Annotated in this window: 99 protein-coding genes, 1 tRNA gene and 3 pseudogenes (1 of these 103 running past the window's edge); 48 read left to right on the top strand and 55 right to left on the bottom strand. The window is 37.9% G+C overall.

The window, feature by feature from the left end; all coding sequences use genetic code 11:
* Positions 1 to 65: 65 nt before the first annotated feature.
* Both FJR11_RS11215 and FJR11_RS11210 read right to left on the bottom strand, forming a co-directional pair.
* Positions 66 to 776 carry a DUF2232 domain-containing protein gene (locus FJR11_RS11215; protein ID WP_168503751.1) on the bottom strand — a complete coding sequence of 237 codons (711 nt, stop codon included), beginning with the start codon at positions 774 to 776 and terminating at the stop codon, positions 66 to 68.
* A 14-nt stretch (positions 777 to 790) separates the two neighbouring features.
* Positions 791 to 1,489, bottom strand: coding sequence for a Crp/Fnr family transcriptional regulator (locus FJR11_RS11210; RefSeq protein ID WP_168503750.1), 699 nt, complete (start codon positions 1,487 to 1,489; stop codon positions 791 to 793).
* 575 nt (positions 1,490 to 2,064) lie between these two features.
* On the opposite strand from FJR11_RS11210, the gene FJR11_RS11200 reads away from it, so the two are divergent.
* From FJR11_RS11200 to prmC, 3 genes are all read left to right on the top strand, one after another.
* Positions 2,065 to 5,865: a hypothetical protein gene (locus FJR11_RS11200; protein ID WP_168503748.1), complete on the top strand. Its 3,801-nt coding sequence runs from the start codon at positions 2,065 to 2,067 to the stop codon at positions 5,863 to 5,865.
* Positions 5,866 to 6,256: 391 nt separating this feature from the next.
* Positions 6,257 to 7,024, top strand: a complete 768-nt coding sequence (locus tag FJR11_RS11195; RefSeq protein WP_168503747.1) for a Tic22 family protein — start codon at positions 6,257 to 6,259, stop codon at positions 7,022 to 7,024.
* Between the two features lie 19 nt (positions 7,025 to 7,043).
* The gene (gene prmC / locus FJR11_RS11190; protein ID WP_168503746.1) at positions 7,044 to 7,943 is read left to right on the top strand and encodes a peptide chain release factor N(5)-glutamine methyltransferase; all 900 of its coding nucleotides are present in this window, start codon (positions 7,044 to 7,046) and stop codon (positions 7,941 to 7,943) included.
* A 32-nt stretch (positions 7,944 to 7,975) separates the two neighbouring features.
* Here prmC and FJR11_RS11185 read toward each other — a convergent pair whose 3' ends face one another.
* From FJR11_RS11185 to FJR11_RS11170, 4 genes are all read right to left on the bottom strand, one after another.
* Positions 7,976 to 8,200 (bottom strand): hypothetical protein, encoded by a 225-nt coding sequence (locus tag FJR11_RS11185; RefSeq protein WP_168503745.1) that lies wholly within the window; start codon positions 8,198 to 8,200, stop codon positions 7,976 to 7,978.
* 8 nt (positions 8,201 to 8,208) lie between these two features.
* Positions 8,209 to 8,472: a hypothetical protein gene (locus tag FJR11_RS11180; protein WP_168503744.1), complete on the bottom strand. Its 264-nt coding sequence runs from the start codon at positions 8,470 to 8,472 to the stop codon at positions 8,209 to 8,211.
* Positions 8,473 to 8,493: 21 nt separating this feature from the next.
* Positions 8,494 to 9,474 (bottom strand): hypothetical protein, encoded by a 981-nt coding sequence (locus tag FJR11_RS11175; protein WP_168503743.1) that lies wholly within the window; start codon positions 9,472 to 9,474, stop codon positions 8,494 to 8,496.
* Positions 9,475 to 9,911: 437 nt separating this feature from the next.
* Positions 9,912 to 10,517, bottom strand: a complete 606-nt coding sequence (locus FJR11_RS11170) for a molybdenum cofactor guanylyltransferase (RefSeq protein ID WP_168503742.1) — start codon at positions 10,515 to 10,517, stop codon at positions 9,912 to 9,914.
* Between the two features lie 235 nt (positions 10,518 to 10,752).
* On the opposite strand from FJR11_RS11170, the gene FJR11_RS11165 reads away from it, so the two are divergent.
* The 4 genes and pseudogenes from FJR11_RS11165 to FJR11_RS11150 all read left to right on the top strand — a co-directional run.
* Complete coding sequence (locus FJR11_RS11165) at positions 10,753 to 11,214, top strand: nitrate reductase associated protein (protein WP_168503741.1); 462 nt, start codon at positions 10,753 to 10,755, stop codon at positions 11,212 to 11,214.
* A 51-nt stretch (positions 11,215 to 11,265) separates the two neighbouring features.
* Positions 11,266 to 11,466, top strand: coding sequence for an RNA-binding S4 domain-containing protein (locus tag FJR11_RS11160; protein ID WP_168503740.1), 201 nt, complete (start codon positions 11,266 to 11,268; stop codon positions 11,464 to 11,466).
* A gap of 238 nt (positions 11,467 to 11,704) precedes the next feature.
* Positions 11,705 to 12,667 (top strand): hydrogenase small subunit, encoded by a 963-nt coding sequence (locus FJR11_RS11155; protein ID WP_168503739.1) that lies wholly within the window; start codon positions 11,705 to 11,707, stop codon positions 12,665 to 12,667.
* A 55-nt stretch (positions 12,668 to 12,722) separates the two neighbouring features.
* A pseudogene (locus FJR11_RS11150) lies at positions 12,723 to 13,235 on the top strand (nickel-dependent hydrogenase large subunit); the annotation flags it as partial.
* Between the two features lie 367 nt (positions 13,236 to 13,602).
* Here the strand turns inward: FJR11_RS11150 and FJR11_RS11145 are convergent.
* The 5 genes from FJR11_RS11145 to FJR11_RS11125 form a co-directional block, all read right to left on the bottom strand.
* Positions 13,603 to 13,950 carry a hypothetical protein gene (locus tag FJR11_RS11145; protein ID WP_168503738.1) on the bottom strand — a complete coding sequence of 116 codons (348 nt, stop codon included), beginning with the start codon at positions 13,948 to 13,950 and terminating at the stop codon, positions 13,603 to 13,605.
* A 64-nt stretch (positions 13,951 to 14,014) separates the two neighbouring features.
* Positions 14,015 to 14,320, bottom strand: coding sequence for a hypothetical protein (locus FJR11_RS11140; RefSeq protein WP_168503737.1), 306 nt, complete (start codon positions 14,318 to 14,320; stop codon positions 14,015 to 14,017).
* On the bottom strand, positions 14,317 to 14,868 hold the full coding sequence (locus FJR11_RS11135) for a DUF6036 family nucleotidyltransferase (RefSeq protein ID WP_168503736.1): 552 nt from the start codon (positions 14,866 to 14,868) through the stop codon (positions 14,317 to 14,319). Before FJR11_RS11135 ends, FJR11_RS11140 begins: the two co-directional genes overlap by 4 nt.
* A gap of 167 nt (positions 14,869 to 15,035) precedes the next feature.
* Positions 15,036 to 16,496 carry a hypothetical protein gene (locus FJR11_RS11130; RefSeq protein ID WP_168503735.1) on the bottom strand — a complete coding sequence of 487 codons (1,461 nt, stop codon included), beginning with the start codon at positions 16,494 to 16,496 and terminating at the stop codon, positions 15,036 to 15,038.
* A 207-nt stretch (positions 16,497 to 16,703) separates the two neighbouring features.
* Entirely contained in the window at positions 16,704 to 18,200 is a 1,497-nt protein-coding gene (locus FJR11_RS11125; protein WP_168503734.1) for a site-specific integrase, read from the bottom strand.
* Between the two features lie 115 nt (positions 18,201 to 18,315).
* On the opposite strand from FJR11_RS11125, the pseudogene FJR11_RS11120 reads away from it, so the two are divergent.
* The 4 genes and pseudogenes from FJR11_RS11120 to FJR11_RS23555 form a co-directional block, all read left to right on the top strand.
* A pseudogene (locus FJR11_RS11120) lies at positions 18,316 to 19,416 on the top strand (nickel-dependent hydrogenase large subunit); the annotation flags it as partial.
* 218 nt (positions 19,417 to 19,634) lie between these two features.
* Complete coding sequence (locus FJR11_RS11115) at positions 19,635 to 20,057, top strand: hypothetical protein (RefSeq protein ID WP_168503733.1); 423 nt, start codon at positions 19,635 to 19,637, stop codon at positions 20,055 to 20,057.
* A gap of 227 nt (positions 20,058 to 20,284) precedes the next feature.
* Positions 20,285 to 20,491: a hypothetical protein gene (locus tag FJR11_RS11110; RefSeq protein WP_168503732.1), complete on the top strand. Its 207-nt coding sequence runs from the start codon at positions 20,285 to 20,287 to the stop codon at positions 20,489 to 20,491.
* Positions 20,492 to 20,620: 129 nt separating this feature from the next.
* Entirely contained in the window at positions 20,621 to 22,033 is a 1,413-nt protein-coding gene (locus FJR11_RS23555) for a serine/threonine-protein kinase (RefSeq protein WP_254444737.1), read from the top strand.
* 171 nt (positions 22,034 to 22,204) lie between these two features.
* Here FJR11_RS23555 and FJR11_RS11100 read toward each other — a convergent pair whose 3' ends face one another.
* From FJR11_RS11100 to FJR11_RS11090, 3 genes are all read right to left on the bottom strand, one after another.
* Complete coding sequence (locus FJR11_RS11100) at positions 22,205 to 22,729, bottom strand: HNH endonuclease signature motif containing protein (protein WP_168503731.1); 525 nt, start codon at positions 22,727 to 22,729, stop codon at positions 22,205 to 22,207.
* Between the two features lies 1 nt (position 22,730).
* Entirely contained in the window at positions 22,731 to 22,991 is a 261-nt protein-coding gene (locus tag FJR11_RS11095) for a hypothetical protein (protein ID WP_168503730.1), read from the bottom strand.
* A gap of 474 nt (positions 22,992 to 23,465) precedes the next feature.
* A complete protein-coding gene (locus FJR11_RS11090; RefSeq protein WP_168503729.1) occupies positions 23,466 to 23,834 on the bottom strand; it encodes an SET domain-containing protein in 369 nt (122 codons plus the stop codon).
* Between the two features lie 202 nt (positions 23,835 to 24,036).
* Here FJR11_RS11090 and FJR11_RS11085 point away from each other — a divergent pair, with 202 nt between their 5' ends.
* On the top strand, positions 24,037 to 24,510 hold the full coding sequence (locus tag FJR11_RS11085; RefSeq protein ID WP_168503728.1) for a hydrogenase maturation protease: 474 nt from the start codon (positions 24,037 to 24,039) through the stop codon (positions 24,508 to 24,510).
* 156 nt (positions 24,511 to 24,666) lie between these two features.
* Here FJR11_RS11085 and FJR11_RS11080 read toward each other — a convergent pair whose 3' ends face one another.
* Together FJR11_RS11080 and FJR11_RS11075 are read right to left on the bottom strand one after the other, a co-directional pair.
* Positions 24,667 to 25,041 carry a hypothetical protein gene (locus tag FJR11_RS11080; RefSeq protein ID WP_168503727.1) on the bottom strand — a complete coding sequence of 125 codons (375 nt, stop codon included), beginning with the start codon at positions 25,039 to 25,041 and terminating at the stop codon, positions 24,667 to 24,669.
* Between the two features lie 18 nt (positions 25,042 to 25,059).
* A pseudogene (locus FJR11_RS11075) lies at positions 25,060 to 26,030 on the bottom strand (SagB/ThcOx family dehydrogenase); the annotation flags it as partial.
* Positions 26,031 to 26,688: 658 nt separating this feature from the next.
* Here FJR11_RS11075 and FJR11_RS11070 point away from each other — a divergent pair.
* Positions 26,689 to 28,062: a sensor histidine kinase gene (locus FJR11_RS11070; protein ID WP_174763004.1), complete on the top strand. Its 1,374-nt coding sequence runs from the start codon at positions 26,689 to 26,691 to the stop codon at positions 28,060 to 28,062.
* Between the two features lie 18 nt (positions 28,063 to 28,080).
* On the opposite strand, the gene FJR11_RS11065 is transcribed toward FJR11_RS11070, so the two are convergent.
* From FJR11_RS11065 to FJR11_RS11045, 5 genes are all read right to left on the bottom strand, one after another.
* A complete protein-coding gene (locus FJR11_RS11065; protein WP_168503726.1) occupies positions 28,081 to 28,734 on the bottom strand; it encodes a hypothetical protein in 654 nt (217 codons plus the stop codon).
* A 114-nt stretch (positions 28,735 to 28,848) separates the two neighbouring features.
* Positions 28,849 to 29,043, bottom strand: a complete 195-nt coding sequence (locus FJR11_RS11060) for an NAD(P)H dehydrogenase subunit NdhS (protein WP_168504196.1) — start codon at positions 29,041 to 29,043, stop codon at positions 28,849 to 28,851.
* A gap of 106 nt (positions 29,044 to 29,149) precedes the next feature.
* Entirely contained in the window at positions 29,150 to 30,463 is a 1,314-nt protein-coding gene (rodA, locus tag FJR11_RS11055) for a rod shape-determining protein RodA (protein WP_168503725.1), read from the bottom strand.
* 145 nt (positions 30,464 to 30,608) lie between these two features.
* The gene (locus tag FJR11_RS11050; protein WP_168503724.1) at positions 30,609 to 31,679 is read right to left on the bottom strand and encodes an Mrp/NBP35 family ATP-binding protein; all 1,071 of its coding nucleotides are present in this window, start codon (positions 31,677 to 31,679) and stop codon (positions 30,609 to 30,611) included.
* 101 nt (positions 31,680 to 31,780) lie between these two features.
* Complete coding sequence (locus FJR11_RS11045) at positions 31,781 to 32,293, bottom strand: SRPBCC family protein (protein ID WP_168503723.1); 513 nt, start codon at positions 32,291 to 32,293, stop codon at positions 31,781 to 31,783.
* A 368-nt stretch (positions 32,294 to 32,661) separates the two neighbouring features.
* Between FJR11_RS11045 and hemF the strand changes: the two genes are divergently transcribed.
* The 3 genes from hemF to psb29 all read left to right on the top strand — a co-directional run bounded on the left by hemF (position 32,662) and on the right by psb29 (position 35,076).
* Complete coding sequence (hemF, locus tag FJR11_RS11040) at positions 32,662 to 33,708, top strand: oxygen-dependent coproporphyrinogen oxidase (RefSeq protein ID WP_168503722.1); 1,047 nt, start codon at positions 32,662 to 32,664, stop codon at positions 33,706 to 33,708.
* A 195-nt stretch (positions 33,709 to 33,903) separates the two neighbouring features.
* Positions 33,904 to 34,275 carry an STAS domain-containing protein gene (locus FJR11_RS11035; protein ID WP_168503721.1) on the top strand — a complete coding sequence of 124 codons (372 nt, stop codon included), beginning with the start codon at positions 33,904 to 33,906 and terminating at the stop codon, positions 34,273 to 34,275.
* A 93-nt stretch (positions 34,276 to 34,368) separates the two neighbouring features.
* Positions 34,369 to 35,076 carry a photosystem II biogenesis protein Psp29 gene (psb29, locus tag FJR11_RS11030; protein WP_168503720.1) on the top strand — a complete coding sequence of 236 codons (708 nt, stop codon included), beginning with the start codon at positions 34,369 to 34,371 and terminating at the stop codon, positions 35,074 to 35,076.
* Between the two features lie 57 nt (positions 35,077 to 35,133).
* Here the strand turns inward: psb29 and FJR11_RS11025 are convergent, their stop codons facing one another.
* From FJR11_RS11025 to FJR11_RS11015, 3 genes are all read right to left on the bottom strand, one after another.
* Complete coding sequence (locus FJR11_RS11025) at positions 35,134 to 35,496, bottom strand: phage holin family protein (protein WP_168504194.1); 363 nt, start codon at positions 35,494 to 35,496, stop codon at positions 35,134 to 35,136.
* 470 nt (positions 35,497 to 35,966) lie between these two features.
* Positions 35,967 to 36,617, bottom strand: coding sequence for a biopolymer transporter ExbD (locus FJR11_RS11020; RefSeq protein WP_168503719.1), 651 nt, complete (start codon positions 36,615 to 36,617; stop codon positions 35,967 to 35,969).
* The gene (locus tag FJR11_RS11015) at positions 36,607 to 37,395 is read right to left on the bottom strand and encodes a MotA/TolQ/ExbB proton channel family protein (RefSeq protein WP_168503718.1); all 789 of its coding nucleotides are present in this window, start codon (positions 37,393 to 37,395) and stop codon (positions 36,607 to 36,609) included. Before FJR11_RS11015 ends, FJR11_RS11020 begins: the two co-directional genes overlap by 11 nt.
* A gap of 188 nt (positions 37,396 to 37,583) precedes the next feature.
* Between FJR11_RS11015 and FJR11_RS11010 the strand changes: the two genes are divergently transcribed.
* Positions 37,584 to 37,898, top strand: coding sequence for a YkvA family protein (locus FJR11_RS11010; RefSeq protein WP_168503717.1), 315 nt, complete (start codon positions 37,584 to 37,586; stop codon positions 37,896 to 37,898).
* Positions 37,899 to 38,016: 118 nt separating this feature from the next.
* On the opposite strand, the gene FJR11_RS11005 is transcribed toward FJR11_RS11010, so the two are convergent.
* Positions 38,017 to 41,229: a glycoside hydrolase family 15 protein gene (locus FJR11_RS11005; RefSeq protein ID WP_168503716.1), complete on the bottom strand. Its 3,213-nt coding sequence runs from the start codon at positions 41,227 to 41,229 to the stop codon at positions 38,017 to 38,019.
* A gap of 890 nt (positions 41,230 to 42,119) precedes the next feature.
* Here FJR11_RS11005 and ppc point away from each other — a divergent pair.
* The 3 genes from ppc (at position 42,120) to FJR11_RS10990 (ending at position 45,849) form a co-directional block, all read left to right on the top strand.
* On the top strand, positions 42,120 to 45,152 hold the full coding sequence (gene ppc / locus FJR11_RS11000; protein ID WP_168504192.1) for a phosphoenolpyruvate carboxylase: 3,033 nt from the start codon (positions 42,120 to 42,122) through the stop codon (positions 45,150 to 45,152).
* An 86-nt stretch (positions 45,153 to 45,238) separates the two neighbouring features.
* On the top strand, positions 45,239 to 45,496 hold the full coding sequence (locus FJR11_RS10995; protein WP_168503715.1) for a hypothetical protein: 258 nt from the start codon (positions 45,239 to 45,241) through the stop codon (positions 45,494 to 45,496).
* Between the two features lie 65 nt (positions 45,497 to 45,561).
* Complete coding sequence (locus FJR11_RS10990; protein WP_168503714.1) at positions 45,562 to 45,849, top strand: DUF4090 family protein; 288 nt, start codon at positions 45,562 to 45,564, stop codon at positions 45,847 to 45,849.
* A 48-nt stretch (positions 45,850 to 45,897) separates the two neighbouring features.
* Here FJR11_RS10990 and FJR11_RS10985 read toward each other — a convergent pair.
* The 8 genes from FJR11_RS10985 to FJR11_RS10945 form a co-directional block, all read right to left on the bottom strand.
* Positions 45,898 to 45,971 (bottom strand) — tRNA-Val (locus FJR11_RS10985).
* Between the two features lie 69 nt (positions 45,972 to 46,040).
* Positions 46,041 to 46,820, bottom strand: a complete 780-nt coding sequence (locus tag FJR11_RS10980) for a photosystem II S4 domain protein (protein ID WP_168503713.1) — start codon at positions 46,818 to 46,820, stop codon at positions 46,041 to 46,043.
* A 139-nt stretch (positions 46,821 to 46,959) separates the two neighbouring features.
* Positions 46,960 to 47,460 carry a hypothetical protein gene (locus FJR11_RS10975; RefSeq protein WP_168503712.1) on the bottom strand — a complete coding sequence of 167 codons (501 nt, stop codon included), beginning with the start codon at positions 47,458 to 47,460 and terminating at the stop codon, positions 46,960 to 46,962.
* 18 nt (positions 47,461 to 47,478) lie between these two features.
* Positions 47,479 to 47,862 (bottom strand): hypothetical protein, encoded by a 384-nt coding sequence (locus FJR11_RS10970; protein WP_168503711.1) that lies wholly within the window; start codon positions 47,860 to 47,862, stop codon positions 47,479 to 47,481.
* A 187-nt stretch (positions 47,863 to 48,049) separates the two neighbouring features.
* Positions 48,050 to 50,044 carry a TolC family protein gene (locus FJR11_RS10960; protein WP_168503710.1) on the bottom strand — a complete coding sequence of 665 codons (1,995 nt, stop codon included), beginning with the start codon at positions 50,042 to 50,044 and terminating at the stop codon, positions 48,050 to 48,052.
* A 109-nt stretch (positions 50,045 to 50,153) separates the two neighbouring features.
* Positions 50,154 to 51,713: a circadian clock protein KaiC gene (gene kaiC, locus FJR11_RS10955; protein ID WP_168503709.1), complete on the bottom strand. Its 1,560-nt coding sequence runs from the start codon at positions 51,711 to 51,713 to the stop codon at positions 50,154 to 50,156.
* 76 nt (positions 51,714 to 51,789) lie between these two features.
* Positions 51,790 to 52,104 (bottom strand): circadian clock protein KaiB, encoded by a 315-nt coding sequence (gene kaiB / locus FJR11_RS10950; RefSeq protein WP_168503708.1) that lies wholly within the window; start codon positions 52,102 to 52,104, stop codon positions 51,790 to 51,792.
* A 90-nt stretch (positions 52,105 to 52,194) separates the two neighbouring features.
* Complete coding sequence (locus FJR11_RS10945) at positions 52,195 to 52,776, bottom strand: KaiA family protein (RefSeq protein WP_168503707.1); 582 nt, start codon at positions 52,774 to 52,776, stop codon at positions 52,195 to 52,197.
* Between the two features lie 618 nt (positions 52,777 to 53,394).
* Here FJR11_RS10945 and FJR11_RS10940 point away from each other — a divergent pair.
* Positions 53,395 to 56,523 (top strand): ATP-binding protein, encoded by a 3,129-nt coding sequence (locus tag FJR11_RS10940; protein ID WP_168503706.1) that lies wholly within the window; start codon positions 53,395 to 53,397, stop codon positions 56,521 to 56,523.
* 85 nt (positions 56,524 to 56,608) lie between these two features.
* On the opposite strand, the gene FJR11_RS10935 is transcribed toward FJR11_RS10940, so the two are convergent.
* Positions 56,609 to 58,459, bottom strand: a complete 1,851-nt coding sequence (locus tag FJR11_RS10935) for a glycosyltransferase family 39 protein (RefSeq protein ID WP_168503705.1) — start codon at positions 58,457 to 58,459, stop codon at positions 56,609 to 56,611.
* 48 nt (positions 58,460 to 58,507) lie between these two features.
* Positions 58,508 to 59,128 carry a hypothetical protein gene (locus FJR11_RS10930; RefSeq protein ID WP_168503704.1) on the bottom strand — a complete coding sequence of 207 codons (621 nt, stop codon included), beginning with the start codon at positions 59,126 to 59,128 and terminating at the stop codon, positions 58,508 to 58,510.
* Between the two features lie 224 nt (positions 59,129 to 59,352).
* Here FJR11_RS10930 and FJR11_RS10925 point away from each other — a divergent pair, with 224 nt between their 5' ends.
* From FJR11_RS10925 to thiL, 3 genes are read left to right on the top strand one after another with little or no spacing between them, the layout of a single operon-like run.
* The gene (locus tag FJR11_RS10925) at positions 59,353 to 59,685 is read left to right on the top strand and encodes a DUF565 domain-containing protein (RefSeq protein ID WP_168503703.1); all 333 of its coding nucleotides are present in this window, start codon (positions 59,353 to 59,355) and stop codon (positions 59,683 to 59,685) included.
* Between the two features lie 4 nt (positions 59,686 to 59,689).
* The gene (locus FJR11_RS10920; protein ID WP_168503702.1) at positions 59,690 to 60,730 is read left to right on the top strand and encodes a glycerate kinase; all 1,041 of its coding nucleotides are present in this window, start codon (positions 59,690 to 59,692) and stop codon (positions 60,728 to 60,730) included.
* A gap of 18 nt (positions 60,731 to 60,748) precedes the next feature.
* Positions 60,749 to 61,771 (top strand): thiamine-phosphate kinase, encoded by a 1,023-nt coding sequence (gene thiL, locus FJR11_RS10915; protein ID WP_168503701.1) that lies wholly within the window; start codon positions 60,749 to 60,751, stop codon positions 61,769 to 61,771.
* Between the two features lie 79 nt (positions 61,772 to 61,850).
* On the opposite strand, the gene FJR11_RS10910 is transcribed toward thiL, so the two are convergent.
* Complete coding sequence (locus tag FJR11_RS10910; protein ID WP_168503700.1) at positions 61,851 to 62,864, bottom strand: type I glyceraldehyde-3-phosphate dehydrogenase; 1,014 nt, start codon at positions 62,862 to 62,864, stop codon at positions 61,851 to 61,853.
* Positions 62,865 to 63,466: 602 nt separating this feature from the next.
* Between FJR11_RS10910 and murC the strand changes: the two genes are divergently transcribed.
* From murC to FJR11_RS10890, 4 genes are all read left to right on the top strand, one after another.
* Positions 63,467 to 64,927, top strand: coding sequence for a UDP-N-acetylmuramate--L-alanine ligase (gene murC / locus FJR11_RS10905; protein ID WP_168503699.1), 1,461 nt, complete (start codon positions 63,467 to 63,469; stop codon positions 64,925 to 64,927).
* Positions 64,928 to 65,030: 103 nt separating this feature from the next.
* A complete protein-coding gene (gene murB / locus FJR11_RS10900; protein ID WP_168503698.1) occupies positions 65,031 to 66,029 on the top strand; it encodes a UDP-N-acetylmuramate dehydrogenase in 999 nt (332 codons plus the stop codon).
* Positions 66,030 to 66,147: 118 nt separating this feature from the next.
* A complete protein-coding gene (locus FJR11_RS10895; protein WP_168503697.1) occupies positions 66,148 to 66,495 on the top strand; it encodes a YbaB/EbfC family nucleoid-associated protein in 348 nt (115 codons plus the stop codon).
* 81 nt (positions 66,496 to 66,576) lie between these two features.
* Positions 66,577 to 67,050, top strand: coding sequence for a low molecular weight protein-tyrosine-phosphatase (locus FJR11_RS10890; RefSeq protein WP_168503696.1), 474 nt, complete (start codon positions 66,577 to 66,579; stop codon positions 67,048 to 67,050).
* Between the two features lie 89 nt (positions 67,051 to 67,139).
* Here FJR11_RS10890 and FJR11_RS10885 read toward each other — a convergent pair whose 3' ends face one another.
* From FJR11_RS10885 to sufB, 4 genes are all read right to left on the bottom strand, one after another.
* Entirely contained in the window at positions 67,140 to 68,405 is a 1,266-nt protein-coding gene (locus FJR11_RS10885; RefSeq protein ID WP_168503695.1) for a cysteine desulfurase, read from the bottom strand.
* Positions 68,406 to 68,526: 121 nt separating this feature from the next.
* Positions 68,527 to 69,855 carry a Fe-S cluster assembly protein SufD gene (gene sufD / locus FJR11_RS10880; RefSeq protein ID WP_168503694.1) on the bottom strand — a complete coding sequence of 443 codons (1,329 nt, stop codon included), beginning with the start codon at positions 69,853 to 69,855 and terminating at the stop codon, positions 68,527 to 68,529.
* Positions 69,855 to 70,640: a Fe-S cluster assembly ATPase SufC gene (gene sufC, locus FJR11_RS10875; protein ID WP_168503693.1), complete on the bottom strand. Its 786-nt coding sequence runs from the start codon at positions 70,638 to 70,640 to the stop codon at positions 69,855 to 69,857. The genes sufD and sufC overlap by 1 nt, the downstream gene beginning before the upstream one ends.
* 56 nt (positions 70,641 to 70,696) lie before the next feature.
* Positions 70,697 to 72,136, bottom strand: a complete 1,440-nt coding sequence (sufB, locus tag FJR11_RS10870) for a Fe-S cluster assembly protein SufB (RefSeq protein ID WP_168503692.1) — start codon at positions 72,134 to 72,136, stop codon at positions 70,697 to 70,699.
* Between the two features lie 237 nt (positions 72,137 to 72,373).
* On the opposite strand from sufB, the gene sufR reads away from it, so the two are divergent.
* The 11 genes from sufR to FJR11_RS10810 all read left to right on the top strand — a co-directional run bounded on the left by sufR (position 72,374) and on the right by FJR11_RS10810 (position 80,345).
* The gene (gene sufR, locus FJR11_RS10865; protein WP_168503691.1) at positions 72,374 to 73,045 is read left to right on the top strand and encodes an iron-sulfur cluster biosynthesis transcriptional regulator SufR; all 672 of its coding nucleotides are present in this window, start codon (positions 72,374 to 72,376) and stop codon (positions 73,043 to 73,045) included.
* Between the two features lie 341 nt (positions 73,046 to 73,386).
* The gene (locus FJR11_RS10855) at positions 73,387 to 74,748 is read left to right on the top strand and encodes a serine/threonine-protein kinase (protein ID WP_168503689.1); all 1,362 of its coding nucleotides are present in this window, start codon (positions 73,387 to 73,389) and stop codon (positions 74,746 to 74,748) included.
* A 40-nt stretch (positions 74,749 to 74,788) separates the two neighbouring features.
* Positions 74,789 to 75,511: a hypothetical protein gene (locus FJR11_RS10850; protein ID WP_168503688.1), complete on the top strand. Its 723-nt coding sequence runs from the start codon at positions 74,789 to 74,791 to the stop codon at positions 75,509 to 75,511.
* A gap of 38 nt (positions 75,512 to 75,549) precedes the next feature.
* On the top strand, positions 75,550 to 75,831 hold the full coding sequence (locus FJR11_RS10845; protein WP_168503687.1) for a hypothetical protein: 282 nt from the start codon (positions 75,550 to 75,552) through the stop codon (positions 75,829 to 75,831).
* Positions 75,816 to 76,214, top strand: coding sequence for a type II toxin-antitoxin system PemK/MazF family toxin (locus tag FJR11_RS10840; protein ID WP_168503686.1), 399 nt, complete (start codon positions 75,816 to 75,818; stop codon positions 76,212 to 76,214). Before FJR11_RS10845 ends, FJR11_RS10840 begins: the two co-directional genes overlap by 16 nt.
* A gap of 140 nt (positions 76,215 to 76,354) precedes the next feature.
* Positions 76,355 to 76,582, top strand: a complete 228-nt coding sequence (locus tag FJR11_RS10835; protein WP_217358226.1) for a type II toxin-antitoxin system HicB family antitoxin — start codon at positions 76,355 to 76,357, stop codon at positions 76,580 to 76,582.
* A complete protein-coding gene (locus FJR11_RS10830; RefSeq protein WP_027402417.1) occupies positions 76,579 to 76,806 on the top strand; it encodes a type II toxin-antitoxin system HicA family toxin in 228 nt (75 codons plus the stop codon). The genes FJR11_RS10835 and FJR11_RS10830 overlap by 4 nt, the downstream gene beginning before the upstream one ends.
* Before the next feature lie 71 nt (positions 76,807 to 76,877).
* A complete protein-coding gene (locus FJR11_RS10825) occupies positions 76,878 to 77,525 on the top strand; it encodes a Uma2 family endonuclease (RefSeq protein WP_174763001.1) in 648 nt (215 codons plus the stop codon).
* Between the two features lie 135 nt (positions 77,526 to 77,660).
* Positions 77,661 to 77,921, top strand: coding sequence for a hypothetical protein (locus FJR11_RS10820; protein ID WP_168503684.1), 261 nt, complete (start codon positions 77,661 to 77,663; stop codon positions 77,919 to 77,921).
* Between the two features lie 180 nt (positions 77,922 to 78,101).
* Positions 78,102 to 79,790, top strand: coding sequence for a SulP family inorganic anion transporter (locus FJR11_RS10815; RefSeq protein WP_168503683.1), 1,689 nt, complete (start codon positions 78,102 to 78,104; stop codon positions 79,788 to 79,790).
* Between the two features lie 6 nt (positions 79,791 to 79,796).
* Entirely contained in the window at positions 79,797 to 80,345 is a 549-nt protein-coding gene (locus tag FJR11_RS10810; RefSeq protein WP_168503682.1) for a carbonic anhydrase, read from the top strand.
* Positions 80,346 to 80,364: 19 nt separating this feature from the next.
* On the opposite strand, the gene FJR11_RS10805 is transcribed toward FJR11_RS10810, so the two are convergent.
* A complete protein-coding gene (locus tag FJR11_RS10805) occupies positions 80,365 to 81,003 on the bottom strand; it encodes a hypothetical protein (protein WP_168503681.1) in 639 nt (212 codons plus the stop codon).
* Positions 81,004 to 81,239: 236 nt separating this feature from the next.
* The gene (locus tag FJR11_RS10800; protein WP_027402424.1) at positions 81,240 to 81,566 is read right to left on the bottom strand and encodes a YbjQ family protein; all 327 of its coding nucleotides are present in this window, start codon (positions 81,564 to 81,566) and stop codon (positions 81,240 to 81,242) included.
* Between the two features lie 346 nt (positions 81,567 to 81,912).
* Here FJR11_RS10800 and FJR11_RS10795 point away from each other — a divergent pair, with 346 nt between their 5' ends.
* A complete protein-coding gene (locus FJR11_RS10795; protein WP_168503680.1) occupies positions 81,913 to 82,593 on the top strand; it encodes a tetratricopeptide repeat protein in 681 nt (226 codons plus the stop codon).
* A 103-nt stretch (positions 82,594 to 82,696) separates the two neighbouring features.
* Here the strand turns inward: FJR11_RS10795 and FJR11_RS10790 are convergent, their stop codons facing one another.
* Positions 82,697 to 82,846, bottom strand: a complete 150-nt coding sequence (locus tag FJR11_RS10790) for a nicotinate phosphoribosyltransferase (RefSeq protein WP_168503679.1) — start codon at positions 82,844 to 82,846, stop codon at positions 82,697 to 82,699.
* A gap of 379 nt (positions 82,847 to 83,225) precedes the next feature.
* Between FJR11_RS10790 and FJR11_RS10785 the strand changes: the two genes are divergently transcribed.
* From FJR11_RS10785 to FJR11_RS10765, 5 genes are all read left to right on the top strand, one after another.
* Positions 83,226 to 84,617 carry a nicotinate phosphoribosyltransferase gene (locus FJR11_RS10785; protein WP_168503678.1) on the top strand — a complete coding sequence of 464 codons (1,392 nt, stop codon included), beginning with the start codon at positions 83,226 to 83,228 and terminating at the stop codon, positions 84,615 to 84,617.
* A gap of 35 nt (positions 84,618 to 84,652) precedes the next feature.
* A complete protein-coding gene (locus tag FJR11_RS10780; protein WP_174763000.1) occupies positions 84,653 to 85,243 on the top strand; it encodes a nicotinate-nucleotide adenylyltransferase in 591 nt (196 codons plus the stop codon).
* Positions 85,213 to 85,959: an NUDIX domain-containing protein gene (locus tag FJR11_RS10775; RefSeq protein ID WP_168503676.1), complete on the top strand. Its 747-nt coding sequence runs from the start codon at positions 85,213 to 85,215 to the stop codon at positions 85,957 to 85,959. Before FJR11_RS10780 ends, FJR11_RS10775 begins: the two co-directional genes overlap by 31 nt.
* Before the next feature lie 59 nt (positions 85,960 to 86,018).
* Positions 86,019 to 87,707 (top strand): NAD+ synthase, encoded by a 1,689-nt coding sequence (locus tag FJR11_RS10770; protein WP_168503675.1) that lies wholly within the window; start codon positions 86,019 to 86,021, stop codon positions 87,705 to 87,707.
* 357 nt (positions 87,708 to 88,064) lie between these two features.
* Entirely contained in the window at positions 88,065 to 88,343 is a 279-nt protein-coding gene (locus FJR11_RS10765; protein WP_217358225.1) for a hypothetical protein, read from the top strand.
* Between the two features lie 28 nt (positions 88,344 to 88,371).
* On the opposite strand, the gene FJR11_RS10760 is transcribed toward FJR11_RS10765, so the two are convergent.
* From FJR11_RS10760 to FJR11_RS10750, 3 genes are all read right to left on the bottom strand, one after another.
* On the bottom strand, positions 88,372 to 89,622 hold the full coding sequence (locus FJR11_RS10760; RefSeq protein ID WP_168503673.1) for an ABC transporter ATP-binding protein: 1,251 nt from the start codon (positions 89,620 to 89,622) through the stop codon (positions 88,372 to 88,374).
* Between the two features lie 248 nt (positions 89,623 to 89,870).
* A complete protein-coding gene (locus FJR11_RS10755; protein ID WP_168503672.1) occupies positions 89,871 to 91,019 on the bottom strand; it encodes a glycosyltransferase family 4 protein in 1,149 nt (382 codons plus the stop codon).
* Between the two features lie 24 nt (positions 91,020 to 91,043).
* The gene (locus FJR11_RS10750; RefSeq protein WP_168503671.1) at positions 91,044 to 92,213 is read right to left on the bottom strand and encodes a glycosyltransferase family 4 protein; all 1,170 of its coding nucleotides are present in this window, start codon (positions 92,211 to 92,213) and stop codon (positions 91,044 to 91,046) included.
* Between the two features lie 611 nt (positions 92,214 to 92,824).
* Here FJR11_RS10750 and FJR11_RS10745 point away from each other — a divergent pair.
* From FJR11_RS10745 to FJR11_RS10735, 3 genes are all read left to right on the top strand, one after another.
* A complete protein-coding gene (locus FJR11_RS10745) occupies positions 92,825 to 95,164 on the top strand; it encodes a hypothetical protein (RefSeq protein WP_168503670.1) in 2,340 nt (779 codons plus the stop codon).
* Positions 95,165 to 95,644: 480 nt separating this feature from the next.
* Entirely contained in the window at positions 95,645 to 96,430 is a 786-nt protein-coding gene (locus FJR11_RS10740; RefSeq protein WP_168503669.1) for a PIG-L deacetylase family protein, read from the top strand.
* A gap of 103 nt (positions 96,431 to 96,533) precedes the next feature.
* Complete coding sequence (locus tag FJR11_RS10735) at positions 96,534 to 97,643, top strand: glycosyltransferase family 4 protein (protein ID WP_168503668.1); 1,110 nt, start codon at positions 96,534 to 96,536, stop codon at positions 97,641 to 97,643.
* On the opposite strand, the gene FJR11_RS10730 is transcribed toward FJR11_RS10735, so the two are convergent.
* The 9 genes from FJR11_RS10730 to FJR11_RS10690 form a co-directional block, all read right to left on the bottom strand.
* Positions 97,590 to 98,507: an aspartoacylase gene (locus FJR11_RS10730; RefSeq protein ID WP_168503667.1), complete on the bottom strand. Its 918-nt coding sequence runs from the start codon at positions 98,505 to 98,507 to the stop codon at positions 97,590 to 97,592. The two genes, FJR11_RS10735 and FJR11_RS10730, sit on opposite strands and share 54 nt — an antisense overlap.
* A 289-nt stretch (positions 98,508 to 98,796) precedes the next feature.
* A complete protein-coding gene (locus FJR11_RS10725) occupies positions 98,797 to 99,945 on the bottom strand; it encodes a glycosyltransferase family 4 protein (protein WP_168503666.1) in 1,149 nt (382 codons plus the stop codon).
* Between the two features lie 118 nt (positions 99,946 to 100,063).
* A complete protein-coding gene (locus FJR11_RS10720; RefSeq protein ID WP_168503665.1) occupies positions 100,064 to 101,494 on the bottom strand; it encodes an O-antigen ligase domain-containing protein in 1,431 nt (476 codons plus the stop codon).
* A gap of 46 nt (positions 101,495 to 101,540) precedes the next feature.
* Positions 101,541 to 102,500 carry a glycosyltransferase family 2 protein gene (locus tag FJR11_RS10715; protein WP_168503664.1) on the bottom strand — a complete coding sequence of 320 codons (960 nt, stop codon included), beginning with the start codon at positions 102,498 to 102,500 and terminating at the stop codon, positions 101,541 to 101,543.
* Positions 102,418 to 103,620 carry a glycosyltransferase family 4 protein gene (locus FJR11_RS10710; RefSeq protein WP_168503663.1) on the bottom strand — a complete coding sequence of 401 codons (1,203 nt, stop codon included), beginning with the start codon at positions 103,618 to 103,620 and terminating at the stop codon, positions 102,418 to 102,420. The genes FJR11_RS10715 and FJR11_RS10710 overlap by 83 nt, the downstream gene beginning before the upstream one ends.
* Before the next feature lie 33 nt (positions 103,621 to 103,653).
* The gene (locus FJR11_RS10705) at positions 103,654 to 104,640 is read right to left on the bottom strand and encodes a glycosyltransferase family 2 protein (RefSeq protein WP_168503662.1); all 987 of its coding nucleotides are present in this window, start codon (positions 104,638 to 104,640) and stop codon (positions 103,654 to 103,656) included.
* Between the two features lie 11 nt (positions 104,641 to 104,651).
* Positions 104,652 to 105,830, bottom strand: coding sequence for a glycosyltransferase family 1 protein (locus FJR11_RS10700; protein ID WP_168503661.1), 1,179 nt, complete (start codon positions 105,828 to 105,830; stop codon positions 104,652 to 104,654).
* A 27-nt stretch (positions 105,831 to 105,857) separates the two neighbouring features.
* A complete protein-coding gene (locus tag FJR11_RS10695) occupies positions 105,858 to 107,018 on the bottom strand; it encodes a glycosyltransferase family 4 protein (protein ID WP_168503660.1) in 1,161 nt (386 codons plus the stop codon).
* 62 nt (positions 107,019 to 107,080) lie between these two features.
* Positions 107,081 to 107,557: the 3' portion of a hypothetical protein gene (locus FJR11_RS10690; protein WP_168503659.1), read on the bottom strand. It continues 393 nt past the right edge of the window; 477 of the gene's 870 nt are visible here — the last part of the coding sequence; its start codon lies off the right edge, out of view — the gene reads right to left on this strand; it ends in the stop codon at positions 107,081 to 107,083.

The following is a 107,557-nucleotide window of genomic DNA, read 5'->3' as shown; positions in this document are numbered from 1 at the left end:
CTGATTAATCATCTAAATCAAATTAGTCACATAAATCAAACTAATCACGCAAATCATAGTTATGACTATTCATAATCCATTAGCACTTGCACCCAATGAGGTGGACGGGGAATGGGATTTCCTAAGCGATCTAAAAGTAACCAAGCAGTAAGATGGATGATAAACAAGTAAATAAAATTATTGATGAGAATAAGAGCGATCGCTCCGAATTGAATTAATAATAAATTGGGAATCATTAACAATTCCAACTTTAAAAAAATCCATTCAATAATTTCTGTCACCTGGTTAATCACATAAATCCAGAGGTCTTGTCCAGATAACACAGATAAAAACCATAACCGAAAAAACACCCCCAGCGTCCCCAACAGCGTTCCTAAAGTAATCGAAACAATCCAAGGCACACGACGATACCAAGTTGCCCCTAACATCACGCCCATGAAGCCAAAAGGCATGACAAATAATAAACTGCGAACTGGTCCCATGAGTACAGATAACAGTAACCCAGAAGTCACCGCTGCCATCCAAGCTGCCCGTTTACCCCAACGTAAATACACCAAAGCAATGGGGATGGGGAAAAATACCCGCAATACTGGACCCAAGGGAAAATAAAAATTAATAAACCAAATTAAACTGGCTGTACTGGCTAAAAAAGCCGTTTCTACCATCCTCAAGGTACTTTCAACTTTAAGAGGTTGGTAATGTAATTGGCTTTGGGGAGGAGATTCAGGAGATGAATCTGCTTCTGGTTCTTCTGGGAGAGAATTAACAATACTCATGCAGGGCAACTAAATTAAACTATGGTTTTTTCCAAAGCTGACCAATCAGGAATCCGGATTCTATCTTGATCCCTAACAATCAACCCTTTTTTTTCTAGTCTTGTCAGCACTCTTGTCACAGTTTCCCGTGCCAGTCCACTTAAACTACTTAATTCCCGATGGGGTAAATTAGGAATTTCCGTGCCTGTGTTGCCTTGTTTTCCTTGCCCCTCTGCCAAAAATAGTAAGGTATCAGCCACCCGTGACTGACTATCCGATTCCCGCAGCCGCAACCTGCGATTTACCTGTCGTAACCTTCTAGCCATTAACTGGGACAATCTTAGCCCCGCTAAAGGTTCTGTATGCAGGAAATTGACAAAATCTTGAGCAGGGATACTCGCTATTGTTGTCGCAGTGAGAGTAATTACATCTGTAGAACGAGGGACTTCATCCATTGCTGCCATTTCCCCAAATAATTCTCCTTTGCCAATAATATTCAGCGTTACCTCTTTCCCATCGAGATTATATGTACGAATTTTTACCCATCCATCTACAATAAAATATACCGAACCGCCCCAGTCATTTTCCAGTAAAATTACTTGATTACCTGGGTGAGTCCGGGTGACAAGGTGAGTAAGAGCTTTTTCTACACCTGGTTCTGGCAAGTCTTCAAAAAAAGGAGATGATATCATCCATGTATAAGCCGGATTATTTGTATTATATCGTTCTTCCATCAGGACATCTTGATTATCAAAGCTGCTATCATCACAACAAATAAGATTGTTATTTTAAACCTACCCTATCAAAGTACAACGGCGTTTAACAGAGATTTTTAGAAATCCGACTCAGACTATGTTACATAAAAAAGCGAGAATAGGGTTTTTTATCAATAATCTTAGATATTACTCTATTTCAGTATGGATAAGTTATTGTTAAAAAATTTTACAATAATTAGCCTAAATACACTTAGAAAAATTCACTCTATGTACTAGAGAAATATAAAAAAACAGAATATCCGTATATTCTCTGTGCCTTTCCTTCATCATCTCAGATAGATAGAACTTAAGCAATACCGAGAGTTATTTTTTATTAAACATCTGTAAAAAGGCGCAAAAGCTGACACCACAAACTTTTCCCGTTCTACTCCTGGCTGAATTCTGACAAAAACTGATTGACAATCATGACTAATACGAGTAATTGGTAACATAATTATCCTTGGAAGTATAAAGCACAAATTTTGATCCTCAAAACTTCTTTAATTGTCAAGCTCTTACACATCAACGTACATTTCTCACTAAGGTAATTTAACGTGACTTCCCATATTGATGAAATTCACCAACTAATTGCAGATATTGATCACTTACTGTCCCACAGTGCTAAAGGTATTTCTAAGTTTCTGTCTAACCAAGGACAACAGGAAAAAGAGGTTTTACAACGGGTACGTGATTTTTTGGTGCAACTGAACGATGATCAAGTAGCCAAGAATGAGGTAGTCTCCGAAACAACCACCCCACCTCCGGCACCAGCATTTTCATCTCTATTGACGCAATTTAACCAGCAGGGTAATATCCAACCTGTGGTCGGGTCTTCTCCACCTCCACGAGAGCTAAATAATATTGAAGCGGTACAGATAACACAAGAGTTTAGTGTTTTACTTGAGCCTTTACAAGCAGAACTATCAAGATTATTGGCAGAAAGAGCCAGTCTTATTCAGGAAATTAGGCAACTAGATCAAAAGCGACTGCAAAACTATTCCTTAAGCCAGCAGTTAGCAAATCAAGAGCAAATGATTGGTGAATTTTTAGAAGTTCTCATGGGTCGTTTAGTCCCACATTTAAAATCAAATGCTAGTGCGACAATCAACCCTAATTCACAAAATTTAGAAGCTGTTACCTCTGCCATGCAGCCTATTTTGGAATCAGCAGAGCGGGTAGAACAGTTAGCAAATTTGGCGCGGGATTTAGATCAACGCTTGCTTTCCTTAGATGGAACTGTCAATATTGTTTTTGAAGCTTTAGAATGTAATATTAACACCTATTATCAGTCCCTCTCCCAAGCACTAGCAAAAATGCACAGTCAAGGGATGCAAGGTGAACAGTTAATGGCAAAGTTCTTAAATAATTTGACTCAATATTTACAACAGCAATTCCTAATTAATGAGCCGTTAATTTCTGATGTCAATCCTGAAATAGTCTCAGCATCACCATTATTAGATCGGTCCCCGGTCGTCGAAGAATTAACAGATTCAACAGATTCAGAAGATGTAACTCTAGCAACTCCTCCTGCGGAAATAGTCCCAATTAGTTTGGAAACAGATTTATTAGAAGAGCAACCACAAGGGGCAAAAGAGTTACAATTAACAATTGCTGATCAGGTAGACGAACTTTATGCAAGTTTCTTTAATCCAGAAATTTCTTCATCGCTGAATTTATCATTTTCTCATGATACTGTACTCAACGAAGATGGCAGTTTATCCATGTCTTCTGAAGTGGTTAGTGATGCTGTTTCACCACCGGAAATTAGCAGTCTGACAGTTGCTAGTGTGGCTGACATTACACCCCCAACTATGTTGGAAGAACCAAAAGAAGAGTTGTTGTTACTACCAAATCTTTGGGGTGAACCACAAGATGATGAAAACTACAATTTTCCAGTCGTAATTTCTGAGATTTCTCACCAGGATGAAGTAATATCTTCACCACAAGAAACACCAGTAGCAACAGAAGTTGTTATCACAGAACAGGTTGAGGAAGAACCAAATAGTGCTGATACAATTATAGTTCTGACTGATTTATTAGTTGATCCTGGTCATGAACAAATAGCATTAGAAACTAGTACAGCCGATATTTCTGCGGTGACATTACCACCAATCATGGTATCTGATTCCGTGGCTGCTTCTCCAGTGGAAAATTTACTATATTTGGGAGATAATGACGGTGCTGGTATCCCAGAAATTATTTTGGATGCAAAGCAGTTGCAACAATTAGATCAAGATTTAGCTAATTTTGATCAACCATTAAATTCTCCTGGGGAATCAACAACACAGTTAAATGTTGAAAATCCAGTTGATACTGTAACTATACTTCCCCCTCAGCAAGAAGATTTAAGTTTAACAACTCAGACATATATAGAAGATCAAAAAGAAGATACTTCTCAATTTTCAGTTACTAGTCAGCAATCCCCAATTACCACTCCTCAACCCGCAATTCCTGATGATAAAAATCATGATCTAATCCCAGGTGATACTCTAGATACAACTTGGTATTTAGGAATTGATATTGGGACAACAGGGATTTCTGCGGCTTTGTTGAATCGCTCGAAATTGGTACTTCATCCCATTTATTGGTCAGCAGAACAGCAAAATGGTAGTTCTTCTTTTCAGCAATCATTCCGCTTACCGGCAGAAGTTTATTTACCGACTAATTCAGCTTCTCGTCAGGGGCAAAGTGGAGAAAAAGAAGTTTCCCCTCATCTTTACTCAGCACAGTTAAAACCCCTTTTACAAATAGCAGTTCCCTACCAACCAGAACGACAAAAATGGGAACCAATGTTGCAATTAAATGAATTTTCCGCCGGGCCTTTAATTTGGGTGGTGCGATCGCTTTCTAAGCTACTATTAACTCTCAGGTCTAGTCAAACTAGTACCACACCTGCTTTAATTGCGAATGCGGTGGGAATGAATATCCCAACTTTCTCCAAAGTGATTAAGAATATCGCTGGGGTAATTTGTACTTATCCTTCTAGTTGGACTGAACAATATCGCTTTAATGTGCGGGAAGCTATTCTTACCAGTCAACTTGTTTCCCATCCTCAACAAATCTTTTTTGTGGAGGAAGCGATCGCTAGTTTGCTGCCAGAATTAGACAGTGCTAATGGCCAATTTATCCAAATCAGTGAAAATCAGGGTTTGCAACCTTTAAAAACTAGCAATTATCCCCTACTAGGTAACACTTTAGCCATTAATATTGGGGCGACACTTGTAGAAATGACTTTGGTAGATATACCAGCAAATTTGGGAGAATTGACGCACAAAGATTTCATGCTCCACAATTTTGCCTACTCTGGTAAAGGCATTGAACAGGATATTATTTGTCAGTTATTACTACCACCAAAATCCCGCCAACCCCGTCAACCTGGACAATCTCATCATCAATCTGCCAATGCAAATCCTTGGCATTGGCAACCCTCAATTCCTGGTTTAGACCACATGGAATTTTCTAGTTTGGGTTTGGAAACATTGACATTACCCAAAGTGGGAGAACCAGATACACAAGTGCGGATTCGCTTCCAGCAACGTCTAGAAAGTTCCCTGCTCGGACAGGCTTTGTTAGATGCGGCTTTAGCTTTAAAGTTGATTTTACAACATCAAGAAACTTTTACCCTAGAATTCGCAGACCAGTCTTGGGTATTGCAACGCCGAGATTTGGAAAGTCAAGTTTTTGTTCCTTTTGTCCGTCGTCTGAATCGAGAACTTAATAAATTATTAGTAGCCCGTGGTATTCCCACCGAAGCTATTAATCAAGCTATCCTCTGCGGTGGTGTGGCAACCGTCGGCACTATTAACCGTTGGTTACGGCAAAAACTACCTAATGCCAAGATTATTCAAGATTTATATCTAGGTGAAAATGGCGCTCCTAATTGTAGTCGGGTGGCACTAGGTTTAGCTATGTTACCTTTACATCCCCAGGTTTTAGACATACCTAAACAACAATACACAGATTATTTCTTATTTTCTGAATTGCTGAAACTATTACCCAACCGTTCTTTATCCTTTGGTGAAGTCTTGCAGTTATTTGAAAGTCGTGGTATCAATACCCGTATATGTCAGCAGCGGTTATTAGCCTTTTTAGAAGGTGAACTACCACCAGGTTTGATTCCTACGGCTGCCGATAACCTTTGGCTTACCCACCACTCCCAAGAAAATCCTGATTACAAGGCCATAGCTGCCTTGACTTCCGGTATTTCTCCCTTATTTGAGAAACAAGGTAATCTTTCTTATCGTCCTAACTCTCAACAGGTTCAGTTATTACTACGTTATTTAGATACCATCAAATCTAGTACCGTTCAATCTCTTGACGAACCATATAGTTACCTTTTACAAAGTCAGGTTTAGGGACTGGGGACTGGGGACTGGGGACTGGGGACTAGGGACTGGGGACTGGGGACTAGGGACTAGGGACTGGGAACTAGGGACTAGGGACTGGGGACTGGGGACTAGGGACTGGGAACTAGGGACTAGGGACTGGGGACTGGGGACTAGGGACTAGGGACTGGCTAATTTTCTTACTTCTTTCTTACTTCTTACTTCTTTCTTTCTTTCTTTCTTTCTCCTGACTCCTGAATCCTGACTCCTGAATCCTGACTCCTGACTCCTGACTCCTGACTCGGTGACTACACAGTCTTGTCATCTTCAAAGCATCAGGATATTACTGATCTGTGGAGAAGACTTATAATAGGATGTTCAGACTTTTGGCTAGGGCATAAAATTAACACGAGGAGTGATCATGAAATTATTAGTACGTTGGGGCTTAACATTGGGTCTTGCAGGAAGTGTAATGTTTGCAGGATTACCAGGAATGAATAATCTGCAAGCGTTAGCTTTACCACAGGAACAGGTAGTAAAAACTTTACAGGAAGTCCCTGTTTTTACACTGACTAATCCCAAAGGAGAATTTGTAGTTATCTCCAGAAAAAATGAATCTAAAACTATTTCTCAAATAGGATTTTTTATTAGTAAGAAAGATGCCCAAACTTTCCTCGAAGGTCGTTTAAAAAAAGAAAATCCCAAATTAGCAAGCACTATTCAGGTTAGACCTGTTTCCTTAGCAGATTACTATAAATTAGTAGTAGAAAATAATAAGAAAAAAGATTCGGCTGTAGTTTTTACTTTAGTACCCACAAAACAACAAATTGATGTAGCTAGAACTATGTTGAATGCTGGTGGTAAACCAGGTCAACAATTTAATGGTATTCCTTTATTTGTGCCGAAGTTCAAGCAAGGAAATAGTTATTTGACCATTCCCCAAGGAAAAGAACGTTTTATTCCTTTCTATTTTGAAAAAGAACAAGCAGTGGCTCTTTTAGATGCTTTCAAAAAAGCTAAACCACAGGAAGCAGCCAATACAGAAATTCAAGTAGTAGATTTGTATGGCGTGATTGACACACTCAATAGTAGCAATGATCCCAGCACTAATAAGATTTTCTTGTTTCCCTCACGGGAGTCAATAGAATTTATTCGTTCTATCGTTCCCAATCAACCCAAGAAAAAATAAACAATCTTTACTTCCTGATATGTTAAAGCCAAATCAAATGGTTTCTGGTTTAGAACTTTGGCAGTGGCGAAAAACTGCAATTCAAGCAGCTATAGCCGCGGACATATCCCCCATGGAAGTGGATTGGTTATTATTAACAATAGCTAATTTAGACCGCTTGGCACTGCGTTTAGAATCTTTCAAAGCATGGCATCAAATCCCCATGCAATTGTCTTTAACAGAATTAGAGCAATTGTGGCAAAGGCGATTACATGACCGTTTACCGGTTCAGTATATTGCGGGAATGACATCTTGGCGAAATTTTCAACTCGCAGTTTCTCATGCGGTCTTAATTCCCAGACCAGAAACAGAAATGTTGATTGATTTGGCTGTGGTTGCTGCTAACAATGAGATGAAAGCCGGACACTGGGCGGATTTAGGGACTGGTAGCGGCGCGATAGCTCTGGGATTGGCAGAAGTATTGACAAATGCCACAATTCATGCAGTAGATATTAGTCCGGCAGCTTTGGCCGTTGCTCAAACTAATGCGGAAAATTTGGGTTTTGGGGAGCGAATTCAATTTTACCAAGGTTCTTGGTGGCAACCTTTAGAAGCCTTCAAAGGTCAGTTTAGCGGCATGATATCAAATCCGCCATATATTCCTAGTGATACGGTACTTACCTTACAAGCGGAAGTAGTTAAACATGAGCCACATTTAGCCTTAGATGGTGGTGCAGATGGTTTAGACTATATTCGTCATTTAATTAATGTTTCCCCTGCTTACTTGCGTCCTGGTGGCGTTTGGTTGATTGAAATGATGGCGGGACAGTCGGAAATGGTGCGAGAATTATTAGAAAATCATGGTAGTTATGGCAATATTTCTATTCATGCTGATTTAGCGGGAATTGAACGTTTTGCTGTGGCTTATGTAGAAACCTAACCCGTGTGTTCTGGAGTGGTTAGTTTTTCCACTCATTTCATTCTAAAATCTTGCAACAGAAAAGGCATAATTGCACCTGTAGTCAAACTAGCTACACCAATGGGAATACAGAGGGGAATTGATGCTTGTGCTAGTAATACCAATATAACCGTGCCAATCCCACTAGCAATAATAGTTTGACGAATAAAATATATAGGGTCACGGAATAGTTTACCCTTGAAAAATAACTTAACAGAAAACCAAGTTAATGCTAACATATATGCTCCTAGTGATTGGCTAATAAATTCAGAATAAATAACCCGAAAATTACCGCAGGAATTACCCCTGCTGGTGCAAATAAACTACCAATTATCGCTGCAAATTGGTATCCTAAATCTTTACCTGCAAGGATAATTCCGCCAATTGCACCACCAATCATTGATAAAATCACAGCAATGATTAACCAAGTAAATCCTGTAGTGAAATTTAATTCTGTATTTAAACTATGGAGAAATTTGATCAATACTGGATCATGGACTAACTCAAACATAGATATTCTCCTATTTAGGGTTTAATTTAAGGCAAATGCTTGAATTTCTGCGGTTAAATCTTGTAGTGCTTTGGCTACCATTTCCGCTTGTTCTAATTGCTTATGTTCTGTAAATATTCGCCAAGCTTCTTGATAGTATTCTTCTGCTTTTAAGAGATTTTGTGGATTCCCTAATTCCGGTTTTTCGAGGTCGTCGGGTAAGTTGAAGAGGAGGTTAGCTTTGTTAGAAATTGTATTAGCATATTCTAACGGTGTATCTTGAAGATTACGCACCTTTAAAGCTTCATCATAAGCTAAAACAGCCCGTAAATTATTTTCCACAGGATGGGAACTAACTAAATATTGTAAAGCATTGCCTAAGTTATTTTGCAACATTGCATATTCCCTAGGATGCTCAATTAAATTAATATATTTCAGAGCAATTTCAAAAGATTGCACTGCTAAAGCTTGACGCAAAGATTCCCGTTCCGACGACATGGGCATAGAAAGATAGGCGATCGCTATGTTATTATGTAAAATCGCATATTCCTGGGGATAATGTTCCCAAGTAAACACCCGCAAAGCCTCGTGATAAGCCTGAATACTATCAGTTATCCGGGCTAAATTATAGGGAACTAAAGATTGTAAAACCAACCCTAAATTCATTTGGGTTTCTGCTACTTCCGCCGCTGTGGCAAATTGTTGTAAAATTGGCAAAGCTTCCTCATAATCTGCCCTCGCTTGTTGCAACAATTGGGAATCCGCATCAGGAATCATCTGTAATGACCCTGCCATGCCCACCTTAGCCCGTGCTTTCAGTAAAACATACTCATCCCCACACATCTCATATGCACGGTAAAATAGCCCCACTGCATTGCGTAAATCTTGGGCTGTTTTCGGCTTTTTTTGAAAGCCTTGGGCTATTTCTATCAGCATTTGGATTTTTTCTGCCGTTGTTGCTGACTCCGAAGATATAGCTGCGATCGCCGCTTTCACCACTGAATCTGTAATACTAGATGTCATAATTGGCGTATTTTAACCGGTTGGGGAATTAAGTCGTCAGCGCCTACATTCAATAAATGCGACACTATAAACCAAGCCAATTTACGCAGATTTAATTGTTATCAACAGATTCCCCAATCTGAGAAGCCAATATTGCAATTAACAGGTATTGCTACCAGAAATATAATGGAGTCAATTTTTCCTACTATAAAACAATCTATTAAAAAAACCCTAGAGAGAAATTACTTATTTTCATAGAAGTTCCAAATCAGTTATTACCTAATTCACTGAATTTGGTATAACTATTTTACTTCCTATATATAATTTTATTGATTATATCATCAAAAACTAACCGTAGCACCCTTAAATAAAATATAAAAACCTCGATCTTCTCTTCCTCTGCGCCCTCTGCGTCTCTGTGGTTGGTTAAAAAAAATCACGATACTTACAGTTGAAATTTAAACAGAATCAACACTATTAAAATTAAATAGCATTTCTGGATCTGCCAAAGACAATACCTCCACATTATAAGACCTTAACCACTGCTGAAAAGAACGTCCACCTGCTTCAACATACTGATGTAATTCTGGTAAACAACGACGGCGATAAAAACCACATAAAGGTTGCCAAATTTGATTATATTGTACTAAAGCTGCCATTTTATTTTCGGGAATTGTATCTAATTTAGATATCCAATCTTGCAATATTTCTAAACGCAAATTTGGTAAATCACAAGCTAATAGCAGAACCCAATTTGTTTCCACTGCTGCTAACCCTTGCATAAAACCTACAATTGGTCCATGGGTGCGAGATTCATTTCCAGTTTCCCCAGGTAAAGGAACTTCTGGAATAAACTGACTTTTAGATGTTAGCAATTGTTGATAACGTTCTGACCAGGGAGTGACGATATAAACTTTATCAGTACAAGCTTCAGCGATAGTACAAATTAATTGCAACATGGGTACACCTTCAATTGGAATTAAGGCTTTATCTCTACCCATGCGAGTGCTTTTACCACCTGCTAAAATAATAGTTGTAACATGATACTGGGAATCAATATTCATGATGTTTGTATTCTATAGCAATCTGATTTATTAGCTTTCACTCCCGCCCAGAACTTAAGTTCCGGGCTAATAGCTAAAGTAAACTAAAGTTTACTAAGGAATTTTTGGGTTATTTAGTCATCTTTAGATGACTTTTGCTATGAGACTGGGAATTGATTCCCAGGCGGGCTTTATTTTCTCATAAATCATTTACAATCATTATATAAATCTATAATTTAGAAAAATTAGCAATTTTATGACAGATTTTTTTGAATTTGAAGCAGATTTTGTTGATTCTTGGCGTTGTATTCCTATGCAAGTGCGTTATAAACTCGATACTTGCGGTATTAAGCTAAAATTAGCAGAATGGAATCAGATGAATCAAGAATCACGTCAAAATTTAATGACATTACCTTGCGATACAGATAGCAAAATTCATGATTATAGGCATTATATTCAAGAGTTGGTATTGCAACTGACTGGTAAACCTGTAGCCGAATTGCCAATTGAAACTCATCCAGCATGGGTAGATATTACCACTATTCCCAGCAGTGTTCACGAAAAAGCACAGGAAATAGGTGTGATCATCACAATTGAGGCATGGGCAAGCTTGACTATTTTACAGCGTTTTGCCTTGATTAAACTGAGTCGCCCTAGTCATGAAAATAAAAACTTTTTACCGGCTTTGCAAGAATTTAATTTGTTGCCAAAATCCTAAATCCTGATATATTGCTATAGATGATACTTTTTTAGTAGTTGATAAAAGCAAATGATTAAACTCGACCAGTTTTTAAAGTTTTCCGGGATTACCTCTACCGGAGGTCAAGCTAAATTGATGATTGTTGATGGTGAAGTCAAGGTTAATGGGATAGTGGAAACGCGCAGAGGACGGAAATTAGTAGATGATGATCAGGTAACAGTAGCAGGAAAAACTTTAAATGTTGGGGAAATACTATCAGAGTCCCGTTGATTAGTTTTTATGTCTATTATCTTGCCCTCACTTTATTTGTTACCATAAAATCTAATCTTGCTAATTCTTAAGTTTTATTTAAAAAAATTTAATTGCTTTAAATAATACCTTAATTTAAAATAATAAATATTGATCAATAGGTCATTCTCTACAAGTAAATCCTCTCAAAAAGGGAAATTATATTCCTAGATAACTTCTTTAATTGTGCATTGTCAACATATAGAGAAAGACATAGCTAATGACTAATGTACTCTGGTTACAAGGTGGTGCTTGTTCGGGTGACACCATGTCATTTCTTAATGCCGAAGAACCAACAGCTTGTGATTTAATTGCTGATTTCGGTATGAAAATACTTTGGCATCCTTCCTTGGGTGTAGAATTAGGTGAAAACGTCAAAACCCTTTTATCCGACTGTATTTCAGGGAAAACGCCTCTGGATATTTTGGTATTTGAAGGTAGCGTCGTTAACGCCCCTAATGGTACAGGAGAATGGAATCGGTTTGCAGACCGTCCCATGAAAGATTGGTTAGACGATTTAGCCAAAGTTGCCAAATTTATTGTCGCTGTCGGAGACTGTGCAAGTTGGGGAGGAATTCCCGCTATGTCACCCAACCCCAGCGACTCCAAAGGACTGCAATTTCTCAAACGGGAAGAAGGCGGTTTTTTAGGTAAAGATTTTGTCAGCCAAGCCGGCTTACCTATAATTAATATTCCTGGTTGTCCCGCACACCCCGATTGGATAACGCAGATATTAGTCGCTATTGCAACGGGAAGAATTGATGATATAGTTCTCGATGAACTGCATCGTCCCCAAACCTTCTTTAACACTTACGCCGAAACCGGTTGTACCCGCAACATTCACTTTGCATACAAAGCCACAACCACGGAATTTGGACAACGCAAAGGTTGTCTATTTTACGATTTAGGTTGTCGTGGACCCATGACCCATGCCTCCTGCAACCGCATTCTCTGGAATCGCGTCTCCTCCAAAACCCGCGCCGGAATGCCCTGTTTAGGTTGCACAGAACCGGAATTTCCCTTTTTCGACCTTAAACCCGGAACAGTCTTTAAAACCCAAACCGTTATGGGAGTTCCCAAAGAAACACCACCAGGAATCAACCACAAAGATTACGCAGTCCTCACCGTTGTGGCCAAAGACGCAGCCCCAAAATGGACAGACGAAGACTTTTTTACCGTTTAGTTCGTAGTAAGCACTTAAGTGCTTACTACAAGCCAATAAATAATAGGAGAGGATAATGCCAATTCAAACATTAGATATTTCACCCGTTGGTAGAGTTGAGGGTGATTTAGATGTGCGTGTCGAAATCGAAAATGGATATGTCACAAATGCTTGGACTCATGCTGAACTTTTTCGCGGCTTTGAAATAATTTTACGCGGAAAAGATCCCCAAGCTGGCTTAATTGTGACTCCAAGAATTTGTGGAATTTGTGGTGGTTCTCACCTCAGTTCTGCCTCTTGGGCGTTAGATACAGCTTGGGGAACAGAAGTTCCGAGAAATGCGATTTTGGCGAGAAATTTAGGTCAAATTGTCGAAACAATCCAAAGTATTCCTCGGTATTTTTATGGTTTGTTTGCGATTGACTTAACTAATAAAAATTATCGTCGTAGTCACTTTTATGATGAAGCTTGTCGGCGGTTTGCTGCGTTCACAGGGACATCTTATGAACTCGGCATTACAATTTCTAGTAAGCCGGTAGAAATCTACGCTTTATTAGGTGGACAATGGCCGCACAGCAGTTATATGGTAATAAATTAGGGAATTGCTGATATAGTCAGGATTTTTCGGAATAGATTTAATTATTCCCTGGTTTTTCCTTAAATGAGGCCATAAATCCACCTCAGCTATATCATAAGTCCATTTATTGTAGTTATTTGGTGTTTTCAGACGTTACCTAATTTTTCCCTTAATCGCTGTTCAGGAAGTTAAAGGCAAGTGGTAAAGTATAATTTTTTCTTTCTGTTGAAATATAAACCCGGTTTTTTCTCAATATAAATACGTAAATATTAATTTAAAAGTTAAAATCTTTACAGATTTACTTGAGTATGGAAATATTGATTTATTTGGATATTGAGCGAACTGACAAGTCAGCGCTTACGCTATCGCACTAAAAACCTTAAACCAGAACTCCTGCCATCTCCATAATTCGATTTGCCCAGGTTTGAGATAAGGTGGAAATTTCCAGACGACTAGAATCACTTGCCCAAGTTGACCACCAATGAATATGCCATCGAGACAATTGACGTTGTATTTGAGCTAATTCAAAGGCATTATCTACATCTAAATCAATGGCTGTTAATTCTAAAAACACTTTACTTTCTCGAATAATCTCAAGTACCGCTTCTCCATTAAATTCATCTAAACTGAGAGATGCCATTTGTAGAAAGTTCTGTGCTAATCTTTCCAGACGTACAGAAAGACGCTCACAACGAAAGGTAATTTGTTCTACAGTCCAGTTATTCATAAACCTCCTAATAACTTGTGGATGATTTGTTTGACCTGGTCACGAATCGCTTTTCTCAAAGATGTTAAACAGTGAAATTAGACGGTTTATATTTATAACTTAATTCAAGAGCATTGCAAAAGCTATTTAGTTGATTAAGCAAAGCATTATAGTAAACGTAAGCATCCTCTCGTTCATCTTGGAGAAGGGCATATAAAGTTAGCTCTGGTTCTGGGGCTAAGTGATTTTTAGGAATATCTAAACCAGCTTCAGTTAAGCGGGTTGACGCGATCGCAGCTAACAATGCTCCAATTGTATTAGATTCACCACTGTGCAGATCACTCAGTCCAGGCAAGATTATCTCAGATCCCGGCAACTCATTGAGATTCATGATTGATCATCCTCCAGGTTATCTTCACAACGTTCAATAAATTTCTCGACTCTGCTTCTAAGCATATCAGGATTAAGAGAGGGGAATCTGATTAGTTCAGGTGCGATCGCTTCAAAGCAATTCCGTAAATCATTCAAAGAGAATAATTTCTGTTTGTACATAGCTTCAATATCTTTAATATCACGGTCAAATCCCCTAGATAGTTTAGAAAGAGCTTGGGCTGTAAAATCATAGTGATAAAAGGAAATTTGACCTTGTTTGCCAATGAATACGCTTCTATCACGCCATCCTGGAAGAGGTGGCAAGAAATCCTGCGGAGATGCCAATTCGATATTGATGTTTAATTCTTGTTTGAGCTTGGCGATGGCTTGAAAAATGCCCGGTGGTTCAGGATCTAGACGAATATCGACATCAACTGTGGAGTTGCGCCATCCAATTAGTAGCGCACTAGCTCCACCTGTAAAGTAGATGCAGCCTGAACCCTGGGCTTCTCTACCTAAGACTTGCATCAGACGTTCTAACTTCTGAGTGTCAATGTTTGCACGCATATTTTTATTGATTTATTTGTTTGAAAATTGAGCGATCGCACTAACCCATGAGATCGCATTAATCGCAGTTAAGGAAGCACAAGACAATGGATTTTGAGCGGCAGCAGGTAGCCTCAGCAACCTTACAATCGGCTTCCGTCCGCTGCCGTAATGTGTTAGCGATTGGGCTAAACTTTGGATGCAGAATCTTTCTTTGTTGCATCGATTATAAAAATATTTTCCGCGTTCTCTTGATTGATACTCTTCAGAATATTTTTGACTTTCGTTATTTCTGCCTTTGTATAACAAAGAATAACCTTGATGTCACTTATAGATTTAGAAGCTTTTTTGTATATTTCAGTTTGATTGAGTAAATTCTTTTTGAGAGATGAAGATTTTCCTAGCTTAAATTCGACAATGGTGGAGTCTCTATCACCGTATGAAATCTTGTAATCAGCCGGACCGCGACCATTGTTAACCTCCGAGTTCACATCTAAGGGTGATGCAAACCATGTCAAACGAAAAATTCTTTGAATCGTATCTTCTGACGATATCGGCTGACCATCCTTGTAAAATATCCTATAGCCATCATTGTCTTCTATCACCTGTTTTAAATACTGAACACGCTGTAAAGCTGACTGATAGCTATTCGGTGATATCTTATAAAAGTTGCTGTATTCAACAATGTGCTTACAGAAATCAACTAGCGTCGAAATTAGCTCTGTACGGAGGTTATTAACCTTTTCAGCAGATAACGTTGCTGCCTTATCTCGATTTTCTTCTTGATGATGTATGTAGTAATCAAGAAGTTCTGGATACTTTTGAACTGTCGCATCAATAGCCTGTTGAATCTCCGCCTTTTTAGGTTTAACTGGAAGTCTATCTTTAAAGTAACGGTTTATCGCATCTCTAAGAGTCGAGTTTTCTAGTGCATTTGTTATTTGCTTAAACTTACTCGTAAAATCACTATGACAGATAAAAGCATCATCTTTGGTAAGGATATCTATAGGAGTAAGAATTAGAAAATCTTCATCATTATTTCCCTTATAGAAGTATGGTAGATCGAAAGTTTTGGGTTTCCAAATCATTAAATTAGAATCAAAAGAGCAGCGAATAGAAAACTTCTTTCGCTTATTCTCTTGCAAATGCAACTCTGCAAACTTTTGCGTGTACTCTAGCAAATGCTCTAGAATCAAATTAGTCGTAAAATCACTAATGAAATCTCTACCAATCCCTGAGCCTACCAGTGTAAGCTTTTCTATATGGGATGAAGATGTAATAACTTCGTTTCCAAAGTCGGCATAAAATCCATTGAATGCTGCGATAAGGTTGCGAGCAAACTCTGGACCCAATCCTTTCCCGTTATTACCCCATTTACACAATCCTAGCCAATTCTGTTTGACTTCTGGGAATTGAAAAAGATGTAAGTCAGATTGAGGGTTATTTGCAGCAATTTTTTTGAGATTTACTAAGTGTTCAATTATCTTGTCGTGTAAAGCTTGATATTCTGGTTTATCTGATGCAAAAAGTAGAAAAGGGTCAATAAACAGAGGTAAATCAGCCTCAATACATATATTTAACGCACCATATTCATCTAGAACAGATACGTCGATTTCAAAATAATCTGAGAAGAGTAACTGACTATTCATGAGGCACCTTTCGGAATATCGCTAATATACAGCTATTATACAGAAAATTTCCAGATAAATACCTAAATTTGGGTGGATAGCAATAAATTTTCTGGCTATCATCCTTTTCTGGGTAATAGACGGAATGATTCAGTATATTTATCGCTGTCCAGAAATTTTCCTCATAACATTCTAATTAGGACATTAGACAGAATTTTCAAGATGTTCTTAACCGTAGTGATAAACCTGTTCGCAGTCCTCTACATTTTTTCTTTCCAAAAATTTCCACTTTTCCACCTCCAACCTTAACCTTTCATTCTCCATCCGTAGCGCTAATATTTCATTCTTCTGCAACTCAATTAATGACCTTTGACTAATTACCTCACCAAAGGCTTTTTTCCGATTTTCAATCCCAAACCATCTTTGATAGGTTTTTGTATGTTCATCAACAGTATGACCTAAATTATCTGCTGCGGCTTTAATCGGTATTCCCTGAAGATGCGCTCGAATCGCGCAACCATGCCGTAAATCATAAGGTTGAAACTCAATTCCCACCTTTCTAAACCATCTGGATATATCTCTCCGCATCCAATTAATATTTTGTACAGATGCAATTTTTGCCACCTTTATTTCTAAAATCTTTAATGGTTTGGGATTATATAAATCAAATAATTCTATCCATTCAGGTACAAAAGGAATAACTTCTCTATATCCAGTTTTAGTATTTTTATTCACTTTCCAAGTATGATCTATATTTTGGGGAGACATCCACCAATTAATATCTGGTTGGACAAATAATTCCCTTGGTCTTAACCCATAAGTCGCCAACATTCCATATACCCAACGCCACATTTCCCAAGTGTCTATTTCATCACTAATGTTTGTATTTTTGCGGTTGAGGGCGAACTTTTCAAAGAGGTCAAAAGCAGATATTATTTTTTCATCTTCAGGAATTTCTCGATAAGCAGGAGTGACATGATCTCGTTTGACATCGAGTTGAAATCCTAAATTAAAGGTTTTAATCAAAACAGAACTTACCGCAATCAATTCATTTTTTTTATTTCCCTGAAATGAATTAATAACTTCCTCAAAATTTTCTTTTGTGGCTAAATGGGTGAGAATCAAGTTTCTTTTGATTACAGATATATAGTTAGCAAAAGTATTTTGACTGGTGATAGTTTTCTGACGAGTTTGATAATATTTTTCATCAAATGTATCTAATAATTCCCCAATTGTTTTGCTCTCTTGCTTCTCTCTCGATTTAATTCCTAAATACTTTTCATTCCAATCGAAAGTATGACGAGCAATTAATTTACCCAACTCATAACTTTCTTCAATTGCAGTTTTTAGTCCCTCTAAATTTGCGGGTATTCCGAGAGATAAATCATACTGTTTTTTTGTCTTACCTGAACTGTAATCTCCTGGTTTTAAAGGTAAGGTAGCTCGTAATTGGAGAGAATTGCCAGTTTGTTTAATACTAACTCTTATTCTCTCCCTTTTTAAATTAGTATTAGCTTCGATTAACTTCTGTTCAAAAACTGCTTGATACTGTAATTCCGTTGCCTTTATTTTCGCCATTGTTCCCCTATAGCTACCGTCTGTGGTGTTCTGCGGCTCGAAATCTGCAAACATATCGGCGAACCAGTCCCTTGAGTCTGCATTTGCATATTCCTGTGTAGATGTGGAATATTTCTCCTCGCAATTACCCTGATTTTGTCCGCTCATTCCCTAAATATTCCCTTATTTATAAACTGAAATGGTGAAAATAAAATGTTACTACCGAGCAAAATTACCTTAAAAATAAGTTACTCAGGAACATTTACAGCATATCACCTGTTGTCATAGCAGTTATATGGTGCCTGGTGGTGTGATGTGCGCCCCCACTTTGACTGACATTACCCGCGCCTGGGCAATTTTGGAATATTTCCGCACTAATTGGTTAGAACCAGTTTGGTTAGGTTGTTCTTTAGAAAGATATGAAGAAATTCAATCCTATGAAGACTTTCAAAAGTGGTTAAATGAAGATGTTAAACATCGAGAATCAGACTTGGGTTTATATTGGCGCATGGGGTTAGATATCGGTTTAGATCGATATGGTGCAGGTGTGGGTAAATATGTGACTTGGGGTTATATTCCCCATGAGGATAAATATAATCATCCCACCATTGAAGGACGTAACGCTGCTGTAATTATGAAAAGCGGTGTTTATGATAGCTTCACTGATACTCATAGCTTAATGAATCCAGCTTTTACCCGTGAGAATTTAACTCATTCTTGGTATGATGAAGGTACTCAAGATTGGCATCCAAGCGATCGCACAACTAACCCAATCAACAACAACCAAAAAGACTTTAATGGCGCGTATTCTTGGTCAAGTGCAGTCCTCCACCAAGACTTAGGAAGATTAGAAGCCGGACCCCTAGCCCGTCAATTAGTTGCAGGGGGAAATCATGGCGAATCTTGGCAACATCATGACCCATTTATTCTCGACACATTCAAGAAAATGGGTGGTGCAAGTGTTCATCTTCGCCAATTAGGAAGAGTCCACGAAATAGTTAAACTATATCGTCAAGCTGAACGTTGTTTAAGAGAGTTCAAATTAAACGATCCTTGGTATATTAAACCAGAAGAAAAAGATGGTAAAGGTTGGGGTGCAACGGAAGCCGCTAGAGGTGCATTATGTCACTGGGTAGAAATCGAACAAGGCAAAATTAAGAACTATCAAGTTATCGCCCCCGGTACTTGGAATATTGGACCCCGTGACGGTGAAGGACAACTAGGACCTATTGAAAAAGCATTAATTGGAACGCCTATTGCAGACCCTAAAGACCCCGTAGAAGTGGGTCATGTAGCCCGTTCTTTTGATTCATGTTTGGTGTGTACTGTTCACGCCCACGACGCGAAAACAGGCGAAGAATTGGCTCGTTTTAGAACAGCTTAATTTATGTTACTTAAGATCCCCGATTTCTTGGAGAAGTCGGGGATCTATTTTTCTCTATTTTTCGATAAGTCAGGGTTCTATATAATTGTTGTTTGCAGTACAAAAGTTCCCAAATCAGTGGGTTAGTCTGGATTTTAATGAGTAATTGGTAATTCCTAAATATTATATTATGAATTATCAATTATCAATGACAAATTTACTAAAATTGGTAACTAATTGTGTCTAATTTAGAACTACATCAATATCTTTCTCAGCTTCCTGAAGCTGCACTGCAAGAATTTATAGAATGGTGTATGTTGGAGCAATCAACAGCCGCAGGATTAGAATTTAAACCTGATCAAACTAAGTTAAAGAATTTATCAACGGCAGATTATTCTAAGCAATTAGTTGATCAATTCATGAAAGTAAGACCAGACCCAATTAGAGCGGGTTTAGTGGCTGTAATTGCTGGAAATCAAGCTGATAAACACGAATTAACAGGTTTGGCTGCTGTGGTTGATTTTGTTTCTCTTTATGTTAAATATTTAATTCCTAAAGATGGTAGTAATCCAGAAGAAGCAGATGCAATTTTAGCTAAAGCATCACAACATCAATATGAGCAACTTGTAGAAATTGCCAAAAAACATGGTGTAAGTTTATAGATTTGGATGGTGGGCATTGCCCACCAAATAATTGACAATTGATAGTTGCATATTGAGTTAAGAAAACCCGCTGCAAAAATTTAATTTATAAGTTTTAATAAGGTATTGATGATTAAAAAGAATTTTATAGCCTTTAATGATAACATCTATTTAAAGCTTTTTGGAATCTCCGCTTCATCGACTTTATGCGTTTGTAGAAATAATTACTAACTCCTCAAATCATACTCATGAAACGTATTGCATCTTTTGTTCTCGCTACTTTGATAGCGTCTATGTCCGTCTTGGGTATTGCAGAAAATGCTGATTCTGCAACTTATAATCGTCGTCAGACAACTACCCATGCCAGACGTTATCGAACTTGTAACGGCAGAAATAGTTATAGATATTATCGAGGCAAGTATTACAGATGTCGTTATAATAGACGGCATCGTTAATTCAATTACCATCATTTAAAGGACTGGGTGGGAAATACTCACCCAGAAAAATAATAGATGCAAAAAAAGTGATGCAGACAACAATTCAGATATGGTATAAAATACATACATAATATATTTTATAAAAGTATGAGCATTTACACACCAGGGACATCTATTAACAACGGTAGATATATTATTCAACAATATCTTGGTCGTGGTGGTTTTGGTATCGCTTATAGTGCCAAAGATCAGAAAAAAGGAAAAATAGTTGTTATCAAAACTTTAAACCCCACACAAATCAGTCCAGAAGAATTTCGGACAGAAGAGAGAAAATTTTATAATGAAGGAATGCGGTTAGCCAAATGCAATCCTCACCGTCACATTGTCGAAGTTTATGAATTTATCGAGATAAATGGAATGTCGGGAATGGTGATGGAATTTATTGATGGGGACAATTTGGCCTTATATAATCATAATCATGAAGGATTATCCGAAACTGAAGCTTTACATTATATTGACCAAATAGGACAAGCTTTAGAACATATTCACGCACTGGGATTTTTACATCGAGATGTCAAACCCAATAATATAATTTTACGGCAAAATACCAAAGAAGCGGTTTTAATTGATTTTGGTTTAGCTAGAGAATATACTTTAGGTGCAGAGGTAAACATGACTAATGCCAGAAGTAAAGGTTATGCACCCATAGAACAATATGAGAGATATGGTAAATTTGGTGACTACACAGATGTTTATGCTTTAGCGGCAACTTTGTATAATTTGCTGACTAATAATGAACCTTTACCCGCAGAGTTTAGAAAAACGGGAATAGTTTTACCACCACCCCAACAGTTTAACCCAAATATTAGCGATCGCATCAATGCTGCCATTCTCAAAGGTATGGAATTAGAAGCAGCAAACCGTCCGCAAACAGTCAGAGAATTCCGACAAATATTGGGTTTGTTAGTTAAACCTGTTGTGAATATTCCTATACCATCACCTATTAATTATACTCCTGTTACTGTTCAACAAAAACCCCAGGAAAATATCACCGTACTGCAAACTATTCAGCAAGATACACAATTCAAATCATCCTGTGGTATAGACTATCAAAAACTGCGTGACTTACTCGCACAAGGCAAATGGAAAGAAGCAGATGAAGAAACACGACGGTTAATGTTAGCGGTTGTAAAACGGGAAAAAGAAAATTGGTTAGATGCTAACAGTATTAATAATTTTCCCTGTGAAGACCTCCGCACTATTGACAAATTGTGGGTACATTACAGTAATGGTAAATTTGGGTTTTCTGTGCAGAAAAAAATTTATCAGAGTTGTGGAGGAACGCTTGAATACAACGCAGAACTTTGGGATAAGTTTGGGGAAAAAATAGGATGGAAAAAAAAGAAGTTATTAGGAATGGGAGGAGATTGGTTAAGTGAGTATCATACTAATTTTGATATAACCGCACCACCAGGACACCTCCCGTCAGCACTGCGGGGAACGACGGGGAAGAGTGGTCTTTCTTCTTTGGCATCAAGACTGGCAAATTGTAACCTCTAAAAGCAATATATACAGGCACAAATAATCAGTTATAATCAAAACAAATACACAAAAAATCCAAATTTAACATTGGTATGAATATCCAAGATAAAACTATTGCTCAACTTCGGGAAATGCCAGATGCTTTACTACTTAATCATTTTTTCTTTTGCTGCTGTTGGTGGATACTTATCAACTTCTAGAGAACTCCACAAAAAAGATGATCCAATTTTGTGGGATGGGCATCTTGCCCGTCCTTGTATTGTTAGCGGGCAAGATGCCCGCACCACAAGAAATTTTGGGATATTTTTTTAATTGGAAGTCTCCTATTAATAATTGTCTTTCTATAATCCGTTCATTTTTGTTAAAATCGAGAATACGGGATGTTACTTCACCAATATCTGTTAATGGTTGAATGATAGCTTCATTAAGTTGAAAATGATCACCCCAAAAGTCTCTACGAGGGTTAAAAAATCTCACTAACTCACCATTTCGCCAATTAATTGAACCTAAATCTGTACCTTTTTGCAAATTACAGAAAACACAAGCATAACAGAGATTATCATCCGTACTTGCTCCACCATGTTTCACACTAATGATATGATCAACTTGACAAGATGTAGTATCTTCTTCTGAAATTAGACAATATTCACAGATATTACCAGCACGTTCCACAACTAAACGCCTTATTTCTAAATTAATGTAAGTACGAGACATCTTATTTACCCTTAGTGTTAATATATTTATGAGCCTTAGCTTTAGCTAATCTAATAATGTGTTCCAGAGTCAAAAAATACTCTAATTCTTCCTTTTCTTCTTTTGTTAGTTCATTATTTTTAGCACTATCAATTAAATCCTCTAAACGGTTTTGTGCTGTTTCGGAAAGGTGGAAGTTAATCACACTTTCGGGAGTAGTACCAGCAGCAATGAAATCTACAATTTCGTCATAGACTTTGATTGTTTTTACAGATGTATTCATGGCGGTATCCTTTTTTACGATAGTTGTCTGATAGCGATTATATTATAAATAATAATGAGTAATTGTAGGTTGGGTTGAGGCACGAAACCCAACGCACAACGGGTAAATGTTGGGTTTAGTCAGAGATTCTATTGTGAATATAATCTAAGAGTTCTCCAACGGTACAAGTAACTTTTATATAAAATTCTAACTTCTCTAAGCGTTGATTGTATCAGTGATACAGAAAGAAATCAAGAGTATGGGGTCTAGGGGTGATTCCGTGTTAAAATTTAACTAATGTTTAGCGACTCTCTTGGAGTATCAAAGATTGACTAAATTACTAAAAAATGAGTTTCAGGAATTTTGTGATCAGGTTGGCAAAAATGCTGAAGCAAAAGGCATGACAGAAGAAAAGCTCAAAGAAATTCTTGAAAGTGATGATAAGAGTGAATTCATTTCTTCCTCTCTTTGCGTCTCTGCGCCTCTGCGTGAGCCTTATTCCTCCACATCAAACCACACAGGGGAAATATCATCAACTTGCCCATTATAATTAATAGTAATTTCCTGACCTTCTCGAATATATTGATGAGCAACAATATCAATTACATTTTTAGCAAAATTCTTAATATAGACCGCATTGGGATGATAAGAATGATTAAAAAGAGAGGCAAAACCTAAACCTATTGCCCCGCTTTCCCCGTGCCAACCAAAATAATAATTTAATAACACCGTTTTAGTAATTAACTTAACTTGCTGTTTAGGAATTACAATCACAGCAGATCTTTCAATTAAATCTCCTTTAGCAAAATCTTGCTGGGCAAATATACCTCTACCTTTAGTCTCTGTATCACGAAATACTAGCATATAGCAATTCTATCTGATGGGTAAGAATGATTTTTGACTAACCACTACAGATAAACGCAGAGAAAATAAAGACAAATTTTTGTCACTGACTTACGGCTACTAAACTCACTATAAAGTCAATAATTAAAGATGTAGTCAGAATTTCCGTAAATTTTAATTTTTTGTGCCAAGTTGATAATATTCATGTTATTATAAATATCCCATGCTAACTATCATTGGTTGTGGCAATCTCAATCGGAATGATGATGCTGTCGGCGTAATTATTGCCCAACGTTTACAGCAACATCTCGCCCAAAATCCTCACCCCAATATCCGCATTTTCGATAGTGGAACTGCGGGCATGGAAGTGATGTTTCAAGCGAGAGGAAGTCAAAAATTAATTATTCTTGATGCTAGTTGCACAGGTTCAGAGGCAGGTGCTATATTTAGAGTCCCAGGGAATGAACTAGAAGCACTGCCCGAACCTAGTTACAACTTACATGATTTTCGTTGGGATCATGCCTTGGCTGCTGGGAGAAAAATCTTTTTAGATGATTTTCCCCAAGAGGTGACAGTCTATTTAATTGAAGCTGCTAATCTGGATTTTGGTCTGGAATTAAGTCCTGTTGTTCAACATTCTGCTGATTTAGTTTTTGCCGAACTAATTACAGTTATCCAACAGAATGTGATGGCTTAATTGTAAGTATTCAGCTATAGAACTCGTTCATAGCCTGATCCCCGACTTCTAGCATCAATTTATAATTTATGGACACAATAAATAAAAGAAGTCGGGGATCTTATCGTCTCACCTGAATTCTTACGCTTAATCAACAATCTCAAATCCCCAATTGCATCAGATCCAATCACGATAAACTGGCAACTCATCTACTCTCATTTCAAAGGGTACAGTTTGAATATCGGGAGGACAAACCCGGATTTTGGCACTGCTAACAATGCCATAAAGAACATTAGCCATAGGGACAATTTGTTGCAAAATTTGCCAGTTAGTAACTTGGTCAGGGCATTCAATTACTAAGGTCAAAATACTCGCATGAGTTGTGGCATACCAACGACAATTAGACAACAAACTATGAATAATGCGATCGCATCCTTCATAAAAGTATTTGCTAATTGAATGTTCCAGTTGTTGCCGAAGCATAATATCTGCTGATGTTGGCTGTATAGGGTGCTTATCATCAGCATGGAATTGAGGTTCTGTTGTCGCCATTTCCGGTTATTTTCCTATTTATTTACCAATTGCCATTGCGTACAAGATGTCCTTATTGGTTTCTAGAAAGGCTTGGGTTTCATCATCATAGAAAGCACCAATACCACTACAATCTATTCCCCAATAGTTGCTAAATAAATACACTCTCTGTCCGACAAATCCGGCTAATTGCATAGCGGTTTGATAACTCAAATAATCGGACACGAAAAACTCTCGTTACAGCACAATCTCTAGCTATCGCTTGATTAATGTACAAATAACCTGTTTTCCCTAAAGTTACCTGCTTTAATGAGATGTGTATTTTTATATAACCCTGGTGAAATTCTCTCGATATCATGCACCACTGAGTAAATTTCTATTTCCTCAAAATTCTCTATTGGGATTGGTTGTCAAACTGCTTGCAAAATTTGCCAATAGATATTTTCTCCAAATAGAATACCTTTGAAAACGCCTAATAGAACGCCTATTCCCAACGTTCTCCCACAACCGTTCTCGGTCAAAATTAAATTGAGGATGTTCTAGCTGCTGCTGGTGACTAGGCTGTAAAGACGTTGTTTGCTAGGCCTCTTCAACACATTGATTAACTTGAAAATAGTCAGTACCACAGACAAAAGGAATAGGTAGCCTTAAGTGTCTGACTGGTTTTTCTTGTCCTTCTTGGCGAAATCACACAACTAGTAATCAACTCCTTATTCTCAAATCCCAAATCTGCATTGAGAATAAGTTTATCAAAATCAAAACGTAGTTGTATGTTGTTTTCATGAAGATATGCAAAAAGCAGCGATAGCACCTAAATGGTGTCCGCTATCCAACAAACAATATCTAAAACTCCTGTCTTGATATTTCCAGCTAGACCTATGATAAACACAACTAACTAAAAAGATGAATTCATTGATACGTTTATTTGGTATAACATAATTATCCAATCCATCATCGCCTAATTCATAAATTAAGATCAGACAATTATTCTCAACTTCTATATGGTAGATAAGTAGGTTGGCGTTAAAAATTGTCGTTATAGCAAAGCAAGAGGCAAAAGGCAAGAGTGAAAGCGAAGGGTTAATTTCTGCAAATAGTCTTTCCTGATATTAGCAATGTGCATAATATCCGTCCGCACGACGGATTAAACGGACTCGCTTAATTTGTTTGATATTCTAGAAGTATTTATTGCGTTTAGTTAAAGCGAATAAGCTTACCAATGAATAACCGTTCCTATACTCTTGTTGAAATTAGAAGTAAATTTCTAGACTTGTCTAGGTTTTATATAACAAGCTACTAGCTTCTTAACCTTTAGTTAAAGGCTAGATGATAGGCTAAAAAAGCCTGTCGTTTTGATAACAGTATTTATTACGTGATTATATTCCAGATCAAGCCTATTAAATCTCTACCATCAAGAGGATGTTATTGCCCTAGGTTATCAATCAGCATAAATTATGTAAAAAATCTAATACTAAAATCTGGTTAATAAATTGAAATTTGCCCAGATATCTTGGGAATACTAAACTATCACGGCTGATAAATTTGAATTTTTTAGGTTAAATTGATGAAGCTTAGATATTTAGGAGTAAAATAAGTAACATTTACTCTAGTCTAAGTAATAATGTAAAAGACAAAACCCAATATTAACTTCAGGTTAAGGATTGACAAATGCTGGCTATACATAGCATTAAAAATGTGGATCAGCTAAATCTCAAACTAGAGTCAACTTTAGAGGAATTACCAGTTTGGACAATTCAAATTGAAACAGATCATCCAGGCAATGAATTAGCAAAACTTTTTGAAGAAGATCCTTTACTACCAGGGATTATCTTGACTAAAGATCAAAAATATGTAGGCATGATTTCCCGACGGCTATTTTTTGAACAAATGAGTCGTCCCTATGGGTTAGGACTGTTTGCTGGGAGGCCTATTGAATATCTTTATAATTTTTTGCAACCCAAAACCTTTGTCTGTCCAGAGGATACCCCAATTGTCGAAGCAACTCAAATAGCTTTAGGGCGATCGCACAAACAAGTGTATGAACCACTTGTGATTACAGATCAATCTTACCAGTATGGATTGCTAGATTTTCATCAATTACTTTTAGCCAACTCCCAAATTCATGTTTTAACATTAAATAGACTGCAAAAAGAAAAAGAAAAAGCCAGAATAGCCAAAGCTGACTTTCATGATCTTCAGCATAACTATAGTCGGTTATTACAAAATGACAAAATGATTGCCTTGGGACAATTAGTAGCTGGTATTGCCCATGAAATTAATAACCCCATGAATTTTATTTATGGTAATCTTAATTATGCCATTGAATATGTCAAAGATATGCTTTACATGATTGAATGTTATCAACAAGAACCATCTTATGTAGATGTAGTATCTCAAGCCCAAGAAAAAGGAATTGACATAGAATTTATCATCGAAGATTTGCCAAAATTATTATCTTCCATGAAAGTTGGTGCTACAAGAATAAATGAAATTGTTTTATCCTTACGTAACTTTTCCAGGCTAGATCAAGCGGAAATTAAATCTGTTGATATACATGAAGGAATAGAGAATACATTAATAATTCTCAAACATAGTTTAAAAGCTAAACCTGATCGGTTAGAAATTGAATTAATTAAAGAATATGATAAACTACCCTTAATAAAGTGCTATGCAGGACAACTAAATCAAGTATTTATGAATATTATTGCCAATGCTATTGATGCTCTTTCGGAAAGTGATAATTTAATTCTCAAAACGCGCAAAAATTTGCAAATTCGGATTCGGACAGAATTAACTAATGACAATCATGTTACTATTCATATTGCCGATAACGGTTCAGGCATACCAGAGGATGTACAAAAGCGATTGTTTGATCCATTTTTTACGACAAAACCAGTTGGAAAAGGCACAGGATTAGGATTATCAATTAGCTATCAAATTGTCGTAGAAAAACATGGTGGTCAACTGCATTGCATATCTAAACCAGGAGAAGGTTCTGAGTTTATTATCAAAATACCAGTTGTTTTCAATAAATTAGAATAAGCTTTTTGACTTGCTATACTATGGGTGGATTTGACTTAAAATAAACCGCAAACGATCATAATCATCTTTGAGTAACATACTCAGATGTCGTCCAGCCCTAATTAACCATTCTCGGTCATGTTTACGTAACTGATATACTCCCCGAATAGCTGCTGCGGCCAAAGAATCCACTGGCGCACCACTAATAAAAAGTAATGTGCGTAAAAAATCTAACTCTTCCGTAAACTCGATAATTGCTTCTGCTTGACAGTGATTAACAGCTTGGTGAATTTGTGGCGGACGGGGTGGCAAATATTGATATACTCTGCCGTTATTACTATTGATAGATTTTTCTTTAAATCCTACAATTGCCGCTCGAAATTCAGTTTTGAGCATGGAAAATATTTGAGGTTGTTCCTCACGCAAAGCTTCTAAGGATAACCCCAAAGCAACTGCCCTATGGACAGAATCAATAGGCATAGTTGTGGCATGATAAACCACAGCATAAACTTGATTACCAGATTCTTCATCCACAGCACAAACCCAACTACCAAAAGGTGGCATTGGGGGAAAACTCAAGTCTTCAGGTTCTAAACACTGAGCTAAAAATTCCGTACTTGTGGTTTCAATTATCTCTGCAAAGTGATGAGAATGGCGATTGTCAATAGCAAACTGTGGTAAAGGTAGACGCATAAGTAATTAAAAATTATCAATTAAAAATTAAAAATGAATAAACATATTTTCTGAAGGTGGGATTAGTCAATAGTCTTAGTAAAAACTAATAACCACTGACTAATGACTAAATTACTATTTCCCTTTTTTCTGGACTGTAGTTTCCACAGGTTCTAGTTCTGTGAGGCGGAAAGTAATTATTTTATCCCAATTACCACCTTCAAACAGTACAGCTACTTTACCATCACTAACTCTTTGTACAAGTCCTTCAGAACGATAATATGTATCTGCGGGATTTTTGACGCGAACAGTTGCTCCAGGCAGGATCATCATATTTACCTTTATTAGTTTCCTATTAATAGCTTAATGCTTCAAGCAGAGAACAGGGAACAGGTGGTAAGTAATTTTATTCTCCCTCCTGACTCCTGACTCCTGCCTAATAATACTGTTGACGTTGACGAAAATTAGCTACAGATTCTACTATGCCGATAGCAATAAAGTTAGTCAGCATTGCCGAACGCCCATAACTCATCCACGGTAAAGGAATTCCCGCCACTGGTGCTAAACCGACTGTCATCCCTATATTCACAATCAGTTGAAACACAATCATAGACAAAACACCAATAGCTAAAAGTGAACCAAAGTTATCTTTGGCTGTTTGAGCTACGTGAAGTAAGCGGAAGCAAATCAAGCAAAACACGGATAATAAAATTAAACAACCCACAAGACCAAATTCTTCAGCAACAGCCGAGAAAATAAAATCTGTATGCTGTTCAGGAACGAAATTGAGTTGAGTCATGGGGCCTTTAAACAAACCCCAGCCCCAAACTTCACCCGCACCAATAGCAATGCGAGATTGAATCAGGTGATAACCAGCACCAAGGGGATCATGTTCAGGGTTAATAAATACACTAAGTCGGCTTTTTTGATATTCCTTTAATACATGATTCCAGGCAAAAAGGCCTAATTCGCCGCCTAGCATATTTAGACAGAATGAAGCAATAGCAGCAAGACCAAATCGCTTCCAGGGGAGACTAAACCAGCCGACTATCCCCATAGATACTGCCCATACTAAACCTAATATGCTTAATGATATGTCCTTAGATAACATTATGGGCGTTGATAATGGCCAAGATATACTAAATAGGATTGCTGCCATTACCGGGGAAACCATGAGTATCAACCAGCCGGGGTTGGCATTTGCCCAGTACAACATTCCTAAAAATATTGCCCCAAATACCAGTGATGTTGCCAAGTCTGGCTGTAAAAATACCAATGCCCAAGGTACAGCCGTAATGGCCAAGACACGGAAAACACTCTCCAGAGTGGAGGCTGTCCGCCTATGCAACAAAGCCGCTAAGGTAATGATTAATCCTATTTTGGCAAATTCTGAGGGCTGAACATTAAAACCCGCAATACTAATCCAACGCTGTGCGCCCTTGGCACTAGTACCAGCAAACATGACAGCTATCAAACTGAAGTTCGTCAGCCCGTAGGTGAACCAATGCCACTGCATCAAGTTTTCGTAACGGCAACGGGCTAAAAATAAGGCGATTATTGTCCCAATAGCGGCTATCAACCAGTGCCACCACCAGTCAGTTACAGGTCGCTTCAGTTCTGTACTCAGAATCATCAGCCCACCGAACATACTAAGAGCAACTGGCAAAACAAATAGTAGCCCGTCCATTTGTTGCCAGGGATTAAGCCAAGATTGCCAACGAATTTTGGGGAATGAAGGTTTTAATAACATTGTGTGAGGAGGAAGTTGGGCAGGGGAGTAGGGGGTGTAGGGGTGTAGGGGTGTAGGGGTGTAGGCTGTAGGGAAGAAATTTCCTTCTTTCCTTCTTCTTCTAAACTCCTGACTCCTGACTCCTGACTCCTGACTCCTTTTTTACTTATGTCAAAGCAGCAACTGATACTTTACCTGCTACAGTGAGAGCGATCGCTGTTAGTGCTTTGGCTGCGGCTGAGTTGGGTTCACCAATAACTATCGGTACACCATTATCACCACCAATTCTAGTAGAAATTTCTAACGGTACACATCCTAACAGGGGTACTCCTAATTCTGCGGCTGTTTTGGAACCACCACCAGAACCAAAAATGTCATATTGCTTATCCGGTTGATCTGGGGGGATAAAATAGCTCATATTTTCCACAATTCCCAAAACTGGGACATTTAACTGCTGGAACATCCGCAACCCCTTCCGGGAGTCCAACAAAGCTACAGTTTGTGGTGTAGTGACAATGACTGCCCCTGCCATTGGTACAGATTGGGCTAAAGTTAACTGAGCATCTCCCGTTCCTGGGGGCATATCCACAATTAAATAGTCTAGCTCGCCCCATTCTACTTGATAGAGAAACTGACGAATCACACCATTGAGCATGGGACCACGCCAAATGACTGGCTGATCTCGGTCAATCAAAAAACCCATTGAAACCAGCTTGACACCATGATTAAAAGCCGGTTCGAGGATGTCTCCTGCTTCCGTAGACCGGACATTAATTTCGGCATCACTCAAACCCAACATGGTGGGATCATTGGGTCCGTAAATATCTGCATCTAATAAACCAACTTTTGCCCCAGTTTGTGCTAAGGCAACGGCAATATTTACAGCCACTGTACTTTTACCAACACCACCTTTACCGCTAGAAACAGCAATAATATTTTTCACCCCAGGTACGCCATTGCGGTCTGGTAAGCTTTTTTGCTGGGGTGTTTCTGCTGTTACTTCTACGCTGATATCTGTAACACCGGGTAGTTTTTGAACAGCTTTTTTACAATCTTCAACAATAAATTCCCGTAAGGGACAAGCGGGAGTGGTTAACACCAAAGTGAAACTAACCTTGCCACCGTCAATTTTGACGTTGCGAATCATATTTAGTTCTACCAGACTTTTGCGAAGTTCTGGATCTTCTACTGGTCGCAACACTTCTAGGACTGCGTGGGAATCTAGGACATCATACATAGTGCGTTTACCGTTACCGCTTTTATAAAGCTTAAAAAATTTTCACAGATACTAGAATCTTAACTTTATTGGGGCAGTTGTTCAGTTGTCAGTTGTTAGTGCTAAAAATCAAAGCAACTACCGTGTAGAGATTTTTTCTGGGATAATGCTGGATTTTCTACGGATTCTATCAGCGCTCTAGCTACTCGATCTACGTAAGGACGAGACAAAGACCAAATTAGGGGTGATAACCAACCACGCAAAGTTACAGAATAAGACAAGTAAGATCCACGGAGGGTTGATTCTACTTGGTATGTGACTCTTTCTTCAATGCCAGGAATGGTTAAAATGCGAATACTTAACATCTGTTTGGGATTGACTCGTTCGACAAAAATCTGGATGGGAATTGGCCAAAATCTTGTGACTGCTTGGAAAATTAGTCCAGGTTTGGGGACTAATCCTAATGGAACGTTGGTGCTTTTTAGGAGGGGATGCCAAGACACGTCTGTTAAGTCCTCCACTTTCTGCCACAGTTCATCTACAGAAGCAGAACTAATCTCTCGATAGGTTCGTACCAGAGAGGCACAAAACCGCCGCCGTTTGCGGTGCATGAATTTGGATAACCAACTTGGCATGATCTTAATCTCCTCCATACAACTTTTATCATCCTTAACATTGCTTTACATTTTGCCTGGTAATTATGAGATTTGAGAAAATTGTTCTCAAACTCCCTCTTGTGGAAAAAATTATGTAGAAAATCTGTAAACCAAATAATAAGATTATTTCTATAACTGTGAAAACGAGTCTTCAGATATGATATCTGTGAGTTGGAGCAACTTCCGTGCCAATGGAGATTTGAAGGCGTTTTCAACGGTTGTGTTTTAACGTATAATAAAAAACTGTTTTGGCAGATTAAGCCGGATTTGTGACTCTCGCTGCTGACAAGTTTTGACAACAAAAATTTGTAATTGTTTGGAAATTGTAATTTTAGGTTCGGGAATCTATGTTAACCAACGCGCAAACCCCCACTATCACAAAAGATTCATCTGATTTTCTCCCTGGTGTGAATGCTCAGGCTAGAGTCAGTCAGTTTATGCAGAATGTGCAGGATGAAATTACCCAAGGTTTAGAGAAATTAGATGGTCTGGGGAAGTTTCAGGAAGATAGTTGGCAGCGTCCAGAAGGGGGTGGTGGGCGATCGCGTGTCCTGCGTGATGGGGCAATTTTTGAACAAGCTGGTGTAAATTTTTCAGAAGTTTGGGGTTCTCATTTACCTCCTTCGATTTTATCCCAACGTCCTGAAGCAGAAGGACATGGCTTTTATGCAACGGGGACTTCTTTGGTGTTGCACCCACGAAACCCTTATGTGCCTACAGTTCATTTAAATTACCGCTATTTTGAAGCAGGGCCTGTTTGGTGGTTTGGTGGTGGTGCGGATTTAACACCTTATTACCCCTTTGCTGAAGATGTAAAACATTTTCATAACACTTTTAAACAAGCTTGTGATCAACACCATCCCGAATATTATCCGGTGTTTAAGCGTTGGTGTGATGAATATTTTTACCTGAAACACCGGGATGAAACACGGGGAGTCGGTGGTTTATTTTTAGATTACCAAGATGGCCAAGGTTCTATCTATCGCGGCCCAGATCCCACTGGGGAAGCGGCTATTTACAGTAATCAGGTAGGTGAATTACCGTCGCGGAGTTGGGAAGATATATTTGCTTTAGTTCAAGATTGTGCTGGGGCATTTTTACCTGCTTATGCGCCCATTGCGGAACGCCGACAAGGGATGGAATACGGCGATCGCCAACGTAATTTCCAATTATACCGTCGTGGTAGATATGTAGAATTTAACTTGGTTTATGACCGAGGCACAATTTTTGGACTGCAAACCAACGGCCGCACAGAATCAATTCTCATGTCTCTACCACCTTTAGTTCGGTGGGAATATGGCTACAAACCAGAACCTAATACTCCTGAAGCTGAGTTGTATGAGACTTTCCTCAAACCTCAAGATTGGATAAACTGGAAACCAAGTCAGGCATAGGTGACAGGTGCTACGCCACGGTGACAGGTAAGAGGTAAGAGTTTTTAGCAATTACCAATTCCCTAGTTATTCTCGTGAAACACCATGACAGTAAGTTACACTAATAAATAAGTATCAACCTATGCAGATAGGTTGATAATTGCTCACTTTGTGAGTGTGTTAATTAGCAAATATTAGTAAACAAGTATCGGTTCAGTGATTAATATAGAGCAGAACACATTTACAACTGAAGACGGTCATACTGTTATGGTATTGACACCTGCTGGTCGCTTAGATATTACTACTGCTTGGCAATTCCGTCTCAAGCTACAAGAATGTATTTCTAAACACAGTCCTCATGTTGTTGTCAATTTAGGCCAAGTAAATTTTATTGATAGTTCGGGGCTGACTTCCCTGGTGGCTGGTATGCGTGATGCTGATAAGGTTAAAGGCAGTTTTCGCATTTGTAATGTTCATCCAGAAGCCAAGCTAGTTTTTGAAGTCACAATGATGGATACAGTATTTGAAATCTTTGAGACGGAAGAAGAAGTTTTAGAGACTTCACCCCGAAGTTTGGCTAGTCCATAGAATCTGTGAACTCGTTTTTATCTGACTTTCACGAATTAGCTCTGATTAGTTCATACTAGAAAGTAAGAATATGTCTTTACTACAATTTTCTTTGTGAATAACGTCCGCACAGTATCTGATACAAAACGCACCTTTTATACCCTTCATACCAGGCCGATTAATACTATTTACCGCCGGGTAGTCGAAGAATTGATGGTAGAAATGCACCTACTGTCAGTCAATGTTGATTTTAGCTATGATGCGATTTACGCCTTGGGCGTTGTGACAACTTTTGACCGCTTCATGGAAGGCTACCAACCAGAACAGGATCAAGAGTCAATTTTTAGAGCAATCTGTCAAGCGGTGGAACAAGACCCCCACCGCTACCGACAGGATGCGTCAAGATTGCAAGGTATAGCGGCTAGTCTGCCTACTAAGGATTTAATTGCTGGCTTGAGTCAAGCAATTTCCTTAGATCAAGATGCGGATTTGCAAAAGCATCTGCAAGAGATCGCCGCAAATTCCAACTTTAAATACAGTCGGTTATTTGGTGTTGGTTTATTTGCATTATTAGTCCAGTCAGATCCTCAACTGATCAAAGATGAGAAACAACGGACTGAGGCACTAAAAGCGATCGCTAATGGTTTGCATCTTTCAGAAGACAAACTGATCAAAGATTTAGAACTATACAGTTCTAATCTAGAAAAAATGGCGCAAGCACTCATAGTCATGGCAGATATATTGTCAGCAGATCGTAAAAAACGAGATCAACGACAACAACAAGCCAGTCCGACTGCAACACCATCTAGTAGCAATGAATAATTTGTAAGGTGATAGGTGATAGGTAACAGGAAGCAATTACCTATCACCAATTACCAATTACACACCTAATAATTTGTAGATAACGTTATTGACAACAGTGAGTGCAAAAGCACCTAAAATAGCACTCAAAATACCGTAACGTAACCGGAAACCATCTACTAACCAAGCAGCAATACTAAAACAAGCAACAGCAATCATGAAAGTGAAGATACCAGATAATAAGTCAAAGGTGGCTAAATTTGGGATCACAAACAAAACTTTGAGAACTGGCTTGACTAGTGCGGTAATAATACCTAAAACTGCGGCGGAAAAAATTGCCTTTTCTGGAGTATCAATTTCAACTCCCAAAGGTAATTTACTAATAATCCACAAGCTAATAGCCGTGATTACCCAAACAATTAACAGCGTTACAATATCCATTGCCATAACCCCTGAAACGTAAATGGTGATTGGCGATAAATTACCTGGTTGACTTGGTTTTTTTTGATGTAAAAATCTTTGTAACTTAACCAATTATTTACAAATTAACCGAATTTCTTTGCAGAAATTGAATTTATTCTAGATATCTTTAGGTTTACGATTTTTGGATCGAGAGAATATGTATAGTAGGTAATTGGTAATTGGTAATTGGTAATTGGTAATTGGTAATTGCTATACAAAAATAAAAATCTCCCCATAACCTCGTAATTGAGGAAAATATGGGGAGATATAAATATACAAAATTTCTCAAGTCATAAGTAAGCCTGGCGACTTCTTTCTAACTCCTTCTTTCTTCTTCGTCCTGACTCCTTCTTTCTTCTTTCTTCTTCGTCCTGACTCCTGACTCCTGACTCCTGACTCCTGACTCCTGACTCCTGACTCCTGACTCCTGACTCTTGACAAAAATGGTATTAATTTTGAGGAGAAGAATTATTTGTTCCTGGTGTTACAGGTGCTTGAGGTAAGGTGTTATTGGGAACTAAAGGGGAAATACCAGGAGAAAGTCCAGTCCCTGGTACAGGAAATTGATTTGGATTAGCGGGTGGTAAAGGACTCAGATTTCCTGGTGGGTTAATTTCTGGGCTGGTAGGACTATTAGGGATAGTCGGTAAGTTGGGTGAATTGGTAAGTGGTTGAGATGATCCGGGGATAATTCCCAAAGACACCCGATTTCCTCCCACTTGTCGCAGTAAATCTAATGTTTGAATAACATCGTTATAAGTAGCTGTGCGCGAGGCATTCAATACTAAAATCCCATCTGGATTTGTTTGGATATATTGCTTTAACCGCGCTGCTAATTCCTCCCGTATCACAGGTTCTTTTTCTATGTAAGTTATGCCAATTGCATCAATCGTTACAGGCAAAATATTACTTTTAGTTTGGGAATTAGCCGCAGAATTTGCACCTGTACTAGCTTTAGGTAAGTCAACATTAATAGCTTGTTGACGGGTAAATTGTAAAGCTGCTAATAGAAAGAATGTCAGAATACAAAAAACAACATCAATTAAGGGGATAATTTGAATCTGAACGTCTTCGGTGGGAGTATCTAACTTAACTTTCATTTTCTTGTTCTGGTGCAGAGTTCAACTGAGAATTCTGAATTGTTTCATCTGGTGCAATTCCGGGATTTTTGAAACGTGATTTTTTATCTAACCGAGGGGATGGAGGGAAATTTTCAGAAGTAGGTTTTGAGACTATTCCTGTGGGCATTGTTTTAGGTTCAGGAGGATACTGACGGTAAAGTAGTTCCAGTTCGTTACCCGATTTGTTGAAAACTTTGACTTGGTTAACAACAAAACTTTGAAATAGGCGGTAAAATACTAAACTGGCAATTGCGACTATTAATCCTGCGGCTGTACTAATCAAAGATTCCCCAATCCCAGTGGTGACACCGGCTGTAGATTCAGTTCCCAAATCACCAATGCGAATTGCACCCAAGGACTGAATCAAACCAAGGACTGTACCCAATAATCCTAACAGTGGCGCGAGGGCAATTACAGCTTCTAAAAGTTTTTCACCCCGTCGCATCCCCGCTATCTCGTCTGCTGCGGTGGATTCTAGGGCTAATCGAAAGGTTTCTGGATCGTTTTTTTGTAACCGTAAAGGTGCATATAAAAACCTGCCAATGGGCTGGTTTCTTGCTTGTTCAGCAATTGCTTCAGCTATTTCCCAATTTTCACCAGCAGCATCAAGAACCCGATTGACTATTTCTTTTTCCTGGCTGAGAATTCGTAACCAGAACCATATCCGTTCAAAAATCACACTGAGTGATAGAACTGATAAAACTAGCAAAGGCCACATAGAGGGCCCGCCCTTCTTAAACAAATCTAAAATATCCACTGTGTAGGTTTCCTCCCTCCATTACTAGTAGTCAAAGCATTTTCATTTTAGAGAGTAATGCAAAACTCACAAACTTTTCTAATTAATTACTAAGGAGTAACATCTTCTATACACAATATGGCGGTTATTCCCACCGGGAGTTTAGAGGATTATTTGCCAAAATAAAAAAATAACTGGAGGTTAAGAACATGAACTTCTCAATTCAATCCTTGTACACATGGTATCGGAACACCCTACGCAATCCCAAATACCGTTGGTGGGTAATTATCGGCACAGTAGCCTATTTAATCAGCCCTTTGGATATTTCTCCAGATTTTATTCCTATTATTGGCCAAATTGATGATGTTTTACTATTAACTTTATTTGTTTCTGAAGTTTCTGGATTAGTGATTGATGGTTGGAAGGCAAAGAAAGGGACTGTAGAAAATAATACCAGCAATACTGCTAATTATGCGCCCCCCGTTGGGGACACTGTGGATGTTGATTCTGTTTCCGTTAAGTAGGTTGTGGTTTGTCAAATAGGATTCTAGCCGTCTTGAGGAGTTCCATTAAAAAAATATCCTAATCTGTAGATAAATGTAGGGGTTTAGCACTGCTAAACCCCTACTTGTTTGCTATATTCTACGTTTCAGCATCTTTCACAAACTCCGTCAAGAATCTAAAGGCCTTCAAAATATAATTAGCGCAATCTTGAGGGGAGCTATTATAAAATGATGGCCATGCACTAGTCTTATCTTCATCATAATTATCGCTACGATGGGGATAATTTTCTAACCACGCTAACCGCACTGCATGACCGATTAAAACATCTAAAACTATATATTCTTCAATTTGCAAATTAGGATTATTAGCGACGATTGTAGCCAGTTCCATCAAGGCTTCTACATTGACTTGGCGGTATTCTGGGGCTTCGATTTTATTCAGCAAATGTTCAACTAACAAAGCAAAATTTCTTTCTCCTGCTGTCATTTCCGAAAGCATGATTTCACTTTCTAAGCGATTCCGTCGTTCTAATTTATCGCCAATGACTAAACCTTTGCAATGTAGCATTAATAGCCAAACTTCTTTAAAAAAGTCTTTGGGTACACGGTTTAATGCGCCTTCTGCTTGACGAAATCGCCGCCAACCATCAGGAGGAACTTCTGTTTCTTCACGAATTACAGGTAGTAAAACCCAAGCAATATCACTTTCTTTTTGCTTGACGTGCAATGATTCCTGTTGACGTAATAAACTACTTACGCCACTATATCCAGCTAATACTTGACGCAAACGCATTTTCACTTCAAAAGGTGATAATTGCATTAATTGTTCATAAGCTTCATCTTGGGTAAGGATGAATTCTCTGGCTATGTCGCTAGTAATTAAAAGAATCAAATAACCAACTCTTAATGTGAGGAATCCGCGAAATAATTCTGGTTCTGATTTGATTAAGACACCGAGATAAATCAATATTTCTTGCGTTAAAACACGATCTCGAATATCTTCACGACAGAAGTTATTAATTTTCTCAGCAATTTCATTTCCAGATATAGGAACAACTATCAGAGAAGCTTGACTATAAGCCCTTCCCACTGCAATTTGCTTACCTTGAACCAAAATACTCGTTATCGCATCTGATAAGCCAATATCGAGCATTTGGCGTAAACCCGCAGCCCGTCGCACTACTGTCCACAGCCCTAAATCTCCAGCTTTCGTATAGACTTCATCGAGTAAATCCGCTACGGTGACAGCATGAGTCGGACCTGCATATCCTGTATCAAATTCTAAACCCTGTAATCGAGTTAAAGTTTGCAGTAATTCGATTTGCTCATAAATATTTTCTGATGAGCGCAAATATTCTAATAATAAATCTAAGTTAGTTTCGTATTCCATTTGGAATTCTTGGGTATGTCCCAAAGACCAACTTTTTTCTAAATGAGAAGTCAGGTAATAACAACGGATTCCCCGGTTTTTAACTGATGATTGTGATAATTCTGTATCTGACAGAAAATCAATTCTTTGAATTGCGGCTGTCAGCATTAATTGATTGAGTTTTCCTAATTTTACCTGCACTCCATGACAAATACCATCTTTAAGTTCTTGCATTAATTCTAATAATGCTTCTGACCCAGTTTCTAACATTGTCCGAGTAATCATTAAGGTTAAGGTAGGACGACCTAAATCACTCCAGTATTGTTGGATATAAGCCAATTCACCTCTAATTTGATCTACTAAGAAGTGATAATCAAGGGTTAAATAAAACTGCTGAGAATCTAGAAATGATGGTAAAAATACCACTGTTTGATCTCGAATCCGAAAGAATCTCGATATGGTTAAACTTCTCAATCTTCGCAGGGGACGGCCTGTTAAACCCAGTTGATCATTTCTGCCAATTTGTGTATAAATTCGGGAAAGTTCTTCAGATTTTCTAATTTGAATTGGTGCGATTTGGGTAGGTGTTTGGGTTTCAATTCCATATACTTCTAATTGCGTTTGTAGGGCTTCATCTTCTGCTATTAAAGCAATTTGGACTAACGCACTGCGTTTTTTTCCTACGCTCAAATGTCTACCTAAAGGATCAATATCTCCTAGGGAAATCAAGCCTTCGCTTAACATTTCACCCAGATAATATAAACTTTGCGCCCAAACTAAAGGAATATTTTCATTGGGTAAACGTGATTGAGATTGAGGATTTAATTTTTCAGCTTCTATATTCTCTTCAGGAACATAATAAATTTCTGGTAATAGCTGTAAGCCATTCTCTTCTACCAATAATGATTTTAAAAGTTGTTGATATTTCTCAATTTGTGCTTTTTCCCCGCGAAATAATCCATCAAGCACTAAATAAGTGAAAAATAATGGCCATTCACATTCAATATGCTCAAATTCTTTAAGTTCACCAGGTTCATAGTGTAAACGTTCAGGATCTTCTAAAACGGTTTGATGTCCATCTCTTAAAAACCGTTTACAACCATATTTTCCTTCTAATTTATTAATAATTTCTTTAAATGTGCGTTCTCGCAATGCTTCATCTTTGACAGCAAAAGCGGGATAACTAATAATACTTAATAACGCCGCATCAATTTCTTTAGAACCTGATTCCCTAGGTAATAAAGATTCTAAAGTAATTCTGGCTCTAGCAATTTCATCTGGTAAAACATGAATTACTGATGCTTGACTACCATGAACACCAAATAAATTTAGTCCATTGATTGATTCTAAAGCAGCTTTAGCCATTCCCAAGGAACTGGCGTTTAATTCTGCACTACCATGATTAGTTTTATTCCCCCGTTCCCAAATCCCAAAATCTGGTGTTCGGTACGCTCGACCAATATAATAAACTAGGTTTTGGACAAAGTTCACTTCATCCAATGTAAAAATAATTGATAATCCGCTGGCGGTCATTTGTGCCAACATTAATAAGAAGATAGATGTCGCGTCAATTTGTAAATGTCCCCATTCATCATCACCAACGACTATATCACCTGTAGCTGTGTTGTATTTGGCGTGCAGTCCATCTAATAAAGATTGTGTATGTTTAAATGTTTCTACTTTATGGGATTGTCGCATCATGGCAAATAACAAGCCACGCATTAATTTGACAACACTATGTTCGAGTTCGTAAGTGCGTCCATCATCATGGTCTAATTTGCGATAGGCTAAGGCTAAACCCCAAACTGCTAAAATACTATAAACATTATCTCGCACCCACGCATCCGTATAATCACCATGAGCAGTAATAGCGGTACTCGCTGGTAATAACCCGGTAATGGGGTTTTGACGCGCTAAAATAATTGTCTTGATTTGCTGATAGTAAAAATCTAAGCGAGTTGATGATGTGGTGGGTGTGTTCATTATGGTAGTGAGAAAATTTAACTTTGTCCCTGTGAGGTTGATAAATAAAAAAGTTGTATATTTTACACTGCTAAGTGTATATACTAATGATTGAGAAGAGAATTTTTTGCGGGTAGGATAAATTACAATTATAATATGAGACGTGACTCTATTTTCTACTATTTATTTCAAACATACCCGACGCTACATATTAATTGTCTGAATCAGGATATCCAGGATTAATGATTAAAATCGTAGGTTGGGGAGAATGAAATGAAATCCAACATCATAATATTAATTGTCTGAATGAGGATAACCAGGATTTGAGGATTTACAGGATGTTATTCTTAATGAGAAATAGAAATTTTCCAATGATATAAAAAACATCCTCTAAATATTCACAAAAAATCCATAAATAAAAATCCTAGACATCCTCTAAACATTCACGAAAAAATCATAAATAACAATCCTGCACATCCTCAAATCCTGGATATCCCGATTCAGACAAAATATAAAAAAACATCCTCTAAACATTCACGAAAAAATCCATAAATAACAATCCTGGACATCCTCAAATCCTGGATATCCTGATAGCAAAGCGTGACGTTAGCCATTTCAGACAAAAAAATTACCTGAAAAACCATACACGGAAAGACTTTTAACTCCGTTTCCCGTTCCCTACTATAGCTTTTCTCCTGTTTGGTATTGAGTGAAGGCGAACTTTATCCTAAAATGACTAGTAGGCATTTGGTGAAGCGGTTGATTTTACTTGCCTCTTCCTACTGAAAACGAATCAAAAGCAGTTAAAAGTAAGATAAGTCACCTGTGAGTAGCTCCTAAAAAAAAGCTAACAGCTTGATATTGGATGCTCAAAAAGGTAGGTTAGATGTTTTGAGTATCTTAAGAGTATGATGAAAACTATGAAAGCTGAACATATTGATTTTCCAGTGCTACACTCGGAATTATTCTTGCGTCACCGTCTACAGGTAGTAGAGGAATTGTGGGAGTCGGTGCTGCGTCAAGAATGCGGTCAAGAAATGGTGGATCTTTTAAGCCAATTGCGGGATTTATGTTCTCCAGAAGGACAGGCTACCAATGACCAAGCTGCCTCTGCTGTAGAATTGATTGAACAATTGAATATCAATGAAGCAATTCGCGCTGCGCGTGCCTTTGCATTGTATTTTCAGTTGATTAATATTATTGAGCAGGAATACGAGCAAAAGCAGCAATTACACCGCTATGCTGATAGCGAAGCAGATCAAGGTGATCAGAGTATTTTCCCAAGTATCATTTATTCTACTAACCAACGAGAAGAAGAATTATCTGTTACTAAAGAAATAGGTAGCGATGTAATGACATCGGAAATTCAGCAAAAAGGGACTTTTGCGGCTTTATTTCCCCTGTTATTTAAGTTGAATGTCCCACCTCAACAAATTCAACGCCTGATTTTTCAACTGGATATCCGCTTAGTATTCACTGCACACCCGACGGAGATTGTCCGTCATACTATCCGGGATAAACAGCGTCAGGTGGTACATCTTTTACAAAAACTGGATGAGGCGCAAAGTCGTGCTGGTAGTTATCCTTGGGAAACATTAGAAATCAAAGAAAGATTACTGGAAGAAATTCGCCTCTGGTGGCGGACTGACGAATTACATCAGTTTAAACCGACGGTTTTAGATGAAGTAGATTATGCCCTTCACTACTTCCAAGAAGTGTTATTTGATGGAATTACGCAATTATACAAACGCTTCAAATATTCCCTGGGGGAAACTTTTCCCTGGTTACAACCACCAACGACAAACTTTTGCTCCTTTGGTTCTTGGGTAGGTTCAGATCGAGATGGTAATCCTTCGGTGACACCGGAAGTAACTTGGAAAACCGCTTGTTATCAGCGAAAAATGGTTTTAGAGCGGTATATTAAGTCAGTTAAAGAGTTAGTGACATTATTGAGTGTGTCCATGCACTGGAGTGATGTTTTACCAGATTTGCTAGAATCTTTAGAGTTAGATCAATCGCAATTAAGTGATGTTTATGATGATCTAGCTTTGCGTTTTCGCCAAGAACCCTATCGTCTCAAATTATCTTACATTCTCAAGCGGTTGGAAAATACCCGCGATCGCAATTTGGCTTTATATAATCGGGAAACGCCACAGAATGAAGATGCACCCATGTACCGTTCCGGTTCGGAATTCTTAACAGAATTGTTGTTAATTCAACGCAACTTAACGGAAACAGGTTTAAGTTGTCGAGAATTGGAAAACCTGATTTGTCAAGTCGAAATATTTGACTTTAATCTTACCCAATTAGATATTCGTCAAGAATCATCCCGTCATGCGGACGCGCTGAATGAGATTCTCGAATATTTACAACTTTTACCCCAATCCTACAACGACTTATCAGAAGAACAGAGAATCGCTTGGTTAACTTCAGAATTGCAAACCCGTCGGCCATTGATTCCCGCTGAATTACCATTTTCGGAAAAAACCAATGATGTAATTGAAACTTTCCGAATTTTGCGATCGCTACAACAAGAATTTGGCATTAACATCTGTCAAACTTATATTATTAGTATGTGCCGCGAAGTTAGCGACGTACTAGAAGTTTTACTTTTAGCCAAAGAATCGAGTTTATTTGATCCTGTAGTTGCAGTGGGGACAATTCGAGTTGTTCCTCTCTTTGAAACAGTAGAAGATTTACAACGTTCTCGAAACGTGATGCGGGAACTGTTTGAATTACCTTTATATCGGGCGCTGCTGGCTGGTGGCTACGCCGCAATTAACACTTCGACTTCGCTCAGTGAAGAACAAGCACCCCCATCTATTTCTACCTTAAATCCTAACTTACAAGAGGTCATGCTGGGGTATTCCGATAGTAATAAAGATTCGGGTTTTTTAAGCAGCAACTGGGAAATTCATAAAGCCCAAAAATCACTCCAGAAAATAGCCGAAAGTTACGGTGTAAATCTGCGGATTTTCCACGGTCGGGGTGGTTCTGTCGGTCGGGGTGGTGGTCCGGCTCATGAAGCAATTTTAGCCCAACCAGGTCATAGTATTAGTGGACGGATTAAAATTACAGAACAAGGGGAAGTATTAGCTTCTAAATATTCCTTGTTGGACTTGGCTTTGTATCACCTAGAAACTATCACCACAGCGGTAATTCAAGCCAGTTTACTAGGAACAGGGTTTGATGACATTGAACCTTGGAATGAGATTATGGAAGAGTTATCAGTGCGATCGCGTCAGCACTATCGTAACCTAATTTATGAACAACCTGATTTTATTGACTTCTTCCACCAAGTCACCCCCATTGAAGAAATCAGCCAATTGCAAATTAGTTCTCGTCCAGCCCGTCGTCCATCTGGTAAAAAAGATTTAAGCAGTTTGCGAGCAATTCCTTGGGTATTTAGTTGGACACAAACCCGCTTCTTATTACCTTCTTGGTATGGAATTGGTACAGCCTTACAAGAATTTCTAGACGCAGAACCAGAACAACATTTGAAATTACTCCGCTATTTTTATCTCAAATGGCCATTCTTTAAAATGGTAATTTCTAAAGCCGAAATGACTTTAGCGAAAGTAGATATGGAAATGGCACGTCACTATGTTGATGAATTGTCTAACCCTGAAGACAAACCGCGATTTGAGAAAGTTTTCGAGCAAATTTCCAGCGAATTCTTTCTCACCAGAGATTTAGTCTTAAAAATCACCGGACACCAAAAACTATTAGATGGTGATCCAGTATTGCAACGTTCTGTACAATTACGAAATGGGACAATTGTGCCTTTAGGATTTATCCAAGTTTCCCTATTAAAACGCCTTCGTCAATCAAAGAATGCCCCCACAACCGGAGTAATTCACTCTCGTTACAGCAAAGGAGAACTACTCAGAGGAGCATTATTAACCATCAACGGAATTGCAGCCGGCATGAGAAATACAGGTTGATAAAAAGCAAAAGGCGTAATTTCTTCCTTTGCGCCTTTGCGCCTACCCTTCGGGATCTCTAAGAGAGATTGCGTGAGACAAAAATTATGATTAAAAAACGCATTCTGATTTGTACCTTTTTGGCACTTTCCTCCGGTTTTTTTACTGCTTTAATAGGTGGACAAATCACCGTAATGCTACATAGCCAAAAATGTCAAAACCAGGCTTGGGGATTTAAACAAATGTGTAGTGCTTTAGTGACTCCAGGAGCAAGTTGGCAAGGAACATCTGCGGGACTTTGGACAGGGACAATTTTAGGGGCGTTTGCAGGTGGTTTAATTACACGCAAATCTAGTAATTATTAATTATCAATTGTCAATTGCCCTCATTCCCTGATAAAATATTTCAACATCTTTGAAAATACGTTACCATGTCTACTGAAATTACCACCGGTGCAGATGCTATTGATAGAGCGATATCGCGGGGAATTGACTTTGATGGTTCTCCTATTCCTATCGTTAAATTAGACCTATATGAACAAGTTATGGGTTTAGAATCAAGCAGACAGCGCAGTGGTGTATCTAATACTATGCGTTCTCGAATTGTTCGGATTGGTGCTAAACATATTCCCCAGGCTGAACTTGATCAAAAACTAGTTGAAGCTGGTTTTGCACCTTTAAAAGAAAAGGAAGTTGCCTTTTTTTATGGTGGTAAATAAAAACGGCTAATTTTAACTATTAAACAGGGAAATTATTCCCTGTAGATATGGACGGTATTGGACTCGAACCAACGACCCCATCGATGTCAACGATGTACTCTAACCACCTGAGCTAACCGTCCGTAATCACACAGACTAATAATCTATCAGATAAAATATAATCTGTCAATCCCTAAAACCAAAATTTTATCCTACATATATCTAGTCAATTGCACCCGATAGCGATCCTTTTTAGTAACGGCAATTTCCCCAACTTCCAACCGCCCTTTCCCCCGAATAGCGATTAAATCCCCTGTTTTAACATGGGAACTGGCTTGAGTGACTTCCTTCCAATTGACACGCACATCATTGGAATCTATCAAATCTACCATCTTACTCCGGGACATCCCAAACCCAGCCGAAGCCACCGCATCTAACCGCAAAGAAGCCTCCACCGTCGTCATTTCCTTCTTCTTCGGTTCACGGATTTTTAACTCATTAATATCAATCCGTCGAGTTTTCACCGGCACAGAACGCACCTGTTGTAAACTCATCTCCAAAAACTCTACCAATTCAGGCACAACAATCACCTGCGCCCCTCTTTCCCCCAATACAATCACATCTCCGGTTTTTTCCCGCACAATCCCCGTTCCCAGCATTGCCCCTAAAAAATCCCGGTGATTGGCTGTATCAAACAAGAAATTACCAGCAATTTCTAAAGCCACAATAACGACTTGAGACTGATCTAATGGTAAATCAGCGCGAGCGATCGCTAACCTTTGTCTTTCCGCTTGGGGATATCCACCCCAAGCCACAGAATGCACCTCCGTCAAGCGGCTAAATACCCGTTGAATTTCCGCCAACTCCGGCGGAGACAAAAAATCTGTAAATACCACTTCCCACGTCTTAATAGCTTGATCTGCGTGATCAATTACACGGGCAACAGTATCGCGGTTTTCAACACCTTTTAAAAGTTCTTCTCTAGGTAGCATGAATTTAGGAGTCAGGAGTCAGAAGTCAGGAGTCAGGAGTCAGGAGTCAGGAGTCAGGAGAAATAAAGAAGGAAGAAGGAAGAAAGAAGAAGGAAGAAGGAAATTACCCAATTACCAATTACCAATTACCAATTACCAACTAATTAGTTTCAGCATAACCTTGGATATTCTCCGGTTCAAACTGGCGGATAATGCGAGTAGCTTGACGGGTGAGAGTTTCCGAACCCTGCACCACAATTAAATACTTACCTGCATCTAAGCGGTTACGGTAGGGTAAAGCATCACCACCACCCTCAAATAAACCAACGCCACCACCGACAAATACACTACCCATTGCACCACTACCAGCGCCCAAAATGCCGCCAACTACATGATTACCAATTTCTCCAGCCCAAGCAAAGGTATCTAAACCGGTAATAAAACTGAAGGTAAAACCAGCAAAAAAGCCAAATGGTACTAACCAAATCGCCATTAATTTTACTTGTTTTTTCGCTTGTTCTTTGGGGTCAATTAAACCAAATTCATCAGCACTTTTATATCCTCTACCGAGAATAGTGCCATTTATGCCTTCTCTTTCTAAAGCTAAATCAGCGGCTTCTGCTTGAATGCGATCTGATAATACAGCAACAAGATAATTCATCAATTTTAAAACTCAGGATTAATGTGACTTTAGCAAATCCAAAGGCTCACAAAAATTATTCACACCTTGTTTAAGAATATAAATTAAAACGGGTGTAGCCAGACTTTTGGGAAAACTCGGTATTGTCCTTAGATGTACTATCATCTCTTGAATTGACCCATTTAACAAGTCTTCTCGATATTCTTGTTCACAAATCACAGCCCGCCATTTTTTGGCTAAAGCATCTAACCAGTCGGAATTGGTTTGTTCTGGTTCTTGTCCAGCCCGAATAGCCAGAGTCATTACTGCATCTTCTAAATCTCCATCGCAATCCTCGATCAAGTCTAATGCTTCCATAGCTTGAGGATCATTTACCAAATCAGAACGGAACTTTGCAATCTCTTGTGATGTAACTTTAGTCATGAGTTTTTGACTAGACCAGGTTTGAAAACTATTTTACAGTATTGGGGACTGGGGATTGGGGATTGGGGATTGGGGATTGGGGATTGGGGATTGGGAAAATAAATTCTTGCCCCCCCCTTCCCCCTGCTCCCTGCTCCCTGCCCCCTGCTCCCTGCCCCCTGCTCCCTGCCCCCTGCCCCCTGCCCTTTTACTTGACTCCTGATTCCTGTAACTGATTCAAACCTCTGGAGGTAACATATCTTTGTAATTCCGTTAAAGCGCGGTTGTAATCCAAAATTGCTTTGATGCGATTACCTTCGGAACGAGTGAGGTCATTTAATGCGTTAATAACATCAGTTTGAGTCCCTACACCAGCTTGGAATCTTAACCGTGCTAACCGCAGAGATTCTTTAGCTTGTTCTAAAGCAGCATTAGAAGTTTGCACATTCTCCAAATTTGATGCTTGGGTGGAATAAGCTTGTTCTACTTGGAAGCGGATTTGGTTTTTTTGTTCAGAAAATTGAGTTTCGGCGATCGCAATATTGGTTTTAGATTGGGCTGCTCTAGCTTTTGCTGCGCCCCCATCATATAAACTGAGGGTGGCTTGCACTCCCAAGGAATAACCATCGCTAACGCTTGTGCCATCATCAAACTGATCTAACAAGTTATATCTGCCGACCAAACTAATTTGTGGCCCCAAAGATGCTAAAGCCTGTTTTCTTTGAGCTTCACTAATATTGCGCTGTGCTAAGTTTTGTTGTAATTCAGAACGATTTTGATAGGCTAAAACGATACTTTGTTCTAGAGGATGCTGCCATAAACCTGCTAGTTTTACGGGATCGCCCGCACTAATACTTACTGACTGGGGTAAATTCAATAGTGGTGCTAACCTGCGACGGGCAATTTGTTGTTGAGAGACGGCATTAGTTAAATCTTGTTGAGAATTGGCTAAATTTACCTGTGATCGCAACACATCGAAACGAGTACCCACACCAGCCCGTTCTAAAGCTACTGCATCTTTCAAACTAGCCTGAGCATTTTCCACCGCTGACTGAGAAATTCTGACGTTTTCATCAGCTTGTTGCAAGTCATAATATGCCTTAGCCACATTCAGACGAATTTCTTCAGATTGCCTTTCTACATCCAATTCTTGTACGCGTATCCGTTCCTCAGCCTCTTTAATAGCCCCATTTCGTCTGCCAGAGGTATAAAGATCATATCTTACCTGTGCCGTACCGCTGAATGTCGTATTGGATGGAGCGTCATCGATCAAAGGATTTGTTTTTCTCGCTTGGTCAACCGCTAGTGTACTACCAACGCTGCGACTATTTGTAATATCAGCGCTCAAATCTACACTGGGTAAGAAAGCCGCTTGGGCTTCGCGTAAAACTGATTTACTCCGTTCCAGTTGTAAGACGGACACTTGTAAATCATTGTTATTCCGTTTAGCCAGTTCCAAAGCCTGGGACAAACTAATGGGCTGATTTCCCTCAACTTTGACTTCCTGTGCTTGTGTCGGATATAACAGCGGATTAGGACTAGGATTCAAATTATTGGGAACATTAGGAAAATCTACGGGCTGACTAGGTGCAGATTGGATATTCTCCACTGGCACAGGTGTAGTGGTTTCCGAGGTAGTAGGAACAGTTGTTTGTGCGATCCAATCATGAGTATTTTTAGGTAAACAGGTGTTAGAAACAACCAGCAAAGCTGCTTGGTTCTTAGGCTGTGGACAGTTACTAGCTGCTAGTAACTTTGCTACCCCGACATCACCATTATCCAATTGCTGTTCAGAATTACCTAAGTTATTTGAGTTAGGATTATTAACAATCAGTAAATTATTATTTGATAGATCAGAAAAACTGACAAATCTACTTTCATCATTTTTGGGGATTTTTTCCCCCTCAATGCGGAGATTATTGTCAGCCATAATTACAGGTAGACTGTACTTACCAAGCTCGTTGGTACTACCTTGACTGAAATAACTAGCAGGTAATAATCCTAGGTTACTTTTAACTTTACTCTTGGGCAGTAAGCTATTGTCTGTGAATAAATTTCTACTATCGGTAGAAATTAAAACACTAGGAGAAGACGTTAGCTGTACATCACTGACTTTAATAACCGTAGCCCAAGCGGGCTGAGTTGTTAATACTGCTGCTGTCACACCAGGTAAGAAACTATGGAATAATTGCTGTCCTTTCACCGCATCCCCTCACACAAAAAATATTAATTTAGCGGCAGAATACTTGTCTTCACCACAGAATATAGCACAATGCTAATATTCAGGAAGGAATATCGCACTATCGTCTATTTTAAACGTCAAAACTCGATTTGTCTTCAAAACGTTTGACAATGCGAGAAAGTTCTGCCTTTTCGTCTATACTAACGCGATTAGGCGCACCACTAATAATTCGCTCATAGTTACGGAATGAATCTTTAATATCAGGTCCGTCTGCCGTAATATTGTATTCACGAATTCCCTTATCGTGCCACGAGCCGCGCATTTTAAATACGTTAATGGCTCGGGACATTTCTCCTCGAATTTCTACGTATTGCAACATCAAGATTGTATCTGTAATCGTGGAAATATGGGATTCAGTAATGGAATTAGAACCCAGAAATTGGTCTGTAGTATTAGTAAAGAAGCCAGTAATTTCCTCTTGTTTGGCATAACCTGTGACACCAATTACAAACTGACGAAAAGCATTATTACTAACGCCTCTAGCCATGGCTGAAAGTGAATCAATGGCAATGCGCGCGGGTTTAAAATGGGCTATTTCTGATTTAATAATTTGTAAGTGATCTTCTAAACCAGTTGATTCGGGATAGGTACAAATTATTTTTAGTAACCCTTGATGTTCTAATTCCTCAAAATCAATTCCCCAGGAAGAAGCATTCCGTGAAAGTTGGGCGCGAGATTCTTCATAAGCAAATAATATGGCTCGTTCACCATTAACACAGCCATTTTGGATAAACTTACTAACCAATAAAGTTTTACCAGTACCTGTAGCTCCTGTTGCTAAGATAATCGAGTCCTTAAAGAAACCACCACCACACATTTCATCAAGAATTTTTACCCCTGAAGATACACGAACATTAGAAGATCGTTGTGTTAAACGCATCGCTCCCAAGGGAAATATATTAACTCCTGCATTGGTAATTGTGAAAGGATATTCGCCTTTCATGTGGGTTGTTCCGCGTAATTTGAGAATTTCAATAGTTCGGCGGCGGCGTTCTCCTTCTAAAACGTTGCGAGAAATTACTACATTATCGGAAACAAATTCTTCAACTCCAAAAGATGCTACTGGTCCATATTCTTCACCCCGTTCAGTGGTAATGATGGTGGTGACGTGCAATTGTTTTAGACGTGCTACCAACCGGAAAATTTCCCGCCGCACTACCCCGACAGCTTCATATTGTTGAAATATAGCTGTCATTGAATCAATGGAAACTCGTTTGGCTTTGTATTTACGAATGGCATATTGTAACCGTTCAATCAAGGCAGATAGATCAAAATTACCGACTATATCTTGACCTTCAGGATCTGGAGATGCGTCGAGAATAAATAATTTACCGTCATCAATTAAACTTTGTAAATTCCAATTAAAAATATGGGAATTTTTAATAATGTCACTGGGTGATTCCTCAAAGGTGACAAATACTCCTGGTTCGTCAAAGTAAGTGATGCCATTATAAAGAAATTGCAATGATAATAAAGTTTTGCCTGTCCCCGAAGTCCCACTAACTAAAGTAGTTCGACCAACGGGCAATCCGCCATGACTAATATCGTCAAAGCCCTCAATCATTGTGTGAATTTTCTCTACACCACTAACAGATATGTGTTTTTGTTCAGGTTGCTCTCTTTTATTCATGGTTTATATAATATGGATATTCAACCCAGGTTTTTAAAATCAAGAAAGTTTTTAATAACTAAACAAATATGTTATGTTACTCTTTTTCATATTCTCCACTTAATTCTTCATAAAGAAGATCCAATCCAATTAATACTCTTTCTCTATCTGTGAGATCACCAATAATTTTCCGCACAGGTGGGGGCAAAATTTTTGATAACGTTGGTGTAGCTAGTATTTTATCTTCTTCGGCTAACTGGGGGTTTTTCAGGACATCAATCACTTTTAAAGCATAAACACCTTGAAATTCCTCCTCTAAGATATTTTTGAGGGTTTTTAAAGCCCGCACTGAATTAGGGGTGTTTCCTGCGACATATAGCTTGAGAACATAGGTTTTTTTCGCTTCATTCATACAATATAGACTCCTAAGAGATAGAGGTGAAATATCAAAAATTGCAGGATTATATACATGAATGCAACTACAAATTTTACCTTGCGGCATTCAATTGATTTTAGCAACGGAGCAGCGATAGACTTCGCAAAGATGTGCCAAAATATCTATTAAGGTCAAACGGTAATCGAGCAATGCTTCATCGCTTCTGCCTTCCAGCCTTAATTGCTTGGCAAATTCATCAATGACTTCCATGTGCATTTCTATAATTTGTGGCACAGGAATACTAGCATAAAATAAGGCATTGATAAATTTATCAATTTTTTCTTTTAATGCTTGATCACTAATAAAATAATTTATAATAATATGACGGTAATCTGATTTAAGTTCTGCTAAAAGTTCCTGTTTTTCGATGGGATTCATATTCTGAAAGATTTGTGACTTTCTCTGTTGGCCAAAGGCAAACAAATAATTATCTTTATTTTCTAGTTTTTGATTATAGTTTTGTGGCTGATGCGGTGAATAGTATATTTGACTAGATGTAATAGCAATTGGTTGCCAGTAGCATCGAGTGATCACCCCCTCAATAAAATCCCATATCCGCACAACTAAACCTTTGTATTTTTCTTGTACAAATGGTCTATGAAGAAATCCTTTTATATCTGTTTGTAAAAGCAATATAGGTAATAACATCTACTGTTTATAAATCATAAATCGTTGAGAGTGAGATATTTAAAACAGATTAAAAGCCTAATTTATAAGCTTTTGATCTTTGACTTCTGACGGTAAGAGTAGTCTGTCAAGGATATTTTGACGAGTAATGATCGGCAAAAAGGTTTTATTTTTTCCCTGAAAACCATGGTCTCCTACCTCCTTTACTTGCCTTTACCCGTTATTATTGGGTAATAAACTACCAGAAAATGTAATGACTCATAGATGATGTGCATTAATATATCTGGGGAAGGATAGATTAAATTATTTTACACCTTGATAAGATACTTAAACTAACTTAAAGAATTGTCGCATTTTAAATCATTATAATTCCTCAAGGTTCTAAAGCGAATCTTTGGAGCCATAATTATTGTTGTAGTTGTCACTATAAAAAATAATGACTTGCAATACCAGTAACAAGCTGGTGAAAATTATTAGTGATTGGCTTCAAAGACAATGTATGTGCATAGCGTAGCGTGGCGTAGCCATTCTCAATATTCTTGGAGGATATCGCTTCAGGCCTGAAGACCATCTAAACCAAGTGCCGATGGTGATGCTGGAGTTGATCACAAGAAGAATGACCACCGAGGACTTATATAAATGCTACAGTACCCGCTTTATAAACTTCTAGCAACTGTACCAATCTGCTTGGAAACAAAAACTCTAGCAACAGTGATAGATATTTTTGCTGAAGAAAATTGTGATCGTTTGGTAGTAGTTAATTCACAACAACATCCAATTGGTGTGTTGTATTCTGCTCGGTTACTGCCACAATTATTAGCAGTTGCCAATGATAATTATCTTTTGAATTTACAGCAACCACTCTCACAAGTGGATCAATCTCTGATAGAACCAATACAAACTATACCAGCAGCAGAGAGTCTGGAAAAGTTCGGCTTATTTTTAAAATCCCAAGAAACTAAACAACAAAGAAACTTAGATTGGGCGCTGGTTGACTCAGATGGTAAATATTTGGGAATCCTGGATACTTTGCGTCTATTGCAATTATTAGCTCCGAAAAAAATTCCCATTAGCTCAACCAATAAACAAGAACGTCAACCAAAAATACACAAATCTATAGTCCATTTATTAGCGAGATTACCCTGGCCAATGATGTTGCAAACAAGTTATGGCGAAGTGGTTACGCAAAATCCCGCTTGGTGGCAACAACTAGGAGCATTAAAAGATCCGGAAGGAATTAGGAAACAGGTAGAGACTATACTTACCCCAAAACATACTTCTGGTAATGGTCAAGAAAATGAGCAACCAGATACTTTCACACAGCCGAGACAAAATATCTCACCATCAGATTTACCATTTCTGCAAGAACTACCCCTAACTGTCAGTAGTGGCTCTAATCACTGTGTATTAGATACAAAGCTGGGTATTTGTACCTGTGTAGTCGAAATTAAAACTGGTCAAGAACGGGTTTGGCAGTTTGCAAAAATCCCCTTAGATAGTAGCGAGTTGAAAATTTGGGTTTCCGATTCAGATGTGCCACCAAATACCGAAGAACTATGGCTAATATTAGCCACAGATGTAACTGAGCAACAACAACTTTGCAAAGAATTGGCAGCAAAAAATGCCGATTTGATTCAACTTAATCGCTTAAAAGATGAGTTTTTAGCTTGCATTAGTCATGAACTAAAAACACCGCTAACAGCAGTTTTAGGATTATCTCGCCTACTTGTAGATCAACAATTGGGACAACTGAATGAGCGTCAAGCCCGCTATGCTACATTAATTCATCAAAGTGGCAGACATTTGATGAGTGTGGTTAATGATATTTTAGATTTGACTCGCATGGAAACGGGACAGATGGAACTCACTCTCACCCCGGTAGAAATTCAGGCAGTGTGTGAACGGGCTTTGTCAGACGTTAAAAACATTCATCATCAAACTCAGAAAACTAAACAATTGTCCACAGCAGAAAATCAAAATTTATCTAATCACCAATTTAGCCTAGCTATTGAACCAGGTTTAGAACAGATGGTGGCAGATGAATTACGCTTGCGGCAGATGCTGGTACATTTACTTTCCAATGCCTTTAAATTCACAGAAATATCTGGGGAAATTGGCTTACGGGTAAGCCGTTGGGAAGGCTGGATTACTTTTACTATCTGGGATACAGGGATTGGGATTCCTGAACAACAACAACATTTAATCTTTCAAAAATTCCAGCAATTAGAAAATCCCCTGACGCGTCAGTTTGAAGGAACGGGTTTAGGATTAGTATTAACTAGAGCGTTGGCTCGTTTACATGGTGGAGATGTCAGTTTCTTATCTCGTGAGGGTAAAGGTAGTCAGTTTACGCTGCTTTTACCTCCCAGTCCACCACAAGCCAGTTTTGCTGACTCTGAAGATATAGCTCCAAAGAGGGAAATAGGCAATATCATCAATTCTTCCCCAGACCAGCCTAGTTCCTCCCAAAGATTGGTGTTAGTAGTGGAAGCAGTAGCTCAATATATTGAGGAATTAACCGAACAACTCAAAGGTTTAGGTTATCGTGTTGTCATTGCTAGATCAGGAACAGAGGCACTAGAAAAGGCTCGACGCTTACAACCAAAGGCGATATTTTTAAATCCTTTGCTGCCTTTACTTTCCGGTTGGGATGTGATGACTTTACTTAAATCTGATGTTTTAACTCGTCATATTCATGTCATGGTAACAGCCACAGCAGCAGAAAAGGAGCAAGCATTTACTAAACAGGCTGATGGTTTTTTAACCTTACCAATCAAACATCAGGCATTGGCATCACTCTTAGAAAAATTATCAACAACCACCGAATTTGAGCATTCTAGGATCAAAAATCACGAGTTCAATTCTAAGAATATCCCCCTGCGAATTCTCAGGTTGGTAAATCCAGAATTAGAACCAGTTAATCTCTACCCTTCTCTGAGAGAACATCGGGTAATTGAAGTAGATGATTTAGATCAAGCAGATTTGTTAGCGCGAGTTTGGCAGTTTGATGTCATATTACTAGATATGCAAATTTCTACTGCTGGCACTTATCTACAACAATTAACCAAACATCAAAGATTGGCAAATCTACCATTGGTAACTTGCGATGTTGCTACTACTTTAGCGGCTTCTCAAATACCAGGATTGTCTGTATTTCCTTGTTTAAGTCCCCTAACTCAGAAAAATAATAGTCATAATTATCAACAAGATGCTTTATCATCTGTATTACAAATTGCTGCTGGTATTTGTTGCCCAGTGAATATTTTAGTGGTAGATATAACTATGCTTAATGATTTAGCCAAAATAAAACGTAAGCCTGTCAAAGGTTCTCCGGCAGTCAAAAATTCTTTTATCAATTTTGAAGATGAGCAACTTAATAGGGGATATGAGTGGTTTCAAGCTTTAATTCAATATTTACAAACTGCTGGTTTTAGAGCTTCTATTGCCAGTTGTTGGTCGGAAGTTTTGCAACAAGTGAATCATAAAAGTGTTGATTTACTTTTGATTTGTTTGCATGAAACTGCGATTAATCAAGAAGTCCAAAAAGCTATAGACGCATTGAGTAATTTACAGTTGACATTACCCCCAATTTTGGTACTTGACCAAAAATTAAATCAGCCAAATTATGGAAATGTAGCAAAATCTCGGAAGCAGCGATATACATCTTCTGTAGAAACTGCTGTCCGGGGAATTGCTACCCAAATATTACCCCGTTCTATTTCTATGGAAGAACTATTAACTCAGATAAATCAAGCTTTAGCCAATTAAACTATGATTTATGTGATTAATATGATGGCAATGATTTAAGTATGACAATCATCATATCAATCATCAAAATCAAAAGAATCATAGTTTATGATAAGTTGAAATTTTGTTGTTTGGCTGTTTTTAAAGGAATGCGAATAAGATGATAAGCTCCTTTAGTAGCTAGGTTTTTGTAATTATCTGGTGGTAAGTCCATCTCTTGAAATTTTCTCTGTTCAATTAGGATTAATAATGATGGTGGTCTAGTGTTTTGGGATGCTTGCTTTTGAATATATTCTAAAGCTTGTTGGGAAAATTTGATGTAATTAACATTCTGATGGGTGTAAAAAGTCACGGTAGGTTTTTTAAACCCAACCATAATTAATTCTTCATTGGGTTGTTTTGATTCCACAATTAGGGCTGATAATTCTCTCAGAGGCAGTTGACGCTGTTGGTCCATGATTAAAACAGCAGGTATTAAAGCAATAGAGACAAAGGCGATAAATCCTACTAAATTAATTATGATTATCTGTCGGTAACGGTGACTTAATATTAGGACAGCGGATGCCACAGTAGATATTAACCAAATTATTCCCCCAAATTTGAGTATGCCTGATTTCTCCATTTGTGCATATAATTCAGGAGCAGCAGGATCAGTCCCAACAATTTGGGTGAGGTTAAAGAGGGCAATGGAAATAAATGTCAGAAAGGCTACATTTACCCAAGCACTGATGCGTAAAGATTTGAGCGGGGTTAAAGGGGTGGGGGTAAGAGTTTGTGAACTGGGGAAAAGATCACTCCAGAATAATGCCACAAGAATCGCCGCTGCTGGCATTAAGGGTAATACATAACTGGGCAGTTTAGTAACGGAAATTGTGAAAAAGCCAAATACACCCAGAAACCATAAACAGGCAAATAAACCTAACTGTTGAAAGCGTTCTTGCTCTAACCAGTGCGATCGCTGCCAAAATTTTACTCTAGCTAGGGAGGCGGGGATGTATACTGAATATGGTGCAAAGCCCAGCAATACGACTAAAAAGTAAAAATACCAAGGGGCTGAGTGACCATTAACAACTTCGGTAAACCGTTCTAAGTTGTGATAAACAAAAAAGGCATTAATAAAATTCCAGCCATTACGCCAAGTTACTAAAACATACCAGGGAAGTGATAGCACTAAAACTATCCCTATTCCCAAAATAGGCCGCATTTCCCGCCAAAGTTCCCAAAATTTACCTACATACAAGGCAAAGGCGATCATTATTAGTCCTGGTAAGACAATACCTACAGGCCCTTTCGTTAATATTGCCCCAGCAATTAAAACATAACAAGCTAAATACCACTTATTGGGAAATCGCCAATTACCAATGACGATTGGGGAATTATTCTGAGCATATCCCAGGAAGAAACATAACAAAGTTGAACCTATGCAGCCGGTCAGTAACATATCGGAAACCCCGGTTCTGCCCCAAACAATCATTTCTGGGTTAAGTGCCATTAAAGCTGCGGCAATGGCGGCTGTAAAGTAACGTCTGGGTAAGTTGCTAACTTGTTCTAATTCGTCTTTTTTCGCAAAATACCACTGCACAGTATAAAACGCCAAAGCAATTACGCCCATTGCTGCCAATACTGAGGGGATACGGGCAGCCCATTCATTTACCCCCATAATAGAGTAAGCGATCGCTTGACACCAATAAATTAAAGCAGGTTTATCAAAGCGAGTTTCACCATTAAAAAACGGCGTAATCCAATCACCAGTCACCAGCATTTGTCGGGAAGCTTCGGCAAATAGTGGCTCAGTTTCATCAATCAAGCCCACATTACCCAAATTCCAGCCAAAAGCTATCCAGCCAATTATTAGTAACCACAGAGACGAAACAGCTACAGCCAGGACTGGACGCTGTTCTAAATTATTGAACCACTTATCAACCACTTTATCAGTAACACTCAATTTTATACTCATGAATTCATACTTAGGGCTTGCGGAAAAAGTCTTTTGACTCCTCCAATATCACCTATTTTGTAACACCAACTGCCATTCTTGAGTTTGGGAATTCCATTGGGGGGAGGAAGTTTCTCCCACAACATAGGGACCCCAATAGCGTCGAGAACCATCTTGAGCAAAGGCTACTAAAATATCACCTTTCTTTAGTCTTAAATTTGCTTGAGGTAAGGATAAAACTAACCCTCTCTCGCTTCCTTCTTCAGGAGCAAAATCCCAATGAGCAGGAATATCAGATGTAGTTTTATTGGCAGTAGCACTTTTTTGAGATGATTGTCTAGCTAATAATGCTAGACGTACAGGTTGAGTAGTTTTGTTGCTCATGCGAAGCAATCCAGCCGCCTTGGTTTTACTATCCGAGTCAACCCGATAGGCTACAACCGTAGACTGATTTTTTTGGCGACTTGATTCTACTGATTCACTTGGTGTACTATCTATGTTAATTTCATCCCCATTATTTCCAGTGTTTGTAACTACAGATGGAGTTTTTTCGGAGACTGTTGATGCTGTTTCTGGATTTGTAGAATCTAAGGATATACTCATATCTAAGCATCCTGCTATGATCCCTATCAGTCCCAAGGCAGAAAAAGCGACAATGAAGTTACGATACTGATACGTGGAATATTTCATAATGATATGGATTAGAAATAAGATTTTTTGTAGTCTAAACCTGATGGTTGCAAATGATCCCCAATAGGAACTAAATGAGTTTACATAGGGTTTTCTGAAATAGAAACCAGCGAAATTATAAATAAGTAGGTGGACAGAGAAAAACAGAAATATGTAACGAAAAGTAAAATCTCCCAACACCTCTTGTCTGTTCCCTGTTCCTCTACTCCCCTGCTCCCTTAATCATGCAAAATACCCGTCTGAATAACCTACTAGAAACAATTGCCAGAAGCTTAAGTCAATGGTTTCTTAATCCTTGGCGGCGGTTATCTCTACTACTAATTAGTTTTCTGTTTGGTTTTTTTTTAGGCTCGGCAGTATCAACAACTACTGGACAAAAGGCAGAATTAGACATTGTAGTAGCGGCATTTTTAGTGCTACTGACTGAAATTACCAGTAGGATATTTTATAGCCGCAGCTTTTTTGCTAGACAAGCATTTTGGGTGGAAACACTCAACTATCTCAAGGTTGGTTTTATCTACAGTCTATTTCTAGAAGCGTTTAAGCTGGGTTCGTGATTTTATGAGCAGCGAATGGCTAAGTAAAATTTTGACAACGGATACATCTTGGCAAGTGTTAGCACAATCCGCAGCATTGGCAAATTCTTTGCGAGCCAAGGTGTTTAACATTACCTCTGATAATGTGGCTGAAGTTATGCAAAGGAGAGGGGATTTACTGAAGTTAGTTTTGCCTGATTTTAGTCAATTTTGTCAAACTAGCCTAGAAATAGAAGCTCAAGAAATGTTACAGGTATTGTGGGACTTGTGGCTACCTTTGGGAATCCAAATTGCAGCACAGCGTCAACAGTTAGGGAAACCCTTTATCCAAGGAATTTTAGGCTCACAAGGTACTGGAAAAACCACAATGTCCAGGATACTGGTTTTGATTCTCCAGCACTTGGGATACCGGACTTTAAGTTTGTCTTTGGATGATTTTTACAAAACTTATAGTGATCGCTTGACTTTAATGCAGCAAGATTCCCGTTTAGTTTGGCGTGGTCCGCCCGGAACCCACGATATTCACCTAGCTTTAAGTTTACTCGATCAGATTCATCAAAGCAAGAGTCCTGTCATAGTTCCTAGATTTGATAAATCTGCCCATGGAGGTGCAGGCGATCGCACTACTTCAGAATTTATCACAAATAATGTAGATATTGTTCTGTTTGAAGGCTGGTTTGTGGGTGTAAAACCAATTAATCCCACAGCGTTCTTAACTGCACCATCACCCATTCTTACAGATGCAGATAGAAAATTTGCCTCTGATATGAATCATCAACTGAAAAGTTATTTACCACTGTGGGAAAAATTAGATAGTTTAATCGTTCTTTATCCTACAGATTACCGTTATTCCTTAGCATGGCGCAAGCAGGCGGAAAAACAAATGATTGCTGCTGGTAAATCAGGGATGACTGACTTAGAAATAGAAGAATTTGTTAATTATTTTTGGCGTGCTTTACACCCGGAATTATTCATTAACCCTTTAGTTAAATCATCAGCAGTGGATTTGGTAATTGAAATTCATGCTGATCATAGTCTTGGGGAAATTAGATCCCCGATTTCTTAACCATACAGATCAAAATAAATGAATAGTAATTTATCGTCCCTGCGAGTTCGAGATATTGGTGAACAAGGACTTTTAGAAAGATTACAACGCTTTTGTCCAGCAGATATCATTGGTGATGATGCCGCAGTTTTGGAAACTTTGCCAAATCAATCTTTAATAGTCACCACAGATATGCTCATTGACGGCGTGCATTTTAGTGATGTTACCACCTCTCCAGAGGATGCAGGTTGGCGGGCTGCGGCGGCTAATTTATCCGATTTAGCAGCAATGGGGGCAAATCCGGTGGGAATCACTGTCGGACTAGGTTTACCTGGAGATGTCACTGTAAATTGGGTTGAGCGACTATATCAGGGCATGACAAGATGCTTAGAAAAGTATGGTGTCAAGATAGTTGGTGGTGATATTGTGCGATCGCCTATTACCACTTTAGCAATTACTGCCTTTGGTCAAGCTAACCCCAATTTTATTATCCGTCGTGCTACAGCTCAACTAGAAGATGTGATAGTCGTCACAGGCACTCATGGTGGTTCTCGTGTAGGCTTAGAAATACTCTTGCACCCCGAAATAGGACACCACCTCAAGCCTGAACAAAAACAGGCTCTCATCACCGCCCACCAACGCCCCAACCCCCGCTTAGATGTAATATCTATCCTCAAGGAAATTCTCACATCCCCCTGCCCTATTCCTATCTCCGGTATGGATAGCAGCGATGGTTTAGCAGATGCCATATTACAAATTTGCCGAGCCAGTAACGTCGGTGCAGTTATAGCATCTACTCAAATACCCTTACCATCAGCTTTTGAAGGGTGGTTAACACCAAAGCAATCATTAGAATATGCCCTCTATGGTGGCGAAGATTTTGAATTAGTTTTATGTCTACCAGCAGAACCTGCATTAGCATTAGTGCAAAAACTAGGCACAGGTGCAGCCATAATCGGTACTATTAACCCAGGTTCAAAAGTAATTTTACACCATGAAAAAGCAGAAATCCCCGACCAAGTTCTCAGTCTCAGTCAGGGATTTCAACATTTTGGTCAGTAGGGGCGGGGTTTCCCCGCCCATTCCATTAATCAGTGATCAGTAAACTATATTCACTGTCACCTCTCACCTGTCACCTAAATTATGCCCATTTTTCAGCTACTAATTCAGCCAAATCAAGAACACGTTGGCTATAACCCCACTCATTGTCATACCATGCCATAACTTTCACCATGTCATTACCCATAACTAGAGTCAAGCTGGCATCAACGATAGAAGATTCATTTGTACCTTGATAGTCAGAAGACACAAGTTCCAATTCGGTGTAACCCAAAATGCCTTTCAGAGAACCTTCAGAAGCTTCTTTAAGAGCTTGGTTAACTTCTTCTGCAATAGTGCGCTTCTCGGTTTGCACTACAAAATCCACCATGGAAACGTTAGGGGTTGGTACACGTAAAGCGACACCATTTAGCTTACCCTTCAATTGAGGAAGTACCAAAGCTACCGCTTTGGCTGCACCAGTAGAGGTGGGAACAATGTTGATAGCTGCTGCTCTAGCCCGACGCAAATCACGGTGGGAAGCGTCTAGTAAACGCTGATCACCTGTGTAGCTGTGGGTAGTGGTCATTATGCCTTTGATGATCCCAAATTTTTCATCTAATACCTTGGCAATGGGAGCTAAACAGTTGGTTGTACAACTGGCGTTACTGATGATGTTATGTTTGTTGTGGTCATAATCATGATGATTTACACCGATCACAAAAGTACCATCTTCATTTTTGCCGGGGGCTGTAATCAGAACCTTTTTAGCTCCGGCATTTACGTGCCTCATTGCCCCTTCTTTACTGGTAAAAACCCCTGTTGATTCGATAACCAGGTCAATTCCCCACTCTTTCCAGGGCAAGTTATCTGGGTTGCGATCAGATACGCACTTAACTGTATTACCATTAAGAGTGATAGAGTTATCATCAGCACTAATATCTACGCCATGTAGCTTGCCTAACATGGAGTCATATCTAAGCAGGTGAGCATTAGTTCTAGGGTCGGATGTGTCATTAATCCCGACCAGTTGGATATTGCTATTTTCTCTGCCTACCCAGCAACGTGCAAAGTTACGTCCAATGCGCCCGAAACCGTTAATTGCAACTCTAATCACAGTGTCTTGCCCTCTGTATTTATGCCTATAAGTTGATATCGTTGACCCCAATCATATCGCAAAGGGGGAGGCTATTTATAACGATTAAGTCTTAGATCCCCAAAAAAATACAGAATTTATAGTCAGGAGTCAGGAGTCAGGAGTCAGGAGTCAGGAAGAAGAAGGAAGAAGAAAATTCTTCCCCTGTTCCCTGTTCCCTGTTCCCAATCATGATTTCTATAAATTGAATAATAGTTTCACTACCAATGTACTATTGTAGTCAATTACGACTGAAGCTTTTGGCAAGTAATGCAAGTTGCTGTACCCAAAGCTATGGTACTTAGTTCTAAAAGAGTCATGACAAAATGTATTTAAATTTACCAAATTTTCTTTCCCGATGTAGCAGATATTTTCAGAATAATCATAAGGGCAGATTAGAAATAGTAAGAATTTTCGACCGGGGGATAATCTGACTCAACAAGCAAAACTAAAGTCAAAATTTAATCATTCAGCAGGGATGAATATTTTGGATGGGATAGTTAGTATCTGTAAAAATCAAAATCCTGTTATGATACGCGTGTCTTATGTGATTCTGGTGTGGTGTGGTGTAAGAGGTGAATAAAATGAGTAATTCTATAGATTTTAGTGGTAGACCATTTCATTTCATTGGGATTGGTGGGATTGGAATGTCTGCTTTGGCTTATGTTCTAACCAAACGCCAATTACCAGTATCCGGTTCAGACTTGCGTCCTAACCATATTACGCACAAGTTAGAATCTCTGGGCGCTCACATCTTTAGTAGACAAGAAGCCAGCAATTTGGAATTCTTTCTAGCTGAAGTAGCGACTGATGCCGTACTATCAACTTCTCCAGAAAAATTGTCTGCGGCAAAAACAACCTTGCCTCAAGTGATTTGTTCCACAGCCATTAATGCTAATAATTTAGAATATAAAGCAGCGCTGGAATTAGGTTGCCCTATTTGGCATCGTTCTGATGTTCTCGCGGCTTTGATTGCTGATTATTACAGTATTGGTGTGGCAGGAACCCATGGCAAAACTACTACTAGTAGTATGATTGGTTATATGCTCTTGCAAACTGGACTTGATCCGACGATTTTGGTCGGTGGTGAAGTCAAAGCGTGGGAAGGTAATGCTAGAATGGGAGCAAGCCGTTATTTAGTAGCGGAAACAGATGAGTCTGATGGTTCTTTGGTGAAACACGCTCCGGAAATTGGCATTATTACTAATATTGAATTAGATCATCCTGATCATTACGAAAGTTTAGAAGAGGTGGTTGATACTTTCCAAACTTTTGCTCAAGGTTGCAAAACTTTGGTGGGTAGTATTGATTGTGAAACAGTGCGCGAGCGCCTGAAACCAACGATTAGCTATAGTCTTTACCCAGAGAAAGGTGCTGACTACACTGTTACCAATATAGATTACCGTGCTGATGGGACAACAGCTTTGGTATGGGAAAAAGGTATTGCCTTGGGTTTATTAAATTTACAGCTATTAAGTCATCATAACCTCAGCAATTCCCTAGCCGCAGTAGCAGTGGGTAGATTCTTAGGCTTAGAATTTGGAGACATTGCCAAAGGGATTGCTACCTTTGAAGGTGCAAGACGACGGTTTGAGTTTCGAGGTGAGGCGGCTGGGGTAACTTTTATTGATGATTATGCTCATCATCCTAGTGAAATTCGTGCTACTCTAGCCGCAGCCCGTCTTCAAGCTAGACCTGGGCAAAGGGTAGTTGCTATCTTCCAACCCCATCGTTATACTCGGACATTAACGTTTTTAGAAGAATTTGCTGAATCTTTCACCCATGCTGATTTAGTCGTGCTGACTGATATTTACAGTGCCGGTGAACCTGATTTAGGACAAGTCAGTGGCGAGGATTTAGCCACCGCAATTAGCAAACACAATGCTCAAGTAGTTTATCAACCAACTTTACCTTTAGTTAGTGAATTTTTATTGCAAAACCTCCGTCCGGGAGACTTGGCACTGTTTTTAGGTGCGGGTAACTTGAATCAAGCTATTCCCGAACTTATTACTACCATGAGCGAACCTGCAATTGCCACATCTTAGGGTAATCACAGCATTTAAGCAGTGGTTTGATAAGTTAACTGCAATACCGGATTTTTACGGTAAATAAATCACATAAGTCAAAAATTCACCAATTGAAGTAAAGATGATAACTTCCCAGGTATTTGGCAAAAGCTGCAAATTTTCTGATTTGACTCCACAACTGCAAACTCAAGATGATGTGGATAATAGTAAAGTAATTTACTTACCAGGAACGAACTGTACTCTCAGAACCCATACTTCCTTGTCCGCGTTCACTTCTTATCGAGTTGGGGGAGAGGCTGAATGCTACGTTGCTCCCCGCGATTTAGAAACCTTACAAGCAAGTATTGAGTATGCAAAAGAAAATGATTTACCAGTCACCATATTAGGTGCTGGTTCTAATTTGTTGGTGAGCGATCGCGGTATACCCGGTTTAGTTATCGCTACTCGTCATCTCCGGTCTAAAAACTTTGACCAAGCTACAGGGCAATTAACCATATCCGCAGGCGAACCTATCCCTACTTTAGCATGGGAAGCAGCCGCTTTAGGATGGGAAGGATTAGAATGGTCTGTGGGTATTCCCGGAACTGTAGGCGGTGCGGTGGTGATGAATGCTGGAGCGCATAATAGCTGTATCGCAGATATGTTAGTTAGCGCCCAAGTTCTTTCCCCAGATGGAACTTTGGCAACTCTCACCCCAGAGGAATTAGGCTACACATACCGGAGTTCATTACTACAAGGTGGTAAGCGAGTAGTAACTCAAGCCACCTTCCAACTCCAACCAGGAGCAGATCCTGTGCAAGTGACAGGTAGAACTAAGGAACATAAAAAACACCGACTCAGCACCCAACCTTACAGCTATCCTAGTTGTGGAAGTGTGTTTAGAAATCCTAAACCTTATACTGCTGGTTGGTTAATTGAACAAACTGGACTCAAAGGTTATCAATTAGGGGGAGCGCAAGTTGCCCAACTTCATGCTAATTTTATTGTCAATCGGGGTGGAGCTAAAGCCAGTGATATTTTCTCCCTCATTCGTCATATTCAAAATGAGGTGCAAGAACGCTGGTCAATTTTGCTAGAACCAGAAGTGAAAATGTTGGGTGAGTTTCCAGCAGTTTGCTAAATAAAGGCAATAGACAGGGGTAAATAAGTTATCCAATAACTAATGACCAATGACTAATGACTCATCGCATCTATAATTGAATTTGATTTGTAAGTAATCATACGGCGGATAACCAGTTATGGCAGAAAAAGGACAGGGATTTGGCTTTGGCTTAGGCAAAATGAAAGAACTAGCCGCTGCTTTTCAAAAAGCGCAGCAAGTTCAAGAAGGTGCAAAGCGTCTTCAAGAAGAATTGGAGCAAATGGAGATTCTAGGAGAATCTGGTGGTGGACTTGTGAAAGTTATTGTCAGTGGCAACCAAGAACCCAAACGAGTGGAAATTGCTCCATCTGCTTTAGCAGAAGGTGCAGAAGTGCTTTCTGATTTAGTTGTTGCGGCGATGAAAGATGCCTATCAAAAGTCTACTGAAACCATGCGGGAACGGATGGAAGATCTAACCAGCGGACTGGAATTACCTGGAATGTAGTCAATAGTGAGTAGTCAGTGGTCAGTAGCATAAAATAACTGACAACTGACAACTGACAACTGACACAAAAATTTAAATATTATGCCTTATAAGTTACTGTTTGTTTGCCTTGGTAATATTTGCCGCTCACCATCGGCGGAGAATATTATGAATCATCTGATTGACCAAGGGGGTTTGAGTAAAACAATTCTTTGCGATTCGGCTGGTACTTCGAGTTATCACGTCGGTGCATCACCGGATAGACGCATGAGTGCCGCAGCAGAGAATAAGTTAGGATTTAAACTCCTTGGTCAAGCTCGGCAATTTCAAATCTTGGACTTTCAAGAGTTTGATTTGATTTTGGCAATGGATCGCAATAATTATGATGATATTTTAGCTGTTGACCCTTCTGGGCAATATCATTCTAAAGTTAGGTTAATGTGTGATTTTTGCTCCAGACACAGTCTCAAGGAAGTTCCAGACCCGTATTATGGGGGAGTTGAGGGTTTTAATCAAGTCATTGATTTATTGATGGATGCTTGTGAAGGTCTGCTCCAATATATCAACGATAGGTAGCGTGGCCTTAGCTATACAGCGATAATCAAAAATCTCAACTATCTTCGACCTGACTAAATGAAAAAGGTGGGAAAATACCCACCCTACATTTAATCAGCAAACACACCAGCAAAAAAGTCCAAAGTCTCCTTCAAAGCCTTGATGAAAACATCAATTTCTTCATGGGTATTGTAAAAAGATAAACTTGCTCGTGCAGTTCCTGTTAAACTTAAATAACGGTGTAATGGTTGAGTACAATGATGTCCAGAACGGATGGCCACACCTTCTTGATCTAACAAAGTTGCTAAATCATTAGCGTGAACACCCTCCGCTGTAAAAGCTGCCAATGCGGCTCTCCCTTCCCCTTGAGCATCGGGTTTGGGTCCGTAGATTCTAATTTGGGGTATTTGCGATAATTGCTCGAATAAATAGGCAGTTAATTCAGCTTCATAAGCATGGATTTTGTCCATACCGATATTAGTAAGATAATCTATGGCTGCACCAAGGGCGATCGCTTCCCCAATAGCCGGTGTACCAGCTTCAAATTTATGGGGTAATTCTGCATAGGTAGAATGGTCTAAAAATACCTCTGCAATCATCTCACCACCACCGAAAAATGGCGGCATTGCTTCTAACAATTCCAACTTACCATATAAAAAGCCAATGCCAGTGGGAGCGCACATTTTATGTCCAGAAGCTACTAACCAATCACAGTCAAGTGATTGGACATCAATAGGAGTATGGGGGACACTTTGACAAGCATCAAGTAAGAATTTTGCACCATATCTGTGAGCAATTTCAGCTATTTCTTTAGCTGGATTTATGCAACCCAAGGTATTAGAAATATGGACAATAGACACCAATTTTGTTTTTTCAGAAATCAGTTTTTTAAACTGTTCTAAATCAAAAGTTTCTTCGTCCGTCAACTCCACAAACTTCAATACTGCACCTGTTTTTTGAGCCACAAATTGCCAAGGAACGATATTACTATGATGTTCCATTACCGAGAGAATAATTTCATCTCCTGGCTGTAAATTATTCATTCCCCAACTATAAGCTACTAAGTTAATAGCTTCAGTTGCGTTGCGGGTGTACACAATTTCTTGGCGTGATTTAGCATTAATAAATTTAGCAACTTTATCACGCGCACCCTCATAAGCATCAGTAGCTTTTCCGCTGAGAAAATGTGCGCCACGGTGGACATTAGAATTATATTGTTCGTAATAATCACGCCAAGCATTTAAAACGAATAAAGGCTTTTGAGAAGTAGCCGCATTATCGAGATAAACCAGGGGTTTACCGTGAACTTCCTGATGTAAAATGGGGAAGTCAGAGCGAACTTTATCAGCGAGAGATTTGGTAGAAGTGATGGTCATTTTTTAGAAGAAGTTCAGAATAATATCTATAATGTAAAAAGTTCGTAGTTAGGACTTTAGCCCTAAAAATCTTTCATTTAAGCGATAAATCGCTTACTACGAACTAAGGAAAAAAGCAAAATTACTTATTCGTGAGACTGGTAACAGTTTTTAACAAACTCTCACGCAAAGAAGCAACAGGGATAAAGTTAATAACTTCCATTGCGAAACCATTAACTAATAACTTGCGGGCATTATTTTCATCAATACCGCGACTTTGGAGGTAGAATATTTGATCATCTTCCAACTGACTGACAGTAGCACCGTGAGCGCATTTAACATTATCAGCAGTAATTTCTAATTGAGGTTTAGTGTCAATTCTCGACTTAGATGATAATAGCAAATTGCGATTTAATTGAGATGCGTTAGTTAATTGCGCTGGTTTAGGAACAAAAACCTTACCATTGAAGACACCATGAGCGCGATCGCCTATAATGCACTTATGTAACTGTTTGCTCACACCATGAGGATGATTTAAAGATAACGCACTGTGAGTATCAGCCAATTGATTATCAGCAATCACAGTCAAACCATTGAGCGTCGTTTCCGTTTGCTCACCAGTTTGCAAAATCTCCAAATTGTGACGGGAAATTTTGCCACCAACAGTCACCGCATTACAATTATAACGACTATATCGCGCCTGAGTAACAGCAGTTTTTCCCACATGAAAAGCCGCGTTACCTTCCCGCACAATTCTATTGTGACTCACCTGAGCATTTTCATTTACCCAGATTTCCGTCACACTATTATTAAAGTAAACCTCATTCTCTGCGCTCTCTGCGCCTCTGTGGTTCGTATAATCTTCAATCAAACTCACCTGAGAATTACTTTCAGCTACTACTAAAACGCGAGGTTGGGAAATAGTCGCAGACTCACCCGACACAGAAACAAAAAGTAAATGAATGGGAGTTTCCACCACCACATTTTTACCAACCCATACTACCGCGACATCATTTAAAGCCGCAGTATTAAGAGCAGTAAAAACTTCCTTCGCACCTTCTGATTGAGCTAAATATTCCTGAATAACTTCACCAGGTAAAACATCTAAATTACCAACAATTAACCCAGAAGGTAAATTTTCAGTATTAGATAAATGAGGTGCATAAACACCATTAACAAACACTAACCGCTGAGAAACTTCAGGTAAAATATAAGATTCTAAAGATGTTTCTTTAAACATCCCCAAACTAAAATCTACCTGTTTCAAAGGTGATAAATCAGTAAACCGCCATTCTTCCTCGCGGGTATTGGGGATAACAGAATGACGAACCCAATTAGCAGCACCGTCGCGCAAATCCTGTAACCAACCATCTGATTTTTTGGTAGTTACCCGACTTAATAAACCACTCAAAAAAGCATCTCTATCTAATAGAGAATCAGGAATAGAAGTAAGAGAAACTGGAATAGACATTACACACCCACTCCCAAAGCTTCTTCGAGAACCCAATCATAACCGCGAGATTCTAACTCTAACGCCAACTCCTTACCACCACTTCTGATAATACGTCCTTGTGCCATAACATGAACAAAATCAGGGACAATATAATCGAGGAGACGCTGATAGTGAGTAATCATAATTGTCGCATTTTCAGCATTGGTTAATTGATTAACGCCATTAGCAACAATTTTCAAAGCATCAATATCCAAACCAGAATCAGTTTCATCTAAAATCGCCAACTTTGGTTCTAAAATCGCCATTTGCAGAATTTCATTCCGCTTCTTTTCCCCACCAGAAAAACCCTCATTCACACTGCGGTTAAGAAAAGAAGAATTCATCTTCACAACATCCAACTTTTCCTCAACCAAATCATCAAAATCGAAAGCGTCAACCTCTTCCAAACCTCTAGCTTTCTGACGAGAATTATAAGCCACCCGCAGAAAATCCAAATTACTCACACCGGGAATTTCTAGAGGATATTGAAAAGCTAAAAACACACCACCCCTAGCTCTTTCCGCAGCTTCCATTTCCAAAAGATTTTGTCCTTGGAAAACCACCTCACCACCAGTAACAGTATAAGCTGGATGTCCCGCCAAAACCTTAGAAAACGTACTTTTTCCAGAACCATTAGGTCCCATAATCGCGTGAACTTCCCCAGCGCGAACCTGCAAATTCAACCCCTTCAAAATCGGAGTTCCATCAACATCAGCCGTCAAATCCTTAACCGACAAAATCAAACCACTATTCTCAACAATCATGTTCTTTCTTCTCTTTTCTTTCTTCGTGTTCTTCGCTTCTTCGTGGTTAATTTCTCTTAACCCACACTACCTTCCAACTTCAAACTCAACAACTTATCAGCCTCAACAGCAAACTCCATAGGAAGCTGATTAAAAACATCCTTACAGAAACCGCTAATCATCATCGAAATAGCATCTTCCGAAGAAATACCCCGTTGAGCAAAAAAGAACAATTGATCTTCACCAATTTTAGAAGTAGAAGCTTCATGTTCTACCTTTCCCGTATTATTCTGAACTTGAATATAAGGAAAAGTATTAGCTTGAGCATTATCCCCAATTAGCATCGAATCACATTGAGAATAATTTCTCGCACCCTTAGCAGTAGGATTAATCTTCACCAAACCCCGGTAACTATTGCTAGATTTACCAGCAGAAATCCCCTTAGAAATAATTGTACTGCGGGTATTTTTACCAACGTGAATCATCTTACTTCCAGTATCAGCTTGCTGCATATTATTTGTTAATGCAACCGAGTAAAATTCACCCACAGAATTATCACCAATCAACACACAACTAGGATATTTCCAAGTAATAGCTGAACCGGTTTCTACTTGAGTCCAAGAAATCTTAGAATTGACACCTTGACACAAACCACGTTTAGTTACAAAGTTGTAAATTCCGCCTTTACCATTAACATCACCAGCGTACCAGTTTTGCACGGTAGAATATTTAATTTCCGCATTATCTAAAGCCACCAATTCGACAACTGCTGCGTGTAATTGGTTGCTGTCGTACATTGGTGCTGTACAACCTTCTAAATAAGAAACATAACTACCTTCTTCGGCGACAATTAAAGTCCGTTCAAATTGTCCTGTATCTCCGGTGTTAATACGGAAATATGTAGACAATTCCATTGGACATTTTAAGCCTTTGGGAATATAAACGAAAGAACCATCACTAAATACAGCCGCATTTAAAGCTGCGAAATAATTATCAGCAATGGGAACAACGCTACCCAAATATTTTTTAATTAATTCTGGGTGTTCTTGTAAAGCTTCCGAAAAAGAACAGAAAATTACGCCTTCTTTGGCAAGTTTTTCTTTATATGTAGTCGCAACTGAAACACTATCAAAAATCGCATCAACAGCAACATTAGTTAATCGCTTTTGTTCATTTAAAGGAATACCTAATTTTGCAAAGGTTTCCAATAAAGTTGGATCAACTTCATCTAAACTGTTGAGTTTTGCTTTCTTTTGTTTCGGTGCGGAATAATAAATAATATCCTGATAATTAATAGGCGGATATTGGACATGAGACCAAGTTGGTTCTGTCATTTTCAGCCATTGGTGATATGCGCGGAGGCGATATTCCAGCATGAATTCCGGCTCATTCTTTTTGGCGGAAATTAGGCGAACAACGTCTTCGCTTAACCCACGAGGGATAGTATCGGCTTCAATATCGGTAACAAAGCCGTACTTGTAAGGTTGGTTGACTAAGGTGGTGACGGATGCGCTCATCGGTTCTCTTGTGTTCTCTTTAAAGGACGGGCGACGGGCTGCAAAAAGCTAATTCCCGTTTTCTGTTACCGATTCCTAACAGGACTGCTAGAATAGGTTTAACGACTAAAACAACTCGGCTGTTGTTTAATCTATTCTCATTGTACGATAGATTAACAACAACAATGTTGTTTAAGTTAAATTTTCAGAAAAAAAGTTTTTTATTTTGGGACGTTTGCGAAGCGTCTAGTAAAGAAGATGGCGACCACCCAGCAGACCTCAACTAAGCAAGATATCCTAGAGTATCTATTAAAACACTCACAAGCAACGGCTGTTGAGTTGGCGAACTTTTTCGATGTCAGTCCCCAAGCGATTCGCCGTCATTTAAAGGATTTAGAGACGGAGGAGCTAGTTATATATTCGGTATCAGAACAGCCGAGTATGGGCAGACCCCAGCACCTTTATCACTTGAGTCGGGGGGGAAGATCACACTTACAAAAAAGTGCTAACCGCTTAAATGATGGTTATGGCGAGTTTGCGGTTTCTCTCTTGGACACTTTAGCGGAAACTGTGGGACGTGACCAAGTAAAGTCTATTTTACGGAAACAGTGGGAACGCAAAGCCCAAGAATATCGGGGAAAAGTGGGTACTGGTTCTTTGCAGGAACGGGTCGCAACTTTGATAGAATTGCGAAAAGCTGAAGGTTTTATGGCGGAGTTTCACGCTGTGGAATCAGATGCTAGTGGTGCGGAAAGATTTATTTTTGTGGAACATACCTGCGCTATTTCTGATGTTGCGGAATCTTTTCCCAGCGTTTGTGGTCATGAATTGGAAATGTTTGCGGCTATTCTCCCAGATTGTACTGTGGAACGGACTCACTGGTTGATTCATGGTGAACATCGTTGTGGTTATTTGGTGGAAAAAAGTTAGGTGGTTGGGTGGAAGTAATTGAACGCAGATGAACGCGGATAGACGCAGATAAGGAAGTCGGTTATTTTTGTTGTGGATGTGGGATGAAAATAGATGATTTGACAATTAATTGATTGGGGTTTTGCGGTGTTAAACCCCTACAGTTTAAGAATTGAAAGGGTGTGAATTTTTGGATTTTATGGATATTTCAATTTAATTTTAATCATCATATACACAATAATTACTTTACCAATAATTGTTAATTCAAGATATTGCGGGAGAATCGAAAAATTAGCATATCTACCCAAATCATACCCGACTGTGCGAAAATGTACATAACTATTTTTGGGCATTTTTAACCTATGGTTTGGCAAAAGGGGTATAAATTACAGGGTGGAAGATACGTTATAGAAAAAGTCCTGGGAGAAGGTGGTTTTGGAATTACGTATCAAGCACAACATACACTTTTAAAGCAGTGGGTAGTTATAAAAACGCCGAATGAAATCCTAAAAAATGATTCTGAATACCCCAATTATGTAAAAAGATTTATTCAAGAAGGACGCAAATTAGCACAACTTTCTCAACAACCACACCCGAATATTGTCCGTGTAACAGAATTATTTGAAGATGGTAAAACATATTGTTTAGTAATGGACTTTGTACCCGGTGAAAGTTTATTTAATTTAGTCCAAAACAAGGGAGCATTACCGGAATTAGAAGCGGTAGGATATATAAAACAAATTGGAGAGGCTTTAATTTTTGTTCATCATCAGGGTTTAGTTCATCGGGATGCACACCCTGGTAATATTATGGTACAAAAAAATGGCAAAGCTGTATTAATTGACTTTGGTATTGCTGGGGAAATAATGCCCCAAGATGGATATTTTACTTCTAATCATCCTGCTAATATTGCTTTTGCACCTTATGAACAAATGGGAGGTAATAGACAAGTAACAATTGATGTTTATACTCTGGCTGCTTCTTTATATTATGCGGTTACAGGTAAACGTCCTGAAAGTTCGCTGGATAGAAAATTATATAATAAACCTTTAATTTATCCTAATAAATTTGTTGTTAGTATTAGTGATGAGTTGAATCTGGCAATTCTTAAAGGTATGAATTTAGAGGCGGAATATCGTCCGCAGTCTATGAGGGAATGGTTAAAGTTATTGCCTGATTTTAGTCATCAGGTTTATCAGGTTAGTCAGAAAATAGAACATCAAACAATTAGGACTGAGAAAACTGTTCCTGTTATTGTAGGTACTAATAATTCTCAACAACAAAATAAAAAAATTAATAATATTCCTTTGTTTTGGTTAGTAGTCATGAGTTTATATTATTTAATAATGGGACTGCTATTAGCACCTGCTGGTAAAGATTTGTTTTTATTATTGTCCTGGATGTCTTTTTGTTTGGCTGTGATTTGGACGGTTTATTATCGTTGGACTCTTGTTTGGGTAATATTGTGGACTTTGGTAGTAGTTCCGATGGAGACTCTTATTTTCGCTCAGATGTGGGGTGTAAAATACAGTTGGATAGCACTTGTGGCTTTTATTATGTTTTGGTTTTTGAATATTCTTTTTATCTTTACTTGTATTAAAGAAATAGAAAAATATTTCAGCCAATGGCATAAATTTTTAATTTTACTTTGTACATCTTGGTTAGGCTTATTTTTAGGTTGGTTAACCTATCAAATTTTTCCAATATTTGCAAAATTATCTTAATATTGTAAAATAGTGAAGTAATTTTTCCAGGAGTAGGTTAATGTTTCTTTACCACGGCACAAGTTTTGAAAATGTTCCCCGCATTTTAAGTCAAGGATTGTTACCCAGACGTTCTGGAAATGGTAATTGGTCTATGCCTGAGTCCAATTCTTATGAATCAAGAAAGGACGCTGTTTATTTAAGTAATGCTTATGCACCATACTTTTCTAGTATTAGCAGTGCTAATACTGGAAATAAGAGAGCATTAGTCGAAATAGATATTGATTCCTTAGAACAAGATAATCTCTACCCTGACGAAGACTTTTTAACATATTCGTCAAACTTACTTTCTGAAATAGGAAAAACGGTAGAAGAACGCACACCATATTTTCGAGAAAATTTAGAATCATACCAGGATTATTTGCAAGATAGCCTTCAAAAAATGGGTAACTGTTGTTATATTGGTATAATTTCTCCAACAGCGATTTCTCGTATTACAACATGGTGTAAAGATGACGTTAAAATTCTACATAGATTAAGCTATGGTTATGTGGAGGAGAAAGGTGGCGTTACACCATTTCATGATCAGGAAGATAGTCAAATTTTACGCTTGCTAACGAAATGTTTTGCCAAGCGAGAATTCCAAATAGATGAACTACTATCTTTATGTCAAAAAAAGTTTCAAATAGATGATAATTTTGACTATGATAAAACTAAAGATATCCTCATCCAAGAAATGGAAAAAATTGAAATTGTATATGATAAAGACTATGATACAATATAATCAAGTTCCAAAAATCTAACTACATAAATATAAAGAATATGACCAACCTATCAATTCCAGCGCAAACATTACAAGAAGCATGGGAAAAAGGTTTACAGCAAGGTTTAACCCAAGTTGCTGTAAATATGTTACGCGAAGGTATTGAATTAGATTTTATCGTCAAACTAACTGGACTGCCATTAGCAGTAATTAAAAATTTACAAACTGTTGATATAGATGATGATAAAATATTGGTTAAAGAATTTTTAGAAATTAGTGAATCATCTTTAAATAAAGTTTGGCTTAATCCAGAGGAAGACGAAGCATGGAAGGATCTATAGAACATTTAATTAAAGGTGATGTGATATCTGTTCCTTTTCCTTTTTCTGATACATCTACCACAAAAAAACGACCAGCTTTAGTTATAACTGAATCGGACAATAATAATATTATAATTTGTCCTATTACCAGTAAACCAGGACGAGATTATGAAATTAAACTAGAAGATCAAGATTTTAGAGTTGGTAAATTAAATTTAAGTCCTTGTTATATTCGCCCTAATATTATTGCGACGGTTGATAAAAGTAACGTAATTCGGTACATTGGAAAACTCAAAGATGATAAACTTCATCAAGTTATTACTACAATTATTGAAATTATAGAAAAGCCATCATCACCTCCTCCAGCATCAAAAGCTTGGGAAAGAAGCAAAAAACCAAAATGATGAAATTACTGATACCCAGATTTCCGACTTCTTTGATGAATTATCATTATTTACCAAAGATTAAATTAAGAAGTCGGGGATATTTTGTCTGTGTTATAATGAAAATCTAATATTGCTAACTTTATTAGTAAACTATCGCAATGACAAATAAAACCATGAAAAACAAAGAATTTTATGTAGTAATTGAAAGAGATGAAGATGGAATATATATTGGTGAAGTTCCCCAACTTAAAGCCTGTTATAGTCAAGGAGAAACTATTGATGAACTCATGCAAAATATTAAAGAAGTTATTGAAATGTGTTTAGAAGAACTAGAAGAGGAATCAATAACTGAATTTATTGGTGTGCAAAAAGTAGTATTGTCATGACTAAATTACCAACAATTACAGGAGAAGAACTGATTGCTGCATTAGAAAAAGCAGGTTTTTATATAGTCAGACAAAAGGGAAGTCATGTAAGAATGAAACATGAAGATAATCGAGTTGTTTCTATTCCTTCTCATAGTGGTAAAACTATCGGAAAAGGTTTATTAGTAAAAATAATTCGAGATGCAGATTTAACTAAAGATGAACTGATAGAACTTTTAAATTAGTTTTTAAGGAGAATTTTCCATATTCCCTAAAGTGATATAATAGAACAATTAAAACTGCGAGGTGAATTTCTATGGTAATTCTAGCACCTACTCACAGCGACACTCACACCAATAGCGTTATCCTCCATAATATTTCTTGGAATACTTTTGAACGAATTTTATTAGAAACAGGTGATGATCGTCATAACAGGTTTACATATAATCAGGGAATATTAGAAATTATGACTCCATTAATGCCCCATGAACACAATAACCGTTTGTTACAAAATCTAATTATTGTTTTAGTTGAAGAGTTAAATCTCAATGTCAAAAGCACTGGTTCATTAACTTGTAAAAGAGAAGATTTAGCTAGAGGTGTAGAACCTGATTCTAGTTTCTATATTCAAAATGAACCAATCATGAGAAATAAAACCAGTTTAGATTTAACTCAAGATCCTCCACCTGATTTAGTCATAGAAGTTGATTATGCTAGTTCTTCTATTGATAAATTACCGATTTATTTAGCTTTAGGTGTTCCTGAAGTTTGGCGTTATGATGAACCTGTGATGCAAATTTATAGTTTATCTGATGATAAATATATTCCTTGCAATGGTTCGCCAACCTTTGCGAATTTACCTTTAAATACAGAAGTTCCTCAGTTTTTAGCTTCTAGTTTACAAGTGGGTGAAATGTCAATGATTAAGAATTTTCGGAGTTGGTTAAAAACACAAATTTCCTGATTAAATTAAGAAATCGGTGATCTAGGTATTATGTTTTTTAAGGTTGAGTTACTTATTGCTCGGCTTTTATTGCTCAGGGGTGACAATAATATGATTTAATGGTAGAAAGGCAATTAAACAGAATTTTGAATTTTTATGGATATCGCCCCTAATCAATCATCAACCCAATTTTTATCTTCAGAAGAATCCGCTCAAGTTGATGCGGCTTTGTTGTCTTCTCCTGAGAAATTTTTAACTAGATTGACAATTTCTTCTTTGCGGATTTTACAACATATTGCCAAGGAATATGATGTTTCTATTGAGGAGTTGACAACTAAGCAAATTATTACTTGGTTTGAAATTGATGCCAAAGTTAGAAGAGAAAAAGGGATTGAAGAAGCATTTCTAAAGTGGTAGATTTAATTAAGATTATCTAACTTCAAGCTGATGTTTTTTAGTTGAATTTTAGTTGGAATAGGACAAGTAGGATGATATTTAAATATTAACTATTACCAAGTCAATAGTAAGGAATAATCATCTTTATGCAATTGGTAGTAGAATAACTGCAAATTGTGTATAAAAGTTGAAAATAACAATATGGCGATTGCTGATACTATCGAAGAATCAAAGCTTTTGCGTCTGAGGAGCTGGTTTAGTAGTCTGCGTGGCGATTTGACGGGAGGATTAACAGCAGCAGTAGTCGCTTTGCCTTTGGCGTTGGCTTTTGCTGTCGCTAGTGGAGTTGAACCCAAGGCGGGACTCTATACTGCTATTGTGGCGGGGATTGTGGCGGCTATGTTTGGCGGTTCTCCAGTCCAAATTACCGGACCAACAGGGGCAATGGCGGTGGTTTTGGTGGGAATTGTTGCTAAATACGGAATTGAGAAAGTTTGGATTGCGGGAGTAATGGCTGGTATTATCCAAATTGCTTTGGGTGTGGCTAAACTGGGACAATTAGTGAAGTTTATTCCCTATCCAGTGACAGCAGGTTTTACTAATGGGATTGCTGTCATTATTTTTTGTGGTCAATTAAATAATTTCTTTGGTTTAAAATTACCCCGAAGTGAACATTTTTTGCCGGGAGTTTGGCAAAGTTTAACTCATGTAGAAGCTGTAAATTGGGCAGCAGTGGGACTGGCAATTGTGGTAATTGTGACTACTGTTTTATGGCCGAAGATTAATAATATAATACCCAGTTCTTTGGTGGGGTTGGTGTTAGCGACGGGAATAGCTACTTATTTTCATCTCAATGTTCCCACAATTGGCGCGATTCCCCAATCTTTACCCATGCCTCAAGGGATTCCCCATTGGAATGATTTTACTGTCATTCGAGAACTGATTAATCCAGCTTTGGCTTTAGCAGCACTGGGAAGTATTGAATCTTTATTATCAGCGGTTGTAGCTGACGGTATGACTGTCAGTGAGAAACATAATAGTGATAGCGAATTAATTGGTCAAGGGTTAGCAAATATCATTGTCCCATTTTTTGGTGGTATTCCCGCCACCGGGGCAATTGCGCGAACTGCGGTGAATGTCCGTTCTGGGGGAAAAACCCGACTATCTGGAGTCATTCACGGCGTTGCATTAGCCATGATCGTGCTAACTTTAGCACCTTTAGCCGCGCAGATTCCCCTAGCAGCATTAGCGGGAATTCTCATGGTAGTTAGTGTGAGAATGATTGAGTGGGAAGCCATTGGTTTATTAATGCGGGCTACCTATTCCGACTTTGCGGTGATGATTTTGACTTGGTTGGTAACAATCTTATTTGACTTAGTTCTCGCTGTAGAAGTAGGATTAATTGCTGCCGGTGCTTTGTTCATCAAACGTATGAGCGATTTAAGCTTGGTGAAGATTCCCGAAACCGAAGTATTTCCCCCCGGAACTCCCCTGGAATTAGGGAAAGAAATTGCTGTTTATCGGGTAGATGGTCCGGTATTTTTTGGGGCTGCGGAGAGATTTGCCACCTTTCTTCGAGATGAACCAGAAGTAAAATATTTAATTCTGCGGTTGCGGTTTGTGCCAAATATGGATACGACTGGGTTAGTGGCTTTAGAGGATATTTACCATGACTTAGAACGCCATAATTGCCGCTTAATTCTCACAGGTTTACAACCGGAAGTTAAACAACTGCTGGAACGTTCAGGATTATTGAAAATCATTGGTTTGTCCAATTGTTTTGAAACAACCACAGATGCTATTTGTTCTATCTCTCCCCAGATTGTCGAATGTTTGCAACCGGGCGCAACTGATTTAAAATCAAAAGAATTAATGGAATTAAATGACTGATAAAACATGAACAAAACTATCAATCAATGTCTTTGCTGTTCTAGTCGTCGTCACTTTCTTAAATCTTTCCTTCCCGCAGTAGTAGCCTTTACTGTCCTGCAATCAGCGAAACCAGCTAACGCCGAAGTTCATCAAACAAAAGCTTTAGTTCTCAGTTGTATTGATTTTCGGTTTTTGACAGCAGAACGCTATTTTTTAAGGAATAAAAATCTAACTGACGAATATGATTGGACAGCCTTAGCAGGTGCTTCTCTGGCTGTCACAGGATTCCCACACCAATCTGATGCTGAAGCATTTTGGGATCAGTTAGATATCTCCTATAAACTCCATCATATCAACAAAGTTATGATTATTGATCATCAAGATTGTGGAGCTTATGCAATGATGATTGATCCTAATTTAAGTAAAGATCCAGAACGAGAGTTGCAAGTACATACAGATTATTTAAGTCGTGCCTATTCATCAATTCGCAGTCGCTATCCTGATCTTGGAATTGAACTGTATTTTGCAACTCTCAATCAAGGAAAAGTCCAACAAGTTTTACCGAAGTTATAATTTTTCAATCAAGATTCAATCAAGAATTGTAATTATTAGTTCTAGCTGTGGTCCGCGCACCTGCTACTGCTCCCACTAAAGAAGTAAGTAAACCTAATAAAGAACCAAAAACATAAAACCATAAAGTTCTTGAAGTTGCAGCAGCAATATCACGAGTTTGTTCAGCAGTTAAGATAGGTACATTGGGTGCTATAACATTACCTTGTTGCTGTAGTTGATTAATAACTAGTGCTGCATTATAAGCCACCACACCAAAAGCACCCCAGACTCCATTTGCTAATAGAAAAGAGCTAAGTGCTAGAGTTGTTGCCCAAAGAATTGCACCATTGAGTATTGCTGTGTCTCTGTGCATGGGTCCGCAAGCACGGGTTGTTATCCAAGCCCCAATAAATAGAGACAGTAATAACGCGATTGTTGACCAAATTCCGACATTACTAATAATAGCCGGGGCAATTGTTCTTGGGTTTAAGGATTCGGCAATTCTCCCTGCACCAAGGGCATTAAAAAAGGAACTCAATATTAATTGCGTTGCTAAAGCCACTAGCACCCCGGAAATGATTGGACCCCAACGCACGCGGTCTCGATATTCAGTTACTCTACTGGCTATCAAAGACTCAGGAGAACTAATTTCCTCCCCTACCCGATTTACGTATGACATAGCTATTTTTCTCCCTTGCTATTGCAGCAAAGTTGCTTATGTATTGTATATTTGCCCAGAAAAAATCCTCTGTTTTGAATTCTTTCTTCTCAACGCTCTTTTTTATGCTTATGTTTAAAATTAAATCGCTAATTATAATTCTCAGTCTCTATCACTAGAAAGAGTTATTTCCTATTTCTTTAGTCATAAATTGGCTAGAGGAGCAAAAAGTGAAAAATTACAAAATTAGGAAAATATTAACGAATTTTGACGGCTGTACCTGTGGCTGTAATTACTAATAAAACACCAGATTGATCAACATTAATTGTGCCTGTGTCAACGGCGATACCCACAACAGCATCTGCTCCTAAGCGTTGCGCTCTTTGTTCTAATTCTTCCATTGCTTTGCGTTGTCCCTCTTCAAAAAGACGTTCGTAGCTGCCAGTGCGGCCACCAACAATATCCCGAATACTCGCTAAAAAATCCCGCAGAAAATTGCTACCATAGACAACCTCTGCTGTAACAATACCTAGATATGATTGAATTACAGCACCTTGGATTACGTCAGTAGTAGTTAGCAGCATATATTTATTATTGAGGAACTAGACAAGTAGAAATTAGTGAAAATCAATAATTTATCGTGCAAATTATATGCACAATAGCATACAACTAAAAATAACACATATATAATAAATACTCAGGAGTAAGAATAAATTTTGTCAATTGCTTTAATAATCAAGATACTTGCATGATAATTTATCGGTATCCGTTGGCGAAAGTATTAATTCATTGCTATAATCCTGAATGTGTTGATTAATTGAAGAAATTATTGATATTTCCGGAATGTGAATAAATACAGATTACAAAGATCAATATTTTTGTTTTAATGTACGAATAAAAACGGTTTAAGAGAATTTAGGAAAATTTACTATGTACAAAAAAACATCACTTGTGTTAACTGCCTTATTATTAGGATGTTTATTTACTAGCATACCTATAGTCGTAAAAGCTGATGTCTTAGTGGTACAAGCTAATAATACAGAGTTAAAAAACCTCATAGAAGAGGGAAAAAGACTGGTAGATTCTAAAGATTATAATGGAGCGATCGCTGTTTATCAACAAGCCGCACAACTAGCTCCCAAAAATGAAAGAATTCATGCGGGTATTGGCTATTTACATACTCAACAAGGCAATTTCCCCTCAGCCTTAGCTGCTTATCGTCGAGCTATTGCCATTAATCCTAATAATAGTGATTTTTACTATGCTGTGGGTTATATCAAAAGTAGTACGAGAGATAACAAAGGTGCAAAAGAAGCTTACCGTCGCGCTATCCAATTAAATCGGAATAATCTTAACGCTTATTTAGGATTAGGAGTTGCTCAAACTAGCTTAGGTGATTATCCATCAGCTTTGTGGGCTTATGAACAAGCAGTTAATCTAGATAAAAATAATCCCCGTACCTATGAGTTAATTGGTTCAATGTTTAAACAAAAACGGCAGACTCCACAAGCAAACAAAGTTTTGAGAAAAGCATTAGATTTGTATCGGCGGGGAAATGACACAGAAGGAGCAGAGAGAGTACAAACAATGCTGCGAGAAATAGGTGGTTAGATTTGAGTTTTAAAAAGATTTAGATCCCCGACTTCTTGGAGAAGTTAGGGATCTTTTTTTGAGATATTTTTAAGGAGAATCTTAAGTGTTACTAAGTTAATATCTACCAACCTGCCTTACCTTTTTTACATATACTACCTGTAAAAGGCTGTACCCCAATCACAGGATAAGCATCATTGGCAGGGGTAAAAATCCGCATAAAGGCTTCAGAAACAAATTGAGCCATATTAACAAACATTTTGGAGATAGCCATAATATTAAGCCCCTTTTTCACTTTTTTTATCGGTGATATTTTTACTGTAATCCTGTCATTATCTATTTGCTAATATTCTCCATATATCTATACTAAACATCATCTTTTTTTAGATAACTTTGCAATACTTTATAATTGTGATTTCTCTAACTTTTTTATTTAATTCTAATTGTAACCGAAAATTTATAATTGGGTATTTCCAGAGCAAAATAATAGTTTGTACTATTAAGAAATATAAAATAATCGCAAAATAATAGCTTAACTCCCTTGTAAATATAGGCTTTTGGGCAATTTAGGATTATTTATTCACTAGGCCTTGACATTATTTATGGTGAATATTACCATAAATAGAGCAGCATTCTTGGTAGGGAAATCTCAAATGACAACTTTCCCAGATATAGAGTATGAAAATAAAAGCTATCAGCACCCAGAACTAAATCTCAGTTCTGAAGATTACAGCTTGCTAACTGATCTTTATCAGCTAACAATGGCAGCTTGTTATGTGGGTGAAGGTATAGAACAAAAAAAATCCAGTTTTGAATTATTTGTCAGACGCTTACCTGATGGTTTTGGCTATTTAATAGCCATGGGTTTAGCACAAGCTTTGGAATATTTAACTAAATTCCGGTTTAATGATGCTCAAATTGCAGCTTTGCAAGAAACGGGCATTTTTACCCATGCAAATCAGCGTTTTTGGCAACTTTTAAGAGAAGGTTGTTTTACTGGAGATGTGTGGGCAGTTCCCGAAGGAACAGCGGTATTTGCCAATGAACCCATGCTGCGAGTAGAAGCACCTTTATGGCAAGCGCAGATAGTAGAAACATATCTTTTAAATACTCTTAATTACCAAACTTTAATTGCGACTAGAGCGGCAAGATTACGGGATATAGCCGGAGAAAAAGCTACACTTTTAGAATTTGGCACGCGCAGGGCTTTTAGCCCCCAAGCCTCGCTATGGGCTGCACGGGCAGCTTTGGCAGGTGGTTTAGATGCCACTTCTAATGTGTTAGCTGCGCTACAGCTAGGACAAAAACCAAGTGGTACAATGGCACACGCTTTAGTCATGGCTTTATCAGCATTAGAAGGGAGTGAAGAACAAGCTTTTACAGCATTTCATCAATATTTTCCCGGTGCGCCATTATTAATTGATACTTATGACACGGTTCGCGCTGCTGAAAAATTAGCAGAAAAAGTCAATTCAGGAAACTTAAAATTATCTGGAGTCAGGTTAGATTCTGGGGATTTAGTTAGTTTATCAAAACAAGTGCGATCGCTATTACCTAATATATCAATTTTCGCTAGTGGCGATTTAGATGAATGGGAAATTAGCCGACTTAAAACCGCAGGAGCAGAAATTGATGGTTATGGATTAGGGACGAAATTAGTGACAGGTTCACCTGTAAATGGCGTTTATAAACTTGTGGATATTGATGAAATTCCTGTAATGAAAGAATCAATTGGTAAATTCACTTATCCAGGTAAAAAACAAATTTTCCGCTCCTTTATAGATGGTAAATTAAAGAAAGATAGATTGGGTTTAATAGCTGAAAATTCTGGAAATGCCAAACCTTTATTGCAGTTATTTATGCAAGCAGGTAAACAATTGCAAGTGCCAGAAACTTTAACTATAATTCGCCAACGAACTGCGGCTTCTGTGATGAGTTTGCCAGAAGAAACACGAAGATTAGAAAATCCTATTTCTGTTAAAATTGAAATTTCAGAATCATTGCAAAAATTGACAGAAAAAACAAAAAGAAACAGAATTAACTAAATGGACGGGGAAACCCCGCCCCTACAGAAAATATGATGAAAATTGCTTTATTTGGTACAAGTGCTGATCCACCAACTGCTGGACATTTAATAATTCTCAAATGGTTATCTGAACGTTATGATTGGGTAGCTGTGTGGGCTGCGGATAATCCCCTCAAGTCCCAACAAACGCCTTTACCTCATCGGGCAGCAATGTTAGAACTGTTGATTAAAGATATCAATGTTTTTAGACAAAATATTGCTTTAGAACAAGATTTGAGTAGTTGGAAAACTTTAGAAACTGTAGGTAAAGCAAAATTACAGTGGGGTGAAAATGTTGAATATACCTTAGTAATTGGTGCTGATTTAGTGAGTCAATTACCCCGGTGGTATCATGTTAAAGATTTATTACAACAAGTGCAATTACTCGTAATTCCTAGACCAGGATATGTAATAGATGATTCTAGTTTAGAAAACGTGAAAAAAATTGGCGGAAAAATTGCCATTGCTAATTTAATTGGTTTAGATGTTTCCTCTACTGCTTTTCGTGAACAAGGAGATATTAATACTCTCACACCTCCCGTCATTGCCTATATTCATCAACAGCATTTGTACGAATGCCAATACGTAACCAAAAAAAGATTCTAAACTCCATCAATCAACAACCTTTAGCTGACTTTAAAGTTGGTGTTGATAATGTGATTTTTTCTGTAGATACTGCCCAAAATCGGCTGTTAGTTCTTTTAGTCATGCGACAGCAAGAACCATTTTTAAATTCTTGGAGTCTTCCTGGTACTTTAGTCCGTCAAGGAGAATCCTTAGAAGATGCTGCTTATCGCATTATGGCTGAGAAAATAAAGGTGAATAATCTTTATTTAGAACAACTATATACTTTTGGTGGTCCAAAGCGTGACCCCAGAGAACAAATTGATAGTTATGGAGTCCGTTATTTATCAGTTAGTTACTTTGCCTTAGTCAGATTTGAAGAAGCAGAATTAATTGCGGATAAAGTCGCTGGTATTGCTTGGTATCCTGTCAAACAATTACCACAATTAGGATTTGACCACAATGAAATTATCACCTATGGACATAGAAGATTAAAAAACAAATTAGAGTATAGTCCCGTAGCTTTTGAAGTCTTACCAGAAACTTTCACTTTAAATGATTTATATCAACTATATACCACCGTTTTAGGCGAAAATTTTGCCGATTATTCTAATTTTCGAGCGCGGTTACTCAAATTAGGTTTTTTATCAGATACAGGAATTAAAGTATCACGAGGTGCAGGTCGTCCTGCAAGTTTGTATAAGTTTGACAAGGCAGCATTTGCACCGTTTAAGGATAAACCTTTGGTGTTTATTTAAGGAAGAAAAGAGGCAAGAGTAATTGAACGCAGATGAACGCAAATAAACGCAGATAAATTATGAAAATCGCTATCGCTCAAATTAATCCTATTATTGGTGACTTGCCTGGAAATGCTCAAAAAATTCTGGAAATGTCACAACAAGCAGCATCAACAGGTGTCCGTTTATTATTAACACCTGAATTATCTATTTGTGGTTATCCACCCAGGGATTTATTACTAAATCCTAGTTTTATAACAGCAATGGATCACACATTGCAAAAATTAGCTGAAGATTTACCAGCAAATTTAGCTGTATTAGTGGGAACTGTGGTTAAAAATTCCCAAGCGCATATTACTGGGGGTAAAAATTTATTTAATAGCATTGCTTTATTAGAAAATGGTAAGATTCAGCAATTTTTCCATAAACGGCTATTACCAACTTACGATGTTTTTGATGAACATCGTTATTTTGAACATGGACTAGAAGCCAATTATTTCACATTAGATGATCTCAAAATTGGCGTAACAATTTGCGAAGATTTATGGAATGATGAGGAATTTTGGGGTAAGCGGAGTTACGCTGTTAATCCTATTGCTGATTTAGCAAATTTAGGAGTAGATTTAATTGTTAATTTATCTGCTTCACCCTATACTGTTGGTAAACAACATCTGCGGGAAGCAATGTTAAAACATAGTGTAATTAATTTTCAACAGCCGATTATTTATACAAACCAAGTTGGCGGAAATGATGATTTAATTTTTGATGGTCGGAGTTTTGCTTTAAATAAACAAGGTGAAATTGTCTGTCGGGCTAAGGGTTTTGGATCTGATTTTCTCACAGTTGAATTTAATTCCAATCAACAAGATTTAGAGTTAGGTGATATTTCCCCTGCTGATGAATCTGAAGATGAAGAAATTTGGAATGCTTTGGTTTTGGGAGTCAAAGATTATGTTGGTAAATGTCACTTTTCTAAAGTTCTGTTGGGGTTAAGTGGAGGAGTTGATTCGGCATTAGTCGCGGCTATTGCCACTGCGGCATTAGGTCAAGAAAATGTGATTGGTGTCTTAATGCCTTCTCCCTATAGTTCGGAACATTCTATTAGTGATGCTTTAGCATTGGCAGCAAATTTATATATTAAAACCCAAATTTTACCGATTGGGGAATTAATGCAAAGTTTTGATAATTCCCTCAGTGAGTTATTTTCAGGTACAGAATTTGGAATTGCGGAGGAAAATCTCCAATCTCGAATTCGTGGTAATTTATTAATGGCAATTTCTAATAAATTCGGTTATCTGCTTTTATCTACTGGCAATAAATCAGAAGTTGCTGTTGGTTACTGTACCCTTTATGGTGACATGAATGGGGGTTTGTCGGTAATTGCAGACGTTCCTAAAACCCGCGTTTATTCTATCTGCAAATGGTTAAATTCTCATCACCAAAAAGAAGTTATTCCCCAAAATATTCTCACCAAAGCCCCAAGTGCGGAACTCAAACCGGGTCAAGTTGACCAAGATTCTCTTCCAGCTTATGAAATTTTAGACGATATTCTGCACCGTTTCATTCATCAACATCAATCAGCAACACAAATTGTTACCGCAGGTCATAACCCGATAATTGTTGATAGAGTGTTACAACTGTTATCCCGTGCTGAGTTTAAACGGCGACAAGCTGCACCGGGATTAAAAATTACCGACCGCGCTTTTGGGACTGGGTGGAGAATGCCTATTGCCAGTAGTTGGTCAGCATTGAAAAATACTTCTTCTTAATTATTTTTACTGACTTCAAACACCAGATCCCTGATTTCTCTAAGAAATTGGGGATATACAAATTTTAAGTAAAATTACTGTAGGCAAATAGCTAGAGAATAGTAATAATTAAGACATAAATTTCAAATTAAAGTAACTTTAAGAACATACTATTATATTAAAACAGGAGACAAGATCATTCAAAATCAATATCTTTATTAAAATTTTCTAACCATAATTTTTACTGCTATAATTAGCAATTTCAGCCGCAATTTGCCAAATTTTACTCCTAGATAACAAGTAAAAAACATGAAACTAACTCAACTGCTTATGAAATGGATTATCTCCCCCAGCTTAGTGATATTAACCAGCTTATCTATGACAACAAATAAAGCTCACGCTGGTAGTTATCCTGAACCAATTGTATCAACAGATGAAGAAAAAGTTTCAGAAGTTTCAGAAGTTTCAGAAGCCCTGACTCTTCCCGCAGTCTTAAGTTGGGACAAATGGGAAAAACCTTATGTATCAGGAGCAGATTTATGCAGACGTAAAAATGGTGATATCATTTGTTTACCTACAGAAATAGCCAAAAAAGTAGGAGTACATTTTTATGCCCCCAAAAAATCCATAATTTCCCCAACAGCTAAAAGTAAATAAGTTTTTGATGTTTCTATCTCTTTAGACTCTATTTTGGAAATATTGCTAACTCGGTTTTCGGATCAAAAAAGTGCAGTTTATCAGGTACAAATGATAACCAAAGTTGCTCATCTATATTTATGGATCTATCGGGTGGAACTCTAACTTGTAAAGGTTGTCCATCTAGATTTTGTAAATCAGGATCAGTAATTTTTACAGATAGAAAAGTATCGTTTCCTAAATTTTCTACTAAATCTACTTTGACTGGTAAATTTTTGGTAGCAGGTACACCTAAAATTAGATGTTCTGGACGAATACCCAAAATTAAAGTTTGCCCGTCATAAGGTTGTAATGCACCTTCCCAGACACTTGATAGGGTAAAGCGAAAGTTAGCATGGGTAATTAATAAAGGTGCGTGAAACTCCACGGAGATAAAATTCATGGGTGGAGAACCGATAAATTCAGCGACAAAACAATTAGCCGGACGGTTATATAGTTCTAATGGAGCGGCAACTTGCTGGATTTTACCCTCTGACATAATCGCAATGCGATCGCCCATTGTCATAGCTTCAGTTTGATCATGGGTGACATAAATCGTCGTTGTTCCCAACTGATGTTGCAATTTAACAATTTGACTGCGAGTTTCAGCCCGTAATTTAGCATCTAAATTAGATAATGGTTCATCCATTAAGAATACTTGCGGATTACGGGCGATTGCCCTTCCTAATGCTACCCGTTGTCTTTGTCCCCCAGAAAGTTGTTTGGGTAAACGATTTAACAAAGCCTCAATTTGTAACAAAGTCGCAACTTTTTGCACACGTTCATCAACAATTTTTTCTTTGGGAGAAATATAACGCAATCCCTTGGGTAACTTTTTTGTCAACCCTACCAGTAGATTTTCGCCCCATTGAGTAAGTGGTTTTTTCCCGACTTCTTCATCACCAAACTGACGACGTAAACCAAAAGCGATGTTGTCATATACAGTCATGTGAGGATAGAGAGCATAATTTTGAAACACCATAGCGATGTCTCTAGCTTTGGGGGGTAAATCATTAATCAAGCGATCTCCCACCGAAATATTACCACCAGTCATCACTTCCAAGCCAGCGATTAACCTCAGCAAAGTGCTTTTACCGCAACCAGAGGGGCCCACCAGCACCATGAACTCACCATCAGCAATAGTTAAATTAATCCGTCGCAAAACACTGACACCATCTGTGCCATCTTGTTGCGTTTTTGCCCCTTCCCCACTGCGGGAAGTAAAACTTTTATAAACGTTTTCTAATACAACTTGTGCCACAAGAATTCACTTTAAAATTTATTAATTTATAGAGGCGGAATTTTTCCACCCATACATTACATAGTATATAGCGTTCCGAAATAAGATGTGAACGCCCAAGCCTAGCAAATAAATAACACCTCCTTTTTCTCTACCTCTGCACTCTCTGTGCCTTTGTGGTATGGCTTACGCCACGCTATGCCTGATGCCTCCGGCTCCCGCAGGGATACGGCACACTACGTGAACGCTAACGTTGAAAAAAACAAATATTATTTATTTAGGATGATTGACTTCAGCAATTCTTGAATTTGCTGATTAATAATCTTGCCATCAAAACGTTCACTAGCACTAATCCTAGCATAATTAGCAATCTTCGCAGTTTTTGCAGATTCTTGCCAACAATTATTAATCACCGTTGCTAATTCTTGAGATTTCCCAGGAGTGACTAAAAAACCATTAATACCATCTTCCACTAATTCCATTGCACCTCCAGCTTCAGCAGCAACCACAGGTTTACCGCACAGCATAGCTTCAACAATAACCCTCCCAAAAGGTTCAGGTGCAGTGGAAGTATGGGCAACCACATCACAAACTGCCATTAATTGGGGAATATCCCCACGAAAACCTAAAAACTTAACTCGATTTTCTAGCCCCAAGGCAGTAACTTTTTGATGTAAATCTTTGACATATTCATGTTCACCAAATAAAGCATCACCAACTAATATTACTACTACATTGGACGGACATTGAGAAACTGCCTCAATTAAAATATGCTGTCCTTTCCAAGGAGAAAGACGGCTAAAATGTCCGACAACAAATTTATCATCTAATCCTAAATTTTTTCTTAATTCTCTAACTTTTAATTCATCAGCTTCATAATCTTTTGCTGCAAAACCATTATAAACAACCTGAACTAGATCCGGTTTTCCTCCAGCTTGTAAAAATGCCGTTTTACTAGCTTGAGAATTAGCAATTACCAAAGCAGCACAACGGTTAATTAAATTCACAGCAACCCGGAGATTGGTGTTACTAAAATGTTCTGTAGAAAGAATATCATGTAAATGATAAACCAAAGGACGACGAGCTAAAAAACTGGCTATTGCCCCCACCACCAAGGCTTTTTGAGTATTAGCATAGATTAAATCATATTGTTGAGCGCGTTGAAAGACCTGATTAATTAAAGGGGTGATTTGTCCTAAACTTCCTAATGCTTGGAATAACCCACTTTGTTTACTAACTTTAATCGCCTGATTTGTTAAAACCTCCACAGGAATTTGATTTTCTTCGAGTAATTTCCTAAAATCACCATTTGCAAATAAACCAACCAAGGCATTTTGACCATAAGGTTTAGCAATATCCACTAAACACAATTCAGCACCACCAGGTTTACCACTTTGGTCTAAGAATAAAATTTTCATACAATCTCTATGGTTAATATTGATTTAAGCTAAGAGAACCTGCCGCACTTGTTGAGCAATATTCGTCCAATCATAATGTTTAATTGTGTAATTACGACATTCTTCTCTGGAAGGTAAAGGTAGTTTACCTAACATGATTTGTGCTAATTTATCAGCAATGCTTTCAACAGTAATCGTTTCAGTAATTAACTCTGGAGAAAATCCCTGTAAAATTTCTGGCATTCCCCCCACAGGTGTACATAAAACAGGAGTACCACAGGCTAAAGATTCCAGAATAGCTAATCCAAAACCTTCAAAAGATTGACTAGGCATAACAGTTAAATCAGCCGCTTGATAGGCTAGAGGTAAATCATTTTCCGGTAAAAACCCTAAAAATTTTACATTATTTTCCAAACCTAATTCTCTGGCTTGTTGTTGAAGTAAGGCTTGGATATGACCACGACCAGCTATAGCTAACCAAATATCAGGAATTCCCGATTTAATCGTAGCTATAGCTTGTAATAACTTATCAATTCCCATGCGATGAACTAAGCGACGGGAAGTAAATAATATAGGCTGATTAGTGGGCCAACCGAGTTTTATTCTGGCCTCTTGACGTGATAAATTATTCCGAAAATGATCAATATCAACTCCACCAGGAATGATGTGAATTTTCTGCCAGGGAATTTGGTATTGTTGATGTAAAATCTGACCAAAAGCTTTACTAAGAACAATAAAGCGATCGCACCGATTATAAGTGCTTTGTTCTATTAGCTGTTTTTTTAGCCAAATGCTAAATTTTTTATTAACTACTTCTTCTTGACTTTCCGAAGCCCAAGGACCATGAAAGTTAAAAGTAACTGGTATTCCTTTGGGTAAAATATCTAAAATTGGAAAGCTATATAATGCAAAATGGAGATTAATAGCGTCAGGCTTACTTAGTCTTGTTTTCTGAAAATTATTCCGAATTGACCATAGCCTAGAACTAATTTTACTATCTGGATCAGCTAAATTAGTTAATTTAATATGTGTATTCTTTGCATCTATTGGTAAACCAACTCCACATAATTCTACTTGATCTTCATGGGCTGCTAATTGATGAGTCAGTTCATAAATATACCTTTCTAATCCTCCAGGATTTTTAGGAAACCAACCCATACCTAAAGTTAAAATAGATGCAGATACTGAATTTAATTTGATATCTTTATTTTTCATGTAGTTATCTCCTTTCATAGATAAATTGAGATTAGTTATTTTGATTTATGCTTTTATTTATTTTGCTTATGCGAAGATAATTTATTTTCAGCATGATCTTCTAATACAAGGCTGAAAATTAAAACCAGTTTAAATATAAAAAATATTTTATTGCTAAATAATCACTATTAACCTGTCAATATTTGATTGGCAAGGGTTTTTTATGAACTAAGAAATATTACTAATGATAAATATTATACTGGATTTTAAAAAAGATAAATTGAGTTAAATAGCATAAATTTAGAGGAATTGTCTATAAAAACAGCATTATTTTCTTGCTAATAATGTATGAAATATCACTATTTTTATTGATTAACAAATAAAAATTTTATCTGAGCAGTATCAGCATTTATATATTGAGTATAATTTATTTATTTTAAAAATATGTTTTATTCATAAAGTTTTGATGAAATAATATGCAGACTTATATTTATTTGTTAGTTTATAGGTAAGAATTTAGAAGCTAGTACCACAAATCAAAATTAAGAGTTAAAAATTCAAAATCACAACAGGAAACTCTAAAAGCTTTTAAGTGATGATTAATTAATTAACTAAAACATTACTATGAAACTATGAACAATAAATTATTTACGCAGTTTAATAAAAATCGCCACAAAGTCCACCGATATCTGAATGGTTTAGTTCGGACTAGATATTTGCGAAAAAAAATAATCTTCAATATTTTACTAGCTGTAACCTGTGGACTAATAGTAACATTCGCGGGAATGACTATGGATTTAGCCACAACTAAAACGCCTAAAATATCTAAAACAGTTCCAAAAATTCAAACACCTGCAATATCTAAAACAGTTCCAAAAGTTCAAAAACCTGAAATATCTAAAACAGTTCCAAAAGTTCAAAAACCTGAAATAGCCAAAAGTTCTGAAGTTAGCTATATCACTTCTTGGTTAGGAAATACAATTGGTAATGGTAAATTACGAGTACAAAACAATATAGAAGGAATGTATGTCCAAGATGATGGGACTATTTATACAAATAGCATTTGGGATGAAGCAGGTCATGAAGCAGGAATATATAAAGATGGTAAACCAATTTTGAGCCTTGAAGATACTCATGGTTGGAATCGTGGAGGTGGTAAAGCAATCACAGTCAACAGCAAATATATTTATATTGCTATGTCTCAAGGGGGAATGGATCAAAGTAAAGAAGATTATCCGCCAAAAGATCAAAATTGGTATTGTGTCAGACGTTATGACTTAAAAGGAAAACCTGCACCTTTTGGGAAAGGAAACGGCTGGGATAAAAGTATGTTAATTACCAGCAAAAGCCATCAAGTCACTGGATTAGCCACAGTAGATAATAAACTATTTGTCAGCAATGCTGCTGAAAATATTGTTCGGGTTTATAATACCGAAACAATGGAGGAATTAAATAGTTTTACTATTACCAATCCAGGCAATATCACGATTGATAAGAAAGGTAACTTGTGGATTATTCAAAATAAAAAAAGTAACACACCAGGGAAAATTGTCAATTATTCTCAGACAGGGCAGAAATTATCCCAACAAATTACAGATATTGAGCAACCATCAGCATTAGCCATTGATAATCGAGGCAGATTGTTAGTAGCAGACAATGGTATAAATCAACAAGTGGTGATTTATAATATTAATAATCAGCCAGTTCGTGTAGATACTTTTGGCGATAAAAACGGTATTTTTAGTGGTGTCCCTGGAGAAGTCAAAACATCAAAACTTTATGGCATTACAGGAGTTGGTACAGATGCCACAGGTAATTTCTATATAAATAGTAATGGTTTCAATAAATCAGGAACAGATTTAAGGAAATTTTCTCCATCAGGACAAATACAATGGCAATTACTAGGATTAATATTTGTAGATAATGCCGATACTGATCCCCAAACAGATGGTGTTAATGTATTCACCAAACAAGAACAATATGTGATGGATTATAGTCAGCCTGCTGGTAAACAGTGGACTTATAAAGCCTACACAATCAATCCCTTTAAATATGCTCAAGATCCCCGTCTACATACATCCCCAGATGGAACTTTTGTGCGTCGGATTCAAGGAAAACCTTTTTTATTCCTGACAGATATGTACAGTAGTTTTTTACAAGTTTATCGTTTTCAACCAAATACAGACGGTAAAATTGCCATTCCTGCTGCGATGTTTGTGGGTACAAAGGAAGGGAGTAAATCTATTAGTGGAAATTGGCCACCCTATCAACCTGTCAAAGGAGAGTGGATTTGGCGTGATAGTAATGGTAATGGTGCATTTGAAAAAAATGAATATGAGAGTAGTCAAGATTATCCCTATGTAGGAGGTTGGTGGGTAGATAGTAAAGGTGATGTTTGGAAAACTTTGCGAACTGAAGATGGTATTCGTCGTTATCCTTTGCAGGGAATAGATAATAAAGGAAACCCCATTTATACCTATAGTTCGATGCAAAAACTCAAGACTCCTAGCATCTTTAACGACTTGCGACGGATTGAGTATTTTCCAGAAACAGATACTATGTATTTGTCAGGCTTTACCACAGAACATCCCGCATTTGGTGACGACACTGGAGTTGTCGGCTCGGAAATTGTCCGCTTTGATAATTGGAGTCAAGGAAATCGCACTCCTAAATGGCGAACTGTAGTTCCTTATGACATCACTGGTAAGCGCGAAGTTTCTACCGCAGCCATAAGTATAGCTAGTGATTATGTGTTTGCCGTCACTGTAAAAACCGCAGAGGTATATGTTTATAAAGCTGCCACAGGAGAATTCGTGAAAAAGATGACTCCAGGGAAAGAAGTTGGTGAGGAAAGTGGCTGGATTGATATTCCCCATGGTATCCGTGCTTTTCGTCGGACTAATGGTGAATATCTCGTATTTGTAGAAGAAAATTGGAAAGGAAAGGTACTTATCTATCAATTTACTATTTGATATATAGGGCTTGCTGATACCGCAGCGTTAAAAGTCTTTTCGTTAGGGCTAGGATTCAGGAGGAAGAATTAGCAGGAGGGAAGAATAGTCTTGAATCATCTTTAAACCTGAAACTCCCCAGTTTATTCAAGAAATTGGGGGGTTAATTTTTTATATTTTTAGAAACCCAATAATTGTTTAGTCTAAATACATAAAATTTGCGATCAAATCACTTTCTTTTGTGTTGCACAGGTGACTTTTTATTATTTGAAATGTAATTAAAATAAAATCAAGGGCAATTATTATGTAAAGCCTAATTTATGTTTGTCCAGGCTTCATATTTTAGGCATAAATTCATTAAAAAAATAAATAAGCCCTGCCAATATTTGCCTATCATAAAAATAGTTATATTTATCAATAAATTCAAAGGAGTTATTGATGCGTTATACAAATGGTTTCAAGCAACAAAAATTTACTTTTATTTTGAATTAATTTAGAATTATGAATAATAAGAAAGCACTAATGTTATTAGAAAAAATAATTTCTAAATCATTACTCAATCAGATGCAATATATTCATTGCAGTTTAGTTTCATGGTGGATTTTGCGTTGGGGAAGTCAGCCTTTAAAATTTTCTGAAAAGTCAGTAATAGTTTTTTCTCCTCATCAAGATGATGAAACCTTTGCTTGTGGAGGCATGATTGCCAGGAAAAGAGAACAGGGAATACCAGTAGCTGTAACTTTCTTAACCGATGGGAGAGGTTCTCATGGCTCAGATCCACATATTCAAAATCAAATTATCCATATTCGGCAACAAGAATCTTTGACAGCGTTGAATATTTTAGGAGTAAACACTTCAGAAATTCATTTTTTTAATCAGCGAGATGGCAGTTTATCAGGGTTAAATATAGCAGCCAGGCAAGAGGTAATTAATCAAATTTCTCAACTCCTCCAGTTTTATCAACCAGGGGAAGTTTATGTACCTCACCGCAAAGATTGTCATCAAGATCATGAGGCTACTTATAACTTAGTGAAAGAGGCAATTAGCCAATGCAAAATCACAGTAGACATATTCCAATATCCTGTTTGGGTATTCTGGCGATCGCCATTATTTATTCTTTTGAAATTACAAGATATTGCGGCAGCTTATCGCTTTTCAATTACTTCAGTAAAAGAGAAGAAAGAAAAAGCTATCGCCGCCTATCCTTCCCAAATTCAGATGCTACCTCATGGATTCATTAAGAGATTTTTAAATTCAGACGAAATATTTTTTAAATCTGAATCTTGACTAATTAAATGAGATATCAGGGTTAAAGGTTATTTGTGGCTATACCCTGAAATCATATTTATCTAAATATTTGCTGTAAATAATTACTGTGGAGAATCTTTAAATGCGAATTCTACATATTACTAATCATGTTCAAGAAATCGGTAATGGAATTGTCAATGTAGCTGTAGACTTAGCTTGTTTGCAAGCAAAAAGTGGTCTTGATGTTGCTGTAGCCTCTGCTGGTGGAGAATATGAAAAATTATTAGCAAATCATGGTATTTGCCATTTTCAATTAAATCAGTGCCGCACACCATTAAATCTTATTAAAGCCATTTGGGATTATCGCCAGATAATTAAAGAGTTCCAACCGGATATTGTTCATGTACATATGATGACAGGAGCTATTTTAGCAGGGATTTTTCGGAAGAATAGAGAATATCATTTAGTTTCTACTGTCCATAATGAATTTCAACATAGTGCGGTACTCATGGGATTAGCAGATCAGGTAATTGCAGTCAGTAATGCCGTAGCTAATTCCATGATTCGACGGGGTATTCCGGCAAGAAAGTTGCGAGTAGTCAGCAACGGTACTTTAGGAAGTCCTCGGCATAAAAGCCTTCAAGATTATCAACCTCTAGCACTGGCAAGTCCATCTATAACTACTGTAGCTGGAATGTATAACCGTAAAGGTATTTATGAGTTAATTGAGGCATTTAAAATAGTTGCCACAGATTTTCCCCAAGCACATTTATATTTAGTAGGAGATGGACCAGATCGTCCTCTGTTCGAGGCCATGGCACAAAGTACAGCTTTTAGTAATCGCATTCATTTTGAAGGATTCCAGTCAGAACCGCAACGCTATATGTTAGCAACAGATATCTTTGTGCTGGCTTCACACTGCGAATCCTTTGGCTTAGTGTTAACAGAAGCGCGGGAAGCTGGTTGTGCAATTATAGCCAGTGATGTAGATGGCATTCCGGAAACTTTAGATCATAGTCAAGCTGGGATTTTAGTGCCACCTAAAGATATTCCTACCTTAGCTAATGCTTTAACACAATTACTGAGCGATTGCCAACTCTTAGATCAGTGGAAATTCCGCGCTCAACAAAATCTAGCAAGATTTAGTGCCGCACGGGTGAATGAAGAAACATTAGTTATATACCGTGAATTAATGAGATTAGACAATATCATCAAAGTCATAGAACCCAGAGAATTCGCCAATCTGAATTAATTCCTTGGTGCTAATGTGCATAGCAATTCCTTTCTCATAATAAGCAGCTTCATTGATAAAAATAGGATAAACAATAGAATCTCCTTGATACAAAATTTCTTCACCTGCGAAAGTCATAAAAATAGGATCACCTGGATGTAGGGGTTCATAATCTTTAAACTGAAGTTGGGGGTGAATCATCGCTTGAATTTCCCCGGCTTCATTGCGAGGATAATCAATACTACCAATTGATTTATAAACTGTTAGCGTAGGATTTTTTAGAGAATTTTTACCTTGGTTATATTCTTCAAAATAATCTAAAATATTATAAATAAGCTGCTCTGTTTGTTGAAATAATTCAGCATTTAAAATTCCCTGGGGTACAGCACCAACTTCAATGGCAAAACCAAAATTACACAAGGAACGGAGAAACCCACTGCTTTTTTGTTGTTCATGAATATAGACTTTTACTAAAGGATTATTTGCACTTAAATCCGCAGCTAATTTGAGTAAAAAAGGATGTTGATTTCCCAAAATAATACATAAACCCATGTTTGCTGTAGTTGTATGTAAATCAATGATTGTATCTACAAATTCTTGATTCTCTGATTGTAATAGTTGTTTAATTTCTTTAGCTCTTAAATCTTCATAGGTCGAAACCGTTGTATCTAGCAAATCTTGACTATAGAAGCAGCGGTTTAAATCTTTCTCAATATATCTTCTCCCTTTAGCAATAGCTTTGAGATTTCCCAATAATGCCAAAGTTTGAAAACTTGGTCTAATAATTAAATTTTTATTCTCCTGAAATTTTTTAACTAAATATACTCCTGTTAACTCATTACCGTGACTTCCTCCCACAATTGCCACTCTGTTAATTCGATTCATAAACACCTCATAGGTAACAAAATTTGCTAGAAAAAAGAAAATATCAAGGTAAGCATTCAGCCTTCAGTTATCAGCTATCAGCAAGAATTGAATTGATAAGCATTCTGAATATTAATTACTGATGTCAGTCTCCCCACTTCAAAACCCCTAAAATCCGGTTTTAGCTGACTGCTGACCACTGATAGCTGAATGCTTACATATTAAGACTCAGATCCCCGACTTCTTCAAGAAATCGAGGATCTTGTTGTTCACGAATTAAATAATCATCCTATAAAATTGAATGCTTCCTTTATAGAGGAAGTCTTTTTGCAGATTCTTCAACAACATTAGGCATTATATCGCCTATGGTATTAATAAAGTTTTGGGCATAACGTTGGGTAGAAAACTGGAGAGCGCGTTGTCGTGCGGCTATGCCCGCAGACTGGGCAAATTCTTGGTCGTCAAGATAGCGCAGAATGGCTTGTGTGAGGGCATTGGCATCGTCGTAAGCTGTTAAAAGTCCATCTACACCGTCGGTGATAATCTCCGTGGGACCACCAGCATTGCCAGCAATGACAGGTTTACCTAATGCCATAGCCTCAATAATCACAATTCCAAACGGCTCTTTATCAGAAGCATGGACAAATATATCCATTGCTTGCACCCATTCGGGAACATTGCGCTGTAACCCTGCCATAATCACTCTGTCAGTTAATTCCAAGTCAGTGATTTGTTTATTTAATAATTCCTCATAATCTGGTTCAAAATCATGTTTACCACCAACTACAACACAATGGGCATCAGGATATTTTTGTAAGACTTGGGGCATTGCCTCTATCAAAACGTGCATTCCTTTCCAGCGTTGCAAGCGGCCAACAATGCCAATTAAAGGCACATTTAAGGGCAAACCTAGTTTTTTTCTCGCTTCTAGGGGAGATGGCAAAACAGTAGGATCAAATCTATCTAAGGCTACACCAGGATAAACTAAAGGAGTTGGTCTGTGAGGCCAAATCTGTGCTTGTGCTTGTTGACCATCTTTTGAGAGAGTAACAATTGCTTGGGCTGGGATTAAAGTCGCCAACCGGACTAACCAAGTTTGATCATAAGGAACTTCTAATTGATACCATAGGGCTGGTAAACCGGCGAACATTGCCGCTAAACCACCAGAAATATGGGTAATCCACATCCAGTTAACGATCGCATCTACACTTTCTTGACGAGCGATCGCTGCTATCCGCAAAATAGTTGCAATAAATCGGTGAATTTGACGCAAACGACCGCTGATCACAACTCGCGTATCAATGCCCAGGCTTCTCACCTGTTCTACCATTGGGCCGTCTTCTAAAAATATCGCCAACCACTCGACATTGGCATTACGTCCCTGCTGCATCAAATCTAAAAACATCATTTCACCACCGCCTCGTTGTTCGGCTAATGGCATGATAACCATAACTTTCATAATTTTAACCTAATAGCTTTATAGTGGATATTTCTGACAAAAATCCTGGTTTTATGTTTTAAGCACAGATAAATTTGGATGAGTAAAAAAATTTTGACTTACTTATTTTGTCTGTTATTTAAGTTTTTATTCCTTGATGTTGATAATATTTATGTGCTGCCATTGCCATCGCAAAAAATCCCCACAAAATCATCCCGGAAACACTCAGCATTCCGCTACCAATAATTAGTTGTGTACAAGAACTAATAGCAATAGCACGGGCAGCACTGACAAAACTATCAAACCGGGCTTCAGTATATTGGCTAACAGTAATAATCATTAAGATTAATGCACCCATATAAGGAATGCCTCCCAACCAACCCAATGTAAAAAACATATCTAAAATCCCACTATCAATGACAACTACTTCTATTTGTCCCGTTTTTTCATTGACTTTCCAGATATTTCCTAAACCGTTCCCGAAACTATTAGTCAGGGCTAAACCCAGGTTTCTGTTATAACTCCCTGATCTATCCTTTAAGCTACCATCGGCTTGCAAATTAGTAAAAGTTTCTAACCTAGAAGTCACAACTTTGTTAATTGGTTCTATAGTCAGCAAGGGAACAACACATATGGCCATTACTAAAATGATTGTAATTAAGCGCATTTGAATTCTGGCTTTAACCGAACCGATGATCATAATTACTCCAAATAACCAACCACCCCAATTAGTCCTTGCTTGTGATAGCAAAAATGATAAATATCCCACCGCTGAAGCTGGAAAAATTAAAGGGCCGGAACTGGTGAATAATAATAAAAGTCCAGCTTGCATGACTGCACCAAATGGCCCGACTGAATGCAGTGTACTCCAAACACGCATTCCAAAAGGTACAGGATTTCCAGAACTGGTAAAAAGTTTTGATTCTATTAACCAAAATCGATCCCACTCAGGGGCGACGACAAATTGATAGATACCGTAAGTTCCTATCAGCAATACACACCAGAGAAATACCCGCTGAATGTTTTGCCGATAACTGGGATAATCGCGCCAATTTATAAATAAGTGAAAAGCGAAAATAATCGGACTTATCCAGTCTAGAAAACCCCGGATTACTGGAATTGGTTGATTGTAAACTAGACCAATCAAAAAAGCATATAATACCCCAATAAAACCCAATAGAAAAGGCAAACCACCTTGACGAATTGAGCTAGGAAGATATTTTAAGAAAGTTGCTATGGTGACAAATACTACTAAATAAGGTGCTATGAGCATTTGTCGGGTAGGGTCCCAGCCAACACGATAGTCAACTAAACGAGTTAGCAAGGGTGAAAGAAACCATATCCACCAAGTAAAGCCAATGTAAAGTATGGGATGTCGCAAATACAAAAACACAGCTACTAGTAAAGCTGTCACGGGAAAAACTAGGCGCAACATTGCAGCACTAATAAAATAACCAGATGTTATTAAAAAAAGGAAGCCGAGAATGACTATCCAAGCCTCTGCTGCTCGTTCGTGAGGATAAAAATTTTTTCGTGAAAAACTATTGAAAAGTATTGGTTTGGAAATCACTTTGATCTCGATGTTGGATAAAAATTTGGGTGTTTACAAATGTTAATTAATAGCCAAGATGGTGTTTTGCCAGATTGATTTTTCTAGATTGGATTCTATATTTTTGATATCCTAACCACCTTCCTTGTAAGGATGCTTGCAATTTTTTAGTCGCAAGTTCTCTTTGGTTGGGAAACAATCTTAGCCATTGACATATTCCTAAACTTTCCCTGGTTCCGACTAAAACTGACCAAAGTAAAAATACTACTTGGCGCGGTGAGGAAAGATGTTCTAATAAAACTAGGGTTTCGTTATGGACTAGGTTGATTAATGCAATGTCGTTAAAGTTTTGGCGTTGATCTTCATCAAAACGTTGGGCTGGATAATGATCTACAGCAATACTGGGATCATAAATCATTTTCCATCCGGCTCGTTTGAGGGTGAGAGCAAAGGACATTTCAAAATGCACCTGTGCGCCTGTTCCTCGCATTCTTTCATCAAAACGCAGTTTACCAATAGCCTTGGTACGAAAGCTCATGTTTACACCTTTGAGAACATCAACTTCGCGGGGTGCGCCTACGCCTAGATGATGGTTGCCAATGACGCGCCCACACCATTGTAATTTACCAACTATGGGGCGAGAAGCGTCTTCTAATTTATCTCCTTGATAAATCCAGTCACGGCCACCAACGCCACCAATGGAACCATTGACGCTAAAATGAGTATTAATTGTAGCTAACCAGTCCGGATGGGGGGCTGCGTCATCGTCGGTGATGGAAAGGATATCACCGTTAACTTTAACTAATCCAGCGTTGAGGGCGGCGACTACTCCCGGTTGGTTAACAGTCACAATTTCTAGAGGTAAGTGGTGGTGCAGTTGGGCGAGAAACTGCTGAGTTTCTGTGTCTGTGTCGCGGATGACGACGATCGCCTGATCAACTGATTTAGTTTGCTGTTGTAGGGCTTTCAGACAGCGGCATAGGTCTTGAGGACGGCGATAGGTGGGGATGAGAACTGTGTTTCTCATGGTTGTTTAATTCCGTAAAAATAGTGAGATAGTTTTGTGCCATATTTGTCCAGCTATGCTGTTCGGCGACGATGCGAGCAGCTTGTCCCATTTGTTGACGTAATGAGCGATCGCTGGCTAAAAGAGACAAACTAGCAGCTAAATTATCAATGTTATCGGTTTCTGGCAAGACAATTCCTGCTTCGGCTGTGACTAATTCTGCGCCCCCTGTGGCGGTGGCAGTGATCACTGGTAGAGCGGAAGCCAATGCTTCTAATAGTACAAGGGTGCAAGCTTCGTAACGGGAAGGAAACACAAATAAATCTGCTGCTTGCATAATTTTGGCAATATCTCGACGATAGCCCAAAAAATGGACTCGTTCACTGATACCTAAACTATTTGCTAATTCTAAAAATGGACTACCTTTAGTGTCTCCTACGACTGCTAAATGTAAATTAGCAACTTTTTTTAAAGCTTGTAATACCGTATCTAAATTTTTTCTCGGTGTGCGAATATCTCCCGCAAATAAAGCTAAGGTAACATTTTCTGGCAAACCTAATGAAGTGCGAGAACTGACACCAGGAGTAAATTCTTCTAAATCTACACCATTGAGAACGACACGAATTTTCTGGCGAGGAACACCAATATTTACTAATTCTTTAGCAACTTTTTCGGAGACAGCAATAATACTTTTGGCTTGAGAGAAAGCTTGTTTTTCCCAATAGGAATTAGCCGCAGTAAATAACCATTGATATAAACCGTAAAAATCTCGGCGACTGCGAGAAATATGTACAGGAGATAGCCACCATGAACTATGAACAAAATGCACAGCATTCACATCTGCTGCCCCCATAGTAATCGCACCATTGACTTTAATTAAATCAAAAGTATCTCGATTTTTACGCAACCAATCTGCACTTTTTTTTGCAAAAATGAAATTGCGAATCAATTCGCTAGGATAACCTTCCACTGGGATAGAAATCCAATTAACGGAACTATTCTCTAACAATTCTGGGGCAACTTCACTGGCTAATAATGTTAATTGATAACCCTGACGAATTGCTTCTTGAGCTACTTCATAATTAACTCTTCCTTGACCATCACCTTTCTTAATTTTGTGAGTAACAATACAAAGTTTCACGGATAACCTCTGTTTATTTAATGTACTGAATTATCAAACATTCAAAATTTTATTCGTTAAAGCTGGAGGAATAAAACTGAGAATTAGGGCTACTAAAGTTCGCAAATTGAATTTTTGTTCAGTCAATGTTTGCCAAAAATAAGGACGGGCGGCTGTAATTTGTTGATCTCGTAATAACCCAATTCCTAAAGTTGTATTAGCTTCCAACCATTTTTGTCTAAAGTAGGAATTAAATTCTTGTAACCGTTCATCTTTCATAAAGACTTGATAACAGAATATCTCACTTTTGCCTTTACGAATTTTCGCTTGAACATTGCGACTACCACTAAGCATGGTATCAGTTTGTTCATGGGCGCGATATTGTGTTAGTTTTTCTGGAACATAATAAACTCCATAACCAGTAATACAACAAAGGTAAGTTAAATATAAATCCCACATTCCCCCAACTTGTGAAGGAATACTATCCCAATTAAGGACACCATTGCGAATTACACAAGCAGCCGCAGTCGGGATACTTTTATCAATCAAACCAATTTTAGTAAAGTTTTCATGAATGCCTGGTGTGATTTGATCTCGCTTAAATCCCCGTGAATTTTCCTCAGTTCCCGAATAATTAATTTGTCCTTGAGCATCAATAATATATTGGTCACAAAAGGCTAGAATTAAACTGGGATTTTTTTCTAAATGTGGCACAAGTTTGATTAAAAAGTCTTCATTCCAAATATCATCGTCATGAAGACTGGCAATATATTTACCCTGTGCCATTTTAAAGCCATGCAATTGATTTCCCAGCATTCCAATATTTTGCCCATGTCGCCAAAATTTAATGCGTGGGTCTTTAAATGATTCAACTAGGGCTTGAGGATTTTCCGGACTGCAATTATCAGAAACTATAATTTCTAGATTTTTATAGGTTTGTTTAACAGCACTATTAATTGCGTGTTTGAGGTATTCTATACGATTGTAGGTAGGGATAATGACAGTTACCAAAGGTTCAGATGATTTAACATTTATAGACATAATTTTCCTGGTTAATTTTTAATATTGACTGGAGGATTAGAAAGAAAATTACTTTGAATTTTGCTTGGTTTTTGGGAAACTATTTCTAAGAAACGTAAAGCTGTAGGGACAGGACTATAATGTTTAATTGCCCAACTTCTTCCTTCTTTAGCAATATATTCTAGAATTTCTGGATTGGCGATAATTCTATCTATTGTTGCTTGGATATTATCCAAATCTACACCAATATAATGTCGCCAATTTTCAGGCATTACAGGTAAGGCAATCCCATATTTTTCAAAATCAACATGAAAGCTAACACATCCTGCGGCTAAAGATTCCCAAAAACGCCAACTATCCCACTGTATAATTGTATTTGATTGTAATTTTAACTTAGCTAAAACTTGTTTAATTCCGCGATTAACTACATTACCAGGATCATTAGGCCAAGGAGGTACAAAGAACCCACCAAAGCAATTACAAGCAACAGATTCTTGCAGACGTTGATAATAATTTGGATAATGTCTACCACCAGTTTGTAACCATTGTAAATAATGATATCCTTCTTGAGGACGATGATGAGGAACATCAATAAAATTATTAAGAGAGAGAATATTTTCCATCTGAGGAATAAGTTGACTACAGCTAATATTTCTGACAGGATGTCCAGATTTCCAATGCCGAAAATTAACTAAAATTTGCCTTTTTCTCTGGATAAAATCTGGAACTTGATTCAGTTCTTTTAAGATTCGATTACTAAGTCCAAAAGCCCAGGGATGAAAGTTATATCCATAGTTGAGTTGGCTATTAAAATGAGTTCTTAAGATAAAATCAAATTGCCTAAATTCCGGTCTGTTAGTATAGGCTTGATTATTATCTTCATCATCTAAATAAACAGTGATATATTCACGCTGAGGATGAAATAATTTTTTTGGCAATGGTTGATAAAACTGATACCAATTATGTGTAATGATCACAATAGAACAATCATCTGGTGTCACCTTGGCATGAGTTTGAAAAAGGTATTCTGATATTTTTAGAGAACTTTGCCAATAATTAACATTAGAAAAAAATGGTATTCCTAACTTTTGAAAACCTTCCGCAAGACAAACTGATAAATGTTGGAATTTATCTCCTATAGAAATATTCTCCCTAGGGTCACAATAAAAATAAATTTTGAGGGGAAATTTTAGAGCAAGATCATTTATCATGTATTTAGTCTGAGGCTTGAGTAAATATTACAGTTTTTGCTTTTGAATTTTAAAATCAGTAATGGTTTTATTATAGATTTCTGTCAATCTCTGCATATGAATTTCCATAGTGAATTCTTGTTCAAACCAAGCCTGACCTTGTTCACCTATTAATCGGCTTTTGTGATAATTGGTGGCTAATTCAGTAATAGCATCTGACAGTTGAGTAATGTGATTATGTGCTACGAGAATACCTGTTTTGCCATCTTGTATATATTCAGGAATACCACCAATAGCACTAGCAATAATCGGACGACAATGGGCATAAGCTTCTAAAGTTACTAAGCCGGCAGGTTCTGGCCACAGACTCGGAAAAACCACTGTAAAACACTGTTGATAAAGTGATTCTAGTTTTTTACCATTGCACCAACCATGCCAAGTAATCCGATTACTTAAACCCATTTTTTCAGCTAATTCTTCCATCTTGGGCTTACCCCAACCATCACCGGCAATATCTAAGTGAATTTTTTGATCAGTTTTTGCTAATGCTTTGATCAACCATTCAATACCTTTATAGGGAACAATGCGACCGACAAATAAAATCCGTTGCTGGTGATGAATTGCTTGATTTAAAGGGATAATATCATGTTTAGGTCTTTCTACTGCACAAAGTAAAGTCACGACTTTATCCGGTGATAAGCCATTTAAAATAATTTCTTCTCGCACATAATTACTATTCGCAATTACAGTAATATTCAGATTTTTAATATCTTTAAGAAAATGAGAAGTATTTTGCCAACTTTGAAAAATATTTTGCGGTTTACGACTACCACAACCATCTACTAAATGTCCCCAAGTACAGCCAAGAGGGTGCATTATGCGATCACATTTTTGTTGACGATCTGCTAAGTATTTTGTACCACTAGGACAATAACTAGAATGATTATGAATAGTTAACACGGCTGGGCATTGTTCCCGAAAATTTACTAACATATCAGGATCATGTATATGCAGTAATGGAAACTGACTTTGTTCCAGGTTTTTCAAGGAACTAATTAATAATTGTTCTGGCTGAACACCAGTATTAATTAGCTCGGAATTTTGGGAATTAATGAGAGAAGATATATAGGTTTCTAGACCACCACCACCGCGAATATTAGCACCAGAACAGTGATATATCATCTTTTGATCAACTATTGTATGATTCATATTTAACTTATTAAAGTTATGGCGTATAAGGTAAAACAATTGATGGATCTTTAATTGTCTGGTCAAATTGTGCCGGGAGTACCTAAATTTAACCAAAATTTATGTCTAACATCATTGACATAATGTCTCAAAACAATTTTCTTTTGATCGAAATGATCTAAATACTTAAATTGGTCATCAACACTTAAAATAAATTTGTTTGTATCAAGTGGTTTTGCTTGGTTATTGTGCATAGCTAAATGCACCACAGTTTGTTCTGTAAAATATACAGGTACATCTACCAATTGGGCAACACGTTCTAGAGACTTTTCCCAATTTATTTGCTGTTTTAGGAGGAAAAAACCTGCATTTACTGGGTTTAACTTCTCATGATTATGTAATATTATTCGCTCATCTAATGAAGGTAGGCAATCAGGTAAATACCAAGAAAAGCTATCATCTGACTCACATAAATTCACAATTTCCTCAGCACCTGGAAAAAATAGAATATCAGCATCAGTGTAAATTGTTGGCTGTTCAATGGGCATTGAAGTTAATAC

Source organism: Anabaena sp. UHCC 0187 (assembly GCF_009712035.1).
Lineage (GTDB): Bacteria > Cyanobacteriota > Cyanobacteriia > Cyanobacteriales > Nostocaceae > Dolichospermum.
The sequence above is the reverse complement of the archived record's forward strand: the minus strand, read 5'-3'. Positions and strand labels throughout refer to the sequence as shown.

Excerpts from the sequence above, each read along its gene's own strand:
- FJR11_RS10830 (WP_027402417.1), top strand. The coding sequence starts at position 76,579 with ATGACTAAATTACCAACAATTACAGGAGAAGAACTGATTGCTGCATTA.
- FJR11_RS11170 (WP_168503742.1), bottom strand. The coding sequence starts at position 10,517 with ATGAATATTGATTCCCAGTATCATGTTACAACTATTATTTTAGCAGGT.
- FJR11_RS10715 (WP_168503664.1), bottom strand. The coding sequence starts at position 102,500 with ATGAGAAACACAGTTCTCATCCCCACCTATCGCCGTCCTCAAGACCTA.
- FJR11_RS10725 (WP_168503666.1), bottom strand. The coding sequence starts at position 99,945 with ATGAAAGTTATGGTTATCATGCCATTAGCCGAACAACGAGGCGGTGGT.
- FJR11_RS10945 (WP_168503707.1), bottom strand. The coding sequence starts at position 52,776 with ATGTTATTACCTATATTGCTTTTACAAACAGATATAAAAGGATTTCTT.
- FJR11_RS10895 (WP_168503697.1), top strand. The coding sequence starts at position 66,148 with ATGGCAGAAAAAGGACAGGGATTTGGCTTTGGCTTAGGCAAAATGAAA.
- FJR11_RS10800 (WP_027402424.1), bottom strand. The coding sequence starts at position 81,566 with ATGCTGCTAACTACTACTGACGTAATCCAAGGTGCTGTAATTCAATCA.
- murC (WP_168503699.1), top strand. The coding sequence starts at position 63,467 with ATGAGTAATTCTATAGATTTTAGTGGTAGACCATTTCATTTCATTGGG.
- FJR11_RS10885 (WP_168503695.1), bottom strand. The coding sequence starts at position 68,405 with ATGACCATCACTTCTACCAAATCTCTCGCTGATAAAGTTCGCTCTGAC.
- FJR11_RS10790 (WP_168503679.1), bottom strand. The coding sequence starts at position 82,846 with ATGGCTATCTCCAAAATGTTTGTTAATATGGCTCAATTTGTTTCTGAA.
- sufR (WP_168503691.1), top strand. The coding sequence starts at position 72,374 with ATGGCGACCACCCAGCAGACCTCAACTAAGCAAGATATCCTAGAGTAT.
- rodA (WP_168503725.1), bottom strand. The coding sequence starts at position 30,463 with ATGTTATTAAAACCTTCATTCCCCAAAATTCGTTGGCAATCTTGGCTT.
- FJR11_RS10850 (WP_168503688.1), top strand. The coding sequence starts at position 74,789 with ATGTTTCTTTACCACGGCACAAGTTTTGAAAATGTTCCCCGCATTTTA.
- FJR11_RS11095 (WP_168503730.1), bottom strand. The coding sequence starts at position 22,991 with ATGAATACATCTGTAAAAACAATCAAAGTCTATGACGAAATTGTAGAT.
- sufC (WP_168503693.1), bottom strand. The coding sequence starts at position 70,640 with ATGATTGTTGAGAATAGTGGTTTGATTTTGTCGGTTAAGGATTTGACG.
- FJR11_RS10745 (WP_168503670.1), top strand. The coding sequence starts at position 92,825 with ATGAACAATAAATTATTTACGCAGTTTAATAAAAATCGCCACAAAGTC.
- FJR11_RS11175 (WP_168503743.1), bottom strand. The coding sequence starts at position 9,474 with ATGACATCTAGTATTACAGATTCAGTGGTGAAAGCGGCGATCGCAGCT.
- FJR11_RS11050 (WP_168503724.1), bottom strand. The coding sequence starts at position 31,679 with ATGTATGATGTCCTAGATTCCCACGCAGTCCTAGAAGTGTTGCGACCA.
- FJR11_RS10855 (WP_168503689.1), top strand. The coding sequence starts at position 73,387 with ATGGTTTGGCAAAAGGGGTATAAATTACAGGGTGGAAGATACGTTATA.
- FJR11_RS11135 (WP_168503736.1), bottom strand. The coding sequence starts at position 14,868 with ATGCGTGCAAACATTGACACTCAGAAGTTAGAACGTCTGATGCAAGTC.
- FJR11_RS10700 (WP_168503661.1), bottom strand. The coding sequence starts at position 105,830 with ATGATAAATGATCTTGCTCTAAAATTTCCCCTCAAAATTTATTTTTAT.
- FJR11_RS11085 (WP_168503728.1), top strand. The coding sequence starts at position 24,037 with ATGCTAACTATCATTGGTTGTGGCAATCTCAATCGGAATGATGATGCT.
- thiL (WP_168503701.1), top strand. The coding sequence starts at position 60,749 with ATGAATAGTAATTTATCGTCCCTGCGAGTTCGAGATATTGGTGAACAA.
- FJR11_RS10730 (WP_168503667.1), bottom strand. The coding sequence starts at position 98,507 with ATGAATCGAATTAACAGAGTGGCAATTGTGGGAGGAAGTCACGGTAAT.
- FJR11_RS11010 (WP_168503717.1), top strand. The coding sequence starts at position 37,584 with ATGAACTTCTCAATTCAATCCTTGTACACATGGTATCGGAACACCCTA.
- FJR11_RS10835 (WP_217358226.1), top strand. The coding sequence starts at position 76,355 with ATGACAAATAAAACCATGAAAAACAAAGAATTTTATGTAGTAATTGAA.
- FJR11_RS10925 (WP_168503703.1), top strand. The coding sequence starts at position 59,353 with ATGCAAAATACCCGTCTGAATAACCTACTAGAAACAATTGCCAGAAGC.
- FJR11_RS10940 (WP_168503706.1), top strand. The coding sequence starts at position 53,395 with ATGCTACAGTACCCGCTTTATAAACTTCTAGCAACTGTACCAATCTGC.
- FJR11_RS11070 (WP_174763004.1), top strand. The coding sequence starts at position 26,689 with ATGCTGGCTATACATAGCATTAAAAATGTGGATCAGCTAAATCTCAAA.
- FJR11_RS10825 (WP_174763001.1), top strand. The coding sequence starts at position 76,878 with ATGGTAATTCTAGCACCTACTCACAGCGACACTCACACCAATAGCGTT.
- FJR11_RS11065 (WP_168503726.1), bottom strand. The coding sequence starts at position 28,734 with ATGCGTCTACCTTTACCACAGTTTGCTATTGACAATCGCCATTCTCAT.
- FJR11_RS10920 (WP_168503702.1), top strand. The coding sequence starts at position 59,690 with ATGAGCAGCGAATGGCTAAGTAAAATTTTGACAACGGATACATCTTGG.
- FJR11_RS11185 (WP_168503745.1), bottom strand. The coding sequence starts at position 8,200 with ATGTTAGCATTAACTTGGTTTTCTGTTAAGTTATTTTTCAAGGGTAAA.
- FJR11_RS11100 (WP_168503731.1), bottom strand. The coding sequence starts at position 22,729 with ATGTCTCGTACTTACATTAATTTAGAAATAAGGCGTTTAGTTGTGGAA.
- FJR11_RS11155 (WP_168503739.1), top strand. The coding sequence starts at position 11,705 with ATGACTAATGTACTCTGGTTACAAGGTGGTGCTTGTTCGGGTGACACC.
- FJR11_RS11060 (WP_168504196.1), bottom strand. The coding sequence starts at position 29,043 with ATGATCCTGCCTGGAGCAACTGTTCGCGTCAAAAATCCCGCAGATACA.
- FJR11_RS11020 (WP_168503719.1), bottom strand. The coding sequence starts at position 36,617 with ATGAAAGTTAAGTTAGATACTCCCACCGAAGACGTTCAGATTCAAATT.
- FJR11_RS10735 (WP_168503668.1), top strand. The coding sequence starts at position 96,534 with ATGCGAATTCTACATATTACTAATCATGTTCAAGAAATCGGTAATGGA.
- FJR11_RS10705 (WP_168503662.1), bottom strand. The coding sequence starts at position 104,640 with ATGTCTATAAATGTTAAATCATCTGAACCTTTGGTAACTGTCATTATC.
- FJR11_RS10740 (WP_168503669.1), top strand. The coding sequence starts at position 95,645 with ATGAATAATAAGAAAGCACTAATGTTATTAGAAAAAATAATTTCTAAA.
- FJR11_RS10930 (WP_168503704.1), bottom strand. The coding sequence starts at position 59,128 with ATGAAATATTCCACGTATCAGTATCGTAACTTCATTGTCGCTTTTTCT.
- FJR11_RS10785 (WP_168503678.1), top strand. The coding sequence starts at position 83,226 with ATGACAACTTTCCCAGATATAGAGTATGAAAATAAAAGCTATCAGCAC.
- kaiC (WP_168503709.1), bottom strand. The coding sequence starts at position 51,713 with ATGAATAAAAGAGAGCAACCTGAACAAAAACACATATCTGTTAGTGGT.
- FJR11_RS11025 (WP_168504194.1), bottom strand. The coding sequence starts at position 35,496 with ATGGATATTGTAACGCTGTTAATTGTTTGGGTAATCACGGCTATTAGC.
- hemF (WP_168503722.1), top strand. The coding sequence starts at position 32,662 with ATGTTAACCAACGCGCAAACCCCCACTATCACAAAAGATTCATCTGAT.
- sufB (WP_168503692.1), bottom strand. The coding sequence starts at position 72,136 with ATGAGCGCATCCGTCACCACCTTAGTCAACCAACCTTACAAGTACGGC.
- FJR11_RS10765 (WP_217358225.1), top strand. The coding sequence starts at position 88,065 with ATGACAACAAATAAAGCTCACGCTGGTAGTTATCCTGAACCAATTGTA.
- sufD (WP_168503694.1), bottom strand. The coding sequence starts at position 69,855 with ATGTCTATTCCAGTTTCTCTTACTTCTATTCCTGATTCTCTATTAGAT.
- FJR11_RS10935 (WP_168503705.1), bottom strand. The coding sequence starts at position 58,459 with ATGAGTATAAAATTGAGTGTTACTGATAAAGTGGTTGATAAGTGGTTC.
- FJR11_RS11005 (WP_168503716.1), bottom strand. The coding sequence starts at position 41,229 with ATGAACACACCCACCACATCATCAACTCGCTTAGATTTTTACTATCAG.
- FJR11_RS10815 (WP_168503683.1), top strand. The coding sequence starts at position 78,102 with ATGGCGATTGCTGATACTATCGAAGAATCAAAGCTTTTGCGTCTGAGG.
- FJR11_RS11125 (WP_168503734.1), bottom strand. The coding sequence starts at position 18,200 with ATGAGCGGACAAAATCAGGGTAATTGCGAGGAGAAATATTCCACATCT.
- FJR11_RS11090 (WP_168503729.1), bottom strand. The coding sequence starts at position 23,834 with ATGCTAGTATTTCGTGATACAGAGACTAAAGGTAGAGGTATATTTGCC.
- FJR11_RS10780 (WP_174763000.1), top strand. The coding sequence starts at position 84,653 with ATGAAAATTGCTTTATTTGGTACAAGTGCTGATCCACCAACTGCTGGA.
- prmC (WP_168503746.1), top strand. The coding sequence starts at position 7,044 with ATGTTAAAGCCAAATCAAATGGTTTCTGGTTTAGAACTTTGGCAGTGG.
- FJR11_RS10755 (WP_168503672.1), bottom strand. The coding sequence starts at position 91,019 with ATGAAAATTTTATTCTTAGACCAAAGTGGTAAACCTGGTGGTGCTGAA.
- ppc (WP_168504192.1), top strand. The coding sequence starts at position 42,120 with ATGAAAACTATGAAAGCTGAACATATTGATTTTCCAGTGCTACACTCG.
- FJR11_RS11160 (WP_168503740.1), top strand. The coding sequence starts at position 11,266 with ATGATTAAACTCGACCAGTTTTTAAAGTTTTCCGGGATTACCTCTACC.
- FJR11_RS11110 (WP_168503732.1), top strand. The coding sequence starts at position 20,285 with ATGAAACGTATTGCATCTTTTGTTCTCGCTACTTTGATAGCGTCTATG.
- FJR11_RS10845 (WP_168503687.1), top strand. The coding sequence starts at position 75,550 with ATGACCAACCTATCAATTCCAGCGCAAACATTACAAGAAGCATGGGAA.
- FJR11_RS11165 (WP_168503741.1), top strand. The coding sequence starts at position 10,753 with ATGACAGATTTTTTTGAATTTGAAGCAGATTTTGTTGATTCTTGGCGT.
- FJR11_RS11145 (WP_168503738.1), bottom strand. The coding sequence starts at position 13,950 with ATGAATAACTGGACTGTAGAACAAATTACCTTTCGTTGTGAGCGTCTT.
- FJR11_RS10970 (WP_168503711.1), bottom strand. The coding sequence starts at position 47,862 with ATGACTAAAGTTACATCACAAGAGATTGCAAAGTTCCGTTCTGATTTG.
- FJR11_RS10795 (WP_168503680.1), top strand. The coding sequence starts at position 81,913 with ATGTACAAAAAAACATCACTTGTGTTAACTGCCTTATTATTAGGATGT.
- FJR11_RS10990 (WP_168503714.1), top strand. The coding sequence starts at position 45,562 with ATGTCTACTGAAATTACCACCGGTGCAGATGCTATTGATAGAGCGATA.
- kaiB (WP_168503708.1), bottom strand. The coding sequence starts at position 52,104 with ATGAATGAAGCGAAAAAAACCTATGTTCTCAAGCTATATGTCGCAGGA.
- FJR11_RS10840 (WP_168503686.1), top strand. The coding sequence starts at position 75,816 with ATGGAAGGATCTATAGAACATTTAATTAAAGGTGATGTGATATCTGTT.
- FJR11_RS10695 (WP_168503660.1), bottom strand. The coding sequence starts at position 107,018 with ATGAATCATACAATAGTTGATCAAAAGATGATATATCACTGTTCTGGT.
- FJR11_RS10750 (WP_168503671.1), bottom strand. The coding sequence starts at position 92,213 with ATGAAAAATAAAGATATCAAATTAAATTCAGTATCTGCATCTATTTTA.
- FJR11_RS10995 (WP_168503715.1), top strand. The coding sequence starts at position 45,239 with ATGATTAAAAAACGCATTCTGATTTGTACCTTTTTGGCACTTTCCTCC.
- FJR11_RS11180 (WP_168503744.1), bottom strand. The coding sequence starts at position 8,472 with ATGTTTGAGTTAGTCCATGATCCAGTATTGATCAAATTTCTCCATAGT.
- murB (WP_168503698.1), top strand. The coding sequence starts at position 65,031 with ATGATAACTTCCCAGGTATTTGGCAAAAGCTGCAAATTTTCTGATTTG.
- FJR11_RS11195 (WP_168503747.1), top strand. The coding sequence starts at position 6,257 with ATGAAATTATTAGTACGTTGGGGCTTAACATTGGGTCTTGCAGGAAGT.
- FJR11_RS10775 (WP_168503676.1), top strand. The coding sequence starts at position 85,213 with ATGCCAATACGTAACCAAAAAAAGATTCTAAACTCCATCAATCAACAA.
- FJR11_RS10810 (WP_168503682.1), top strand. The coding sequence starts at position 79,797 with ATGAACAAAACTATCAATCAATGTCTTTGCTGTTCTAGTCGTCGTCAC.
- FJR11_RS10980 (WP_168503713.1), bottom strand. The coding sequence starts at position 46,820 with ATGCTACCTAGAGAAGAACTTTTAAAAGGTGTTGAAAACCGCGATACT.
- FJR11_RS10820 (WP_168503684.1), top strand. The coding sequence starts at position 77,661 with ATGGATATCGCCCCTAATCAATCATCAACCCAATTTTTATCTTCAGAA.
- FJR11_RS11210 (WP_168503750.1), bottom strand. The coding sequence starts at position 1,489 with ATGGAAGAACGATATAATACAAATAATCCGGCTTATACATGGATGATA.
- FJR11_RS10805 (WP_168503681.1), bottom strand. The coding sequence starts at position 81,003 with ATGTCATACGTAAATCGGGTAGGGGAGGAAATTAGTTCTCCTGAGTCT.
- FJR11_RS11140 (WP_168503737.1), bottom strand. The coding sequence starts at position 14,320 with ATGAATCTCAATGAGTTGCCGGGATCTGAGATAATCTTGCCTGGACTG.
- FJR11_RS11080 (WP_168503727.1), bottom strand. The coding sequence starts at position 25,041 with ATGGCGACAACAGAACCTCAATTCCATGCTGATGATAAGCACCCTATA.
- FJR11_RS23555 (WP_254444737.1), top strand. The coding sequence starts at position 20,621 with ATGAGCATTTACACACCAGGGACATCTATTAACAACGGTAGATATATT.
- FJR11_RS11045 (WP_168503723.1), bottom strand. The coding sequence starts at position 32,293 with ATGCCAAGTTGGTTATCCAAATTCATGCACCGCAAACGGCGGCGGTTT.
- FJR11_RS11215 (WP_168503751.1), bottom strand. The coding sequence starts at position 776 with ATGAGTATTGTTAATTCTCTCCCAGAAGAACCAGAAGCAGATTCATCT.
- FJR11_RS10975 (WP_168503712.1), bottom strand. The coding sequence starts at position 47,460 with ATGAATTATCTTGTTGCTGTATTATCAGATCGCATTCAAGCAGAAGCC.
- FJR11_RS11130 (WP_168503735.1), bottom strand. The coding sequence starts at position 16,496 with ATGAATAGTCAGTTACTCTTCTCAGATTATTTTGAAATCGACGTATCT.
- FJR11_RS10890 (WP_168503696.1), top strand. The coding sequence starts at position 66,577 with ATGCCTTATAAGTTACTGTTTGTTTGCCTTGGTAATATTTGCCGCTCA.
- FJR11_RS10770 (WP_168503675.1), top strand. The coding sequence starts at position 86,019 with ATGAAAATCGCTATCGCTCAAATTAATCCTATTATTGGTGACTTGCCT.